Annotated in this window: 92 protein-coding genes and 1 pseudogene (1 of these 93 running past the window's edge); 3 read left to right on the top strand and 90 right to left on the bottom strand. The window is 49.8% G+C overall.

What is annotated here, in order from left to right:
* The 20 genes from WC515_05925 to der all read right to left on the bottom strand — a co-directional run.
* Positions 1-20,802: hypothetical protein (locus tag WC515_05925; protein ID MFA5146887.1), on the bottom strand; the 20,802-nt coding region annotated here is incomplete at its 3' end.
* Between the two features lie 42 nt (positions 20,803-20,844).
* Positions 20,845-21,264, bottom strand: a complete 420-nt coding sequence (locus WC515_05920) for a hypothetical protein (protein MFA5146886.1) — start codon at positions 21,262-21,264, stop codon at positions 20,845-20,847.
* Between the two features lie 19 nt (positions 21,265-21,283).
* Complete coding sequence (locus WC515_05915; protein MFA5146885.1) at positions 21,284-21,826, bottom strand: hypothetical protein; 543 nt, start codon at positions 21,824-21,826, stop codon at positions 21,284-21,286.
* Between the two features lie 3 nt (positions 21,827-21,829).
* Entirely contained in the window at positions 21,830-22,918 is a 1,089-nt protein-coding gene (locus tag WC515_05910) for a hypothetical protein (protein MFA5146884.1), read from the bottom strand.
* Positions 22,918-23,955 (bottom strand): tetratricopeptide repeat protein, encoded by a 1,038-nt coding sequence (locus tag WC515_05905; GenBank protein ID MFA5146883.1) that lies wholly within the window; start codon positions 23,953-23,955, stop codon positions 22,918-22,920. Before WC515_05905 ends, WC515_05910 begins: the two co-directional genes overlap by 1 nt.
* Entirely contained in the window at positions 23,948-25,837 is a 1,890-nt protein-coding gene (locus WC515_05900) for a secretin N-terminal domain-containing protein (protein MFA5146882.1), read from the bottom strand. Before WC515_05900 ends, WC515_05905 begins: the two co-directional genes overlap by 8 nt.
* The gene (locus WC515_05895) at positions 25,834-26,514 is read right to left on the bottom strand and encodes a hypothetical protein (protein ID MFA5146881.1); all 681 of its coding nucleotides are present in this window, start codon (positions 26,512-26,514) and stop codon (positions 25,834-25,836) included. The genes WC515_05900 and WC515_05895 overlap by 4 nt, the downstream gene beginning before the upstream one ends.
* Positions 26,472-27,353: an AAA family ATPase gene (locus WC515_05890; GenBank protein MFA5146880.1), complete on the bottom strand. Its 882-nt coding sequence runs from the start codon at positions 27,351-27,353 to the stop codon at positions 26,472-26,474. Before WC515_05890 ends, WC515_05895 begins: the two co-directional genes overlap by 43 nt.
* 81 nt (positions 27,354-27,434) lie before the next feature.
* The gene (locus WC515_05885) at positions 27,435-28,886 is read right to left on the bottom strand and encodes a radical SAM protein (protein ID MFA5146879.1); all 1,452 of its coding nucleotides are present in this window, start codon (positions 28,884-28,886) and stop codon (positions 27,435-27,437) included.
* Positions 28,883-30,283, bottom strand: a complete 1,401-nt coding sequence (locus WC515_05880; GenBank protein MFA5146878.1) for a radical SAM protein — start codon at positions 30,281-30,283, stop codon at positions 28,883-28,885. Before WC515_05880 ends, WC515_05885 begins: the two co-directional genes overlap by 4 nt.
* A gap of 15 nt (positions 30,284-30,298) precedes the next feature.
* Entirely contained in the window at positions 30,299-31,753 is a 1,455-nt protein-coding gene (locus WC515_05875; protein ID MFA5146877.1) for a radical SAM protein, read from the bottom strand.
* Between the two features lie 4 nt (positions 31,754-31,757).
* Positions 31,758-32,744 (bottom strand): glycosyltransferase, encoded by a 987-nt coding sequence (locus WC515_05870; protein ID MFA5146876.1) that lies wholly within the window; start codon positions 32,742-32,744, stop codon positions 31,758-31,760.
* Positions 32,741-34,405, bottom strand: a complete 1,665-nt coding sequence (locus WC515_05865) for a glycosyltransferase family 39 protein (GenBank protein MFA5146875.1) — start codon at positions 34,403-34,405, stop codon at positions 32,741-32,743. Before WC515_05865 ends, WC515_05870 begins: the two co-directional genes overlap by 4 nt.
* Positions 34,402-35,541 (bottom strand): glycosyltransferase family 2 protein, encoded by a 1,140-nt coding sequence (locus tag WC515_05860; protein MFA5146874.1) that lies wholly within the window; start codon positions 35,539-35,541, stop codon positions 34,402-34,404. Before WC515_05860 ends, WC515_05865 begins: the two co-directional genes overlap by 4 nt.
* Positions 35,542-35,544: 3 nt before the next feature.
* Complete coding sequence (locus WC515_05855; GenBank protein ID MFA5146873.1) at positions 35,545-38,055, bottom strand: STT3 domain-containing protein; 2,511 nt, start codon at positions 38,053-38,055, stop codon at positions 35,545-35,547.
* 31 nt (positions 38,056-38,086) lie between these two features.
* On the bottom strand, positions 38,087-38,491 hold the full coding sequence (locus WC515_05850; GenBank protein MFA5146872.1) for a response regulator: 405 nt from the start codon (positions 38,489-38,491) through the stop codon (positions 38,087-38,089).
* A 4-nt stretch (positions 38,492-38,495) separates the two neighbouring features.
* Entirely contained in the window at positions 38,496-39,926 is a 1,431-nt protein-coding gene (locus WC515_05845) for an ATP-binding protein (protein MFA5146871.1), read from the bottom strand.
* Between the two features lie 64 nt (positions 39,927-39,990).
* Positions 39,991-41,178, bottom strand: coding sequence for a toxin-antitoxin system YwqK family antitoxin (locus tag WC515_05840; protein ID MFA5146870.1), 1,188 nt, complete (start codon positions 41,176-41,178; stop codon positions 39,991-39,993).
* 32 nt (positions 41,179-41,210) lie between these two features.
* The gene (locus WC515_05835) at positions 41,211-41,558 is read right to left on the bottom strand and encodes a response regulator (GenBank protein ID MFA5146869.1); all 348 of its coding nucleotides are present in this window, start codon (positions 41,556-41,558) and stop codon (positions 41,211-41,213) included.
* A gap of 98 nt (positions 41,559-41,656) precedes the next feature.
* Positions 41,657-43,027 (bottom strand): ribosome biogenesis GTPase Der, encoded by a 1,371-nt coding sequence (gene der / locus WC515_05830; GenBank protein ID MFA5146868.1) that lies wholly within the window; start codon positions 43,025-43,027, stop codon positions 41,657-41,659.
* A 48-nt stretch (positions 43,028-43,075) separates the two neighbouring features.
* Between der and WC515_05825 the strand changes: the two genes are divergently transcribed.
* Together WC515_05825 and WC515_05820 are read left to right on the top strand one after the other, a co-directional pair.
* Positions 43,076-44,062 carry a radical SAM/SPASM domain-containing protein gene (locus WC515_05825; GenBank protein ID MFA5146867.1) on the top strand — a complete coding sequence of 329 codons (987 nt, stop codon included), beginning with the start codon at positions 43,076-43,078 and terminating at the stop codon, positions 44,060-44,062.
* Positions 44,055-45,095: a putative sugar O-methyltransferase gene (locus WC515_05820; protein MFA5146866.1), complete on the top strand. Its 1,041-nt coding sequence runs from the start codon at positions 44,055-44,057 to the stop codon at positions 45,093-45,095. The genes WC515_05825 and WC515_05820 overlap by 8 nt, the downstream gene beginning before the upstream one ends.
* 25 nt (positions 45,096-45,120) lie before the next feature.
* On the opposite strand, the gene WC515_05815 is transcribed toward WC515_05820, so the two are convergent.
* The 26 genes from WC515_05815 to WC515_05690 all read right to left on the bottom strand — a co-directional run bounded on the left by WC515_05815 (position 45,121) and on the right by WC515_05690 (position 70,787).
* On the bottom strand, positions 45,121-47,550 hold the full coding sequence (locus tag WC515_05815; GenBank protein ID MFA5146865.1) for an AsmA family protein: 2,430 nt from the start codon (positions 47,548-47,550) through the stop codon (positions 45,121-45,123).
* 18 nt (positions 47,551-47,568) lie between these two features.
* Positions 47,569-48,270, bottom strand: coding sequence for a hypothetical protein (locus tag WC515_05810; protein ID MFA5146864.1), 702 nt, complete (start codon positions 48,268-48,270; stop codon positions 47,569-47,571).
* Positions 48,271-48,918: a hypothetical protein gene (locus WC515_05805; GenBank protein ID MFA5146863.1), complete on the bottom strand. Its 648-nt coding sequence runs from the start codon at positions 48,916-48,918 to the stop codon at positions 48,271-48,273.
* A 33-nt stretch (positions 48,919-48,951) separates the two neighbouring features.
* Positions 48,952-49,752, bottom strand: a complete 801-nt coding sequence (arsM, locus tag WC515_05800) for an arsenite methyltransferase (protein MFA5146862.1) — start codon at positions 49,750-49,752, stop codon at positions 48,952-48,954.
* A complete protein-coding gene (locus tag WC515_05795; protein MFA5146861.1) occupies positions 49,742-49,978 on the bottom strand; it encodes a thioredoxin family protein in 237 nt (78 codons plus the stop codon). Before WC515_05795 ends, arsM begins: the two co-directional genes overlap by 11 nt.
* 16 nt (positions 49,979-49,994) lie before the next feature.
* Positions 49,995-51,050 (bottom strand): permease, encoded by a 1,056-nt coding sequence (locus WC515_05790; GenBank protein MFA5146860.1) that lies wholly within the window; start codon positions 51,048-51,050, stop codon positions 49,995-49,997.
* Complete coding sequence (locus WC515_05785; protein MFA5146859.1) at positions 51,050-51,355, bottom strand: DUF134 domain-containing protein; 306 nt, start codon at positions 51,353-51,355, stop codon at positions 51,050-51,052. Before WC515_05785 ends, WC515_05790 begins: the two co-directional genes overlap by 1 nt.
* Before the next feature lie 76 nt (positions 51,356-51,431).
* Positions 51,432-52,250: an ABC transporter ATP-binding protein gene (locus WC515_05780; GenBank protein ID MFA5146858.1), complete on the bottom strand. Its 819-nt coding sequence runs from the start codon at positions 52,248-52,250 to the stop codon at positions 51,432-51,434.
* Positions 52,247-53,107: a cobalt ECF transporter T component CbiQ gene (gene cbiQ, locus WC515_05775; protein MFA5146857.1), complete on the bottom strand. Its 861-nt coding sequence runs from the start codon at positions 53,105-53,107 to the stop codon at positions 52,247-52,249. Before cbiQ ends, WC515_05780 begins: the two co-directional genes overlap by 4 nt.
* Complete coding sequence (locus WC515_05770; GenBank protein ID MFA5146856.1) at positions 53,101-53,442, bottom strand: PDGLE domain-containing protein; 342 nt, start codon at positions 53,440-53,442, stop codon at positions 53,101-53,103. Before WC515_05770 ends, cbiQ begins: the two co-directional genes overlap by 7 nt.
* A gap of 2 nt (positions 53,443-53,444) precedes the next feature.
* Positions 53,445-54,125 (bottom strand): cobalt transporter CbiM, encoded by a 681-nt coding sequence (cbiM, locus tag WC515_05765; protein MFA5146855.1) that lies wholly within the window; start codon positions 54,123-54,125, stop codon positions 53,445-53,447.
* Positions 54,126-54,153: 28 nt separating this feature from the next.
* Positions 54,154-55,554 carry a carbohydrate porin gene (locus WC515_05760; GenBank protein MFA5146854.1) on the bottom strand — a complete coding sequence of 467 codons (1,401 nt, stop codon included), beginning with the start codon at positions 55,552-55,554 and terminating at the stop codon, positions 54,154-54,156.
* Between the two features lie 76 nt (positions 55,555-55,630).
* Positions 55,631-56,044, bottom strand: a complete 414-nt coding sequence (nikR, locus tag WC515_05755) for a nickel-responsive transcriptional regulator NikR (GenBank protein ID MFA5146853.1) — start codon at positions 56,042-56,044, stop codon at positions 55,631-55,633.
* Between the two features lie 88 nt (positions 56,045-56,132).
* Positions 56,133-56,987: a metal ABC transporter permease gene (locus WC515_05750; protein MFA5146852.1), complete on the bottom strand. Its 855-nt coding sequence runs from the start codon at positions 56,985-56,987 to the stop codon at positions 56,133-56,135.
* Positions 56,984-57,730, bottom strand: a complete 747-nt coding sequence (locus WC515_05745) for a metal ABC transporter ATP-binding protein (protein MFA5146851.1) — start codon at positions 57,728-57,730, stop codon at positions 56,984-56,986. Before WC515_05745 ends, WC515_05750 begins: the two co-directional genes overlap by 4 nt.
* Entirely contained in the window at positions 57,727-58,623 is an 897-nt protein-coding gene (locus WC515_05740) for a metal ABC transporter substrate-binding protein (GenBank protein ID MFA5146850.1), read from the bottom strand. Before WC515_05740 ends, WC515_05745 begins: the two co-directional genes overlap by 4 nt.
* Positions 58,624-58,649: 26 nt before the next feature.
* Entirely contained in the window at positions 58,650-59,507 is an 858-nt protein-coding gene (locus WC515_05735; GenBank protein ID MFA5146849.1) for a hypothetical protein, read from the bottom strand.
* Positions 59,508-59,598: 91 nt separating this feature from the next.
* Complete coding sequence (locus WC515_05730; GenBank protein MFA5146848.1) at positions 59,599-61,704, bottom strand: ATP-binding protein; 2,106 nt, start codon at positions 61,702-61,704, stop codon at positions 59,599-59,601.
* Positions 61,704-62,516, bottom strand: coding sequence for a hydroxyethylthiazole kinase (gene thiM, locus WC515_05725; protein MFA5146847.1), 813 nt, complete (start codon positions 62,514-62,516; stop codon positions 61,704-61,706). The genes WC515_05730 and thiM overlap by 1 nt, the downstream gene beginning before the upstream one ends.
* A gap of 152 nt (positions 62,517-62,668) precedes the next feature.
* Positions 62,669-63,190: an NADH-quinone oxidoreductase subunit B family protein gene (locus WC515_05720; GenBank protein MFA5146846.1), complete on the bottom strand. Its 522-nt coding sequence runs from the start codon at positions 63,188-63,190 to the stop codon at positions 62,669-62,671.
* A gap of 3 nt (positions 63,191-63,193) precedes the next feature.
* Positions 63,194-64,771, bottom strand: coding sequence for an NADH-quinone oxidoreductase subunit C (locus WC515_05715; GenBank protein MFA5146845.1), 1,578 nt, complete (start codon positions 64,769-64,771; stop codon positions 63,194-63,196).
* Positions 64,741-66,198: a proton-conducting transporter membrane subunit gene (locus WC515_05710; protein MFA5146844.1), complete on the bottom strand. Its 1,458-nt coding sequence runs from the start codon at positions 66,196-66,198 to the stop codon at positions 64,741-64,743. The genes WC515_05715 and WC515_05710 overlap by 31 nt, the downstream gene beginning before the upstream one ends.
* Before the next feature lie 8 nt (positions 66,199-66,206).
* Positions 66,207-66,839: a hypothetical protein gene (locus WC515_05705; GenBank protein ID MFA5146843.1), complete on the bottom strand. Its 633-nt coding sequence runs from the start codon at positions 66,837-66,839 to the stop codon at positions 66,207-66,209.
* 1 nt (position 66,840) lies between these two features.
* Entirely contained in the window at positions 66,841-67,764 is a 924-nt protein-coding gene (locus WC515_05700) for an NADH-quinone oxidoreductase subunit H (protein ID MFA5146842.1), read from the bottom strand.
* 1 nt (position 67,765) lies between these two features.
* The gene (locus WC515_05695; GenBank protein MFA5146841.1) at positions 67,766-69,601 is read right to left on the bottom strand and encodes a proton-conducting transporter membrane subunit; all 1,836 of its coding nucleotides are present in this window, start codon (positions 69,599-69,601) and stop codon (positions 67,766-67,768) included.
* A 196-nt stretch (positions 69,602-69,797) separates the two neighbouring features.
* Positions 69,798-70,787 (bottom strand): PAS domain S-box protein, encoded by a 990-nt coding sequence (locus WC515_05690; protein MFA5146840.1) that lies wholly within the window; start codon positions 70,785-70,787, stop codon positions 69,798-69,800.
* Between the two features lie 116 nt (positions 70,788-70,903).
* Between WC515_05690 and WC515_05685 the strand changes: the two genes are divergently transcribed.
* Complete coding sequence (locus WC515_05685; protein MFA5146839.1) at positions 70,904-71,101, top strand: hypothetical protein; 198 nt, start codon at positions 70,904-70,906, stop codon at positions 71,099-71,101.
* Positions 71,102-71,235: 134 nt separating this feature from the next.
* Here WC515_05685 and WC515_05680 read toward each other — a convergent pair whose 3' ends face one another.
* The 44 genes and pseudogenes from WC515_05680 to WC515_05465 form a co-directional block, all read right to left on the bottom strand.
* Complete coding sequence (locus WC515_05680; protein ID MFA5146838.1) at positions 71,236-72,447, bottom strand: glycosyltransferase; 1,212 nt, start codon at positions 72,445-72,447, stop codon at positions 71,236-71,238.
* Positions 72,444-73,115, bottom strand: a complete 672-nt coding sequence (locus WC515_05675) for a DUF5752 family protein (GenBank protein MFA5146837.1) — start codon at positions 73,113-73,115, stop codon at positions 72,444-72,446. Before WC515_05675 ends, WC515_05680 begins: the two co-directional genes overlap by 4 nt.
* Entirely contained in the window at positions 73,093-73,917 is an 825-nt protein-coding gene (gene otsB, locus WC515_05670) for a trehalose-phosphatase (GenBank protein MFA5146836.1), read from the bottom strand. Before otsB ends, WC515_05675 begins: the two co-directional genes overlap by 23 nt.
* Before the next feature lie 13 nt (positions 73,918-73,930).
* Positions 73,931-76,108 carry a trehalose-6-phosphate synthase gene (locus WC515_05665; GenBank protein MFA5146835.1) on the bottom strand — a complete coding sequence of 726 codons (2,178 nt, stop codon included), beginning with the start codon at positions 76,106-76,108 and terminating at the stop codon, positions 73,931-73,933.
* Positions 76,109-76,329: 221 nt separating this feature from the next.
* Complete coding sequence (locus WC515_05660; GenBank protein ID MFA5146834.1) at positions 76,330-77,526, bottom strand: MFS transporter; 1,197 nt, start codon at positions 77,524-77,526, stop codon at positions 76,330-76,332.
* Positions 77,527-77,556: 30 nt separating this feature from the next.
* Positions 77,557-77,868, bottom strand: a pseudogene (gene mscL / locus WC515_05655) (large-conductance mechanosensitive channel protein MscL).
* A 23-nt stretch (positions 77,869-77,891) separates the two neighbouring features.
* Positions 77,892-78,500: a lysophospholipid acyltransferase family protein gene (locus tag WC515_05650; protein MFA5146833.1), complete on the bottom strand. Its 609-nt coding sequence runs from the start codon at positions 78,498-78,500 to the stop codon at positions 77,892-77,894.
* 13 nt (positions 78,501-78,513) lie between these two features.
* On the bottom strand, positions 78,514-79,209 hold the full coding sequence (locus WC515_05645) for an ABC transporter ATP-binding protein (GenBank protein ID MFA5146832.1): 696 nt from the start codon (positions 79,207-79,209) through the stop codon (positions 78,514-78,516).
* A gap of 3 nt (positions 79,210-79,212) precedes the next feature.
* Positions 79,213-80,397, bottom strand: a complete 1,185-nt coding sequence (locus tag WC515_05640; GenBank protein MFA5146831.1) for an ABC transporter permease — start codon at positions 80,395-80,397, stop codon at positions 79,213-79,215.
* Positions 80,394-80,723, bottom strand: coding sequence for a DNA-binding protein (locus tag WC515_05635; protein MFA5146830.1), 330 nt, complete (start codon positions 80,721-80,723; stop codon positions 80,394-80,396). The genes WC515_05640 and WC515_05635 overlap by 4 nt, the downstream gene beginning before the upstream one ends.
* Before the next feature lie 35 nt (positions 80,724-80,758).
* A complete protein-coding gene (locus tag WC515_05630) occupies positions 80,759-81,388 on the bottom strand; it encodes a hypothetical protein (GenBank protein MFA5146829.1) in 630 nt (209 codons plus the stop codon).
* Positions 81,378-82,394, bottom strand: a complete 1,017-nt coding sequence (locus WC515_05625) for a hypothetical protein (protein ID MFA5146828.1) — start codon at positions 82,392-82,394, stop codon at positions 81,378-81,380. Before WC515_05625 ends, WC515_05630 begins: the two co-directional genes overlap by 11 nt.
* A 41-nt stretch (positions 82,395-82,435) precedes the next feature.
* Entirely contained in the window at positions 82,436-83,149 is a 714-nt protein-coding gene (locus tag WC515_05620) for a hypothetical protein (GenBank protein MFA5146827.1), read from the bottom strand.
* Entirely contained in the window at positions 83,146-84,402 is a 1,257-nt protein-coding gene (locus WC515_05615) for a glutamate-1-semialdehyde 2,1-aminomutase (GenBank protein ID MFA5146826.1), read from the bottom strand. Before WC515_05615 ends, WC515_05620 begins: the two co-directional genes overlap by 4 nt.
* Positions 84,384-85,304, bottom strand: a complete 921-nt coding sequence (gene hemB, locus WC515_05610; protein MFA5146825.1) for a porphobilinogen synthase — start codon at positions 85,302-85,304, stop codon at positions 84,384-84,386. The genes WC515_05615 and hemB overlap by 19 nt, the downstream gene beginning before the upstream one ends.
* Entirely contained in the window at positions 85,279-86,022 is a 744-nt protein-coding gene (cobA, locus tag WC515_05605; GenBank protein ID MFA5146824.1) for a uroporphyrinogen-III C-methyltransferase, read from the bottom strand. The genes hemB and cobA overlap by 26 nt, the downstream gene beginning before the upstream one ends.
* Entirely contained in the window at positions 86,012-86,662 is a 651-nt protein-coding gene (gene hemC, locus WC515_05600; protein MFA5146823.1) for a hydroxymethylbilane synthase, read from the bottom strand. The genes cobA and hemC overlap by 11 nt, the downstream gene beginning before the upstream one ends.
* A complete protein-coding gene (locus tag WC515_05595; GenBank protein ID MFA5146822.1) occupies positions 86,616-87,536 on the bottom strand; it encodes a hypothetical protein in 921 nt (306 codons plus the stop codon). The genes hemC and WC515_05595 overlap by 47 nt, the downstream gene beginning before the upstream one ends.
* A complete protein-coding gene (locus tag WC515_05590) occupies positions 87,490-87,978 on the bottom strand; it encodes a bifunctional precorrin-2 dehydrogenase/sirohydrochlorin ferrochelatase (GenBank protein ID MFA5146821.1) in 489 nt (162 codons plus the stop codon). Before WC515_05590 ends, WC515_05595 begins: the two co-directional genes overlap by 47 nt.
* Before the next feature lie 4 nt (positions 87,979-87,982).
* Positions 87,983-88,693 (bottom strand): phosphoadenylyl-sulfate reductase, encoded by a 711-nt coding sequence (locus WC515_05585; protein ID MFA5146820.1) that lies wholly within the window; start codon positions 88,691-88,693, stop codon positions 87,983-87,985.
* A 13-nt stretch (positions 88,694-88,706) separates the two neighbouring features.
* Entirely contained in the window at positions 88,707-88,931 is a 225-nt protein-coding gene (locus WC515_05580) for a DUF2061 domain-containing protein (protein ID MFA5146819.1), read from the bottom strand.
* Positions 88,932-89,146: 215 nt separating this feature from the next.
* Positions 89,147-89,587 (bottom strand): Rrf2 family transcriptional regulator, encoded by a 441-nt coding sequence (locus WC515_05575; protein ID MFA5146818.1) that lies wholly within the window; start codon positions 89,585-89,587, stop codon positions 89,147-89,149.
* 95 nt (positions 89,588-89,682) lie between these two features.
* Positions 89,683-90,453 (bottom strand): sulfide-dependent adenosine diphosphate thiazole synthase, encoded by a 771-nt coding sequence (locus tag WC515_05570; GenBank protein ID MFA5146817.1) that lies wholly within the window; start codon positions 90,451-90,453, stop codon positions 89,683-89,685.
* Positions 90,454-90,849: 396 nt separating this feature from the next.
* Entirely contained in the window at positions 90,850-91,017 is a 168-nt protein-coding gene (locus WC515_05565) for a PLD nuclease N-terminal domain-containing protein (GenBank protein ID MFA5146816.1), read from the bottom strand.
* Between the two features lie 149 nt (positions 91,018-91,166).
* Positions 91,167-91,490, bottom strand: a complete 324-nt coding sequence (locus WC515_05560) for a hypothetical protein (GenBank protein ID MFA5146815.1) — start codon at positions 91,488-91,490, stop codon at positions 91,167-91,169.
* Positions 91,491-91,516: 26 nt separating this feature from the next.
* Entirely contained in the window at positions 91,517-92,020 is a 504-nt protein-coding gene (locus WC515_05555; protein ID MFA5146814.1) for a mechanosensitive ion channel domain-containing protein, read from the bottom strand.
* 517 nt (positions 92,021-92,537) lie between these two features.
* On the bottom strand, positions 92,538-93,617 hold the full coding sequence (locus WC515_05550; GenBank protein MFA5146813.1) for a hypothetical protein: 1,080 nt from the start codon (positions 93,615-93,617) through the stop codon (positions 92,538-92,540).
* A 6-nt stretch (positions 93,618-93,623) separates the two neighbouring features.
* Positions 93,624-94,616 carry a PD-(D/E)XK nuclease family protein gene (locus WC515_05545; protein ID MFA5146812.1) on the bottom strand — a complete coding sequence of 331 codons (993 nt, stop codon included), beginning with the start codon at positions 94,614-94,616 and terminating at the stop codon, positions 93,624-93,626.
* 32 nt (positions 94,617-94,648) lie between these two features.
* Positions 94,649-95,122, bottom strand: coding sequence for a hypothetical protein (locus WC515_05540; protein ID MFA5146811.1), 474 nt, complete (start codon positions 95,120-95,122; stop codon positions 94,649-94,651).
* Positions 95,119-95,886, bottom strand: a complete 768-nt coding sequence (locus WC515_05535) for a hypothetical protein (protein MFA5146810.1) — start codon at positions 95,884-95,886, stop codon at positions 95,119-95,121. Before WC515_05535 ends, WC515_05540 begins: the two co-directional genes overlap by 4 nt.
* Before the next feature lie 7 nt (positions 95,887-95,893).
* Complete coding sequence (locus WC515_05530) at positions 95,894-96,913, bottom strand: hypothetical protein (GenBank protein ID MFA5146809.1); 1,020 nt, start codon at positions 96,911-96,913, stop codon at positions 95,894-95,896.
* Between the two features lie 19 nt (positions 96,914-96,932).
* A complete protein-coding gene (locus WC515_05525; GenBank protein ID MFA5146808.1) occupies positions 96,933-97,886 on the bottom strand; it encodes a hypothetical protein in 954 nt (317 codons plus the stop codon).
* 16 nt (positions 97,887-97,902) lie between these two features.
* Positions 97,903-98,361: a hypothetical protein gene (locus WC515_05520; protein MFA5146807.1), complete on the bottom strand. Its 459-nt coding sequence runs from the start codon at positions 98,359-98,361 to the stop codon at positions 97,903-97,905.
* 349 nt (positions 98,362-98,710) lie between these two features.
* Positions 98,711-100,336 (bottom strand): phage terminase large subunit, encoded by a 1,626-nt coding sequence (terL, locus tag WC515_05515; protein ID MFA5146806.1) that lies wholly within the window; start codon positions 100,334-100,336, stop codon positions 98,711-98,713.
* On the bottom strand, positions 100,326-101,012 hold the full coding sequence (locus WC515_05510; protein ID MFA5146805.1) for a hypothetical protein: 687 nt from the start codon (positions 101,010-101,012) through the stop codon (positions 100,326-100,328). The genes terL and WC515_05510 overlap by 11 nt, the downstream gene beginning before the upstream one ends.
* Positions 101,009-102,280, bottom strand: coding sequence for a DNA methyltransferase (locus tag WC515_05505; GenBank protein MFA5146804.1), 1,272 nt, complete (start codon positions 102,278-102,280; stop codon positions 101,009-101,011). The genes WC515_05510 and WC515_05505 overlap by 4 nt, the downstream gene beginning before the upstream one ends.
* Before the next feature lie 13 nt (positions 102,281-102,293).
* Positions 102,294-102,623, bottom strand: a complete 330-nt coding sequence (locus WC515_05500; GenBank protein ID MFA5146803.1) for a hypothetical protein — start codon at positions 102,621-102,623, stop codon at positions 102,294-102,296.
* Between the two features lie 352 nt (positions 102,624-102,975).
* Complete coding sequence (locus tag WC515_05495; GenBank protein MFA5146802.1) at positions 102,976-103,398, bottom strand: MerR family transcriptional regulator; 423 nt, start codon at positions 103,396-103,398, stop codon at positions 102,976-102,978.
* 100 nt (positions 103,399-103,498) lie between these two features.
* Positions 103,499-104,044 carry a hypothetical protein gene (locus WC515_05490; protein ID MFA5146801.1) on the bottom strand — a complete coding sequence of 182 codons (546 nt, stop codon included), beginning with the start codon at positions 104,042-104,044 and terminating at the stop codon, positions 103,499-103,501.
* Between the two features lie 52 nt (positions 104,045-104,096).
* Positions 104,097-105,680, bottom strand: a complete 1,584-nt coding sequence (locus WC515_05485; protein MFA5146800.1) for a DUF6119 family protein — start codon at positions 105,678-105,680, stop codon at positions 104,097-104,099.
* Positions 105,664-106,449, bottom strand: a complete 786-nt coding sequence (locus WC515_05480) for a radical SAM protein (GenBank protein ID MFA5146799.1) — start codon at positions 106,447-106,449, stop codon at positions 105,664-105,666. The genes WC515_05485 and WC515_05480 overlap by 17 nt, the downstream gene beginning before the upstream one ends.
* Before the next feature lie 12 nt (positions 106,450-106,461).
* On the bottom strand, positions 106,462-107,568 hold the full coding sequence (locus tag WC515_05475; protein ID MFA5146798.1) for a three-Cys-motif partner protein TcmP: 1,107 nt from the start codon (positions 107,566-107,568) through the stop codon (positions 106,462-106,464).
* A gap of 63 nt (positions 107,569-107,631) precedes the next feature.
* A complete protein-coding gene (locus tag WC515_05470) occupies positions 107,632-110,307 on the bottom strand; it encodes a DEAD/DEAH box helicase family protein (GenBank protein ID MFA5146797.1) in 2,676 nt (891 codons plus the stop codon).
* A gap of 1 nt (position 110,308) precedes the next feature.
* Positions 110,309-111,397, bottom strand: partial view of a site-specific DNA-methyltransferase gene (locus WC515_05465; protein ID MFA5146796.1) — the 3' portion only. Its footprint extends 600 nt past the window's final position; the window shows 1,089 of its 1,689 coding nt (coding positions 601-1,689); its start codon lies off the right edge, out of view; it ends in the stop codon at positions 110,309-110,311.

Below are 111,397 nucleotides of genomic sequence, written 5' to 3'. Positions count from 1 at the left end.
TATCGTCTGCGTAGAGTTGACGGTCCAGTTCTCGTTGCCGTTGGGTGCGAGCAGGAGGATACCGCCCTTTATGGAGAAGGTATTATTGGAGTCGTCGGTGACGTTAGCGTTACCGGTATCGATGACCTTTACTTTGAGCTGGGCGCTTATGTCGTTCGGTATCGTCCAGTTGATAGGGCTGGCGGTGGCCGATATGTTCGGCGCTATGATCTTGCCGTCGGGCCACGTCTCGCCGGAGTCGTTGGAGTACCTGACCTGGACGTACGATATACCGCCGTACTTCGACCAGGATATGTTCACGTAACCGGGATAGTTGAGCACGGTGGTGCCATTTGTGGGCTGTGTAACCTCGAGTCGCCCTATGACGCTGAATGTGGTGTTCGAGATGTCCCACGTATTGGCCTCATTATTCGGGTCGGTGATATTTATCCGGCACTGCGTCGAGGTAGTGGTGTTGAGGTCGACATCCCATTCCCAACTGCCGGACCCGGACGGTGACGGGGCATTCGCCTTGATCTGGGTCCAGTTCGCTCCGTCGTTCGAAGAGTAGTATATGTGGACGGCGGTGATGTTACCTTTGCGGGTCCAGGTGATGTTCGTCTTATTACCCACCTGCATATTCTCATTACCGTTGGGGCTCGTGACGGTGATGTTACCTCTTATATAGAACCCTGCGTTCGACTCATCGGTGGCGTTGGCATTGGCTAAGCTGGTTATGCGGACGTAACAATCCTCGGAGAGTAGATCTCCCGGTACGGCCGTCCAGGTGTAGGGCGAGTTGGATGTGGTGGAGTTATTTATTGCAACCCAGGACGTATTGCCTTCTAACGAGTATTCGAGCTTCACGTTACCCGTATAGTTACCGGTCTTAGTCCATGTGATGTTGTACGGGTCTTCCGCTATCAGCGGTATGCCATTTTGAGGGTTCGTGATGGTGAAGTTCGGTATTATGGCGAATGTGGCGTTCGATGTGTCGTTGACCGAGGTGTTCCCCGTGTCCTCGGCGAGCACGAGGACGTTGTTGGAGGTCACTATGGTGTTGGCTATCGACCAGTTGAATTCACCGTCTGACGCCGTCAGGTTATCGGCTCCCGGTATGAGCGTATACGACGAACCGTTGTTGAGGGAATACTTCAGGTTCAGCTGATCGATATTGGCGGAGGTCCATGTTATCTTGTACGTGGAGTTCGCCTTCCAGTTCTCGGTGCCGTTATTGGGGCTCGTTACGGTCAGGCGTATGACCTTGAACGGGTTCTCGGACGAGTCGGATACGTTCGCTTCATCGGCGGTGTAGTTGACGCTTATCTTCGCCTGGGTCGAGGCGTTGGTGCTCGAGTTCAAGTCCCAGGTGTAGTTGCCGCCCGCGGCGTCAACGGGTGAGGGGTTTATCTTCGTCCAGTTCGTACCGTTATTTATTGAGTAGTAGATGTTGACGCCGGACATATTCCCCTGCTTCGTCCAGGTGATCGACTGGTTCGTATTGATCCTCCATATCTCCGATGCGTCATTGGGACGGGTGAGGGTCACCTTACCCTTGATCGGGAATGTGGCGTTCGAAGTGGAGTTGACCGTCGGCTTATTGGGGTCGCTCACCCTGACCAGACACGTATCCGCAAGCACCGTGCCGTTCACCGATACCCATGTGTAGTTACCGTTATTCGATACCGTGGCGTTGGCGTCGACGTTATTCCATGTGCCTCCTGTATCGGTCGAATATTCCAGTTTTACCTGATCAAGGCCGATACCTGTCTTTGACCACGATATGTAGTAGGTCTCCTCTGCCGTCACCAGGTCCGACTGCGTCTCGGGATGGAGTATGTTGAAGTCGGGCGTCAGGTTGAAGGTATTATTCGATATGTCGCTGACGTTATCGGGGTTCGACGTATCCTGTATCCTCACTATCGTCAGGTTGGAGAGGACGGCATCTGTTGAGATATCCCATGAGCAGGTGGTATTGGTCGTCGTGTCGAAAGAACTGTTTATGTTGTTCCATGTGGAGCCGTTATTGGTGGAGTAGCTTATGTTGAGAGTCGATACGGCGTACCTCGTCCAGCCTACCTGCCTCGAGGATCCGGCGGTCCAGTTCTCCCCGCCGTTCGGGGAGGTCACCATGAGGGAACCTACTATATTGAACGTGCCGGAGGTGTTGGTGACGTTCTCGTTACCGGTGTCGTAGACGCGTATCTTGGTGGTGGATGAGGTCGTAACGGGCACTTCCGGCCATAGATAGTTGGAGCCGTTCGATACGTTAACCGTGGCTATATCGGTCCACGGGGCGACCCCTGTGGTGGAGTACTGCACCTTCACATCGCCGAATGCCGTACCTGTGTAGTTCCAGCGTATGGCAGTATCGATCGAATGGGCTATCACGTTCTGTCCGGCCGCCGGCTGGGTTACGGTTATTATGGGCCTTATGGAGAATACGGCGGCCGACTGACCTTTTACGAGCGACTGGAAGACAGACCTGTTATCGGAGACCTTAACTATGCATCCCTCGGAGTTATCGTTCGGGACGGTCCAGTTATAGGTATTGACCCCCGGCACGCTTGTGACGGTGTTGTTTATGAGCGTCCAGTTGGAACTGCCCGAGTCGTTGGAGTACTCTATCCTGACAGGGAATGTACCGTTCGAGTTCCACTTTATCTCTTTCGACTCATTGACGTACCAGAGCTGCCCGCCGTTCGGCTGGGTCAGTGTGACGTTACCTATTATCTTGAACGTGGCGTTGGAGGTGTCGTTGACGTCTATGGTGGAGGCGTTCTCCTGTGTGACTACCCTCACCTTCGCCTCGCTCGATATGTTATTGGGTATCGTCCAGGTGTAGTTCTTTACCTCGGTATCCCCTCCCGGGAGAGCCGTATCGATGTCAGTCCAGTTGGTCCCGTTATTGTCTGAATATTGCAAGAGTATCGGCTGTATGTAGGTGCCGGTCGTCCTCCACTGTATCGTCTGCGTAGAGTTGACGGTCCAGTTCTCGTTGCCGTTGGGTGCGAGCAGGAGGATACCGCCCTTTATGGAGAAGGTATTATTGGAGTCGTCGGTGACGTTAGCATTACCTTTATCTATCACCCTTATGAAGAGTTGGGCGCTTATGTCGTTCGGTATCGTCCAGTTGAGCGGGGAGGCGGTAGCTGAAGTATTATTGGCTATGATCTTCGCGTCAGGCCACGTCTCGCCGGAGTCGTTGGAGTACCTAACCTGGACGTACGATATACCTCCGTACTTATTCCAGGTTATATTGGTATATCCGGGATAGTTAAGGACCACGCTTGCGTTGGTGGGTTGGGTCACTTCCAATTTACCCATTACACTGAACGTCTGGTTCGATATATCCCACGTATTGGCCTCGTTATTCGGGTCTGTGATATTTATCCGGCACTGCGTCGAGGTAGTGGTGTTGAGGTCGACATCCCATTCCCAGCTCCCGGACCCGGACGGTGACGGGGCATTCGCCTTGATCTGGGTCCAGTTCGCTCCGTCGTTCGAAGAGTAGTATATGTGGACGGCGGTGATGTTACCTTTACGCGTCCATGTTATATTAGTGGAGTTACCTACCTGCAGGTTCTCATCGCCGTTGGGGCTTGTGACGGTGATGTTACCTCTTATATAGAACCCTGCGTTCGACTCATCGGTGGCGTTGGCATTGGCTAAGCTAGTTATGCGGACGTAACAATCCTCGGAGAGTAGATCTCCCGGTACGGCCGTCCAGGTGTAGGGCGAGTTGGATGATGCGGAGTCGTTTATAGACACCCAGGATGTGTTCCCTTCTAACGAGTATTCGAGCTTCACACTACCCGTATAGTTACCGGTCTTAGTCCAGGTGATGTTGTACGGGTCTTCCGCTATCAGCGGTATGCCATTTTGAGGGTTCGTGATGGTGAAGTTCGGTATTATGGCGAATGTGGCGTTCGATGTGTCGTTGACCGAGGTGTTCCCCGTGTCCTCGGCGAGCACGAGGACGTTGTTGGAGGTCACTATGGTGTTGGCTATCGACCAGTTGAATTCACCGTCTGACGCCGTCAGGTTATCGGCTCCCGGTATGAGCGTATACGACGAACCGTTGTTGAGGGAATACTTCAGGTTCAGCTGATCGATATTGGCGGAGGTCCATGTTATCTTGTACGTGGAGTTCGCCTTCCAGTTCTCGGTGCCGTTATTGGGGCTCGTTACGGTCAGGCGTATGACCTTGAACGGGTTCTCGGACGAGTCGGATACGTTCGCTTCATCGGCGGTGTAGTTGACGCTTATCTTCGCCTGGGTCGAGGCGTTGGTGCTCGAGTTCAAGTCCCAGGTGTAGTTGCCGCCCGCGGCGTCAACGGGTGAGGGGTTTATCTTCGTCCAGTTCGTACCGTTATTTATTGAGTAGTAGATGTTGACGCCGGACATATTCCCCTGCTTCGTCCAGGTGATCGACTGGTTCGTATTGATCCTCCATATCTCCGATGCGTCATTGGGACGGGTGAGGGTCACCTTACCCTTGATCGGGAATGTGGCGTTCGAAGTGGAGTTGACCGTCGGCTTATTGGGGTCGCTCACCCTGACAAGGCACGTATCCGCAAGCACCGTGCCGTTCACCGATACCCATGTGTAGTTACCGTTATTCGATACCGTGGCGTTGGCGTCGACGTTATTCCATGTGCCGCCTGTATCGGTCGAATATTCGAGCTTCACCTGGCTCAAACCGGTACCTGTCTTCGACCACGATATGTAGTAGGTCTCCTCTGCCGTCACCAGGTCCGACTGCGTCTCGGGATGGAGTATGTTGAAGTCGGGCGTCAGGTTGAAGGTATTATTCGATATGTCGCTGACGTTGTCCGGGTTATCCGCATCCTGTATCCTCACTATCGTGAGATTAGATAGCGTGGCATCCGTGGAGATATCCCATGAGCAGGTGGTATTGGTCGTCGTGTCGAAAGAGTCGTTTATGTTGTTCCATGTGGAGCCGTTATTGGTGGAGTAGCTTATGTTGAGAGTCGATACGGCGTACCTCGTCCACTGCACCTGCCTCGAGGAGCCGGCGGTCCAGTTCTCCCCGCCGTTCGGTGAGGTCAGCATAAGGGAACCTACTATATTGAATGTGCCGGAGGTGTTGGTGACGTTCTCGTTACCGGTGTCGTAGACGCGTATCTTGGTGGTGGAGGAGGTGACGATCGGGACCTCGGGCCATATGTAGTTGGAGCCGTTCGATACGTTCACCGTGGCTATATCGGTCCACGGGGCGACACCTGTGGTGGAGTACTGCACCTTCACATCACCGAATGCCGTACCTGTGTAGTTCCAGCGTATGGCCGTGTCGGTGGAATAAGCTATTACGTTCTGTCCGGCCACCGGCTGGGTCACGGTTATTATGGGCCTTATGGAGAAGACCGCATCAGATATATCCCTTGCGAGCGTCTGGAATATAGTCCTGTTGTCCGAGACCCTCACTATACAGCCCTCGGAGTTATCGTTCGGGACGGTCCAGTTATAGGTATTGACCCCCGGCACACTCGTCACGGTGTTATTTATGAGCGTCCAGTTCGATACGCCTGAGTCGTTGGAGTACTCTATCCTGACAGGGAATGTACCGTTCGAGTTCCACTTTATCTCTTTCGACTCATTGACGTACCAGAACTGCCCTCCGTTCGGCTGCGTTATGGTAACGTTGCCTATTATCTTGAATGTGGCGTTGGAGGTGTCGTTGACGTCTATGGTGGAGGCGTTCTCCTGCGTCACCGCCCTCACCTTAACCTCGCTCGATATGTTATTGGGTATCGTCCAGGAGAGATTCTTCACCTCGGCGTCGCCGCCCGGGAGCGCCGTATCGATGTCGGTCCAGTTGGTCCCGTTATTGTCGGAATATTGCAAGAGTATCGGCTGTATGTAGGTACCGGTCGTCTTCCACTGTATCGTCTGCGTAGAGTTGACGGTCCAGTTCTCGTTGCCGTTGGGGGCGACGATCATGATGCCGCCTTTTACGGAGAAGGTGCTGTTCGATTCATCCGTTACGTTGATGTTCCCGGTATCCAGTATCTTCATCTTCAGGTTGGCGCTTATGTCGTTCGGCACGGTCCAGTTGAGCGGGGAGGCGGTGGCCGATATATTTGCCGCTATGATCTTGCCGTCAGGCCATGTCTCGCCGGAGTCGTTGGAGTACCTCACCTGGACGTACGATATGCCGCCGTACTTCGACCAGGTTATATTGGCATAGGCGGGATAGTTCAAGACATCGGTCGCGTTATTGGGATAGGAGATGTCCAACTTACCCATGACGCTGAATGTCTGGTTCGACACATCCCAGGTGTTGGCCTCGTTATTGGAGTCGGTTATATTTATGAGGGCCTGGGTGGATGTAGTCGTATTGACGCTGACATTCCACTCCCAGCTGCCGGTGGCGCCGGACGGGGCATTCGACTTGATCTGGGTCCAGTTCGCGCCGTTATCGGAAGAGTAGTAGATATTGACCGACGTTATGTTGCCCTTCCGCGACCAGGTGATGTTGAATGGCGTCATGACCTGGAGGTTATCGGCTCCGTTGGGGCTAGTCACGGTGATATTACCCCTGATATAGAAAGCCGCGTTCGATTCATCGGTAGCATTCGCATTATCCAGGCCCGTTATGCGGACATAGCAATCCTCCGAAAGCACTTCTCCCGGTACGGGATTCCAGGTGTACGGCGAAGTGGATGATGTGGAATTATTTATAGAAGTCCAACTTGTATTACCTCCGGTCGAGTACTCAAGCTTCACGTTGCCGGTGTAATTACCGGACTTCGTCCACGTGATATTGTACGGGTCTTCGCCTATCACAGGGTCACCGTTCTGCGGATGGGTTATGGTGAGGTTCGGTATTATGGCGAATGTGGCGTTAGAGGTGTCGTTCACGGACGAGTTCGTCGTATCTTCTATGAATATCAGGGCATTATTCGAAACGACGGTGTTATTCCCTATAGACCAGTTGAATGACTGGTCGGTCGCCGTGACGTTGTCGCCGTTCGGCAGGAGTGACCAGCTCGACCCGTTGTTCAGGGAATACTTCACGTTGACCTTGGAGATGGATGCGCTCTGCCATGTTATCTCGTATGTGTCCCCCGCCTTCCAGAACTCGGTCCCGTTATTGGGATACGTGACGAGGAGCTTCGTCACCTTGAAAGAGTCGAAAGATGAGTCGGAGACATTCGCTTCATCGAGGGTGTAGTTCACGCTTATCTTGGCGCTAGTCGTAGGTGTCGTCGTCGCGTTTATCGTCCAGTTATAGATGCCCAGCGAAGCATCTATCGGGTTAGGATTTATCTTGGACCAGCTCGTACCGCCATTCGAAGAGTAGTAGATGTTCAGGTTAGTGACATTGCCCTTCTTCGTCCAGGTGATCGGATAAGTGCCTCCGACCCTCCAGTTCTCATTGGCATCGTCCGGACGGGTAAGGTCCACCTTTCCTCTTATGATGAAACTGGTGTTCGACGTGGAGTTGATCTCGGGCTTATTCGGGTCCGTTACCCTGATACGGCAGTCGTTCGAAAGGATCGTCCCGTTCACCGACTCCCATGTGTAGTTACCGTTATTGTCCACCGTAGAGGAGTTCTCGTCCACATCATGCCATACGGCCCCGCCGTCCGTTGAATATTCGAGCGTGACATTACTTAATCCGCTCCCGGTCTTTGACCAGGTTATGTAGTGCGTCTCTTCGGCTATGAAGATGTCCGACTGGGTCTCCGGATGGAGGATATTGAAGTCGGCGGTGATATTGAAGGTATCATTAGAGATATCGCTCACGTTAGTCGGATCGTCCGTATCCTGTATGCGTACCTTTGCCTGGCTGTTGATGGCGGTATCGGCAGGTATGTCCCACGAGATGGAGGTATTGGTCGTCGTGTCGTAACTTGAGTTTATATCATTCCATGTGGAACCGTTATTCGTGGAGTAACTTATATTGAGCGTATCCACGGCGTACCTGGTCCACTGCACCTGCCTGGAGGAACCGGCCGTCCAGTTCTCGCCTCCGTTCGGCTGGGTGAGGAGCAGGCTTCCTATGATATTGAAAGCCTCCGAAGTGTTGGTGACGTTCGCGTTATTGACGTCATAGACCTGTATCTTTGCGCCGGAGGCCGTTGAGGAAGGCACCAGAGGCCATACATAATTGGAACCGTTCGCGACATCGACGGTCGCAATGTCTGTCCATGGAGCTGTACCCGCAAGGGAGTATTGGACCTTCACGTTGCCTATGGTGGAACCCGTGTGTGTCCACCGTATCGCCGTATCGTTTGAATGGGCGACGACGTTCTGGCTCGAAACGGGCTGGGTCACATCTATGACCGGTCTTATGGAGAAGGTGGCGTTCGAGGTGTCCGTGGCAAGTGCCTGGAAGACGGTCCTGTTGTCCGATACCTTCACGAGGCAGGACTCCGAGTTATCGTCCGGTATGGTCCAGTTGTAGGCGTTAAAGCCGGGATTGGATGTAAAGGTATTATTTACAACGGTCCAGTTGGAGACACCCGAATCGTTGGAATATTCGATCCTCACGGGGAAGGTGCCTTTTGAATTCCATGTTATCTGCTGGCTGTCGTTATAGTACCATATCTGGCCGCCGTTCGGCTGGACGATGCTGACGTTACCTATTATCTTGAGCGTAGCGTTCGAGATATCCGTCACGTCTATAGTCGATACGTTCTCCTGGGTGAGGACCCTGACCTTGGCCACATCCGTTATATTGTTGGGTACGCTCCAGGAGTAGTTCTTCACCTCATCGTCGCCGCCCGCAAAGGCGGTATCTATGTCGGTCCAGTTCGAACCGTTATCGATCGAATACTGGAGGAGTATCGGCTGTATATAGGTGCCTCTCGTCTTCCACTGTATTATATGCGTCGTATTGACCGTGATATTCTCGTTCCCGTTAGGCGATATCACGAGGATGCTCCCTTTTATGGAGAAGGTATCGTTCGACTCGGCGGTGACATTGGCGTTATCCTTATCGGTCACCTTTATCTTGACCTCTGCGCTCATATCGTTCACTATCGTCCAGTTGAGAGGGCTCCCCGAGGCGGAGGTATTATTGGTGATTATCTTTGAGTCGGGCCACGTCTCACCCCCGTCGTTGGAATAACGCACCTGCAGGTACTGTATGCCGCCGTATTTGTTCCAGGTGAGGTTGGCATAACCCGGGTAGGTGATGACGGTGGTATTGTTGGCCGGATATGTCATCTCGAGCCGGCCTATGATATTGAAGGTATTATTCGAGGAATCCCAAACGTTCGCCTCGTTATTCGGGTCCGTGATATTTATGAGGCACTGGGTCGAGGTCGTGGTGTTATTGTCTATATTCCACTCCCAGCTCCCGGTGGCGCCGGACGGGGCATTCGACTTGATCTGGGTCCAGTTCGCGCCGTTATCGGAAGAGTAGTAGATATTGACCGACGTTATGCTGCCCTTCCGCGACCAGGTCACATTCGTCTTGTTGCCGACAGGAATATTCTCATCGCCGTTCGGGGCATTGACCGTAATATTGCCTCTTATATAGAAGGCGGTGTTCGATTCATCGGTGGCGTTCGCATTGCCCAGGCTCGTTATACGGACGTAGCAGTCCTCGGAGAGCGCATCGGCCGGGACCGGGTCCCAATTGTACGGCGGGTTACTCGATGTCGAGTCGTTTATAGAGACCCAGCTCGTATTACCGTTAATGGAGTACTCCAGTTTCACGTTGCCTATTACGGTGCCCGTCTTGGTCCAGTTGATGTTGTATGGATCTTCCGCCCTCACAGGGTCGCCCGACTGCGGATGGGTTATGGTGAGGTTCGGTATTATGGCGAATGTGGCGTTAGAGGTGTCGTTCACGGTAGCGTTCGATATATCCTCTATCAGGATCGAGGCATTGTTGGAGACCTGGGTGGCGTTTGCGATCGTCCAGTTGAATGACTGGTCGGTCGCCGTGACGTTGTCGCCGTTCGGCAGGAGCGACCAGCTCGACCCGTTGTTCAGGGAATACTTCACGTTGACCTTGGATATGGCCAGGGAGCTCCAGGTTATCTCATACGTGTCCCCCGCCTTCCAGAACTCCGTGCCGTTATTGGGATAGGTGACCATAAGTTTCGTCACCTTGAAGGAGTCGAATGACGAGTCGGAGACGTTACCTTCGTCCAGCGTGTAGTTCACGCTTATCTTGGCGTTCGTAGTGGGGGTCGTCGTCGCGTTTATTGCCCAGCTGTAGTTCCCACCGGAGGCGTTCACGGGGCTCGGGTTTATCTTGGACCAGCTCGTGCCTCCGTTGGTGGAATAGTAGACATTGACGGTGGACATATTGCCCTGTGTCGTCCATGTGATATTCTGGGTCGTGCCGACCCTCCAGTTCTCGTCCGCGTCATTGGGCCTTGTGAGCGTTACCTTGCCCTTTATGGCGAATGTGGCGTTGGAGGTGGAGTTGACATCCGCCCTGCTCGGATCGCTTACTCTCACAAGGCAGTTATCGGAGAGGGCCGTGCCGTTGACCGAGACCCAGGTATAGTTACCGTTATTGTCGACGTTGGCCGTCGCGTTGACGTTACTCCAGTTCCCGCCGTTGTCCGTGGAATATTCGAGCTTAACTTCGCTCAGGCCCGTTCCCGTCTTCGACCACGTTATGTAGTGCGTATCCTCCGCTATGAAGACGTCTGACTGCGTCTCCGGGTGGAGGATGTTCAGGTCGGGTATTATCGAGAACGTGGCGTTCGATGTGTCATTCACCGTCGCATTGGAAGAGTCGCCTACGAGCACCAGGGTCTGGTTCGACAACTGGATCGAGCTGTTTATCGTCCAGTTGAAGGACTGGTTTGACGCGGTGATATTGTCGGCATCCGGTATGGCCGTGTAAGAGGAACCGTTATTGAGCGAATAGTACAGGTTTACCTTGGATATGGCCAGGGAACTCCAGGTTATCTCATAAGTGGCGCCCGACTTCCAGCTCTCTGTCCCGGCATTGGGGCTTGTGACCATGAGCTTCGTGACATTGAATACATTGGTAGAGGCGCTCGACACGTTCAGTTCATCGCCTGTGTAGTTCACGCTTATCTTCGCCTGGGTAGAAGGTACGGTGGAGGCATTTATCGTCCAGGAATAGTTGCCGCCGGCGCAGTCGACAGGGGCGGCATTCACCTTCGTCCAGCTCGTGCCGCTATTGTTAGAGTAGTATATATTCACCGAGGACATATTCCCCTGTTTCGTCCAGGTGATGTTGTGGATCGTACCTATGCGCCAATTTTCATCGGCATCGACAGGGGCGGTCAATGTGATCTTACCTTTTATAGGGAAGGCGGAGCTCGAAGTAGAATTCGAATCTGCCTTAGCGGGGTCGCTAACCCTCACCAGGCAGTTGTCGGAGAGTTTCGTGCCGTTCACCGAAGTCCAGGTATAATTACCGTTATTGTCCACATTGCCTGTGCCGTTCACGTTCGACCAGTTGCCTCCGCCGTCAGTGGAGTACTCAAGCTTGACCTCGCTCAGGCCTGTCCCCGTTTTGGACCAAGTGATGTAGTACGGGTCCTCCGCTATCACGATATCGCCGGATGTCTCCGGATGGAGGATGTTCAGGTCGGGGGTGAAGTTGAATGTGCTGTTGGAGGTGTCGTTCACGGTCGCGTTCGATGAGTCCTCCACCAGTATCAACGCCTGGTTCGATATGGCGGTGGTATTGTTTACAGTCCAGTTGAACGATTGGTCAGAGGCGGTGACGTTATCGGCCCCGGGCACGAGCGTATATGAAGAGCCGCCGTTAGTCGAATATCTGATATTGACCTTGGATATGGCCAGGGAACTCCAGGTTATCTCATAAGTGGAGCCCGCCTTCCAGTTCTCCGTCCCGGCATTGGGGCTTGTGACCATCAGTTTTGTGACGTTGAACGAGTTCGTCGAGGAATCGGAGACGTTCGACTCATCGAGCGTGTAGTTCACGCTTATCTTCGCCTGGGTAGAAGGCACGGTGGAGGCGTTTATAGTCCATGAGTAGTTGCCGCCGGCACAGTCGACCGGTGCGGCGTTCACCTTCGTCCAGCTCGTGCCGCTATTGTTAGAGTAGTATATATTCACCGAGGACATATTCCCCTGTTTCGTCCAGGTGATGTTCTGGGCCGTGCCTACCCTCCAGTTCTCATCCGCGTCATTGGGACGGGTGAGCGTTATCTTGCCTTTTATAGCAAATGTGGCGTTGGATGTGGAGTTGACCTCTGCCTTGTCCGGGTCGCTTATCCTGACCAGACAATTATCGGAGAGGGCCGTACCGTTCACCGAGACCCAGGTGTAGTTGCCGTTATTGTCGACGTTGGCCGTCGCGTTGACGTTGCTCCAGTTGCCGCCGCTGTCCGTGGAGTATTCGAGCTTGACCTCGCTCAAACCGGTCCCCGTCTTCGACCATGTGATGTAGTGCGTATCCTCCGCTATGAAGACATCGCTCTGGGTCTCAGGGTGGAGAATGTTCAGGCTGGCTGTAATATTGAAAGTGTTATCGCAGATATCGCTCACATTATCGGGATTGGCCGTATCCTGTATGCGTATCTTCGCCTGGTTGGTGATGGCGGTGTCGCTCGGTATGTCCCACGATATGGAGGTGTTAGTCGTGGTGTCGTAACTCGAGTTTATGTCATTCCATATGCCGCCGTTATTCGTGGAGTAACTTATATTTAGCGTCGATACGGCGAACCTCGTCCATTGTATCTGTCTCGAGGAGCCGGCCGTCCAGTTCTCGCCCCCGTTCGGCTGGGTCAGGAGAATACTTCCAACGATGTTGAAGAGCGGGGTGGCATTCGATATATTCGCGTCATCCGCATCGGTAATGCTTACTCTGGCATTATCGTCACAGGTGGTGGTAGGGACAAGCGGCCATACATAGGTGCCGTTCTGCGTCACAGCGACCGTTTCAATAGCACTATAGTTGGTGCCGCCGTTCGTGGAATACGCGATAGTAACGTTCTTTATCTTCGTCCCTGTATATGTCCATCTTATAGGAGTATCGCTCGAGTGGGCGACGACGTTCTGGCCGGAGACCGGCTCGGTCAGGTTCAGCTTAGGCCATATCTTGAAGACGGACGACGACTGATTGGTCGCGTGGTCGTAGAAGGCGGTCCTGTTATCCGAGACCTTTATGAGGCATCTTGCGCTCCTCTCGTCCGGTGTGGGCCACGAATAGTTGTTATACCCCTCGACGCCGGTGAAGTTATTGGTGATATCGTCCCAGTTCGAACCGTTATCGAGAGAATACTCTATCCTCACCGGGGTCACGGTCCCCTTGGCGGTCCAGTTTATATCGATCGTGGCACTGTCCGGATAGAGGAATGTCTGGCCGCCCGTAGGCGCATTGAGGGAGATGTTACCTATTATGCTGAAGTTCGCGTCCGATGTGTCGTTCACGTCGACCTTGGCATCGCTCACCTGTGTCAATACCCTCGCCTTGACGGTGTTGGCTATATCATCGGGCACCGTCCAGTTGTATGAGACCGTGGCATTATCGGCCCCGGCGGCCATGGTATAGTTGCCTTTCCAGGTGGCATTGTCCGTGGCGTACTGGATAAGGATCATCCCCGGATAGGCGCCCCTCGTCTTCCACTGTATCTGCGGCTTGGGCACGGAATTGACCGTCCAGTTCTCATTGCCGTTCGGCTGTATCAGCTGTATCGTCCCCTTTATGGCAAAAGAGTAGTTGGACTCGTCGGTGACGTTGTCGTTATCGTTATCCCTTATCCTCACCTTCATGTTGGTGCCTACCTCATCGGGTATCGTCCAGTTATATTTCTGTAAACTTGCGTCGACACTGCTGTTTATGACCGTTGTATTATTGGTGTCATAATTCTTGTAAGTGAGGTTGACGGTAGCTATGCCGCCGTACCTCGTCCAGTTCACCTGGCACTTGGAACCGGTGCCGTCATACGTGAGGACCACACCGTCATCGTTCGGGTAGTTGAGGACGAGGGTCCCTATTATGTTGAACGTGTCCGAGGAGGTGTCGTAGGTGGCGTTCAGGCCGTCGTCGGGGTTCAATACCCTTATGAGACCCTGGGTCGTCGTCGTTTCGCTGTAGGTTATGTTCCACTGGTATGTGCCGAGAGACGCGTTTATCGGGCTCGGGTTTATCTTGGTCCAGTTGGAGATATTCGAACCGTTATCGGGTGAATAGTATATATCGACGCTTGAGAAGTTACCCGACTTAGTCCACGTCACGTTGGTCGGGTTGCCGACCTGGAAGTCCTCCCCGCCGATGGGAGCGGTAAGGGTGATGTTGCCTCTTATATAGAAGGCGAGGTCGTTCTCGTTGGACCCGTTAGCATTATTTACGCTCGTGAGCCGCACATAACAGTCATTGGATAGGTTTTCGCCGGATACAGAGCTCCAGTAATACGGGGATGTGCTCGATGCGGAATCGTTTATGGAGATCCAGCTCGAGTTGCCGCCGGTCGAATATTCGATCTTCACGTTGCCTATGTTGGAGCCCGTCTTGTTCCATGTTATATTATACGGGTCACCGGCCAGGACAGGGTCCCCGTTCCTGGGATGCGTTATTGTGAAGTTCGGTATGACGGCAAAGAAGGCGTCGGAGGTATCGTTCAGTGTGGCATTGGATGTGTCCTCGACCCTTATGAGGGCTATATTCGAGCAGTTGGTCGTGTTCCCCACCGTCCAATTCAGGCTGTTATCCGAGGCGTTTATATCGGTCCCGTTCGGGACGGCGAACCAGGACGAACCGTTGGTAAGGGAGTATGTGACATTGACCTTGCTTATATTGCCGCTCTGCCAGGTTATCTCATAGGTCGAACCCGACCTCCAGTTCTGGCCGCCGTTAGGCGCCGTGACCGCGAGCTTCGTCACCCTGAAGTACTGCGCCGACATTGCGGAGACGTTCGCCTCATCCGCCGTGTAGTTGACGCTTATCCTGGCCCTGGAGGAAGGTGTGGTGGTCGCATTTATAGCCCAATTATAAGTGCCGTTCGACGCATTTTCGGCATCGGGGTTTATCCTGGCCCAGGACGCGCCGTCATTTGTCGAATAATATATATTGACCGTGGACATATTGCCCTGCTTCGTCCAGTTTATGGGATATGTATTACCCATGCGCCAGGCCTCGTTCGGGTCATTGGGCCTGTCGAGGGTTATCTTGCCCCTTATGGGGAACGTAGCGTTTGAAGTCGAGTTATAAGTGACATTATCCGGATGGCTTATCCTCACCAGGCAGTTCTTGGAGATGACGGTGCCGTTCACCGATGTCCATTCGTATGTGCCTGTATTGGGCACCTGGGGCGTGGCAGGATTGACGTAACTCCAGTTCCCGCCGTTATCGGTGGAATACTGGAGCGTGATGTTATCGAAATCGCCCGTCCATGTCCACGTTATGTTGCCCGACTCTTCCGCTATGAGGACGTCCGCCTGCGTCTCGGGATGGAGAACGTTTATATCGGGCGCTATGTTGAAGACGGCGTCGGACGTGTCGTTTATAGTGGAATTGGTCGAGTCGTCTATCCTGATAGACGCATTGGCCGTGATCGGCATGCTGTTAGATATGCTCCAGTTGAACGACTCGTCACCGGCATTCAGCCCTTCGGCATCCGGTATCGGAGTCCATCCGGTGCCGTTATTCACGCTATAGTAGAGGGATACCGTCGAAACGGCCTCCGCGTTCCATGTGATCTCGCGCGTCGAATCGGCCTTCCACGTCTCTCCGCCGTTCGGCAGGCCCATGGTCACAGCGCCTATTATCTCGAACCGCTCCGACATATTGGTGGTGTTTGAGTCGTTGACGTCGGTGACGCTTATCCTCGTCAGGTTATTCTTGAGGGACGGGACGAGGGGCCAGGTGTAGTTGCCGCCGTAAGTGGCGGGTACGGTGGAGATATTGGTCCAGTTCTGGCCGTCGTTGGTAGAATATTTAATATAGACATCCCCCACCTTGGTACCGCTATAGGACCAGCGTAACGGCGCGCTTGCTATAGAGCCGGCCTTGGCATAGTAGCTGGCGTTCGGCTCGGTGACATTTATATATCCCACTATGGGGAATAGCCCTGATGTGTTATTAACACCTCCGTACGTCTCGCTCTCTATCCTGATCCTGTTGACTGCTGTGGACATCTCATCCGGCACCTCCGGCCAGTTGAAGGTATTGACTATGCCGGGCGTGGTGCTCGTATTATTCACAAGCTCCGTCCAGCTCGAACCGTTGTACCAGCTTATGTTGACCTTGCCCACGGTCCCGTGAGGCATGAACTGGATAGCGAAGGCCTGGCCGACCTGGGGCCTGTCCGTGGCGTTGGGGTGCAGTATCTCTATATTCTGTTTTATGGTGAAGCTCCTCGATTCGCCGCCGGCAGCCGATGGTGTGAGATTGTAATAGTAATTGCATATCTTCAGTTTGGAGTCGGCTTCCTGTATATTCTGGTTCGGGACCTGCCAGGTGAAATTCCCGTCGTTCGCCTCTCCTTCGGCGATGGGGCTACCCCAGGTCGAACCGCCGTCCTGCGAATAATATACGTTGACCTTGTCGAGATCGCCCAGGACGGTCCATTGTATAGTGACGTTGGTATCGACATAGAGCGTCGTATTGAGGATATCGGGCCAGGTGACATCGATATTCGGGACGATAGAGAAAGGCGCGGATGATATATCGTATGTATAACTGGGATAAGTTATGGACGCTATCCTTACCGTGACATTGTCCATCCTCTGGCCGCTTCCCATCGTCGTATTATTGACGGTCCAGTCGGCCGTGCCCACCGCGGAATCGTAAGATGAGTATATGGTTATATTGGAGCTCCCGTTAAAGAATGTGATGTTTATATTGCCCAGGTTCGTCCCGTTCCGGTTCCATGTGATCGGGTACGTAGAGCCTATCTTCCAGGCCTGGGTGCCGTTGTCCGGTGAGGTGACATTCAGGACGCCCATTATCCTGCATGGCACGCTTGAAAGGTTCGATACGTTGGACGAGTCGTTAGCCATCACGGCCTTTATCCTCACCGCGTCGCTTATGCTGGCGCTTTCCGGGATCGGCCAGCTGTATTGGCCGCTTTCATCGAACCACCAGCCCGTGCCGTTGGAGATATTGGTCGAGGCGCCGCTCCCGTTCTCAAGTACGTACCTCAATTCGACGGCGCCTATACAGCCGTTCGAGGCGGCAGGCACAGACCAGTTTATAGGCATCGCGCTTCCTATATAATAGGTAGTTGTGGTGTTGGGGAGGTTCACGTCTATACTCCCCTTTATGGAGAAGTTGGCGGAGTCGCCATAGGTCGAGTTATTGCTGGTCCACTCAACCCGTATCTTTCCCACATTGGTAACGTTCTTCGGCACGGCGGCCCACGTCCACGTCTGGTTGTTGGCGACCGGGTCCGTGGTGGCGTTCGTCAGGTTCGTCAGGTTCCCGGGGTCCATGGCGCCGGACGGAGAGAATTTGATCCTCACCTTCTCGGAAGCGCCAAAACCGCTTGCCGTCCAGTTTATATACTGGGAGCTGTTTATCGTATAGATATTGTTCAACGCGGGCTTGCCGACGCTTATCTTTCCGCGTATCCTTGCGGGGTAGTTCGAGGCATCGCTCGGTATGACCGGCGCGCCGGCCGTGGTGTGCTTGGCGACCCATATGTACGCGGTCTCGCTCGCGTAGGAGACGGGGATGTTGTACCACATCCATGTCCCGCCGCTCGCGTTCACACTGTCCCCTAACTTTGACCAGCCGCTCGAATTATTATACCAGATATCGACGGTGTCCATAGAGCCGTATAGCGTCCAGTTTATCGGTACGCTGTCGGTCACGTTCCATACGACGTCGTCGGTGTTCGGATAGGTCACCTCTATATAAGGGAATATTGTGAAGGCCTCGGATGTGGAATTGACGGCTGAGTCGACGTTGCTCTCTATATATATGCGCGTGGCGGCGCTGGAAGCGTTCACGGTTATGTTGTCCCAGAAGTAACTGCCTACATTCGGGCCGGTCGAATTATTTGCCGGCACGCTCCCGTTTATGAGCTGGTTTGTGCCTGTGGCATTCCTGTAATATATACTGACCGTATTTGGCGACCACGAACCGTTCCTGGTCCAGGTGATGGTGCCGTTACTCTGGGCAAGCCACTCCACACCCGTTGTAGGATAAGTTACATTTATCTTGGCCCTTACGGTAAAGTTGGCGGGCGACATTGCCGTCACGTTGAGTGGGTCGCCCTCCCAGCTCACATTTATCCGCATCGAACCGCCGGTCTCAGCGGTATCGGGTATCGTCCAGTTGTAAGTGGTGGCACTGCCGGAAGTGGTGTTATTTATGACCGTCCAGTTGCCGCCGCCGTCACTCGATAAGCTTATACTGAAGTTATTGGCGCTCAGGTCCCCCGCCTTCGTCCAGGTGATGTCGTGGCTCTCTCCCACGCGCCAGTCCTCGCCGCCGACCGGCGCAGTCACGGCCGGTATATCACCCTTTATCTCGAAAGGCGCGTTCGAGACATCGTAGTTTCTCGCGGTGAGATTCGTGTCCTTTATGCCTATCCTGACGAGTTTGCCTATGGAGTTGGCCCCGCCTATGGTAGAGGTGACATTCCAGTTGAACGTGCCTGTGTTATTGGAAGAGGCCGGGACGGAGCCGTTGATGACTGTGTAATTCGATATATTGGTGCTGTTAGCCAGATTCGCGCTTATGGCGAGCGTATGGCCTATCACATCGGATGACTGTGTCCAGTTGATCTGCTTTACCTGGCCGACGCGCCAGACCTCGCCGACGCCGTTAGGATCCTTTATATTCACCGGGGAGAACTCCCCTACATACCAGTGCGCCGTAAGATTACAGCCCGTATTCTGGCGGGCGAGGTAGATCGTATCGCTTATGTTGACCAGCCGATAGGTGCCGAGGAGCGTGCCGTCCGTATCAAAGTGCTGCAGCGATGCGGGGCCGGAGCATGAGACCCACATGGAGGTATCGTTCGGGGCGTAGACGACATCGTAGGGATTTGCTATCGTAGTAAAGGGGCCCGTGTCCGTACCGTTATTGGGATACATCTTCGAGAGCGTATTTGACGCGTAATTCGTGATCCAGACGGTCTTGGTGTTATTGTCCCACGCCACGCCTATCGGAGAGAGTTCCGGATAATAGTTCGCGCCCGACTCATTCACGTATATCCGGCGGCACTGGTGGAGGCGCTGCTGTGTTATCCACATACTGCCGCTCGAGGCGTTCATGCCCGTGTAGCCCTTCGTATCGGCCCAGCGCACCCTTATCTGCCCCTGGTTGGTGGTGCCCGTATCGATCGCGTTCCACGCTACGGTGACATTGTTATTATAACAGGGGGCCCTGGAGGCCTGCTCGCCCGTGGAACCGCTCCAGAACGTGACATATATCTGTTTACCGTCAGGGTCATAACAGATGGATGTGGGATTGACCTGGCTCGTGGCGTTGGTGCACCTTAAAGTGCCGTTATTGGCGTACAATTTGGTCACATTCTGCGACCCGTAGTTCGCCGTCCAGATGTACTGGGTAGTGGCGTTCGAATAGTCATAGGCGATGTCCATCGGCTTCGTGCCGACAGAGTAGTTCCCTATCTCCGTCCCGTTGGAGGCATACAGCTTCGTCACGTTATTCGACCCGTAATTGGCCACCCATACGGCAAGGTTCGACGGATCGTAAACTACGGCGATCGGGTTCACGCCGACGGGATATGTGCCGGTCAGGTTACCGGTGGTGGCATTCACCTTATAGATACTATCCGTAAGATACCCTGTCACCCATATCGAATTCGTTGACGGGTCGAACGCGAGCCCCTGCAATTTCTCCGTCTCAGGGCAGAGCTCGGTATCATCTTCATAAGTATTGGTCTGGGTATTCGGGCCGGCGACTCCGACCCTGACAAAGGTCCTTGCCGGGTTTGTGGCATTGGTCAACGTGACGGCGCCGCCGGTCTCGCCTGCCGCGAGCGTGGTGACGTTCGTCTGGACGAATGTCGACTCATCCTGGAACTCCGCAACGTACCAGTCGACCCAGACGGATGTATTGGTGGCGCCCGTCTGGTTCCCTCTCGTAAAATTGACGAGGGTCGCGTTTTGAATACTGCCGTCTATCCTGTATAAGCTCTCATTCCCGTTCACGGTATTGTTCGCCCTGTAGCTATAAAAGAGGGCGCACTTGTCAAGCTTCCCGGCAGGTATCACGGGTGAGATGGCCGAGGTATTGTAAGTCGCGCTGTTCCCTATGAATGTCTCGCCTTGCCGGACCAGCGTATCGGTGTCGAACTCTATCACCTGCCATATCATGGTGATAACTCTCGTCTCGTCGTTGGTGGCGCACCTTTCGAGCCGGAGGGTCGCGCCGTCGTTGATTATGCGGCTGGAGATAAGCGCGAGTTCGTCGGTATAAGCGTAGCTCTGCGTCATGCTTGCATCTACGAAAGATATCGATTTATCTAGCTCGACCGATTCGGGCAAAGCTATATCTTTTATACGGTACTTATCATTGGTTATGACGCCGGCGAGGAAGGAGCTGAGGCCCCTCTGGACGGTCACGCCTTCACTGAACTCTATCAGGTAATAACGCACAGTGGCGCCCGCGCTTCCGGCGGCGCGGGATATGACGAGGGATGAGTCCGACTCGAACTGCGAGGTGAATAGCGTGTTCCTGAGGAGGTGGACGGTGGTATAGTCCGCGTCGGGATACAGGAAGACGAGCGTCTTCGTCTGGTCGACGGCGTCGAAAGAGACGATGGCGCTCGTATCATCGATATCGAAATAGACATCGCCGGTCTGTACGCGTTTTATCTGGGCCGCCGATGCGGGCGGGGTTAAAATAGAAGATATGAGAGATAGTATGGCTATTAGAAAGAAAATGGCAAATCGTTTATGCGATTTCAATCATCTCTCCTGATCGCCCCGCGAAATATAACGTTACCTGTCTTATTGCTCCACAGAGGTCAGCACGCTCGATTCCGATGGCTTGGCCGCCGGCCTCATAAAGGTCACCTTCTTCGCCACGCGCTTAGACCCCAGTTTTTTGCCGTCGGGGGCGATCCTCGTTATCTCGCCGTATGTGACTTCCACCGTATCGCCCATGGCTATCTCTTTTATGCTCCTTTTGTTCTCCACCTTGACACTCTTGTCTATATTGAAAGCTAATTCTAGAGACGGGCCTGCCTGATCGATCCCGTATTCTATCGCTATGAAGCTCGGGCTTACCCCGCTTACGATGCCCACAACGGACCTGGTCGCCACCTCTTCCCGGGGCAGAGCGGCCTTCTCTTCGGCCGGGACCGCATAGGCCGGACCTGATATAAGATAAACGGCCGCGATGAGCGTTAATATAAGACGCCTTCTCATCGATCGAGCTCCTCTTTGACTATTTTTTGCCCTTCTTAACCGTCGTCGCCGGTGCCGCCTGTGTTTCGACCGCCGCCGTCGCCGTAACCGTCGCCGGATTCACCGTCGAGAATATGTACGTGGACGTCCTCCCCTTTGCCGGCTTCATGAAGACGGTCCCGGTCATGACGCCGCCTCTTATTTCACCCCTCAGGAACGCTTTGTCCTTATTGGCCGGGTTCGTCTTCATCGTCTCCCACGAAGCGGAGCCGTTCGGGTTGACGAAGAGACCGAAGTTGGAGACAGGATAACCCTTCGTTTCGAGGTTCCTCGAATTGACCGTCTCGTCGGTGAATGTGAGGATATCCGTCTCCACGCCCTGGGCCCCGTCCCTGTTATGCAGATATATGGTCCACTCCTGCGCCTTCAGGGCGGCGCGGCTCGACAGGTCGATCTCCTTCATCTGCTCTTCGCTGGCCACCTTGGGATCTACCAGGGCCTTCAATGATTTCGCATGAGATATCCCGCTCGATATGCCGACAAGGAATATGACCGCTACAAGTACCGTTAATTTTTTACTCATCTCTCACTCCTCCTTCTGTCCTTCGGTTTCGCTCATTACAGAACCCTGAGCATTTGTCGAAGGGTTCTTGGGTTGGCTTCCGTCCGCGACAGCGGCCGGATAAATCTGTATATTCGCGTCCTTCTTGAACTTTTCGAACCATTCGCCGTAACCCGTGTATCTCTTACCGGCTTTCACCTTTTCTCGGTATCTCTCCTTCACCTCTTCGAACTTTGATCCATCGGCCGCCGTCGATCCCAAGACCTTGAATACGCCCCACCCCTTGTAGATCGGCTCCGGTTTATGGAATTCGCCCGGCTTCATCCTTACCATCTCCTGGAGCGCCTTTTCCGGTATACCCCAGAAATCTATAAGGAACTGGCAGGTCACGCCTCCCGGCCGCCTGAAGTCCTTGGGCCTGGCCGCCTTCTCTTTGTCCCAGGAGGCCGGGTCCATAATGGCTTTATTATACCACATACCTGCGTCTTTTTCAAGGTCGTACTGGACAAGTTCCACATCCAGGGAGCTATTCTCGTTCAGAAAACCCTGTAACGCCTCCGCGTCGGTCACCTCCGGCTCTATCGCCTTCATGACCTCTTCTTTAAGGCGCTGCAGCTGGATCATATGCCTTATCTGGTTCTCAAAGAGCGCGATAGGCTCATTCGTCTTCTCTTTCACCCACTTCTCGTAACCCGCCCTGTCGCTCTTACGGTCGAACGCCACCCGTTCCGCCTGGAGTATCTTATCGACCTCACCGTCGACTTCCTCCTGATTTACCGTGATCCCCCTCCTGAACGCTTCATAAGACATGAGGAGCTGGTCCCATACCGCCTCCTCCACCTCTTCCGGCGTCTTTGGCTGCTTACCGAACTTGTTGCCGAATACGGATATTACGCTCTTTATGAAGAAGTAGTTCTGCTCCGGGACCCGCGTATCATAAAAGGTCCCGACGAATTTCAGCTGCTCCTCTTCTTTCGCTTCCGTCGTTCCGGTCGTATTGGCCGGCGCCGTCTCTTCCGCAAAAGACGATACTCCGGACCCTATACCCGATACCCTATACCCTATACCCAGGATCAGTAACGCTATCCCCGCCCCTATTAACGTTCTCCTCATTATTCCATCGGCTCCTTGCCGTCGTACGTCTGCCATGTCAGGATATATTTCTTGACGTAATCCACGTCGGGGTCGTCCTCTTTAGAGAGCATCAGATAACGTTTGAAATGCGTGATCGCCTTCCTGCGGTTCGTCAATTGTTCCGCGTAGATATAACCCAGGTTGAAGTGCGCGGCGCCATCATCGGGATTTATCTCGACCGCCTTCTCAAATTCCGTGCGCGCCCTTTCGTACTCTTTATTCTTCACGTAGAATACGCCGAGATTGTAGTGCATCTCCGACGTCTCTTTTATGAGCTGCTTATTCTGCCTCCCCATCTCGGAGAACTTCTTGGGCATCATTTTGAGGTTCTGCTCGAAGGCCTTGTTCGTCTTCAACGCCTCGGCGTAATCTTTCCTGGACGCGGCAAGCTCCTTCTCGAGGGCGTCCTTCTCCTCTTCCAACCTGCCCTGTTTTGCGGCCAGGTCTTTCAACTGCTTCTCTGCCTTCGCGAGCCGCGCCTCGACCTTGCTCTTCGTCGACTTCGCCTTGGCGAGATCGTTCTGGAGCCCCTTTATCGCGGCCTCCTTTTTGACCGTCTCCATCCCCGATTGGGATTCACTGACCCACTTCGAGAGCCGTTCCTCTTCGGCCCTGGATATCTCCAACTCTTTCGAAAGCGCGGTGTTCTCCTCTTTAAGCTTATCCCTCTCTTCTGTCAACGCTATCTTCTCCGGCTCGAAACCCTTGACCTGCTCTTCCAGCTCCTTCGTCCGCCCGCTCTCGACGAGCAATGTCTTCGCCTGCGCCATAAGGTTCTCGCGGTCCTGTTTCATCGCCTCGTTCTCTTTGAGCACCACGGCGTATTTATCGTTCAATTCCTGCATCTCCTGCCTGAGCTTCTCATAATCCTTCCCGACCTTTTCATAAGACGCCTCCACGCCGGCCAGTTTATCCTCCGTCTCTTTCAGCTTCTTGTTGTCGAATATAGCGGATGACGGATGGGCCGTTAGGACTAAAACTGCCGCCGCGATTATTATGGTGATCGCCTTATTCATCCTTCATCCCCTCGTCGAGTTTAAATACCGGACTGCCGGCCTTCTCTTTCCCCCGGGCCGGCGGATTCGAATACTCCCTGTAAGGTTTTATGAAATCGGCCGGGGACTTTTCTACGGAGATGATCTCCTTATCTTCCGTGAACGGCTTGTAGTCCTTATACTCCCTCGGCGCCTTATACTCGAAATCGGCCTCGTCTCCCGTCGTCAACAGGTCGCCGCTCACTATATGGGGGGTTATCATGATGAGGAGCTCCGTCCTCTCGGTCTTCGTGCTGGCGGATTTGAAGAGGAACCCTATTATCGGCACGTTTCCCAGAAAAGGTATCTGGTCGGAGTCCTTCGTCTTCTCCTCTTTGCGAAGGCCGCCTATGATTATAGTAGACCCGTCCTTCACCATCACGGTCGTCTCCGCCATCGACGTGTCGATTATCGGTATCTTATTCTTCGACGGCGTCTCGAGCGTGGAGACGACGCTCGATATCTCCGGCTTTATCTTCATCGTTATATAACCGTCCGTGTTTATCGTGGGTGTCACTGCCAGCTGGATGCCGACGTCGACGAAGGTCACCTCTTCGGAGACGGTGCTTGTCGTCTGCCCGGTGGTCGTCGTGGTGGTGACGTAGGCCTGCCGTTCCCCGATATGTATACGCGCCTCCTGGTTATTCACTACGGCGAGCTTCGGGCTGGAGAGGACCTGGGTATTGCCCAATGTCTGCATATACTTTACGAGGAAATCGAGGTCGTACTTCTGGCCCACTATACCGACGTGCATCTCTTCCCCGGGCGCGACCGTGGTGCCTCCGACATTGGTAACGGCATTGCCGCTGAACGGGACTGAGCCGACGCCTTTCGTAGCGTAATTATCGGTCAGGTAACTGTACCTGCTCGGCAGGACGGTCGCCGCCGCCGAGGTGGCCGTCTGCAGTACGCTGAAAGGATAAGAACCCATATAGATCATGCCTGCTTTCTTGCCGACGTTGGCTATCCCCTCCCAGTCGATACCGTGGGTCAGCGTATCGGCCAATTTCACTTTGATGATCTGCGTATCGATCAGGACTTCCCGCGTCTTGGTATCAAGGGCGGCTATTATCTTCTCTATGTCCGGCATCCTCTCCGGCAACGACTGGATTATTATCTGGTTCGAGCGCTCGTCCGCCTTTACCGAACCGACCTTCTTGGCGTCGAGCTGCATCTTCAGCTGCTCCTCCACCTCTTTGGCCTTGGCGTACTTCAGGTTGAAGACCTTTACGAGGTTCTTCTCCTCGAGCGTCGATATCGCCTTCTCTATCTCCTGGATCTTTTCCGGGGTGTCCATTATGAGCGCCGTGCCGGAATCCGGCTCGACGAGGACCCTGCCTATCTCGCTCTTCAGGGCATCGAGCATGCTGAAGGCCTGTTCGGGTATGGCGTATTGCAGTTTGAAGACCCTCACTTCCCGTATGTCGGAGAACTTCTTGCCGAAGATGGCCTTGTACTCCTCCTCGGTCATGACGTTGTATATATCTCCCTGCTTTGCGTAGGCGAGGCCGTTGGACCTCAACATGATATCGAATATGTCCCGGACCGGCACGTTCTCCACCATCAGCGTGACCCTGCCGGCAACGTTCTTCGTGGCTATGATGTTCGCGCCCGCCTTCACCGCCAGGAATTTAAGCGCCTCGACGATGTCGATATTCCTGAGGTCCAGGGAGACGTTCCCGTTCATGCCCCCTGCTATGATATCACGGCTCATCATAGAAGCCGGCGACGTAGGGTCGAGCGTCTCCGCGGACGCCGCCTGGGGCCCGGCATCCTCCGCCTCGGCGATCCTGAAAGATACCGGATATAGAACTATAGCCAGGAAGAATAGTAATATGCAGATATGGCCAGCAGCGCGTCTCATCTCAACTCCGTCTCCGTGCCGTCACAGCTCAATACGACCTTATCTTTGAATATCGCCTCGACCTTTACGCGCCCCAGCATCTGTCCCCTCTTGACGAAGAATGTCCTGAGCGCAAGCGTGTCCTCTATCATGGCGTCCGGCTCTTTCGACCAGGATATCCCCACCAGCTTGAAACGCTGGCCCTCTTCGGCCACCTTCTGGACGGGCGCGCCCGGGACAGCAGGCCTCTCCGGAGGGGCCTGCTCGCCGATCTTGAAGATATCCCTCTGCCTGACCTTCTCCAAATAGTATGACATCGCGTTCTTCAGGACCGACATGCTCTTTGGGCCCGCCTCCTCGCCTTTGGCCGTCTTGACGTCGTACTTCAACGACGGCAGTTTTGTCAGATAGACCGCGTTACTGTATACGCTGCCCAGTAGATATACCGTCAGCATAGCTATCAGGACGATGAGGACATTATTGAGCAGTTTTATATCGAGTTGAAGATAATCCCCGCTGAGCCATCTCTTGAGATTATCCCTGAAGAACGACAACCTGCCCATCCACGCGCCGCGGGAGAGCATGCTCATCCCCTGGTGTTTCACCGCCTGCGCCTGTATATTCACCGGCTTCGCGGAGTTCGTCTCTATAAGGCCTAGTAACTGTTTTTCTGGAGTAGCAGGTCTTTCCTGTGCCATCCCGATCTCACTTCCTCATCTACAAGTTCCCGCACCAGCGCGGCATCTATCACAAATCTATTTTTCAGGACGAGCGTCTTCAGCGCCCTGTGGCATAACATGGTTATACGCCTGGGGTAGCCTTTGCTGTACCGGTGTATCTCGCCTATCGCCTCATCGAGGAAGAGGTTCATGTTCGCTTTATACCCCGCCTGCCTTATCCTGAACTCTATCATCTCTTTCGTCTCCGCGAGGTCGAGGGGGTTGAGCGTATATTTGAAACTTATCCTGTCGAAGAAGTTGGGTATGTCTATGATCTTTGAGTGCAATTCCATCTGCCCCAGCAGGACGAGCTGCAGGAGTTTGAATTCGTTCGTTTCGTAATTGAGTAGGACCCGCAGGACCTCGAGGGAGCTCTCGTTAAGTTTCTGGGATTCGTCTATTATGAGGGTGACGATCTTGTTCTCCGTGACGCCTTTCTGGAAGAGGAACCTCTCGAGGGACTCCCTTATGTCGAGTATCGACGCGGGTGTGCCGCTTTCCGGGGAGGGGATAGCATCTATCTCGAAATTTCTTGCGAGGGCCGCGAGGAAGAGCGATTCGTCTTCGAAGGACGGGTCGAGGATTATCTGGAAGACGAAGTCGTCCCTGTCTTTCAGTTCCTGGATCAATTTCCGGGAGAGGGTCGTCTTGCCGGTCCCCACATCGCCGAGGACCACGGAGAGGCCGCGTTTCAGGCGGAGCTCTATCAGGATATTGGTCAGCGCCGTCTCGTGCTCTCTCGAGAGATAAAAAAAATTGGGATCAGGGCTCGTAGAAAAAGGCTCTTTTTCAAATCCCAATACTTTGTAATAACTCATTATTGAATTAGTCCTTTATATCATTATATATTATATAATAATATATCACAAAAGGTAGATTTGTCAAGGGAACGGCCCGGTTTATTTGCCGAAAAGGCCTTTTACCCTGAGAAAAACCGACTTTATGAACTTGCCCAGGAATACGGGCACGTCCTTAAGCGACCAGTTCCCGGACTTCAGGTAACAATAGGCGCGGAGGAGCGAACCCCTGAAATAGAGGTGGCTCTCCTCGCGCTCGGTGATCCCGGGCAGCCTCATTATGAACGACTCATCGGTGAGCCATCTGGACCAGTCGCGCAGGAGGTCGTCTTTTATAAGGCCGAATTTCCTGGATATCCCGAAGAGCTCGCTCCCGGGATAAGGCGTCGTTATGGTGCAGGACATGTAGTCGAGAAGTTTTTTGTCTATCATCTCCTTCGCGAACTCCAGGGTCCTCTCGGTCTGGCTGACATTCTCAAAAACGAGATGGCCGTCCTCTTCCCATGCGTTGAATAGCATGAAGAGGCCGAAGACCTTGATCCCGTACTTCTTCAATATCCCGCAGGCCCTCCTCGTCTCGTCCAGCGTTATCTTCTTCCTGATCCCTTTCAATGTCCTCTCGTTCCCCGACTCTATGCCCAGGTGCACATACCAGCATCCCGACTCGGCCATCTTCCTGACGAGGTCTTCGGAAAAGGGAGAGGCCCTCAACTGCGTCTTCCACGGCATGTTGATCTTACGGTCCTTTATCTCGTCGCAGACGGCCATCGCGAACTGCAGGTTGCAGTTGAACTCGTCGGAATTGTCGAAGACCTCGCGTATGCCGGACGCCTTCAGGCTCTCCATCTCATCGACGATCCTCTTCGGCGAACGCAGGCGGAGCCATGGCTTGGAGCTCTTCCAGACCGCGTTCGTGCAGAACGTGCAGTCGAAAGGGCAGCCCCGGGAAAAGAGTATCGACGTCTCCGGCGTCTTCCGGTGCACGAACCATCCCTTGTACGATCTCATATCTACGAGGTCTCTTGCCGGGAAAGGTATCGTGTCTATGTCGCGCATGAACTGCCGCGGGTTGTTCCGTATTATCTTTCCTTCGTCCCTCCATACCAGCCCGTCGATATCGCGGAGGTCCTTCCTGCCTCTCTCCAGCGCCCTCACGAGCTCTAATGCCGTCTCCTCCCCTTCCCCGACGATGACGAAGTCGGCCCGGGACCTCTCGAAGGCCTCGAGCGGAAGGGCGGTGGCGTGCGGTCCGCCGAAGACGGTCACAGTCCCCGGGCTGGCGCCTTTGATATGGTCGGCTGCGGCGTATGCGCCCATAGCGCACGGCGTTATATAAGAGAAGAATATCACGTCGGGCGCGAAGGTCTTCACCTCCCCGACCATCGCTTCCCATCCTATCAGGAGGCCGTCCGTGACCCGGAGCTTAAGATGCGGCATCTTCTCCCTGAGGTATGCGGCTATGTAGAGGACGCCGAGCGGAGGGTAGACCTTCTCGACGATGTCCGAGAGTTTCGTCCTCTCTTTCGGCGGCGCGAATATCAGCTGTACTTTCATGCCGCTCCTTTGGTCCGTTCCCCTGCCGAGGCCTTAAGATATTTCGCCATTATGGCCAGGATCAGTTTTCTGTATTTGAATAACGCCGCCAGGAAAGGCGCGATCTTCAGGTTCAGCACATAGAATTTAAGGTACCCGAGAAGCTGAAGCCTGGTCAACTCCGCCCTGGATATCGATTCGAGTTCAAGCGCGTTGGCCAGCTGCTTATTGTAGTCCGCCCAGTTGAATGACATCTTCTTGTACCCGCCCTCACCGTTCTGGGCCAGCCGCGCCACCTCCGTCCCGGGATACGGCACCATTATACCCAGAGATATATGGTCCGTGTTGAGCCGGGCGGCGAAGTCGATGGTATTCATCGCGGACTCTCTCGTCTCGTGAGGATGGCCCAGTATGAAATAGGCATGCGATTCTATGCCCGCCTTCTTCACGAGCGAGGCGGCGCGCAGGAAATCCTCTTTCGTCTCGCCTTTCCTTATTATCTTCAATATACGCTCGTCGCCCGACTCGACGCCGAAGTCGACCTTCCTGCAGCCGGCCTCCTTAAGCGACTTCAGGATCTCCGTATCTATCAGCTGCGCGCGCGTAGTTATGCCCCATGTCAATCTCCTGCCGAGGCCGCTCGATATCATAAGGTCGAGAAATTCGGTCAGCCACTTTCTGTAAAAGCCGAACGTCTCGTCGTAGAAATATATCTTCTTCGCGCCGAACTTCTCCGTCAGGAATTTCAGCTCCGAGATGACGTTGCCGGGGGACCTGGTCCTCACGGAGTCGCCGAGCATGCGGGCGCAGAATATGCATTTATACGGGCATCCCCGCGAGCTCATGACGGGGAATATGCCGATCTCCGGGAAGAGGTCCCAGGCGGGGAAAGGCAGTCTATCCAGGTCCGTTATCCATCCGCCCTGCGGGACGCTCACTACATCATGGCCCCTCCTGTATGTAAGGCCCGGTATGGCGGATATAGCACCTTCCCTGTTATTCATAACGGCATCCGAAAGCCCTATCAGCGCGTCCTCGCCTTCTCCTTTTATCAGAAAATCATAACAGTCAAAATCCCTTAACGTATCGAGCGGGAGGCACGAAGCGTGTATCCCGCCTATAACGATCTTGACCCCGGGGACCCGCCTCTTTATATCCTGCGCCAGGGAGGCTGCGGTCTTTATCTCGTGGGTGTGCGAAGTTATGCCTACTATCGCGGGATTTATATCCGATACCTTCCCTGCTACCTCCCCCCTGCTCATGCGCCCCAATTTGGCGTCCAGTATGGAGCAGTTAAACCCGCGGCCTCTGAGCGCGGCGCCGAGGTACGCAAGGCCTATATGGCCGTATGGCGGGGCATCATACTCCTCCACCAACTTTTCCGGAGGAGGATTTATCAATACTATACGGTCGTTCATCGGTCCCTGTGCATCCTATCTCTTTATGAAATTCTTAATGAAGAACCTCGCCGCCGCGGAAAACTTATTGCCGAGGTCGCGCCAGCTCCTTATCCCGGCGAGCTGTCTCAGGAGATATCTCGGGTTCAGGTAATAATAAGTCAGGTACGCGTGCGCTATGAAGCTCTCCAGTTTTTCTTTGGAGAGGTGCGGATACGATATTATGGAGCTCTTCATCGCGTCCGTCGGGACATAGTCCCCGTAGACCATCCACCCCTCTCTTTTGGCGGCATCGTAGAAGTCCGTCCCCGGATAGGGGTTGGCGATATTGAAGAGTACATAATCCGGGTTCAGCCGCTTCACGGCCCTGAGCGTCTTCTTCATCGTCTCTTCCGTCTCTCTGGGCGTGGCTCCGAAGAGCACGTTTATCTCGACCTTGATCCCGTATCTTTTGAGGAGATCCACCGCCTTCACCGTGTCTGCCGGAGACATATCTTTTCCTATAGAGTCCAGTATCTCCTCGTCGAAAGATTCGGTCCCGAGGTCCACGTAGACGCACCCGGAGCGCGCCATTGCGCGGACCGCGCCTTCGGTCACCATATCCGGACGGGCGATGCAGGACCACTCAAGGGCAAGCCCCTTTATGCCGTCGCATATCTCGATCGTCCGCTTCTCGTCCCACAGGAATTCGTCGTCGAGGATCGATACGGACCTTATGCCGAGCCGCGCTATGTCGGAGAACTCCTCTATCACCCTTCTGGCCGAATGTAGACGCGGAGGCGGCTTCCCCGGGTGGCTCTTCTTATACTCCACCTCCCTCGAGTATGACAATGAGTTTGGCACGCAGAACCAGCAGCGTCCGTAACACCCGCGGGAAGTGAGCGCCGAGGTATGAGGGCCGAGATGGAGTTTGGGGTTGGAGTAAGGGCTGTGGTCGAGGAGCGCCCTGTCGGGGACCGGGAGATCATCTATATCCGTTATGGGCTCCGCGGGCTGGTTGTTCACTACCTTCGAATCCTTCAGGTAAGAAAGCCCCCTTACGGACTCCCGGGCCTTTTCGTCCTTAAGGGCTTCGATGAGCCCCTTGATGACGAATTCCGGTTCCCCCCTTGCGACGAATGTATCCGTCCTGTCAAGGAAGAGCTCCGGCGCCAGCGTAGCATGCGGGCCCGAGAATATGAATTTCGCGCCGGGCCTCTTCTCTCTTATGATCTCACGGACCATGCGGTCCGTCTTCTGGGAAAGGAATACGGTGTAAAATATGTAGATATCGGAATCGTCTTTTGATATGAAAGAGATGAGACCGTCCCTGGTCTCTCTTCTGGCGGCGAGGTCCGCTATCTCGACCCTGTCGCCGGCCGACTTCAGGAGCGTGGCGGAATATAAGACGGCGGGTATGGGCAGAAAGTATATGCAGTAATTGCAGCCTATCCACCTGTCCACGTTACCGGTGCCGTCCAGCGCCGGAGGTATCAGGAATGTCACCTTCATGCTCTTACTTCCCCCTCACGTCCTTCATCGGAAATAACAATTCCCTCAGGAACCCGAGAGACCAGCCCGAGACGAATATCGCGATCGCCAGAGGAACGTTTATGGCCGTTTTGAGCGACCTTGCCCTGAAAAGAGATGCCAAGATAACGGCGGCCAGGAGGAGCGATACGATCTTGAAGAATAGGTCCTGCGCCCCGGCCAGGTAAAAGGATACCCCCGTTGCCAAAAACGCGGGTATGGCCAGCCCCGTCACTATATGAAAGACGTTCATAAGCTTCGCGTCCCTCTTCCCTATCTGGGTCCTCCCGACGGCAAAACGGTATGCCTGGCGGAAAAATCCTGCCGGAGAGTTACGGCGATAGTGCCGGAGGATCACGTCTGGGGCGAGTATGAGCCGGTATCCCGCCTTCCTTATGAGCGAGTTCATCCATACGTCTTCGGCGGTCAGGAGACCTTCGTCTACGGGCATTACCGCCGCGAGCGCCGCCCTCCTGTATATGGCGTTACATCCGGGTATATCATCCGCCTCTTCGGCGCGCATAATGCCCTTACGGTGTACGGTCGTCCCGAGCGATTCGGCGATGCTGAAGATAAGATCTATGGCCTTTTCGAAAGCGGAGCTCTCTTCCGGCGCCAGGGTCAGGCCTCCGACGCCGCCCACTTTCGGATCGTCAAAGTACTTTATGCTCTCCTTAAGCCATCCCTTATCGAAGACGCAGTCGGCATCCGTGAAGGCGATGATCTCGCCTGCGGAGGCCTCAAAACCGCGGTTCCGCCCGGATACGACCAGCTCCTTATCGTTCGGCACCACCTTTGCACCGTGTCCTGCGGCCACGCCCTTCGTGTCGTCGCGCGACATGCCGTCGGCCACTATTATCTCCAGGCGTTCGGGCGGATAATCGGCGTTCTTCAAAGACCCGAGGCAGCGCCCCAACATATCGGCGCCGTTCTTGACGGGGATGACGACCGAGACGGGAGGGAGTCCTTTCATCCCGCACCCTCTCCGGCCGTATTTTGCGTCATAGAAGGCGCGGGAGGGGCCCCCTGCACAGGCCTCACGGCGTAGAAGAAGACATATTTACCTGCTATCTTATATATCGTCTTCAGGAACTTCTGCCCGGAGATCGATTCGAGGAAATTTTGCGGTTCGGGCCCGGCGCCCTTCTCCAGTATCATATAGTAGACACGGTAGGGTTCTTCGGTCATGCCTATCTCTTTGATGCGGTAATTCTCCTGCATGTAACCGAAGAGCTCCGGCCTGTCCCTCTTAAGGTTGCGTATGAAATCTGCCGGATAGATACATATGTAGCGGACACCGAATCTCTTCTCCTTATATTTGAACTCCTCAAGATCATACGTCCAGCCGGCATAACGGTGGGCATACCTGGCTATCCCGTAACCCTGGGAGTGGGTCAGCAGGAATATACGCTCGCCCGGTTTCGTAAAGTCCCTAAGCGATTCGCCGGCCACGTCCACACCGGCAAATACCGTCGAGTGCATCCTCAGTATGGAATCGCGCACCATGGGGGCCGACGCGGCTATCACAACGACAAGGATAGGTATAAGGGGGTCTTTTTTGATGAACTTTCTTACCAGTACCGATATGGAGGACGACGCGTAGGCGGTAGATACGCATACAAGGGCCAGGAACGGCATCTGGCAATAGTTGTTCTGCGGGATAGCGGCGGAGTATAAGGCGGCATAGGGGATGGCGGCAAGCGTCCATCCTATAATATAGCGCGCGGCGGGATTGGCCCGTTTAAAGAACGCTATCGCTATACCGAGCGCTGAGGATATCGCAAAGATGAGCGTGAAATTCTCGTCTTTTATATACCACCATATCGTCTTCCCGTGGTCTTTCCAGTATGGATAAGAGAATATCTCCGCAAGCTTTCCTGCGTCGAAACCGTTGAAGGCGGGCTGCCCCGATAGATGCGCCCACAGGAGATACGCCGGCACTACGACGTAAGGCAGGAAGAGCCCGGTCAGGCGGAACGCAAAGTCCTTATCTCCCCTCTTCCCTATCATGGACGGCAGATAGAGCAGAAAGGGTGCCGCGCCGATAATGAAGTTGAACTTATATAGCCATGCGGCCGAAAATGAGACCCCCCCCGCTATAAGGTTATAGGCCTTTCCGCCCGAAGCGGCTCTCAGATAGAAGAGGCTGCCCAATAACATGAAGAAGAGGGCCGGACTTTCCGGCTGGAGGTTCCTTGAAAAGAAGACGGCGAGCGGCATTATGGCCAGCTCGAGGGCAACGAAGAGCGATATATGCCTGTTGTCGAACAACAGGCATGAGACCAGATAGATCACCAGGATGCTCAATACCCCGAAGACGATGTTGAATAACCTCGGGCCCCACAGGTTCTCCCCGAAAAGTCCCCATACAGCGAGCGTCTGGTAAGCGACGAGGGGGGCCTGCGGGTCGGAGACCGACGGAAGTCCGTCCCCGAAGGCATTGCCGGAATAGGAGACCTTCGTCACATAATCGTGCCTCGCCTCCATATTATGGGCTATGCTCATCTGCTCGTTCTCCTGCATATTATGATAACCGATCGAGGGAAAATTGACATTGTACAGCCGCAGCAATAATCCGATCAAAAGGATGAGACAGAGCAGGAAGGCGTTCTTTAACTTCCGGGGCGGGTTCATTCCTTCTCCAGGAACAACAGGCTTATGAAGAATGAAGAGAACATCGTCTGGAGCCCTATGGTCATTAGGGTCATGGCGAGTATCGACTCCCTTATCCTGTAGAGCGCGCCGAAATATCTCGAGAACCACTCGGCGAATATCAGGCATATGACGGTAAACCCGGTGAGGAATACCAGCCCGCCCAGGACGAGCCCCTTCTCCAGGTTGAAGTGGCGCTGGAAGAAGAGCGTGAGAGGGTCATACTTCAAAAATCCCTGTCTTATGGCGAAGGTATGCGCGTATACCCCCAGATTCAGGATCTGGTAAGATACTATGGCGGTCATGCTGCCGAATATCATGACATGCATGTCCCAGTAGCGGCCCAGGAAGAGGAACGGCCCGGGCAATATCAATATAAGGAGGAAGAGGCCTGCGGCGAACCCCAGTGTCCCAGGGATGAAATAGAGCCACAGGGGGCAGTAGAGCAGCATGAACCTCACATGGCGCCAGGCGTCATACAGGGGGTTCAATTTCGACTTCCCTTTCCTGGGATGATAATCGATCGGTATCTCGTATACCTTGAGGTTATTGAGGAGCGAGGAGAGCACCATCTCCGTCGCAAATTCCATCCCGAGGGTCCTCAGCCTCATCTTCCTGTATGCGTCGAGAGTAAAGGCGCGCATGCCGCAATGTATATCCGAGAGCGAGGTATGGAAGAAGAGACGGCACATGAACGAAAGTATAGGGTTCCCTATATAACGGTGCGACCAGCTCATCGCCCCTTTCTGTATGCCGCCCTTGAACCTTGAACCCATGACAAAATCATACCCTTCCCTCAGCGCCCTGAGGAATCTGGGTATGTCGTAGAAATCGTATGAGTTGTCGCTGTCCCCTATCACTATGAAGCGCCCCCTCGCCTCCCTGAGCCCTCTCAGGTAAGCGGCGCCGTAACCCTTCTGCGGTTCCGATACGACTATCGCCCCCGCCTTCCTGGCGATCTCGGCGGAACGGTCGGTCGAACCGTTGTCCGAAACTATTATCTCACCGCTTATGCCCTCCCTGGAGAAGACCTCCTTTATCTTATCCAGGCAGACGCCGAGCGCTTTCTCCTCGTTCAGGCACGGTAGCACTACCGAAAGCTCTATATCTTTATCCATGTCTCACCACGCTATTCCGAATACGCGTATATAGCTGTTGCCTTCCTCGGCATCGATGAACGGGACGAAATGCTTCAGCCCTTTCCCCCTCATAAAATAGAGACGCACAAAGATGCTTCTGCCCAGCTCGCGGTCGAGCATGATGCACTTATATCCCGACTCCGTCCTGAATATCAGGAGAGAACATATTATATTCGGTTTCGGATATACGCTCTCCACTATATCGTCGCCCACCTGGAGGAACAAGCTCCTCGGTATCTGCCCGTTGCCTGACTGGAGGCTGTTATCCTTCGGGTTATACGCAAAGCCGTTCTCGAAGTAAACGATGCCGTCCTTCTCGCGCCCGTCCATAAGCCCGGAGTAGAACTGGAGGCGGTGCGAAAGCCAGTCATCGAGTTTTTTGGTCGATATCAGGAAGACCTCCTGATAAAATCTCTGGAGGTCCTGCTCGTCTCTGCCGAAGCCTTTAAGATATTCTATTATCTGCCCCTTCTCCTGTTTATTGAAGTTCTGCGCTATGTAGACCTTCGAGAAGTCCCAGTTCCCCAGGAATGAGATCGCCCCGATCTTGAAAGGCATGGAATTATCGACGACAAAACAGGCCCTCGGCGGCGCGGCAAAGAGTATCCTCATGACCTCGTCCCTGTCGAATGAGGGAGGCAAAAATTTCGCGAGCGTCGCCTGCGCCTTATCCGGCGGCATGACCATTATCCCTTCCAGGAGAAGCGCCGAAAGGAGCGGGTTCTTTATGTTCCTGTCCATGGCGTTGAACGCCTCGTTGCCGCCGTTATTCAGCATCCTCAGTATGCTTACGGCCCGATTTTCGTCATCGGTCAGAAGCGCCTTGGCCATCCAGTAGGCCTGGGGCGTGCCCTGGCTCTGCCCGTCAAATATCACGCGGCGGCCGGCGACGACCTTGAACCAATCGCCGAAATCCCACCAGGAATTGACTATCGTGTCCGGCGGGGTCTTCTCCTTCATAAGGTTAAGGACTTTATACCACCCGTCATCCATGAGCGGGAAGGAGGACCTTGCCGCGGAATATCCGTTATTTATCAATACGGTCCCCGACCCGGCCAGGATCAGCCCGGCGCATACGACGCCCAGCATCTTATTCCTGCCCTTAAGATAACGGTATAGGTCGCTCGCCGCCCACCCGAACGATATCCCGAGGGGAGGAGATAGGAACATCACGAACCTCACACCCCTTGTCGTGGCAAAGACCATGGCGGCAAGCCATATGACGAGTATCGATATGGAGGCGCGCTTGAACGGCTCACACTTCTTATCAAGGAAAGAACGGACAAAGAGCACTGCCATGCAGAGCGCGGAGATGGCTACGAGCCACATACCCTGCGTGCCGCCTACGGAGCGGGCCATCTCTGCTATGCTCGTTTTCCTCATCTCCCCTACGGTGGAATAGACATTGGGCCAGATGGAGGTCATGAGCGGTTTATTGAAGATAAGAGCCAACCGTACCTGATTATAGAGCTCGATCACCGGCTCTGTGCCGGCCAGCGCTATAGCCCACAGGAAACCGGCAAAGACAAAGACGGCGAGCAGGATGGACCTCTCTTTCAACATCGCCGGACCTTTCTTACTTAGATATACCTCGAAGAACGCCGCGTGCGCCAGCGAGAGGACCTCGTAAAATACTATTATGACGAATATGAACCACCAGAATGTCCAGGCGAATGCGAAGAGCCCGACCAGGAATGCGGTAAAGACGGTCCACAATAATCTCTTCCGGAAGGAGCCGGCTACGAGGGCCGAGATATAAGACCCGAATATCGCTACCGGGAACATCATGCTCAGTATATCCTTGTCGAACCAGCCGGCGCAGCTCCTCGGTATGAATACAGGGGTCATACCTATGAAAAGGCACGTTAAGACGGCGCCGAGATATCTCCCGTACCGGAAAGATACGGAGTAGAGGACGATCGTAAAAACGGATATGAAGAAGAGCGGGAGGTAGAAGAGAAAAGTCAGCAGCGGCACCTTATGGAATACGGAGAAGACGCCGTATAAGAACGCCGCAAGATAATAGAGGAGGTTATCCCACAATATCTTCCAACCCAGCGGGGCGAGCATGAACATGTCCCACTGCGCCCCGTCTATGACCTGGTCACCGGGATGGCCCGTCTTCAGGATATTATCGACATACCTCGTCCAGTGCCAGCAATCGAGCTCCATGATGTACGTCTGGCCCGAATCGTCCTGGTATCTGTCCTTCATCTTGGCGTAGAGGTCCTCTATCTGCTTGTCTATCGACTTCCGGTTGAGCCGCTTATATTCGTCCATCTTCGACTTCTTTATCTCATCCTTTGCAAGGGGATAGAATTGGGGGAATTTTTTATAGACCTCTTCCATGGTCCCCTTCTGGATAGCGCTCTCTATGATATCCCTGGCCTGTGTCTTCAGCTGCGGAAAATATACGGGGAAGGAGCGGACGTAAAGATTGAGGGCTAATACAAAACCGAGGGAAACTATTAAAAATATTTTTTTATTTATCATCAACGGGATATATTAATGGCTCGTTATGGCGTTACTCTTTATCCGTGCCTGTCTTTTTGAGTTTCTTGTGAGTCCTCAGCACCGCCTCGAGGATGGCTCTCCCTTTTTCGAAGTCGTCGCTCTTATAGAATATGCCGGAGATATCGGTAGTCCGGACCTCTTTCATCTTGGGATCGTTGACATACGCGCTTATTATTATTATGGGTATATGCCTGTTGAAACGCCTGATCCTCTTGATCGTCTCGCTGCCGTCCATGATAGGCATCCTCAGGTCCATGAAAATTATATTGGGCTCGTCTCTCTTCACCATGCTGATGGCATCTTTGCCGTTTGCCGCGGCTATGACGGAATACCCCTTCGATTCGAGCCACACCGTCATGACCTGCCTGAAGTCCGCCTCGTCATCGACTATCAGAACCTTTATATCCTTATCCATGATCCTACCCTCCAGATTTCACCGGCAACGCAAATATGAATTCGGCGCCCTTCCCCTTTTCGCTCTCCACCCGGATAGTGCCCCCGTGAAGCTCTATGATCTCTTTTGAGATGGCCAGCCCTATACCCGTCCCGCTGATATCGGTGGCGACCCTCTCTCCCGCCTGGTAGAACTTGTTGAAGACCTTCGTGAGGTCTTCCCTGGCTATACCTATGCCCGTATCCTTTATGCTGACCTCGACTTGCGGGTTCGCGCCTCCGCGCAATATCGCCCTGACTATTATGGTGCCGTCCGTAGGGGTGAACTTGATGGAATTGCCTATCAGGTTATTCAGGACCTGCGTTATCCTGCCCGGGTCCATATGCAGTTCGGGCAGGTCCTTCTCTATATATTTCTCTATCTTTATGGACTTGGTGCTTGCCCATGCCTCTAAACTCTCTATGACCTCGTCTATGATCTTCCCGATAGGCGCATCTTCGCGCCTCAGTTTCGTCTTGCCGGCCTCGAGCTTGGCCAGTTCCAGGAGGTCGTTTATCAGGAATGTAAGCCGCCTCAGGTTACGTTCCGCTATCGACAGGAGCTGCGCCTGGGATTCCGAAAGCGGCCCTGTAGTCCCGTTGACGATGAGGGATATGGACTTCTCGATGGCCACGAGCGGGGTGCGCAGTTCATGAGAGACGTTGGCGACGAAATTGGATTTCATCTCGTCCAATTCTTTCTGCTTCGTTATATCGCTCAGGACCGAGACCATGCCGACGGTCTGCCCGTTCTCGTTCTCGATCACGGCGGTGCTTGCCCTCAACACCTTCTTCGTCTCATCGCGGTTACTTATGAGCTCTATCGACCTGTCCTCGCCGTTCTGCGAGGATTTGGAGAGCGACAGGAGCTGTGACTCTTTTATATTCTCCAGTATCGACTTGCCTATCTTGTCTTTTTTCGAGGCCTCCAGAAGCTTCTCGGCCGCCGGGTTCATCATGACGACCTTGCCTTTGGCGTCTATGACCACCAGCCCTTCGGCTATGCTCCTGATGACCGCCTCGGTCTCTTCCTTGTCTATCAGTATCTTCTTATATTTTTTCCATGCCACATCTTCGCTCTCGCCCTTTTTCTTGATTATCTCTTCATATTTCGAGGCGATGTTGGAGTTATTGACGCTTATCTTCTCCTCCAGCTCCTTACGGAAGATATCGGAAACGGTATCCGCTATCTTCTGGCAGCGCGTCTTCGATTCGACAAGCCCGCTTATCTCATGATAGACGATCTTCTTTAGGTCGCTGTCGGATGCGGAGGATGAATCGGGGAAGATCGTCACTTTTCTGTCCGTGTCCGCGCTCTTCTGCGGCCTGGACGAAAGGCTGGCGAAATAGGCGAGCAATAATGCTATGATGACGCTGACTATTATCGTAAATACATATACTACGGTCAAAGAGAACATCAGCGGCTCCGTCTTTTTATAACATGAATATTACCATAATTATCATGCTTTGTCCAATATCTCATTATTCGCTGTCCCGGAACTTCCATTTGCCTATGAGTTTGCCCTTCTCGAGAAGGCCTTCGGCAACGAGTTTGCCGTCTTCGTCATAGAACCTCCACATGCCGTCGACGTAACCGTTACGGTAAGGCGTCTCTATCTTGACCTTCCCGTTAGGGTGATAATATCTTTCGATGCCCTCCAGCGTGCCGTTCCTGAAGGGCTGCTCCAGATATACCTTCCCGTCAGGATAGTATTGCTTCACCACGCCGTCCAGCACGGCGTTGGTGTAGGACTCCTCCCTGCGTATGGTGCCGCCCTTCTCATAATACCTGGTCATGCCGTTCGGGACGCCTTTGGTGTAAAGCTCCCGCGAACGCAGCTTGCCGTCTTCGTAATAATTCGAGACGGGCCCGCTCAACCGGCCCTCCTTATCATAAAATGCCTCGCACAGGAGCTTGCCGTTCTCGTAATACCATCTCTTCGATTTCTTGAATTTATTGTCCTTGAACTCTATCTCAAGCTTAGGTTTACCGTTACTGTGATAGTAAGTCGCGATACCCTCCCGTTTGCTGTTCTTATACGGCACCTCGGCTATCAGCTGCCCTTTTTTGTAATTCCCCTCCTCTTTCCTCCTGATCTCCACGTAGACGCTGTCGAGTTTGGGTATCCTCTCCCCGTAGTAATGCCTGGCCATGCCGTTACGCCTGTTATTCTTATACGGGAGCTCGAGCAATACGGTGCTGTCTTTGTCATAGACTATCCTGGTGCCTTCCTTCTTATTATTTTTATACGGCTGTTCGTATCTCAGCCCGCCCTCCTCATAGTAACCCCTCGATACGCCCTCGAGCTGTCCTTTAACGTAATGCTCTTCCAGCTGCTTCCACCCGTACATAGTGTAATATTTTGCGTAACCGTCCGGTTCACCCGCATTGAAATTCCTCGAGACCTCCAGGGCGCCGTTCGGCCAGAATAACTTTTCGTTCCCGTCCCGTTTCCCGTTCCTGTAACTGGTGATGGACTTGAGGGTGCCGTCTTCATAGTAGAGCTTCGACTCGCCGTCCCGTTTCCCGTCTCTTATGGTGAACTCGGCCATCTTCTGGCCGTCCTCATAATTGACGGTCTTCGTCTTCGTGATAGAATCTGCGGAGTAGCAGAGGCTGCCTATCGAACATAGCGCGATTATCATCAAACCGTGTCTTGTTATGGTCATCTGCGGAGGTCCGCCGGGTGGGTCATATTGGTCTAGGCCCCGATAGCCGTCTCAAGGTCTCTCAGGATGACGGGTTTACTCAGGAACGCGTCTATGCCTATCTTCTTCGCGAAATTTTCATCTACGCCCTCGTATCCGGATATCATGACCTTCCTGGCGTGAGGGTTCTTCTTATTTATTACCGAGACGAGCTCTATTCCGGTCAACTCGGGCATATTGCAGTCGAAGAATATACAATCGTATGAGTTCTTGTCCAGCATCTCTTTTGCCTGTATGCCGTCGTAAGCCACGTCGACGGAATAGCCGCGTTTCGCCAGGTAATCGTTTATGAATGAACAGCAATCCTTCTCATCGTCCACTACAAGGATCCTCTTTGCCATAACAAGCCCTCTTTTAAATTACAAACGACAATGTACCATACACCTTACTTCCCTGACAGGTCTTTTACAATTGTACAACGTACGGGTGAAATAAGGAACTACTTTTTAAAACGCACCTTTATGGGCACGCCCTCGAGATCGTAGGCCTTCCTAAGGAAGTTCTCGGCGAACCTCCTGGTATTATCCCCTTCCGGACCGGCGCCTTTTACGCCCAGTATGAACCCGGGCGGCATAGTGCCCTCCTGAACCAGGTACCTGAAATTTATCCTTCTCCTGACCATCTCCGCATCGCAGTTCAATGACTTCAGTGTCGCGGCCAGTTTATCGGGCAGGATCGTCACCCTGTATCTCTCATAGGCCGCCCATATCAGGTCGAGCGTCTCCCTGACGTTCCTCCCCGTCTTGCACGATATGAATACGACCGGGAAGTTCCGTATATCGTTCATCTGTCTTATGAGCCGGTCCCTGTATTTTGACATCTCCGTTCCCTTAACGAGGTCCCACTTATTGACAGCTATGATAAGCGCCTTTCCCTCGTCTATGATCAGTTCTATCACGCGCGCGTCATCCTTCGTCAGCCCTTCGTAGCCGTCTAACAGGACTATCGCCACGTCGGACCGCTTTATGGCCTCTTTTGAGCGTACGCTCCCGTAAAAATCCGCCGCCTCTTTTATCTTAGCATTATGCCTGATCCCCGCGGTATCTATGAAGACGTAGTCCCTTTCCTTATAGTTGAGATCGATGTCGACCGCATCTCTGGTAGTGCCGGCGGTCGGGTGGACGATGACCCTATCCTCGCTCAGGATGCAATTGAGATACGATGACTTACCCACGTTGGGCCTGCCTATTATGGCGACCCGGACGGATGGCGTAACACCTCTCTCCGCGGCCTTCCCCATCCCCTTCACGATGTCGTTGCACAGCCGCTCTATACCTCTCCCGTGCATAGCGGAGATCGCGTAAGGTTCTCCCAGGCCCAGCTCGAAGAAATCGAGCGCGCGGCCCGCGTCCGATTCTTTATCGATCTTGTTCACTGCGAGATATATCTTCTTGGAGGTCTTCCTCAGCACCGACGAAAGGTCCGCGTCCTGAGGCGTTATGCCCGCCATCCCGTCGGTAACGAACAATATTATATCCGCCTCCTCGATGCCTTTCTTAAGCTGCCCCATGATGAGGCCGGCCATATCGCCTGATCCCGCCTTCTCGAATCCTTCGGCATCCTCAGGATTCGACCCTGAGTTTACCGAAGGGTCGAACCCGGCCGTATCTATTACCGTGAAGCCCTTCCCCTTCCAGGTGATGTCGGCGTGGATCCTGTCCCGCGTCGTGCCGCTTGTCGATTCCACTATCGCCTTCCTCGCGCCGACGATCCTGTTGAAGAGGGACGACTTCCCGACGTTCGGTCTCCCTACTATGGCCACTTTAGGTGATCCGGCTCTTTTCATACCGCATATTTTAGCACATCCCATATCATATAACTACTGAATATATGCGTGGGTTTTGATATAATGGTCCCGATGAAAAAACGACGATTCCGTCCCACCGAGGTCCTCTTCTCCCTTACCGCCCGGTGCAACCTGCGGTGCGGCCATTGCAATACAGAACCCGGCGGCGCGGCCCTGGGCAGGAAGGGCGCCCTGAGATTCCTCGCCGGATGTTCGGATCTCGGGATCAAGCGGGTAGGATTTACGGGGGGCGAACCGTTCCTTGCGCTCGATCTCCTGTGCGCGATAATAAAGGAAGCTGTACGGCGCGGGATGCTCTTCGGCCGGATCATGACGAATGGTGCCTGGTTCAATTCGAAGAAAGAACTCATCCCGTCCCTGGAACAAATATACAGGGCCGGGTATGACGGCGATATATGTGTAAGCGTGGACGCGTTCCACCGCCAGGACCTGAAGAAGGTCGCATCGTTCATAAGGGCCGCTCGGGAGATATGGAACCGGCCCGACATAATATCTGTCGCCGCAGTAAAGGGAGCGATGGATAGCCGGACCGGCGGACGGCTTTTAAAACTCTCCCGTCTCCTGGGCGCAGCCATGAAAGGCGCCGGATCCGGACACGCCTGTATAAAAGGCGGCGGGCTCTTCATCAGGATATCATATATAGACCTTTCGCCCGTAGGTAAGGCGGCGCGTCTGAAAGACCCGTGGAACGGAAGATGGTTCCGGGATGACTTCTGTGAAGGGCCGGGTAATCTATTTTACATCCTTCCGGACGGTACGATCAAACCGTGCTGCGGATACGCCAACGGCACGGAGATGTTGACGCTCGGCTCCATAAAAACTGACACTCCTCAAAAACTTTTACGCAACGCCGGGGATAACCGTCTCATCTCTGCGATATTCGGATCGGGCCTCCATCCGGTCCGTAAGGCGCTCGAGACGTCAGGCGTCCGCTTTCCCGGCATGACAACGAACCACTGCCTCTTTTGCCATTACATCACGCATAATATACCGCGACAGGTCCTTGAGAGATCTCTAGGGAGGATATGCGATGACTGAACGGGAGGAGAGGGCCATGCGCGCAAGGATCGGAGAGATGAAAGCGTCCCTGTCACGCGGCAGGAGCGAGGTCCAGCCCTCAAAATATTGGGACCACCTGAATACGGTACACGAAGAACGGTTATTCAAATACGGGTATGAAAATTTTAAGATACCGGTGGCGTCGCATTATTTTACCTGGCTGCCGAACTTCCCGGTCAACAGGCAGACCAGATACCTGGTCTCTCACTCCGGGCCCGGCGCAACGATAAGAAATATATTCAGGAGTTTCTTCCCCCCGCGGCATAGATATTTAAGATGGCGGCAATCCCTGTTTTACAATTTTCTCGTCTTCATGTTATGGGAATATGCGAGACGTAACGATAACGAAGATCTCCTTGGCCGGCTGGAAGAGCCCGAGGCCGGCAACCCTCCCAGGATACATCTGGACGGCCGGCTCATATCTCAGGACATAGCAAATTCTGCGATAGAGTTCAATTCCATGATGGGGCCGGTCCGCGACAGGGAAAAGATCGGGACCGTCTGCGAGCTGGGGGCGGGATACGGCAGGACGGCGTTCGTCTTCCTGTCCGTAATGTCGCCTTTGAAATATATCATAATAGACACACCTCCCGCTCTCTACATCGCCGAAAGATATCTGAGCGGCTCATTCCCGGGAAAGAGGATATTCGCCTTCAGGGAGTTCAATTCCTATTCCGACATAAAAGAGGAGTTTGAAAGATCGGACATACTCTTCTTTCTCCCCAGCCAGATAGAGATGCTCCCGGAAGGGACGGTCGACCTCTTCATCAGCATCTCTACCCTGCATGAGATGAGGCCGGGACAGATCCGGTACTATTTTACGCAGATAGAGAGATTGCTCAAAAAGGGTATGTACTTTTACCTGAAGGCGGCGAAAGATTCCCGTATCCCGTACGAAGATATCCATATCAGGGAAGAGGATTACCCCGTGCCTGAAGATTGGGTCAAGGTCTTCTGGAGAGAGGCAAAGGTACAGACCGATTTCTTCGAGGCATTACTGAGATCGCGATAGCCGGGCAAGGGCGGTCTCCGGAGGGCTATTCGAAGACAAAACCCTTGATATCCCCGAGTATGCCGCCTATATCCGGCGTGAGGCGGTACTTCGGCTCCTTGAGCGTCCCGACCACATCTATCATGGTATATCTTCCCATCGCCGTTGTGATATTCTTCCTGGCGCCCGACTCCAGCGCATCCTGGGCGATCTCCGCTTTCAGGGATGCCTTTATGGAGTTGTCGAAACCTATCCGGGCCGAACCATACATATTTATGAGGTCACTCGTGAGCCACATGCCGTCCGTGGAGACGGCCTTATCCCTGAAGACCAGCGAGGCGGAGGCCTTTTTGAATATAACTTCGCTGAAGTCGCTCGTGAAGATCAATACCCCGAGCCCCCTGAAGAGGTTGAGCTGCCACAGTTTGCCGTCATCGACCGATATATTCCCGGCCCCGTTCAAGGTCGCGGGATCATCTGACAGGCCGTTCAATTTCGCCCGGAACCATACCGATCCTGATATATCCTTATCTCTCATGCCTATATCCTCTTTCAATTTTTCAAGCTTCACATTTTTGATCTCTACGTTCACCGAATAAGGGTTTCCCCTCGAGACAAGGTCTATCCTGGCATCGGCATCAAGCGTGCCGCCATAAAGGAACGAATGTATACGGGGCATATCGACGACACCGTCTTTCTGGTAATAATCGATGACGATACTGGCCGGTTTGAGGCCGTATAGCGACACCGAACTGCTCATGACCTTCGCTTCTATGGCGCAGGATCTGATATCCTTCATGTTCCCTTTCAGATTGAGATCCGCATGAAAGGACCCTGCCGCTCTCATGCGCTCCAATTTATCCCTGAGATCCTTCAACGCCGTCTTCATATCGCCGATCCTCACATCCAGCGCGCCTTTTATGTCGGCATTTATGGCGGACGGAGACGCAAGGACCGCCTTGCCCTTAAGCGAAAAGTTTGAATTGAGATAACTGCCTTCGAACTTGCCGAAAGTCATCTGCCTCCCGTTAACCGAAAAGACGGATTCCAATGAGAGGTCTTTCGATGATAGTTTAAGCTGTACCCCCGGCGCATCCGGATTGGTAAGGGTGCCCGATGTCCTGTAAGGGGTACCGAGGTACATCAGATCGATGCCGGACCATGTGAACTGATTCGCGCCGAACTGCAGGATGCCCCTGACCTTCTCTATGCGGGGCTTACCTTCCTCTATGATTATTGACGCGTCGGAGGTCTCGAGCGATCCCCTTACCTCGGGCGGGGCCACGACCGGTATCTTGTACTGCATGGTGATATAGAGCCTGCCGTCGCCCTCCAGACGGGCCGGTATATTCATCTCGAATCTCTCTTTCAATATCGCCTCGAGGAGATCGAGTTTCACATCGGCTATGATGTCGATATCGAGAAGGGCGGCCTCAAGCTTAGCCAGGTTCACCTTTGCCCCGACGGGTATGCCGAAGATCTTTGCGCTGATATTATTGGAAGAGAACCCCGAATCGCTGAATGAGAGGTCTCCCTCTATCTCATCGGCATCCTGGAAATATTCCACCCCGGAGACGGCAAGCTTATCGATCTTCATGGTGCCCGCGTATCCCAGCCGCCTGTCGTTCAGGGAATACCGAAGGTCGGCCTTTATATAGGAGCTGAGCCTGGCCGATGCACCTCCCCCGAATATGGCGAGGTCTTTGGTCTGGACGTTCATGCCGGCGCTTATGATATCGCGGTCCATATCCAGGTCTATAATGGCATCGGACGTGCCTCCGGGAAAGGCCATCCCCGTGCTTTCATAATATCCCGCGAACTCTTTTAAAGAGAGATCTGTCACCGCGATCTTAGCGCTCCCCTTTCCCGATGATATGTCATACTCACCGGTCGAATCCACCTTTACGGCCGTTTCTGAGGGGATCTCGAAGTCAAGGTCGAAGAGCGCCTTCGAAGGCGGCGAAAGGTATATACGCACGTTGACCTTATCGATATCCTTTGCGTACGGCGGCGCCAGGGTATCATCGATGAAGATGACCTTTCCGCCGGTCATCCTTATACTGCGGACCATTACGTTATAATCGTATTTTGGCACATCCTTCCGGTCAAAGAGGTCCGAGAGGTTTATTGAATTGTCCGGGCGGCGTTCGAGCAATATTACGGGTGACCTGATCTTTATTACGGGGATGATTATCTCTTTTTTCAGGAAAGGTATTATGAAGAACGTGCAGGAGATCTCTTTGGCCTTCAGTATTACATCTTTATCGTCGTATAGCACGAACCCCTTCAGCACCATCCCTTTGAGGACGCTAAACTTCAGCGATTCGAGCAGGACCTTCTTACCGGTAGCGGTCTCTATCCCCTCCGTGACCGTCCTCTTCAGGTTCGCCGGTATGAAGATCTCGTTCAGATAGAATATCCCGCCGAATATGGCCAGGGCCAGAACGAAGAGGATAGCAAATATCGTATTCTTCATGCCATTTCATCTTTATTATTATTGCCGTACAGCCCTCTGCCGCGCGATATTGCAGTACTCTATCGTCTTGGATATTTCCTTCGAAGCCGAGTCCTCATACTCTTTTGCGACGTCCCTGAACTTATCCGCAAGGCCATAAGATCCGTTCCTCTCCATATCCTGCCGCGACTTCCTCGATTTTTCGAAGTTCTTCACCGAGTCCATAAAATTACTCAGCTCCACGAGGGCCATAGATATGTAATAGTAGGACGACCTGCCTGAGCCGGCGTATCTCTGCTGGAAGGCCTCCTTAAGAGGCTCAAAGCCCTTCACCCATTCCTTGATGCTGTCGAACCTCGTATGGTCTATATCCCAGATGACCTTCAGGCCTTCTATCTTACCTATCAACCCGTCCAGGGCATCGTTGTAAACAGGATCGGCCTCTTCCGGTCCGGCGTCCGGTTCGGGCGGGGAGAGTTGAGATATGATCCCTGCCACGATCTCATCTCCTGTGATCCGGCCTGTGTTGCCCATGCTCTCGATCTCGGACCTGTTGTATTCCGTCTCTATATACTGGCCTTCCCCTGTCTTCTCTCTTACCCTTACCGAATCGGCCGTCTCGCCTATTATTTCTCCTTCAAAAACGCGCCCCTCCTTCAGGCGTATATTTGCGGCATGTGAAAAGGCGGAATATACCATGGCCGCGATAACTATACCCACAGCAACACCGTATCGGCGCATCTAAACCTCCATTCTTAAAAATAACGGGATGAGGACTGTTATTACGATCAACGATATGAAGAATGAGCGTATCCAGGCCGTCCTTTGACCGCCGTATATCCCCGTGCCGTCCGTATCGACGCACAGGATAGCGACCGCCTCGCCGGTATCGCCGTAAAGCGGCGCATAACCGGATATTACCGTCCCCCATACGTCGGCGGTCGGACCTCTGTCGGCGGTGGGGCCGCTGTAGGCCTTAAGCATCTCCGGCACATTCCGCGCATCGTACTCATCTCCCGGGAAAGCGGTCGGGCTCTCCGCCGTTACGGTATCCGGGAGAGGATCGACATCAACGATGTACTGCAGGATGCCGGGCCGGTCCGTGGCCTTCATTATATATATGAACTTTATGAAAGGGTTCATCTTCTTTATGCTGTACAGTTTCTGATAGACGGCCCTGTACTCTTCGGTCTTGTCGCCCTCCTTATTTAACGGTATCCTTAGCAGCTGGTCCGTATCTATAGAGAGCGAGGCGTTGGAGGCGACCAGGATCAATTTCTCCCGCACGCTTTCAAGCTTCTCCTTAAGGGTATATTCGTAGAAGATGTAACTGCCGAGCGCCAGTAAGATCAGAAGCCCGGATGTAAAGACCCGCAGGAATCGCCTCATCTCACCCCTCCGCCTGTTAAAGATATAGGTGTATTATAGCGCGACGGTATCCCATATCAAAGATTTTTTTGCGGATACTTTTATGCTGGCTACCGTGTCCCGGACGCCTTCAAGTTCCTTGAAGATGGCATCTACGGGATAGCTTATCTGGTCTATCACTTTGACCTCTTTAAAGCCGGCCAGTTTTATGAACTTCAGATACTCGTCTTTTTTGACCGCCCCGGCAAGGCAACCCACATATGCCTCGACAGATCCCTTTATACTATCAGGCAGATCTTTGACCAGAACCAGGTCAGAGACCATAAGCCGCCCTCCGGGCTTAAGCACCCTGAAGGCCTCTTTAAAGACCTGCTCTTTTTCAGGCGACAGGTTGATGACGCAGTTCGATATGATAACGTCGATCGAGGCATCCTCAAGAGGCAGTTTTTCGATCTCGCCCTGCATAAATTCCACGTTCTTATAATCACCCCTCCCGGCATTATCCCGGGCCTTTTCAACCATCTCCGGCGTCATATCGACACCTATGACGCGGCCGGTCTTACCGACTCTTGACGAGGCAAGGAACGCGTCAAATCCGGCGCCGCTCCCCAGATCGAGCACGACGTCGCCCTCTTTTAAAGATGCGATAGCGACCGGATTGCCGCATCCGAGGCCCAGGTTAGCGCCTTCGGGAACGGTATCGATCTCCGCATCGCTGTAACCGACGGCCCTGCTCACATCCTTTGCCCGGTTTCGGCTCCCGCAGCATGAATTTGTAGGGCAGCAGGAGATGCCTTGTGCCGCTACCCTGGCATAACCTTCTTTCACCATCTTCTTTATCTTTTTATCTTTCATCGATCCACTTCTTTATCTCTTCTACTTTAGGAATGCGCCCGGAGCATTTGATCTTGCCGTTGATGCGCAATCCGGGCGTCTGCATGATCCCCGCGTCGACTATCTTTGTTATATCTTTGACCTTTTCGATATCCGCGGGTATATTGAGCTCTGAGATAACATTCTTTACGGCCTTTTCAAGCTCTCCGCATCGATGGCATCCCGGTCCGAATATCTCTATCTTCATAGCATTCTCCCTTCGATTAAAATACCGGCACAAGTAACCAGAATAAAATACCTGCGATGGTACCGCATATCCACATGAGTGTCGCATAGAACGCCGGCACCCTCGGTTTGACTATCTTGCATACGCCGAGTATCGAAGGCAGGCTTAATGCCGGGCCGGTCAGAAGAAAGGCCATCGCGGCGCCTGTGCCCATGCCGGATTCCAATAACCCCCTGACGAGCGGCACCTCGACTAAAGTCGGCGTATACATGAAGACCCCTATAGCCGAAGATAGCATGATCGGCAAGACCCCGTTACCCAGGTATTTGATTATGAGGGAGGGAGGTAAAAAGGCCTTGACCAGACCCGCACATATGACGCCCAGGAATATAAGAGGAAGCACCATCTTAACGAATTCCCAGGAATAGAGGGTCATATTAAAGAACCTCTTACCAAAACCCTGATCATCCTGTAACGCCCCTTCAACTTCCGTATCTATCCGTATCGGTCCCGGCTCAGGGATCCTATCTTTAAAAAACCTGTCTGTAGCATACCCGACAAGGATCCCGGCCGTTACAGCAACTACGATCCTTGCTATGGCAAATTTCCAGCCAAGGAGTCCCAGTGTGAGAAGGATCGCCGCAGGGTTGAATGCCGGCGATGCCAGGAGAAAGGTTATGGCCGGGCCTAACCCTGCGCCTCTTTTATATAGTCCGCCGAAAAGAGGGATTATGCTGCATGAGCACATCGAAAGTAGCGGCCCCCCGCACCCGGCTACCGCATACGGCGTGAAACCCCTGCCGGATCCCATGAGCTTGATGACCTTGTCTCTCGGCGCAAACTCCTGCAGCGCGCCCGCGGCTATAAAGGCCAGAAGAAGACATAGCCACGAGTGTTTTACATAGTCAACGATCGTGGCGGCTATGAATGCGTGCACAGGTATCTTATTTTCCTCCAGGAGCTTAGCGGTAATGACCTTCTTCTCGGCCATGGTGGTCTTAACGCCTCTCCACGTCCCGCTCCATTCGTATACTATTATAACCGCAAAGATAAATAGCAGTATAGCTACTGCGGAGACAGCCCTTCTATCCATTATGACCGGCCTTTCTTTATGATTTTGCAGCAACCGCCTTCTATCCTTATGGCCTTGATATTGACCAGGCCGTCGGCTATCTTCTTCCGCGCCGAGGATACGATCCTCGAGAACGTGGGGCGCGATATCTTGAGCCGCCGTGCCGCGTCGACCTGTTTCAACCTCTTGAGGTCCGCGAGGCGTAAGGCCTCAAACTCGTCAAGGGTGAGATATACGCCCTCCAGCCTATCGAGGGGCTTGCATACCGGCTTGAAACACCTCTCGCCCGGCAAACACCTTATCCATCTCGTCTTCTTGGGACGCATCACGGCCTCATAGTTATGAACGTATGTTCATAACCATCTTATCACATATATGAAAGTTGTGTCAATAAAAAATGTCTCAAGTGTGGTGGTGGTCGGGGCTAAGATGCCGGTGCGGGTGTATATGGGTCTTACCGCCATGGCTGTGGGAATGCATGTGGATCAGGTTATTCTCCTGCAGAAAAACGGTATCGGCCAATAGTTCCGCGGGGCGGCCGCTCCTTATTATCCTTTTATCCCGGCCGAATACATATACGGTGTCCGCGATCTCCTCAATAATATGCATGTCATGCGTTGCCGTGATCACCGTCTTACCCTCGGCGTGATATCCGTTAAGGAGATCTATCAAGTCGCGTGACGTCTTGGGGTCGAGGCCTGCCGTCGGCTCATCGAGAAGGAGGACATCGGGCCCTGATATCAGGACCGATGCCATCGCTACTTTACGCTTCTCCCCTATGCTCAATTGGTGAGGCATCCTTTCGATCAGGTCTCTTATGCCGAAGACCTCTATTATGGAATTGAATGCCGCCGTTATCGCCGCATGATCGAGTCCGAAGTTAAGCGGGCCGAACACTATCTCCTCCCTGACCGTAGGGCAGAATAGCTGGACATCCGGGTTCTGGAATACAAGCCCTACCTTCTTCCTGAAATCACGGTTGAACCCTTCATCGGAAAGCGCCCTTTCGCTCAACTCCGCACCGAAGGCCTTGACGTCGCCGCTATCCGGGAAGAATAGCCCGTCCAGTATGTGCAGAAGCGTCGATTTTCCGGAACCGTTCGCGCCTATGACGGCTATCCTTTCGCCCTTTGCGACCGTTATGTCCACTCCGCATAACGCCGGATACTTCCCGAGATATGAAAAACGGACATCCCTTAATTCAAATACATCATTATTCATAATATGTTGAATTTCCATTTATCGCCGAAATAAAGAAGTGCGACGGACAGGCATACGGCAAAGAAGAGCCAGACCCAGTCCCTCGGCTTCGTCTTGAGGTCTTTCAATATGACCGGCTCGCCGCCAAAGCCCCTCGAAAGCATCGCGCCGTAGACCTCCTCATTCAGGAGGTATGACCTGTGCCAGAGTGAGGCCATGCTCCAGGCCACTATATGCTGTCCTTTCCTGTAGTGGACTTTCCCTCCGGTGCGGCTCTTTATCGCCATATACGTATCTTCAACCACCTCCATGAATAGATAGATATACCTGTAGCACATACCCAGTATCATCACGAATACCTGAGGTATCCTGAATATACGCAGGACTTTGAGCAATTCAAAATGCCTTGTGGTGATGCTTAGAAGGACCGCGAAAGAGACCGAGGCGATGACCCTCGCGACGAACAAGAGCGCCCCGTACAAACCCTGGCGTGTGATGATGAGCTCCAGCCCCAGGGCCTTAAAACCGGATATTGCGTCTCCGGGCGTAAAGACGCTAAAGAGCGCCGGTATGGCGATAAAAAGAGAGAAAAGAGGGATGAATATCCACGTCCTCTTTAAAAAGAAACCCAGGTCGATCTTCGAAAAAAGGGCGAGCACCAGACATAGGAGATAAAGGCAGATAGAGACGGTTATGCTGTGCGTGAATAGTACCGTCAAAAGAAATATGAAGAATGTGACGAGCTTCGCCCTCGGGTCTATCGATTGCAGGAGCCCGTCCCGTGACGCATATTCATCGGAAAATACGGACCCTTTCAGGAAAGATAGGGCGCCCATTATAGAGCGCTCTATGAAATTATTATGCCTTTTCCTTAACATCGATCCTCTTTCTTCACCAGCAACCTGGCTATACCGATGACCGCCAGGACGGTGATGGTAATCCCCACGACGGCAGATATTATATAGGCAAAACTAAGGTCCTGCAAGGGCTTCCCTTCCCACCCCTTAAAAGCGTAATCAGGAATGGGCGCCTTCCATAAACCGGCGAGTCTTTCCAGGCCATGCGGTATATAACCGACCAGGTCCATCATCTCTTCAGCGCCCCACTCTCCCCATGCCGATCCTGCCTTGAAATGTTCCGGCAATATAAGCCCTATGGGAGAAAGGACGATCAGTATGGCCAATCCTATCCAGAGTTTGGTCGTTGTCTTCACCGTTATGCCCTCCCCTTTTCCAGAAGTTCCGGAGCCTGCTTCTGCAGGTACTTTATCACAAGCGCGGTGACGATCGCCTCCACCCATCCAAATACGAGGAGGTGCTCGCCAAGCATCGCCGGGAGGGCTACATTCAACCCGTAGGGACAGTACAATGCCTGCCCGCCTGCCGTTTTGTGAAGGAGCGGCTGGATCCCGAATTCGAATCCGGTCAGACCGGCGGCAAGGTTAATGGCGATGTAACCGGCAACCCCCGCGGCCATGACCCGTCTATTTGAACCGGCGGCGGAATTGTAACTTATCGCCTTATAGATATAATATCCTGCAAACGGGAGCACGAACGCCATGTTGAAACAGTTCGCGCCTATTGACGTAATGCCGCCGTCGCCGAAGAGAAGCGCCTGGACTACGAGCGCTACCGTAATGGCTATAGATGCGGCCCAGGGCCCCAGGAGTATCGCGACAAGCACCCCTCCCACGGCGTGGCCGGTCGTCCCGCACGGTATAGGCACGTTGAACATCATTATCACAAAACTGAACGCCGCGCCTATTGCCAGGAGCGGCACCTGCTTCACGCTGAGCGTCTTCTTGACTACCTTAGAAGCGAGCGCCCATACGGGCGCCATCAATAGATAGAAGATGCCGCATGTCGTCGGCCCTAAATATCCATCTGGTATATGCATGACCTCAATCCCTCCTTTTCTAACCAGGTTAGAAATCCAGCTGTCCCCTCATGCCGTATACGAATATGGCATCGTCATCGCCCAGATACCCGTGATTAACGCCTCTCGGGTTCCATATCACCTGGAAGTCCGGGCTTATAGCGAGCCATTTAAGGACCTGGCACCTATAGTACGTCTCGAAATGCCCTTCGGACGCTCCTCCCGTACCCTCGACGCCGGAGTCCTTATAATGGCTGCTCGGGAAGACCTGGCCCACGCCGAAGGCGAGGATGTCGTCTTCTCTATTCCAGTATTTTCCGGTCATCTGTAATCCGGCCGACCATGAAGCTTCGGCGGGCGCGGAATTCGGGCTTGTCGTCACGAGCTCCAGATACGGTATCTGCCAGCCGAACCGCCCGAATATCCCGAAGACGTCCGTGATCATCTGGTCACAGCTCAACCCGAACCCCGTATTCATCTCCTTCTCCCTCTCTTCGGTCGTCGGCTCATCTTTCGCTACCAGTTTATGATGGGCCCTGCCGTCCAGCCACCAGTAGAGCCTGTAATTGCCGTCCCATTGTTCGGGGTCTATATTGAATATCCTGGACGGTTTCAGATTAAGCTGGGCCGACACGAACGGCCTGTCGAATACGCTCTCCCAGTCATTGTCGGCGTCGAAATATGTCGACTCCAGTGACATATACGGAAGGAACTCCGGCGCTATTATTAAACGCGCCCCGAGCGTATTGTCATCCGGCCATTCTATGGCCGGGTTCTGCTTGAATATCCTCCCCAGGAACTGCGTCGTCTCATCATGGGCATATTCGTTCTGGTCTATATAATTTGCGGGGTCCATCTTGCCGGCAGTTATAGCGACCTGCTTATCGAAGAGGTAATGCTCATACCACAACTCCGTAACGGGCACGTCGGCATCGGTCGGGTTCTGGTCCCTATTGACGTTGCTGTATACCGAAAGCTCGCCCTCCACGCCCTGCCCCTGTCCCGGCTCAAGGTGTATCAACGCCCGCCCCCAATCGTCGAAGGCCTTCTGGATGAATATGTCGGCAGACCATGCGGCGTCGAACCTTGACGCCTCGCCGTCGCCGGCATCGTTGGCGTTCGGCGTCCCCTGGAGGACGAACGTGGCGCCTGCCGTCATCTCGATGCCGCACGGCGGCACCTTCAAGCCCTCCCCGGGCTCATATTTGATAAGGGACTCCCTGATCTCTTTGACCGTGGTCGCCTGCGTCGTTATCGAACACCCCTGGACCTCAAGCTTCTTTTCAAGCTCCGCGACGCGCGCCTTTAAGCCATCCATCTCGGAAAGCTTCTCCTTCAATATCCTTACCTCTTCTTTAAGGTCGCTTACATCATCGGCCCATAACGGCGTCGCGGAAAAAAAACTTATCAACATAAAGATAGTTATGACCCTCCCTCTTTTATACCGCATGCCCTCCCCCTTTTTTTATACGTTTCTCTTTATAATAATACTTATTTTAAAAAAGTGCTACCGGATACCAAAAAAATCATATCCCCTTGCCGGTGCTCGACATCCCCAGTGTCGCATGTTTGATCCCCCTGACGGCCTTCATGGCGTCGGCAAGCTCCCGGGCTTCAGCCACAGTCCCTTTTATCGCCACTATCTCAAGGCAGTTGTCGTGGTCCAGATGTATGTGCTGGGTCGAGATGATCACCTTGCTGAAATCGTGCTGGATATTCATAAGCTTATTCACAAGCTCTCTCTTATGATGGTCGTAGATCAGGATGACCGCACCGGCGACCTCTTTGCCTGCGGCCCATTCTCTCTTTACCAGTTCCTGGCGCATGAGGTCAGAGAAGGCCTTGGACCGGTTGGTGTAACCCTTACCTTCCATCAACCGGTCAAACTTCTCCAGGAGGTCCCTGTCAGTCGATATGCCGAACCGCGCCAATCCTGCCATATTTCCTTCTTATAGCTGAAGTGCTACTTTTTTAAATATAGTAGCACAAAAGATATTCAAGTCAACTATTTTTTTGCAAAATCTACTATCAGCCCTTCGAAGTCCTGCGCCTGGCCCTGAAGAGGACCGTGATGCAATAAAAGAAGGCGGCGAAGAGCACGATCGTCGCGCCGGAGGCCGTGCCCCAGTAATAAGAGACGACCAACCCTGTTATGCCGGACGTAACGCTGATAATGATCGCCCATATCGTGTAGCTGTGTATGTTCCGCGATATATTACGCGATGAGGCCGCAGGCAATATCAGGAGGGAATTTATTATCAGGATACCTACGAGGCGTATGGATAACGTGACGACGATCGCCACAAGCACGGCAAAACTTATCTCCATCAATAAGACATTTATCCCTCGGCTTGCGGCAAGCGAAGGGTTGACGCTTACAAGGGCAAGTCTATTCCCGAAAATAAACCAATATAACAATACGCCCATGGTGATAACGGCCAGCATAAATATCTGCCCCGGCGTGACCGTCAGTATGTCACCTATCAGATAAGCGGTATACTTAGCAAACCCTCCGCCGCGGCTAAGGATCACTATGCCGAGGGCCACCACCATGGCGAATAAGACACCCAGCACAGTATCGGATGTGGCCTGGGTCGTCCCTTTAAAGATGACCACCGCGACCGCCAGCAATATCCCGAGGACGACTATTGACAGCGTCGGGTCGCATAGTCCCAGCACTATCCCTATGGCCAGGCCCGTGAGGGCGGAATGGCCCAGGACATCCGAAAAGAATGCCATATGTTTACTGATCACCGTCGTTCCGGCGAGGGCAAAGACAGGGGTTACCAGTATGACCGCCATGAGGGCGTTCTTCATGAAGTCGTACCTCGCCCAGTCGAACGGCATCACAAATTCTATAAGTCTATGAAAGATATCTATCATGGCAGTTTTGAGATGTTCCAGAGGCTAGGACCGAGCGCGCTGATAAGCCGCTCATCGGAGAGCACCGCCCTCGGCTCGCCGCTCGCTATGACCGAATTATTAAGCAATATCATCCTGTCCGCGTGAGGCGCCACGCCCATAAGATCATGCGTCACAAGGAGGATGGTGACATCCCTCGCCTTTCTTAAGGATGATGCGATCTCGTAAAAGAGCGATAGCCCTTTCGCGTCCACCCCGGACATCGGCTCATCGAGCAAAAGGAGGTCCGGCTCAGGCGTCATCGCCATGGCCAGGAGCGCCCTCTGCAGTTCGCCTCCTGACAGTTCACCTATCCTTTTATTCAAAAGATGCTCCGCGGAGACGCCGGCCAAAGAAGCCCTGATCTTTGCAGTCAGTAAAGGGTTGACCCCCAGCCACACCGGATCGTCACTGATCGCGCTGGCGATAAGGTCCAGCACGCTGATCGGTGAGTCGGGATCATAATTCAATCTCTGCGGGACATACCCGATGCGCGGCTTTTTACACGGCATCCCCTTGACCTGAAAATCTATACTGCCGGTATAGCGTATCTCCCCGAGTATCGCCCGCAATAGAGTCGTCTTCCCCGCACCGTTCGGCCCGACTATGGCTATGAGCTCGCCGCAGTTGACGTGCAGGTTCACGCCCTTCAATATCCTGACGGCGCCGAAGCTCACATCCAAGTTCTCTATCCTTGTACAACAATGTTCGCAGGTCTTTGTCACGATAAGGCCTTCTTAAGGGTAGCGAGGTTCTCTTCCATTATATTAAGATAGGCGTCCGGATCGTCCGGGCCGGTCACGGCCGGGTCGAGCATATAGACAGTCGCGCCGGTCTCCCTGGCTATTGTGTCAGCGGCACTTGCCGGATATTGAGGTTCGCTGAAGAGGACCTTCACGCCGTTCTCTTTGATAAGATCTATCGTTTCGGCCAGCTCTTTAGAACCCGGGGCGCTGCCGGGTTCACGTTCTACTACGGCGGCTATCTCCAGGCCGAATTCCCCGGCAAAATACCGGAACGCTTCATGGAACGTGACTATCTTCCTGCCCCTGAACGGGGCGAGTTCCGACTGCATGCGGGACCTCAGGGCGTCCAATTTCGCCAGATATCCGTCGGTATTACTGCGATACAGCTCCTTATGTCCCGGATCGAACGTCTCCATGGCCTTACCGAGGCTCTTGACCTGAAGCATGGCATCGGATATACTGACCCAGAGATGCGGGTTATCCTCTTCGCCGCCCTGGTCCCTGATCAAAGGGATGCCGTCGGCCAATCGGACGGTCTTCATAGAAGGATATCTGGATATGACCTTATCCATGAACGGTTCCATACCCGCGCCGTTCGCGACGAATATCTCCGCTCCCTCCAGCCGTTTCATATCATCGGTCGTGATCGAATAATCGTGCAGGCAGCCGGATGCGGACGGTGTGAGGTTCGTTACGGTAACGCCGGGGACGTCTTTACAGACGTTGATGGCCATGATGTACATGGGATAGAACGACGCTACCACATCGACCGTCCCGGTATCCGCCTCGCTAACGGCAGACGGGCAGATAAAAAATAGCTGAACTGCCAATATGATAAACGGGGGAAGGATAAAGATCCTGGGATTGCCCATAACCTGATAGAGGTCTCTTATATTGTTTATTCACCGGAACCGAAGGGATTCTTAAATATATCTTTCACCGCGTCTGCGGTCTGCGTCACGGTATCCTGTGCCTTCTTCGCCGTATCGGTCACCGTTGCGGCAGCATGGGTTGCCGTCTTCTGGGTGGTCGCTATGGTCGTCTGCGCTGTGGACATTGCCGATGATGCTATCTTATGAGCGCCGGCGAGGGTGCCTCCTACGGTACCCTGCAATCCGTTTAGGTCAAAATTTGTAAGCGAGGCGATAGACGTGTTCATCAATGCCTTTACGACTATAAGACTTGCAAGCGTATACGGATCGTCGATGTTCGTATAACTCTCGTTCAGGTTAATGTTGAACTCTTTCACGTCCGGCGCGCCGCCTCTTGAGTAATCTTTATAGATGACCTTCCCTATGCTGAGCTTGAGAGAGTCTATCTTTATTCCCGGGGCCTTGCCGGGCGCCTCCTGGGAAGGCGCCTTGCCCTCTTTCTGGGCCTGCACCGTCCTTAAGGCATCGAGGTTAAGTTCGCCTTTTGCGTTCTTCACAACGATGAACTCCTTAAGCGCAAGGCGTACCTCCGGAAGGTGTATCTTGCCGCCCATTATGGCCGGAAGGTCATATTTGACGTAAATCTCGGGCATGTCGATCATGGTCCTGTCCGGAAAGGCAGGGGGGTTTAATAGTCTGAGGTTCCTGATGTCGACTACCGGCCTGAGGACCCCTGCGCTCATGCTGCCTATGTTAAGTCTGAGGCCCGTAACAAGTTCTACGCCCTTTTCTACCGATATCTTTATTATCATATCTTTGGCAAATGCCAATGCGATGATCGCAACAGCCACAACCGCCGCTATGGTCAGATATTTTTTCATCATAACGCCTCCCTTCCCGCTCTCATGGTCACATTATACAACGAAATATTCTTCACAGTCAACCGGCAACGGCGCCTTATCTACCGCCCTTACCTCATGATGACCTGAATGCCAGGGTGACCTTTGTCCCTTTGCCCTTATGGCTCTCAACATTTATCGAACCGTTATGGAGGTCGACTATGCTCTTCGCGATCGAAAGGCCGAGGCCTGTCCCCTGCGTGCGGTCTTTCGTGGTGAAGAACGGCTCGAATATCTTCCCCTTAACCCCTTCGTCCATACCGGCACCTGTATCTTCCACCTCCACGACTATAGAACCTTTGCCGCCGGCCTTCCCTGCCGCCGACTGGTATGACCGGACATAGAGCTTCCCGCCTCTCTGCATAGCATCCGCCGCATTATTCAGTAAATTTATTAACACCTGTTCCACTTTCCCTGCGTCTATAAGGGCATCCGGCAAACCATCCTTCATCTCCCTGACAACTTCTATGCCGGCAGACTTGAGCCTGTGTCCGACCGAGATGATAGAGCTTTCGATAACAGCATTGATGTCCTGCGGCATCGCATTCAGCTTTTCGGCCCGCGCGAAATCGAGAAGCGCGCGAACGATCCCATCGGCCCTCATGACCCCCTTTCTCATCATCTGGAGCGTTTCACGGTTGTCTTTATTATCCGCGGGCAGCACCATCTCAAGATAGTCTATGCCCTGCAATATTATCCCCAGCGGGTTCTTCACTTCGTGGGCCACGCCGCTCGCCATCCTGCCGATGGCCTCCATCTTCTCCGCCTGTATAAGCTGGTTCTGGGTGTCCTGTAACTCCCGTATGCTCTTCTCCAGCCTCTCCCTTATCTGGCTATTGTCCTCCAGCATGCTAGTCATTATTTCGCGCGACCTGACCTCTTCTTCCAATGCCCTGCGCAGCTCATCCCCTATCCTCTTACGCTCGGCGATCTCTGCGTTCAAATTTTTTATGGAAGTGGTGCTCTTCCGCAGATAGTCGGTCATCTTATTGAAAGAATCCGCAAGGTCTTCCAGCTCATCTCCCGTCTTCAGGTCGACCCTGTGATCGAGCGACCCCGCGGCGATACGCGCCGTGGCGTCCTGTAACTTTCTTATGGGCTCCACTATACCCGCCCCTAAACTATACCCTACCGGTATGATTATCAATATGAGAAATATCGAGATGACCATCCCCTGGAAGATCAGGGCATAGAGCGGCCGGAAGACCTCTTCCCGGTCCTGAGAGATAAGGAGCAGCCACGAGATCCCTTCCTTTTCTAAAAGCGGCTCTTCGACCTTAGCCCACGCGGTAAAGACGGGTTTGACATGGATAGCGTTGGCGGTGATGATGTCCCATCTCTTCTTCGCGCCGATCATCAAACCGACCTTCTCCCCGCTCAGGATCTTTCGTTCGTACGGCCTCATGCCCTCATGGAACAATATCTTCCCTTCTTTATCTATAAGGGATACATGCCCGCTCTTGCCTATCTTCACTTTCTTTAACGGTTTGATGAAGAATTCAAAATTTAAAACTGCCTTGCATATCCCGACGACCCTTCCGTCTTTGACCATGGGCGCGGCAAAAGTTATGCTCATGACACCGGAAGATTTGTCATATTCGACATCCCCCAAGAACATATCTCCTCTCCCGCCGTTGTATGCCTTCTGCCACCACCTTTCATCGGCCTGATAAAAATCGCTCGTCTTTTCCGAAGCCGCTACGAGACCGCCCCGCGCATCGGTAATGAAGATCTCCGCGACGGTCCTGTCTTTCTCGGTTATGGCCTTTAACTCTTCGGAGACCCCGTTATCGAGGATATCTTTCACCAGGGGGTCTTCCGGAGAACCGTCCGTCCACTTTATATCCATATCCGAAAAATATCGCCGCATGGTCTCTGTATCCATATCTCTATACATGAGGTTCTTCTCGTCTGCGGCGTTAACCCATACGATATCGCTCGCATACCCTTCCATGGTCTCCACGCGATGTTCTATAATATCGCCAATGCCGGACGCCAGGATCGCCGCCATCTTCTCATGGTCATCCCCGACGGTATTGCGCATCAGGACAAATGCCCACATATACCCCAGGGAGACCCCTATGATAAGGAGGGCCAGTATAGACAAACATATAGCCACCGTTATCTTCTTCCTGATACCTCCGGCCGCCCTGATGATCTTTCCGTCCTTCGATCTCGCCATTACTTCTCCTCCACCATTACCTTCTGCATCGTCCGGACCGCTTTCTCATCGAGCTTAAAAATGGCGTCAAAAAGCCTTTGCTTAAAAGACCCCGGGCCCGGACAACCCTTGGCGGCGACCTCCGCGGCGACCTCAAAACAGACAAGGCCGGATGCCGCGGCTAAACTCAGGTCTGGCTCGACTGCGGCAAAAGTACCTATCACTGAGGCGGCCATGCAGCCCGTGCCTACGATATCGGCCATCACGGGATCTCCGTTCCTTATAAGATATAGCCTATTCTTATCCGCTACGATATCCTCTTTGCCCGTTATGACCACGGTGCAGCTTAATTTTCCCGCGAGCTTATGGGCCAGGCCCGCCTTATCGCTATCGACGGAAGCCGCATCGACCCCCTTTGTGCGTATATCCTCTCCGGAGAGCCTGGCTATTTCGGAGGCGTTACCCTTTAATATATCTATTCTCACCTCTTTGATCAATTCAAAGCATTTCTCATCCCTTAAGCGCGTCGCCCCCGCGCCGCAGGCATCCAGCAGCACCGGTATACCTTTCGTATTGGCGCTCCTGGCGGCAACTTTCATCGCCTCCACGAATTCCGGGGTGAGCGTGCCGATATTCAGGACGAGCCCGGAGGATATGGCTGACATCTCGCCTGCCTCTTCCCTGGCATGGGCCATGACAGGAGAGCCGCCCAGTAACTTGACGATATTGGCGCAGTCATATATGGTGACCCAGTTGGTCAGGTGGTGTACCAGCGGCTTCTCATCCCTGACCCTTTTCAAAAGCTTATAGACATCTATCTCTCTCTTTTTCATCCGGGCCCCGGCTCCTTTTCTTGCTTGAAAATATACGACCAGCGATTATCTTACTACAAGAGAACGGTTGCTGCCACTACTTTCTATCTCCACCCATGGTATGTTATAGGATAAACTCCCCCCGGCAGAAAGGGATGATGAGTTGGCTGAGGTTAATTTTTGGGAGGTTCTCTTAGAAAGGCCAGTAATGATCTTATGATCGTAAGCGGACCCGGAGGGCAACCCGGTATATGCAGGGCAACTGGGAGGATATCCTTTACCGGGCCTGTTATATAATAAGAACCTTTGAACGGTCCTCCGTCAATGGCACAATCCCCGCAGGTGATGACAAATTTCGGCTCGGGCATGGCCTCATAGGTCTTCTTGAGGGCCATGAGCATATTTCTCGATACGGGTCCCGTCACTAAAAGGCAGTCGGCGTGGCGGGGCGAAGCGACGAAATTGATGCCGAACCGCTGCAGGTCATAGACCGGGTTATTTGCCGAAATGATCTCCGATTCACATGCCCCGCAGGAACCCGTGTCGACTTCCCGTATATGGAGGGACCTGCCGAATCTTTTCCGTATCAAAGACCTCAATTCAGGACCTGCCTCCTCTATATCTCCGGACAGCCCCGGCTCGATATGTCTGGTGACGACGCCTTTCAGGATCCTGTTCTTCAGTATATATATCATGGCCTATAGGTCATTCCCTGAATAAGATAGATCGAAACTTTTGTTACAAAGCGGAAAATCGGGGATGATATTTCCCAGTACTGCATACGACAGCCCCTGCCAGTTCAAAAAAGACGGGTCGACTATCTTGCACCTTTCGACCAAACCCGCAGGATCGGTCTTAAGCCAGTACAAAACCGGCCCCCGCCACCCTTCCGCGTAACCCAGTGCGCTGCCTTCTTTCGGCCTCTCTCCTGTCCCTGATATCCCGCCCTCATCAAGCTTTGCCGCGAATTCTTCGATCAAGCGGCATGATTCTTCGAATTCAGCGACCCTTACCCGCAGCCTGGCCAGTACATCTCCCGGACCCTCTGTTGCCATCTTAAACCCGGCCTCTTTATACACCCCGGGAAAATAGTTCCTCAGGTCCGCGGGGATGCCTGAAGCGCGGGCTACGAGGCCGATAACGCCAAGGTCCTCGGCGGTCTTCCTGCGCAGAACTCCCGTGGTATCCACCCTGTCCATAAAAGAGACGCTGGAGTATAATATCCTGACCAGCTCATCAAAATCACGCCTTATCCGCCTGAGAGAATCGAGGAGTATCTCTTCTTTGGTCCCGTCAATATCCGCCAGTACACCTCCTAACGTATTAACCCTTTTCAGGTACCTGTTACCGGTTATCTTACCGTTCAATTGCAGGATCGCCTCTTTGATGATCGAGGCGTAGGCAGAGGGAAAGCTGAACCCCACGTCGACTGCTATGCCGCCGATGTCATTTGCATGATTATACATGCGCTCGAGCTCCAGGAAAATACCTCTTAAGTAAGCCGCCCGGGCGGGGACCGATATACCGGAGATCTTCTCTGCAGCCATGGTAAAAGCAAGGCTATGCGCAAAGCTTGAGTCGCCGGAGACACATTCCGACAGCAGGATCGCGTCAGTACAGCGCTTGCCTTCAAAGAGTTTCTCCACACCCCGATGCGTGAATCCAAGCCTTATCTCCAGATTTATTATCGGTTCTCCGGCAACGCTGAACCTGAAATGGCCCGGGCCTATTATTCCTGCGTGTACCGGCCCGACCGGGATCTCAAATATTCCCTCCCCTTCTACCCTGTCGAACTTATACTCGCTTAGATCGCCATGCTCCATCTTCCGGAAATCTTTACGTAAAGGATAATTTCCTCCGGCGCTGACTTCATCATGCAGACGCATCCTCTTCGGGTAGGGATGGCCCGTCGGCTCGATGCCGAACATCTCCCGTATCTCGCGTTCAAAGAGGGTCGCTGAATGTATGGTCTTCGCCAGCGAATCGAAGGAGGGGTTCTCCTGCGGGATATCCATCTTCACGATGACCCACTGCCCTCTCTTAAAATTCACGAATACGGCGTTGACCGCGAATACGCCCCTTTTTTCCCGCTCATCAAGCGCAAAGAGCATCATCACCGGAGAAGAGAGCGACTTATGCAATGCCAGACAGGTATCTTTAAAGGCCCGCGGGGTGACCTTGATAGAGACCTCATCCGGACGGTCCTGCAATACTGAATCCGCCTCAAAACCCGGGAATCTCTTCTTTATACCTGAAATAATCTCTGAGTGATCCATAACAGGTCCTTTTTAATGAATAAGACCGCGGCGCCCGATGCGCATATCTGAAAGAACAGGAATATGAACGCCAGTTTTCCGCTCAACGGTTCCCCCTTCATCGCCATCCCCTTGGGGGGGTTACCAAAAAGCATCTCTCCGAAATGGTAGATGAAGGCGCCGAAAATGACCGCTAACAATATTAAGAGCGAGCCGGCCGCCAGATATGAGCCGTTAACGAACGCGGCGATGATTATCATCATCTCGCTGACGAATATCGAGAACGGCGGGGTCCCGATCAGGGCAAACATTCCCAGGAGCGTCATGATGCCCGTAAACGGCCGCGCAGCTATCACGCCGCGGATAGAGTTCATATTATGTTTCTGGTAAGCACCTACGATATTCCCTGCCCCGAAAAACATAAGCGACTTCGTAACCGCATGGTTGAAAACGTGCAATAGCGCCCCGGCCGCGGCCAGCGGCGCGCCCAAACCAAAACCGATAGAGATTATCCCCACGTGTTCGATGCTGCTGTAGGCAAGAAGCCGTTTAAGGTCTTTCTGGACCAGGATGAAGCCGCTTGATATCAACAGGGAGATCAATCCCAATAAGATCATCAGATTGCCGAAATACTGGAACCCCACGCTCTTTATCACGATCATGCCGAACCTTAAGATGGCATATATCGCCGTCTTCAGCAGGACCCCGGAAAGAAGCGCGCTTATGGGCGCCACCGCCTGGCTATGCGCATCCGGCAGCCATGTATGCATAGGGGCCAACCCTGCTTTCGTCCCGTACCCCACCAGGATAAAAATGAAAGCGAGTTTAAGTATGTTTTTGTCCATCATACCCGCGCCGGCGGCAATATCGGACCAGTCCAGGCTCTTTATGCCTCCCGAAACGGAAAAGGCATAAGAGAAAAGTATCGTGCCTAAAAGCGCGAAGACGATGCCCACCGAACAGATGATTATGTATTTCCATGCTGCCTCTACAGATTCTTTGCTGTTGTAAAACCCTACCAGGAACGCTGAAATAAGCGTGGTCATTTCGATGGCGACCCAGAGCATCCCCAGATTATTTACCGATGGAACGACAAGCATAGAAAAACAGAACAGGTTGAAGAGCAGATAATATGCGCCGGACCTCTTATCCGATATTATCCCCATCTCCTTCTCCCTTTCTATATAGCCGATCGAATAAAGCGCTGCCGCAAACGCGATAACCGAGGTGACAAAAATGAAGAACGCGCCGAGACCGTCTATGTATATAAAACCAGGATGAGAGATCACACCGCCCGATACGATGACCTTCATCAAAAGAAGTATGCTGGCAGATAATACCGCAAGATATCCGAGGGCATTGATCACCCCGAACGCCTTATGCCGCCTTAAAAAAGGGGCTCCTGCAGCAAGTAAAATAGGGATGCCCAGGATCAGGGATATATGCATAAATTACCTTACCACCTTAATTGTGAAAGTTTATTTACATCGATATGCGTAAACAGCTTGTTGATCCTGTATACAAAAAGCCCCATGACGATGACGCTGATAAAGACGTCAAAAAATACGGCGATCTCGACAAAAAAAGGCATGCCGCCGGAGATAGACGAGGCCAGAAGAAAGATCCCGTTCTCCATGACAAGCAGGCCCGCTACCTGAGCAAATGCCTTCATGCGCGATACCATAAGGAACGCGCCGATAAAGACCGTGGAGAAGCTGACCGTGATCGCGATCCACGGATAGCCGCTGCCGGACGTAACGGCCCTGGAAAGGACCCATGAGCAATAAGTGAGCGCAAGCGCCGTGATCAACGAAAGCTGCGGGTTCACAAATAGTCCGAGATTTTCATCTACATTTATCCTCTTTGCTGTCAGGCACAGGAAATGCGGTATTATGAATACCTTCAGGACCAGGATGAGGGCCGCTACAAAATAGAGATCCATATGCCTTTCCGAAAAACCGGCCGTTAAGGTCATCACGAAAAGAAAAAATGACTGATACCGGAAAGACCGGATCAGAGAAGGCACCCTTTTGGCTATTACCATAAGGTATGCTGTGACTAAAGTGGAGAATAAGATCATTGCCGGCATTTTAAACTCCCAGGATAGCGCATACTGTAGCTATGACCCCCAGGACAAAGGCAAAGGCTAAAAAGTCCGCCACCCTGAAGAGGCGCATCTTTGCAACCGATACCTCCACCAGGGCTACCGCGGCCGCGATGATGATCATCCTGACCGGATACCAGAGGGCCCACAGTAGAGATCGCGTCAGCTCGAACGAAACGGGAATTGCTGCGGGAAGGACGATCTGCGCAATAAGGAAAAAGAAGATCATCTGTTTTATGTAAGAGGCCATCTCTATCAGGGCGAGGGACCTGCCCGAGTATTCCAGGACCATCGCCTCATGGACCATGGTCAGCTCAAGGTGCGTCTCCTGGTTATCGACCGGGATGCGCGATGTCTCCGCGATCGTGACAAGGAAAAGGGCCGCGGCGGCTACGATAGAAGAAACGGTTATTGCGTGCGCGCCGCCGAACGCCGAGATATCCGTTGAACCGAACTGTAAAGATACGGAAAATACCGCCAGCACGAAGACCGGCTCGGTTAAACTTGAGATGAACATCTCCCGCGACGATCCCATCCCGCCGAAAGAACTTCCGGCGTCCAATGCCGCAAGGGCAAGGAAAAAACGTCCCAGGGCCAGGATAAATATAAGGGCCAGAAGATCGCCCATGCGATGCAGAGGGCTTGAGGAGATAAAGACGGGGATGAGCAGCGCTGCGGCTAACGCCGAAGAGATCACAACGAAAGGCGCTGCCCTGAATATCCATGAAGCGGTCCCGGATACCACTTCGCCCTTGGAAAAAAGCTTCGCTAAATTGTAATATGGCTGAAGGACGCTCTGCCCCCTCCGCATCCTGATATTATTCTTTATCCGGGTGACCAGGCCGCTTAAAAACGGGGCAACCCCGATAAAAAATACCAGCTGCAGTAAGATAAATGCGATCTCTCCCATTTCAGAACCTGCTCATAAATATTATCAGCAACAGCACGGCAGAAAAGATATACGCCAGATAGAGATGGATGCTTCCCGGCTGTATCCTTCTCATGGACTTAGCGGCTTTCAACACAATGGCAAGCGCCGGGTCGTAAACGAATTTCCTGAATACGGGAGTGGTGTGCGTCTCATAGGCGAACGATTTAACATGATAGAACGACTCCCTTATCTTCTGCGTCCTGCGGTAAGGCAAAAGAAAAAAACTGAAGGCGATCCTGAACGGCTTGGAAAAAGCGGTTGCCGTATATTCGTTGCGCGGACCTAAATTATAGTAACCGCAATCCCATGTCCCGCGATCTCTCACCTTCTCTTTACTGTATAACCTGTACACGACAAACCCCGCAAGGGCGAGCGCGGCCAATACGAGCGCAAGCAAAGGGGCGGAAAGATATATGCCGCGGCCTATCTGCGGGCTGACTGTGAAATTGCTAAGGGAAAAACTCATGCCGCTTACATCGACACCGGTTGCCGACCCGGAAACTATCGCCAGGTACCTGATGATCACCGCGGCCAGCAGGCCAAAACCTGCGGTCAAAAGCGCCAGGAAGAGCATGCAGGCCCTCATGGAAAGTGAGACCTCTTTCGCATCCCGGGCATAATGGCTCCTGGGAAGCCCCAGGAAAGTCACCCCGAATGCCTTGACAAAACATGCGGCGGCCAGGCCGCCTGTCAAAGCCAGCATCGCGGCGCAGATCCCAAGGAAAAGCCTGGCTCCTCCCGCCACATTAAAAGCCCCTAAAAAGAATGCCTGCAAAGTCATCCATTCGCTCACGAAACCGTTCAGGGGCGGTAAAGCGGAGATCGCCATCGACCCTATCAGAAAATAGGCCGCGGTCTGCGGCATCTTTTTGATCAGCCCTCCCAATTTCTCTATATCCCTGGTGCCTGTCGCCTTATATACGCTGCCCGCGCATAAGAAGAGCAGCCCTTTAAAGATGGCGTGGTTTATCAGGTGGTATAGGCCGGCGATCATGGAAAAGACGGCTAAATAAGGCAGGCCCCTGCTTGTAAAAAAAATCGCCAGCCCCACCCCTAACAGTATTATCCCGATATTTTCCACGCTATGGTATGCAAGCAGCCTCTTTATATCGTGCTCCATGAGCGCATAGATGACACCTACAAGACAGGAGATCACCGCTAAGATCAGGACCAGGACTCCCCACCAGGAAGAATTTACGCCGAGGGTAAATACCACAAACCGGATGATCCCGTAAATAGCCGTCTTGATCATGACCCCGGACATGATGCTTGAAATGTGGCTCGGCGCCTGAGGGTGGGCATATGGCAGCCAGATATGCAATGGCACGATCCCCGCCTTTGTCCCGAAACCGATCAAGAGCAGTAAAAATACCGCGTCTTTGGTCCGTGCGGGCATCGCCCGGCAGGCATCTTTTATCGCGAAAAGATCGAAGGAATTCGCATGTTTATACATGATAAAGAACGCGGCTATCAGAAAGGCGGTGCCGATATGCGCCATCACTATATAGATCATCCCTGCCCGTATGGACCTCTCGTGCTTTGTGTCAAAGACCACAAGAAAATAGGAGACGAGGGACATGATCTCCCAGAATACAAGAAAGACAAAAAGGTTGTTCACGGTAACTACCAGGGCCATCGATAATATAAAAACGAGCAGCAGGAATGTGGCGAGGGTTATCCTGGCGGATGAATACTTGCCATTAAGATAACTGAAAGAGTAAATTGCCGCCGGCAGGGAAATGACAGAGATCGCGAAGAGGAAGAATACAGAAAGCGGATCGAACAGAAAAAGTTGTTTCGGTAAGATATCCAGCATGTTGACGAAATAGCCCTTATAAAAAGAAAAACCTCTGCCCGTAGTTAAAACTACAAACAAAGGTTTCTCGTTATTCTCTTAGTCCAGACCCACCTCAAAACTCGGAATCTCTGTAATATTATTTTTTATATTTTAACATATATCCTGTAAAAATCAAGATCATTCTGCCGGTATATCTATTTCGCATACATCAGGCCTACCGGCCGTTCCCGGATTCCTTCTTAAGCCTCTCCACCTCGTTTTTAAGCTCTATGATGCGCTCTTCCCTGCCTACGCTTGCCTTGTAAAAGACTTCCAGCTCATGCATATGCCTTATGTTCTCCTCTTCGATCTTTTTAAGCTCTGTAATGTCCTGAAAGGTGCCTCTCAGCTTAACGACTCTTCCGTCTTTAACAAGCGCCTCGCCGACAGCCCTGCACCATTTGATATTGCCTTTCGCGGTCCTGAGCTCCGCCTCGAACTGCATGGGCCGCCTTGTCTCTATAAGCCTCTCTATCTTTTCCTGTACCATCTCACGATATTCCGGGAGGTAGTAGTCCACGTGCTTGTACAGGCCGGGGATGGGTCTGTTATACCCTATCTCCACGATATCGTAGGTCCCCTTTGTCCATGTCGCCCTCCCCGTTTCGATGTCCATCTCCCACCCGCCGATCTTTGCGATATCTCCCACGTCGTTCAGCAACTTCTCCTGTTCCCTGAGCGCCTCCTCCGCTTTCTTGCGCTCTGTGATATCCCTGAACGTCCCGACAAGATACTGCTTGCCGCTTATCTCGATAATGGCCGTGTTTATGGATACCGGGGTCTTCTGCCCGTCTTTGGTGAGAACGTACGACTCCCCGAGCACATCATCTCCGGAAGCCTGCCTTTTGAATACGGCCATTATTTCATCCACCGCCTCTTTTGGATGAAGATGATCGGCGCGCATCGACAGGATCTCTTCCCTCGAACGCCCGGTCAGCTTTTCGGCCTGCAAGTTACAGTCAAGGAGCATCCTGGTCTGCGGGTCCGCGACGAATATGGCGTCTTTATTCTGCTCGAACAGCGCCCTGAAACGTTTTTCGCTGGCGCGCAGCTTCTCCTCAGCCTGCTTGCGCCCGTCATCCGGCTTTTCGATCTCCGCTATACGCTTCTGCAGGAGCTTTATCTCTTCGATAAGCTCTTCTTTGGTCCTCTCTTCCTGTCTCATGGCCTTACCCCCATATTAAAGCCCGGTGCGGATGCCACCCCGGATTTTATATTAAACTTGTATCTTAATACCCTGATCACCTGTATAATATATACCATACAGGAAAGGATAAGACAATGGCAAGGGATAACTACTCGTACCGGAAATACAAGAGGGAGCTGATCAAGAAGAAGAAGAAAGAAGAGAAGATGCAGCGCAAACTGGATAAAAAGAATAAACAGCCATCCGCCGATGCCCCGGCGCAGCTCCCGGATGAGACAGCATCTGCCGTACCGGATCAACCGCTATATGGCCAAGATAATAAGGTTCAATAAAAAACGGAGGTTCTGCAGGCTGACCAGTTGCAAACGCCTGCTCAGTATCTATAATTTCTCTGTATACTGCCACGTCCACCAGCACCTCGCCTTGACCAAAAAGACCGTCACGGTTTCAACTGCATAGAGCCAAATTACAGGCGGACCACATCCTCATCATGATATAGGGAAAGGAACAAAAGCATATACTCCCTGAGATGGCGTGTGATCAAAAAATTATTCCTTATATGTTCCCTGCCGTTCTTACCCAATTTTTGCGCGTAGCCGGGGCTGTTTAAAAGCTGCTTTATAGCGAAAGCGGCGCCTTCGATCGAATGGCAAAGAAGCCCCGAATATTTATGCGTTATCTGTAAGGGGATACCGCCTACATGAGAAGCCACCACAGGCTTTCCTTTCCACAAAGCTTCCGCAACTGTCAGGCCAAAGCCTTCTTTTATCGATTTCTGCACGATGACGGTTGAGGCACGCTGCAACGCGTTTATCTCAATATCGTTTTGAGCCAGCCAAAGGATGTGTATATCTTTATCTTTCGCGGAGATCTCTTTGCATTCTTCATATACCGATACGCCTTCGGGGTCATCGGCCGCTCCGCCCCCCGCCAGCACAAGCTGGCAATCTGTATATTTTTTAACGTTCATATAAGCCTCTATCACTCCGACCGGGTCTTTAAGGCGGTCAAAACGCGATATCTGCGTGATCATGGGCCTATCGGGATCGATACCATATTTCTTCAATGCGTTATCTATGACCTCCTGCGGGAGCTCTCTGTTCTTATCGCTCAGGGGATCGATAGAAGGCGAGATCAGGAATTGTCTTATCGGTAATTTCTGGGCAAATTCAGGCGCGGAAAATACGGCGGCGTTATATTTCACTATAAAATCGCATAAAAACTTCCATACAACCTCGTCCGGGTCCGATACGTCCACATGGCAGCGCCAGATCCACTTGTTCTCTGACTTTTTGTTTACAAGCATTACCGGTTGCGGATCATGGACAAATACTATATCGCCGCATATATCCATTTCGTCGATATTCCGCTGCCCCGTCTCCATGAAAGTGACGAAGTCGCCGCTGTCTATCTTCTCTTCTTTGCCGTGCAGCGCGTTATGGAATCTCTTGGTGACTTCAAAGAACTTCTCGCCGCCCTTTATCACGTCCCAACGGGTATCGACGCCGAGTTCCCGCAAAAGCGGGACCATGCGGCTCAATATCTCAGCGACGCCGCCGCCGACCGCGGTCGAATTTATATGCTGGACCTTCCTGCCCTCCAGCCTTTCGGCAAGCAACCTCAGGTCGTTTATGACCGCCTGTCCTACGATCGGGACGTATTCGTCGATCCTTGTCATCTTTTAATGCTCTTTTCTGCGATCTGTATTATCGTTTTACGCAGATCTTCCAGCGTATAAGTATAGGGATCCAGTTTCAATATCTTATTTGCCAGCTCTTTGTTGCCGAGCGACGTCTCTATCCAATTCGAGAAATCGTTCGTCTTTTTGCCGAGCCTGAGACGCGCTTCGAAGATATGAAAATATATCGAGTCCAGGTCCGCTTTTTTCAATATCCCGACAAACTCTGCCAGGTCGGTTGCCGCATATTGTGTGGGTAATATGAAGCTGACTGATTTCATAAAATGAAACTCTTCGTTCTTATGGACAGATCTTCCGGCGGCGGCCGGGTTGGATATCAGATATCTCTCGATCGTGGAGATGATCTTTTCCTGCAGTTCCCGGATCGTCGTAAACTGGACCGTATCTATGCTGGCGAGCATCTCCCCTAATTTTTCCTCTCCGAGAACGCTCGTCACCCAGTAGGCGAAGTCGTTGGGGGGTTCCGGAGAGAGATATTGGTGCTGCTGTAAAAAACGGTGGGTATGGTGATAGATCGACGATTCCGGCATGACCCTTATAATATCCACGAGCTGTTTGAGATTGGACGCTTTGCGCCCCGTCAATTCCGACAGGTGAAGACGCGTATAAAATACGAACGGCTCTTTAGCTTTTTCCGGGATCGGCATCCGAAACGCCCTTTTTGATCTTTAATATCATTCCGAGCAATTTTACGACCTCTTCCGTGTCATTGACATAATAAGACGCGGCCGTCCTGTTGCCTGCCCCCACCCTTATGGTGATCCCTTTTTTGTCATTGGTCTCTTCGAACGCGGTTTCGTCCGTTTCATCGTCTCCTATATAGACGGGTATGGCGCTCATATGGTTTGCTGCCGGGTGTTCCTGCAGGAAAATATCAACTACGGCCTTGCCTTTTCGTCCCACACCGGCGGGCAGCACTTCAAAAACTTTTTTGCCGGCCACTATGTCTATCTTCCCTTCGGCCCGGTAAGGGCTTGTCGCCTTATCGAACATGCCGTTTATGACCGCGTCTTCCAGATGCGCCAAACGATAGTGCAGGCTTATGGTAAACTCCTTGTCCTCGATCAATACCCCTTCTGTTTCCGCGAAGGTCTCATTTAACCTATCTCTTATTTCTGCAAACATCTTTTTGACGCGCGGCGGCATCATCCATCTGGAACGCAATCTCGAATCATACACTTCGAGGCCGTGGTTGCCGACGTAAATAAGGCCGTCCAGACCCACCTTTTCCCTTACATCGTCCAATGCCCTGCCGCTTACTATGGCAACGCGGAATTGGCCGTTCCCGGACAGGGCCTTAAGCAGCTCTTTCGTTTTTTTGGGAAGGACGGCCTGTCCCGGGGTATCGGCTATGGGCGTCAACGTGCCGTCAAAATCCAAAAAAAGGAAGATGCGGTCCTTTTTCAGCATCTCCTTTAATGCATCCCATTCGTCAAAAAAGTATTTCATAGCGGATACGTGCTTATGGTTTTTTGAGAGCTGCCAGCTCTGTGATGATATCTCCTGCCCAGCGATAGACATTATTTTCCCTGATGATATTACGCATATTCTCCATGCGCCTTTCCTTCTCCGGTAAAGGCATATCCGAAGCCAATTTGATACTGTCGGCGAATTCCTCTATAGAGTATGGGTTGATCTGGATGGCATCCGTGAGCTCTCTTGCCGCACCCGTAAACCTGCTCAATAGCAGGCTGCCGTTCAGGTCGTTCTTCGCGGCGATATACTCTTTCGCGACAAGGTTCATCCCGTCGTGGAGTGAGCTCACGATACATATGTCGGCGATCCTGTAAAAAGGTTTTATCTCTTCCGGCGAGAAGTGGCGTTTAAGGTATATGATGGGCTTCCATTCATCGCTCATATGCTTCCAGTTGATCTTTTCTGCCAGCTCATCAAGCTCCCCCATAAGATCATGATACCTTTTTATATGTACCCGGCTGGGGGCCCCTAACTGGATAAAGACGAATCTGCCTTTATAAGACGGGTATTTTTCGATGAAGCGGTCCACCGCTATCATGCGCTCTGCCAGGCCTTTTGTATAATCTATCCTGTCAACCCCGATGGCGACTATCTTACCGTCAAGTTCGAATTCTTTGCGTATCCTGTCCATCTCATCTTCTTCATCCTGAGCGACGCTTGAGCTTATTCCTATATCCACGCTGATCGGAAAAGACCGCACCAGCGTCTCTTTGCCTGAGCGTACTATGCTGAACTTTTCGGCGTCGACACGGCATTCCAATAACCTGTTTGCCGTGTCTATGAAATTATTACAATGGTACTGGACATGGAAACCTATCAGATCGCATCCCAGCATGCCGTCCAGGATCTCCGCCTGATAAGGGCATGTAGAGAATACCTCTGGATTCGGCCACGGTATGTGCCAGAAAAGCGCAATGGTAGTATCGGGCCTCTTCATCTTTATCATCCGGGGCAGGAGCGTAAAATGATAATCCTGGATAAATACGAACGGATTTTTGGCCGGCAGTTCCTCCAATATGCTATCCGCGAACTTCTGGTTGACTTTCCTGTACGTTTGCCAATCGGGCTCTCTGAATATCGGCCGCGTGTAAGTAATATGGCATAACGGCCATAGCCCTTCGTTCGAAAATCCATAGTAATAACCGTCCTCCTCTTCTTTGGTCAACCATATCCTCTTCAGGATATAACGGTCATCCCCGGGCGGGACACCGAGCTTATTCTTGGAATTGACGAATTTTCTGTCGGCATTGGCGCTGCCGTGAGCCACCCACGTCCCGCCGCAGGCACGCATTATGGGATCAAGCGCGGTTACGACGCCGCTGGCCGGGCGGACACATTCCGGCCGTCCCGTGATCTCGTTCGTAATATGAAGATACGGCTCCCTGTTCGACACGATGAAGAGGGCGTTCTCACCCAGCTTCGACCTCACCACATCTTTTAATCTAGAGTCGGTCCACAGGTCCTCTTTTTGTATCCTTTGGGTGGCCTCTTCGCTTGCCGCCTTCCGGGCTACTCTTATACTGAGCGCGGCCTGTTCTACCTCGCTGGCCAATTTACCGAGCTCACCCTTTTCTTTGATAGGGTGTTCTATATCTATTTCGCCTTTCTGAAAACGTTTGAACCATTCGGTAAGCTGCTCTACGGGAGCGGTAAATATTTGACGCTGCACCAGGAGCGAGATCAACACGATGAACACGACCAGGGCTATCAGGACCGTGCTCAGGCGCCGCCACAATTCGGCCAGCTGTGTAAAGACATATGACGTATCATATAAAACTTCTTCTGCCCCTACGGTATTCCCTTCGTCATCCTTTATAGGAAGCACATAACTATAGACGCTGTAATCTTTGAATTGCTCAACCGCTCCCCTGGCATCCTTATCCGCAATGGCGTCTTTTATATAAGGTTTTGACCTCTCCTTCCATTCCGAAAACCTGTCGGTGATGGCAATGACATTGCCGTCTTTGTCATAGATAACGCATCCCTGCGACCTCTCTCTCTTCTGGAATTTTTCAACCAGCCACCTGGCATCGCGCAGATTATTATTTACAAGCGCGTGCTTCACTGAAAGCTCCATGCTCTCGGCCACGGCCCTGGCCTTCCTCATCAGATCGTCAAAGAGCCGCGTCTCTTCGGACCTTACCTGGAATATGCCGAATCCCATAAAGGCTATCGTAACAATAAAAAGGATCGGTAATATGAATAAAAGGAGCCTTCTCACTATAAGTTCTCCGAAATAAAAAAACCGCCCTCCCGGGTTTTACCCCGAAAGATGGCGGCCCGACCATCTTGATACCCCAACCTCCTGAAATGCCTGCGCATCTCAAGACCGCTTATGCTCTTTTGTATATTATATCATGTAAGATCGCGTCTGCAAATGTATTCTTACAACGTTCGCTTCTTGAAAAAGAAAAATGTGACGAGTGCCATCATCTCCATGACAGCGGCGAAAAGTATGACATAGAGCAGGGATATCTCATACAAAAAACCTACCGCTGCGCTTCCCGCGAACCAGGCCAGCCCGTACACCGTATTGAAGACGCCGTAGGCAAGCCCCCTCTGTCGTAGAGACGACAGGTCCGCTATGGCAGAACGCATGATAGTTTCATGTATCCCCATCACTATGCCCCAGAGCGCTATACCTGCCACCACTGAACCATAGCTTCCGGAAAACCCCAAAAAAGATACAGGGAACGTTATGAAAGGGATCACCATGAGCGACCTTAACCCGGCCTTATCATAGATCCTGCCTATAATAAGGGCGGCTATGCCGTCAAGGGCCATCGCGGCCGCATACAATAAAGGTATCTGGAACGTGGCAACGACATTTTTCGCGTTGATGTGATATGCTATAAGCGGAAAATTTACAAGCCCGGCCACGCTCAAGAAGATGAATATTACATATATCCAGAATTGGTGCGGGAGTTTTTCCTTTTTCACATCCGCGGCCGTTTCCCGGGGCATCTCCAGCTCCTGCGGAGAAGCGACCTTTCTCCTCGCGATCATGAGAATAAGCAAGACCAATATGGCCGGCGCCCATAAAATAGAAAAACCCTGCCTGTAACTGCCTTTTAAAAGGAAGACGGCGCTGAAAAAGAGCGGGCCGATAATGGCGCCGATCTGGTCCATCGCTTCATGAAGCCCGAACCCAAAACCCCTTCCTACATGCTTGGTAGCATAGGAAAGCATGGCGTCCCTTGCCGGACTTCTGATCGCTTTACCAAGACGCTCCGCGATGATAAAGACCGCGGCGATCTGCCATGAGCCGGCAAAGCCCAATAATGGGACGGCCAGGATCAGACCATAGCCCAGTATCGTCAACGGCCAGTAGGCCCTGCTGCGATCGGCTAAATAGCCGAATGGAAGCCTGAGGAAATAACCGGCGAATTCGCCTATACCTGCTATGAGGCCTACTATAGCGGCGCTCGCGCCCAGCGTAGACAGGTAAGGCCCTATTATGCTCCTGCCCCCCTCATAGACGATATCTCCGAAAAGGCTGATAAGCCCCATCAGGATGATGAACTGATAGGCCAGCCGTCTCAGGCCGGACCTATCATCCGTTTTCCGTCCTGCGAGATCCATTCCTGCTCCTTGCGCCGGGTGTTATGTCTATTTCTTTAACCTGCTGATGCCTCTAACCACCACAAAAATGGCGGATGCCACGATCAGGAAATCGATGGTCGTATTTATGAACTGCCCGTAATTAATGGAGACCGCCGGGGCATTATCGGTCGCTGCCTTAAGGATTATCTTGAGGTTCTTGAAATCCACCCCGCCGATCAATAACCCCAGGGGCGGCATGATTATGTCGTTGACCAAAGAGCTGATGATCTTACCGAAAGAAGCCCCTATTATAATACCCACCGCCATATCCACCGCATTGCCTTTTATCGCAAAATCCTTGAACTCTTTTACTATAGACACACAGCACCTCCTTTATGACTATTTTACCGAGGATCAAGCCCTGCGATCTCCCGCATGATCTCATCACTTATCAGTTGATATGCCTCTCTGGTCTGCTCTCCGGCACATTCTTTCGTGAAATAGATCGGTTTGCCGATATATATCCTCACGGGACGGCGCTTGAACGTTCTCACTCTGCGCGGCAATGCGTCAAACGTGCCTTCTATGTACGCGGGCACGACGGGCACTTTTGCCATGTACACAAGCATCCCGATACCGAATTTCGCCCGGTGTATCTTTCGGTCCTTAGTCCGGACACCCTCGGGGAAGATGGCGAGAACCTTGCCTTTTGCAAGCAACCGCAGCGAATTCTTTATCGCGCTTAAGTCCCCGCCGTGTCTTTTGACCGGGATCGTGTTAGCGTGCTTTAAGACCCAACCCATCAGCGGATAAGACAGCAGCTTGTCGCGGGCGATAAAATGGAGCGGCCGGCTCGTGGACGCCGACATCAGAAGCGGATCGAGATAGCTCGAATGGTTCGCGGCAAATATGAACGCCCCCTTGGCGGGTATGTGCTCACTTCCATAAACCTTGGCCCATAGGCACAGTTTAAAGAAGATAACGGCAGCCCAGCGGATCATAAAGTAGAACATATTTCTCGAATTTTCATATTTTCAAACTTGATTCTTCTTCAGAAACTACCTTTCCGTCCTTCAAATAGATTATACGATCGGCCTGGAAGCCGAGCTTAGGATTATGAGTAGCTAAAATTATTGTTAAGCCTTCTTCCTTGTTTATCTTTTTAAAAATATCGAATATCTCCTGGGAGCTTCTGGTATCAAGATTTCCTGTCGGCTCATCTGCAATGAGGAATTTTGGAGACACTGCCAGTGCCCTGGCGATTGCCACCCTTTGCCTTTCTCCGCCGGACATCTCCTTTGGCAAGTGATCAACGCGATGCCCGAGGCCGACCTTTTCGAATAGCTGCAGCAGTTTTCTCCTTTCCTGCGGGCGCCTCGCGAAATAGAGAGAAAGTTCTACGTTTTCAATAGCTGTTAAACTCGGTATTAGCAGAAAATCCTGAAATATAAATCCTATGTGGCCGCGCCTCAGGCCAACCAGATCATGCTCTTTCACATTCGATACATCTTTCCCGAACACCTCAAGCCTGCCTGAAGAAATATTATCCAGGCAGCCTATAAGATCCAAGAGAGTTGTTTTACCTGACCCGGACGGGCCCATAAGCGCGATAAAATCACCGTCATGTATCTCCAGGCCGATACCATTCACAGCATAGACCTCTTCGGTACCGCGTATATAAACCTTCTTCAATCCTGAGGCTTTTATAATGGTTTTTCGCATAAGCTATTCCCCCTTTCGAATAGCTTCTATGGGCTTCATGGAAGACGCCCTGAAAGCCGGATAAAGACCCGCAACGAGTCCCATGATTACCGCGCCGAAGAATGAAAGAGTTAGTATATGCGGCGTGATAACGACGAGATGGCCTTTGGGAGCGTATGGCAATACCGATTTCAGCACATACTCGATCGTCTTGCCGCCTAATAAAGCTATTATATTTCCCAGAGCGCCTCCGAAGATACAGATGAGCGTCGTCTCCACCCATATGATCTTGAATATATCCAGACGGGAAGCGCCGATAGCTTTCATAACGCCTATTTCACCGGTGCGTTCGAATACTGACATCAATATCGTATTTACAACCCCTATGACAGCAATGATAACGGCTATCAATGCGATCGAGCCCGTCATAGCTTTAGCCGATGAGACAAGATTAAGAATTGTCCCTTTTACCTGAGCAAGGCTGATGACCTGTATCCCGGGTTCGTTATACAGGTCTTCCTCGAATTTCGACAACTGGGCCATATCTTTCAGTTTTATGCCTATTCCCGTCAGTTTATCCGGGACTTCGAATATCTTCTGGGCTACGTTGAGCGGTAAAAATATGATTCCGTCGTCTTGTGTGCCGTTCCTTTCAAAGATGCCGACAACGGTAAGCACCTCGTTCCTGCCCGGTATGAATATCTTATCTCCTACGGAACGCTGTTCATATTCGGCGACCTCATAACCCATTATGGCTTCATCGGCATTATCACTTGAAAACCACTTTCCGGAATTGAACTTTGACCACGGCTTCAGGGTTAAATATGAATCCGCTACACCCATGTATAGCGATATTCCGCCGCTGCCGGACTGTTTTCCGGGGTCATACGCTGTTGCCACAAGCTGAGGAGTTATCTTATCGATCCTGGTATCGCTCGATATCCGTTTATAGACATCTTCGTCCATATAACGCAATCCGCCGCCGCCCTGCAGCATCAGAGTCGCGGCTTCATAAGGACACCCCTTCGCGGTAACCAGCACCTGATAACCCATCTTATCGATGTCGTTATTGAGCGACCTTTGATAACCCGTATCGAATCCCCATAGACTGACCAGGACCGCTATGGCTATCGCCACGCCGCCGATGGTCAAAACCGTGCGGACCTTTTTCCGCGTCAGATTTTTAAGGGAAACTGAAAATATATTCATCGTATCTCCACCCCTCTTGCGGTCAATATCAATTTGCCGGATTCTATCGATATCCTGCCTTCCGCGATCGCCTTCCTGCCGACATTCTGCGGGATGGCGAACCCTGAAGGCGCAAGATCTGTATATATCGCAGCCCCTTCATCCTCCAGATTAAACCAGCACCCTGTCTCGCATACGAGAGCTATCCTCCCTTCCACAGTTACCGCCTTACCTTCATAATCCTGCGGGTGCATGACTATATTTTTTATTGCGGTAACATTCCGGTTTGAGATCTTCTCTCCGTAAGTCTCAAGTCGGCCGCAACCGGTGATTGCCGCGATAACCATAAATATTGATACCCGTATAATTAAATTTTTTATACTCATTTTTGCGCACCTCCTAAAAGAAATGTATCGAGCAAGATAAGGTTCTTCTTTGTACCCCTGACCGTTGCTTTAAAATCCTCGTGATTTTTTTCTGCCGGGTCTTTTATTGCTGCCACTTTACCATTTGGGTCACTGGACTGATAAAAGTCCGCCAGAGTAAGACCAACGAACTGGTTTGTAAAAGCATTGCCTCTGAATTTCTGAGCCTCCGGAGAAGATATCTTCTGATAATAAAAACCGATTATCCTGCCGCTAGGATCAGTGGCAAGAATTATCTGTAGCGTACCAAAAATACCTTTCTGGTTAACTCCGTGCACATATCCTATGACGTCTTTGCCGTTAAGAACTGTATAATATGAGTATGGAACATCCAGACTTTCATAAACGGGATCAAATATATCGCCCAACTTTTCTTCAACCTCTTTTTTTAACTTCTCCCCGCCTTTCTCTTGTATCGTGAAATAGTCTGTCTTATAGCCGGTCGATTGCGGGAAAAGTTTCTGAATATCCCTATCAGGGTCATTCAGCTCACAACCGATTGCTGCAAAAGAAATACCGTAAACGAAGCTTATAATTGAAACGTTGATCAGGATTATGGACATTACTCCCTGCGCTTTATTTTCCATAGTAATAGAATTGCACCGTAAATCCGGTGTCCCTCTCTTTGTGATATTGGTTAAGGTCATGGGTAAACGCGGCGCGAAGCGTGATTGCCTGGCTTGATTTATATGAAATCCCTACGCTTAGCGTAGAGTCATCCGTTCGACTCGCACCCAGGTCATTCACGAAAGACTTAAATTGCATTTCAAATTCCCAGTTTTGACTTTTCGGCGGCGTATAATCAGCTTCAACCAGATACCCCATCACATTATTATTATTATTTACGCCAAAAGCTCCTTCTCCTTTAAGGATGAATGAATTCCAATTATAAAGAAGATCGAATCCTATCCGCTGTTTTTGCATCGCCTCGTTCGATAAAAGACGATTCTTGGGAAACGTAGACATCCCTTCCGTCTCCAGTGCATTTCCGTAAAGGGCCGAAACACCGTATTGAAATTCTCTCCCGGCCGGCGTTCCTACGCGGACCGAAACAAGATAGCTTGAGTCGATCCTGCGTATGCTCATCCCCGAACCGAGCGTCAAGGCCACCCAATAGTCAAATGCGGCTAATGAACCCCTGAGCCCTGCTCCCCAATCCCTGGTAAACCCAATGTTTTCCATCGCCAAGGTCTGCAGGATTGTGCTATGAACGTCTATCACCTGTTCTAATCCGAACGCCGGCTCAAAATGCCCGGCCTTTATCTTAAGAGCGTTATTTGCCCTGTACTCCGCCCAGGCGTTATGGATCTCGCATGACACGGCATCGCTGAACGGCTGATTGGGATCATAAGCGCCGCGAACCTGTAAATCGGTTGTCAAGAAATCGCCATAATCACTGGAAAATTTTCCGAAATGCTCGAACCCGGCTGAATTCGATAATTCCTGTGTATGCCCAACCCAGCCCTTCTTTTGAGAATGTCCGCCAATAAGATTGAGTTCTTTATAGAAAAGGAAATCGCTGGCGAACACCGTGCCATTGAGAGACAGCGAAGTAACCACTGCAATGAAAAGCGATCTATTTTGGAGTTTCATACATATATTATATCTCTATGATGGTAGAGCGACAAACTATATTAACATATTTCCTTTAGAAAATCGTCTTTCCCCGATTCCTCGATCAATGCCCCGAGCCGCTGTCTTGATCTGGCATGATCTTTATAAAATTTTGCTGCCTTTTCTATAATATGCAAGACCTCGTTTTCAGTATAAATTTTATCAAGTTTAATGCCGGTCCTGGGTGTCCTGCCTCCGCTGCCTCCGATATAGATTATATAGCCGATCCCTTTCGCCGCGCTATCAAACTGGCCATGTACCCCTATTTCGGTGGCTTGCGGCCGCGTGCAGGCATTGGGACAGCCGGATATAGCTATTTTAAATTTATGAGGCAAGCCTAAGCCGCACTTCAAGCCCAACTCTTTTTCAATTCTGGAGGCCAGAGAAAATGTATTTACGAGACCCTGTTTGCACCAGTTATTGCCGGGGCATACCGTTGTCACCCTGAGCCTCGGCCCTGATGTGCCTGTATCGATGCCGGCTGAAACGGTCTCATTTTCGACTGCTTTTATATCCTCATATTTAACAAACGGTATCTCGAGCCCCTGCCGTGTCGTGGCATGCACGATCCCCCGGGCGTATCTTCGCGATATCCCGGCCAGGGCCGTAAGTTGTGCGTCGGAAAATACGCCGGTTGCCGGCATCCTGGCCCTTAAAACAAAGAATCCCTCCTGTTTTTGTTTTAAGAAGCCGCGTTTTTTTAGATCATCGTAATCGATATTCTCCGGCGTCATCTTATGATCCTCCTGAATGCCGCGTCGGCGGCCTTTATGGTGCTTTCGATATCCTTTTTGGTATGCGCGAACGACAGAAAGTTTGCCTCAAACTCAGAAGGCGCCAGATACACGCCCTTCTCCAGCATAGTCCTATAGAAGAGCTTGAAATCGCTCTTTTTTGCAAACTTAAGGCTGAAGATGCTGCCATATGAATCGATCTTTAAGACCGCATTATATTTTCCAGCCATCCTCCATATATTCATGACAAGGTATTTTGCGAGATCTTCGATCTTCCCGTAATTATCCTCCTTTTTCTTAAGCGCCTTGAGAGTTGCTAGACCTGATTGCGCCACGACTGGGTTGCCTGCAAACGTCGATGCCTGGTATACCGCACCGATTGGCGCCAGATGCCTCATGATCTTTTCACGGCCGCCGTATGCGCCAATCGGCAGGCCCCCTCCTATGATCTTGCCCAGCACGATAAGGTCAGGGATAACGCCGAATTTCCGGGCGGCCGAACCAAATCCAAAACGAAAACCGGTGATGACTTCATCAAAAATCAATAGTGCCCCATATTTTGCAGTCACTTTTCTCAGTCTCTTTAAATAATCTATATCCGGCGGAATAACGCCGTAATTACCGCCGACAGGCTCAATCAATACAGCCGCGACCGAGCTGCCCGATCTTTTAAAGATACTTTCTACGGCCGTGATGTCGTTAAGAGGCGCAACGATCGTGTGTTTGGTGAAATCCCTGGGGACACCCGCACTTGACGGGATGCCAAGCGTCGCAAGCCCTGAGCCGCTTTTAGTAAGCAGGTAATCTGCATGGCCGTGATAAGCGTTCTCAAACTTTATAATCTTGTCTCTTCCTGTATAACCTCTAGCAAGTCTTACTGCGCCCATTACGGCTTCTGTGCCTGAGTTGACAAACCTGATCTTCTCGGCAAATGGTATTGCCGCACGTATAAATTTCGCTAATTCTACTTCTTTTATATTAGTGGCTCCAAAACTAAAACCACCGCAAGCGGTAGCTTTGACCGCATTCACGACCTCGGGTAGCGCGTGTCCCAGGATTAGACTTCCCCACGAAAGCACGTAATCGATATACTCATTATCATCATGGTCATAGACCTTTGAACCGCGGCCTTTTTTTATTATAATCGGATCACGGTCTACATAATTGAAGGCGCGCACAGGGCTATCCACGCCGCCCACCAGATATTTTTGCGCCGTCCTGAATAATTTTGAATTTACGGTTTTTTTAGCCATCGCGCTATATCCCTTGCATGATATGTAATGATGAGATCCGCGCCTGCGCGTTTTATCGAGGATACTATCTCGAATACTATCTCCTTCTCGCGCCATAGGCCTTGCCTGACCCCATGCTTTACAAAAGCGTATTCTCCGCTCACGTTATAGGCGGCAAGCGGTATACTATACTCTGATCGTGTCTCTCTGATGATATCGAGATAACTGAGGGCAGGCTTGACCATAACAATATCCGCGCCTTCCCCGATATCATCTCCTATTTCGCGCAAGGCATTTTTCCTGTCCCGGTAATTAAGCTGATAGGCGCGTCTGTCACCGAATGCAGGGGCTGATTTGGCCGCATTCCTGAATGGGCCATAAAAATTAGACGCAAATTTTGCGGAATACCCCATTATCTTCGTCTTCCTATGCCCGTTTCCATCCAGAGCTTTCCGTATAGCTTTGACCTGTCCTTTTGCCATCGCTGACGGAGCTACATAATCTGCGCCCGCCTCTGCATGCGCCACCGCGATCCTTGAAAGAGTTTCGAGCGTCGCCTTGTTGTCAATTTGTTTATCTCGTCCTTTCAGTATCCCGCAATGACCGTGGTTCGTATAGGCGCACAGGCAGACATCCGTCATAACCTTTAACCGAGGAAAGCGTTTTTTTATCTCCCGGACAGCCGAGCTGACTATGTTATTTTTCAAATACGCGAAACTTCCCTGTCCATCTTTACCGGCAGGAACACCGAAGATCAATACCTTGTTTATGCCTGAACCGGCAAGCCCATCCATATCTTTCGCCAACCTATCTATGGAAAATCTGAACTGCCCGGGAAAAGACCTTATCCTCTCTTCTATACCTTTGCCGCCGGTCACAAAATATGGACAGATCAGATCATCTGTTTTTATACTTATGGCCATATAGCCGCCTCCCGTACTTCACGACGCCTCCGACAATAAATACTGCCGGAGACCTGACCTGCTCTTCTTTCGCTTTTTTCGTTATATTAGCGAGATTCCCTTCTACGATCCTCTCTTTACCTGTAGTCGCTCTTTCGATAAAAGCGCACGGGGTCTTCCTGCTCCTGCCGGATCTGAGCACAGCATTGATGACATTTTCTATATTTGCCACCGCCATCAGATATACTAGAGTATCGCACTCCGGCGCGTCAAGCGGCTTGCCGTTTGATTTTCTTCCCGTCAGAACGGCAACAGAGGAATATATGCCTCTACGCGTTAACGGGATCCCGAAGCTTTCCGGGGCCGCGAATGCGGACGTTATACCCTGTATGATCTCAAAATCTACACCTTTCTTTCTTAAATAGAGCGTTTCTTCAACGCCCCTGCTGAAGACGAGAGGGTCGCCGCCCTTCAGGCGTACTACGTTATTGCCTTTCCTTGCTTTATCGAACAGCAATTTATTTATCGCGCCCTGTTCTAAAAGATGGAAGCCGTCCGATTTACCCACACATATTTTCTCGGATCTTTTTTTAGCCAAAGTGAGCAACCCGGTATTCGCCAGAAAATCATATATGACAACATCGGCCTTATTCAAAGCCTTTACGGCCTTTACCGTAATAAGCTCCGGGTCTCCTGGACCTGCCCCGACTATATATACCTTACCATTCTTAGTTAGCATCTATACCCCTGAAGACCCTTAACAGATCTTTCCTGTCAGTACGCACCTGGACTGCCAGGCTGCCTTGCAGAGGGTGCGGTTCTATGATTTGTCTTGGTATAATCTCCGTGATCCTGTGTTCAAGCCCAAGTCTTATCAATGCGGCATGCGCTACGATAATAGCGTCAAACTTCCCGCTATCCAATTGTTCCAGCCTTTCATCGATGTTGCCTCGTATGTCTTTTACGACTAGATCAGGTCTGAAACGAATAACAGCCTCTTTACGTTTACGACTGCTCGTTCCGACAATGGCTCCGGCCGGCAGCCTTTCTAAAGTAAGGCCTTCTCTCGATACGAGGCATTCGAAATGGCTGATCGAGCGCGTTGTAGCCGCTATGCACAATTTGCGGGGCATTACAGTCTCAAGATCCTTGGCGCTGTGCACCGCCGCGTCGATCCGGCCATCCAGTAGGGCCTCTTCGATCTCGCGCGTGAAGAAGTCACTGTCCTCCCTGCCGGCCAGAGATGAGGTCTTGTCCGTGTCCCCGCGCGTTTTAATCCTCATCACCTCGAAACGCACGGACGGCAAAAGAGATTTTATCTCTTCAACCTGTTTAACGGCTAAAGGACTCGGACGCGTGCCTATTTTTAACGTCAGCATTTAAAGTTACCTCATCCATGTTTCTCAATACGATCCTCTCTACATCCTTTACAGCAGGCTCTATGTCGCGTGGCAGCGCGAGATCGTAAACATATAAGTCCTTTTTGCGCAACATCGCTATCTTCAAAAAATAGTTCTTACCCAAAATCCTGTGCGGGCTTGCCGTAGCACTTATTAAAACATCTGCATCCACAAGGCGGCCTGGCAATTCTTTTAAGAAAAATGAGGCACCGCCGGACATTTCCGCAAGGCCGGAGGCCTTTAGGATATTCTTGCGTGCCGCAAAAGAGAGCCTTGCGTAGTGCGGCTTATATTCGGTAAAGAGAGCTGCGATATTTCCCGTACCTATCACGATTATATTTAAAGGCCTATCAAGCTCCAGCTCTGTCAGTATCCTGTCATATATAAGAACTGCTATATTTTTTTCAGGCTTATTCAGCCCGTTCTTCATCCTTATATCATGGGCTGCCAACAATGCATCGTGTACCAGGTTGCCTAAGGCTTCGGGGAAATCCTGCCGGCCTGCCCAGGTGCCTATCTGTCTATATATCTGTAGCTCTCCCGTGATCTCGGACTCAAGGCCTGCGGCAAGACGCACCAAATGCCTTAAAACGTTATTTTCGCCATAGGAAACATAGGCCCTTTTAAAGAGCGGAGCGAAGCGGCTTTTTAAAGCATTGGCCGTCTTTTCTACATCAGCGGCGTTCTCGGCAGTGCCGTAGACCTCAAAACGGTTGCAGGTAGAAAATGTTTCTGCGCGGCCCTTGGTATGTTCCGCCAAAAATCCGTTTATCTCTGCCCGTTTCCAGTATACGGCTTCCCGTATATCAATGGGCGCTATTTTGTGGTCTATTCCTATAAGATAGAAATACATCCCAGTGCTCCTTCAGAAAATTTTTGAGATCCCGGCTCAATACCGGATCCCTCCCATCAGTATAAACAGCTACTATCGCTCTCTTTTTCTTTAACACGGCCGGTGATACGAAATTGCTCCACTTCGGATCGTCCACTGCATTTACCAGCATTCTTTCTTCGCGCGCCCATGCGCTCACTTCTCTGTTAACAAGTTTGTCCGACGTGGCCGCTATCACCATATACGCACTTTTCACGTCCTGTCTCTTGACCAGCCGTCTTACCCATTTGATACGGCCCATTTTTACCAGACCGCGCAGTCTTTCCGTTGTTTCGGGCGCGATTACCGTAACGCAAGCGCCGGCACTTATCAGTGACAAGGCTTTGCGTGTCGCGATCTTTCCTCCTCCGGCCACTATAGCTTTCTTATCGTTTATCTTTACCGCTATCGGATAGCATTTCATTCAATCATTTCCTTGATTTCAAAGGTCTAGTATGTATACCGCACTCGCCACCGCACTTCGATGTACCTATCCAGCGGCCGGCGCGCTCGTTGTCGTCGTTCGTGATCTTGGTACACGGAGAGCAGCCGAGTGACCGGTAGCCTTCCGCGTAAAGCTGATTAACGGGCACCCTGTAGAGAGCCAGATACTGCCAGACCTCCCGTTCTTTCCAGATCAGTATCGGATTGAGCTTTATCAACCCCTTATCTCTCTCCTCTACCTCCTGGAAATCGGTGCGCGTCCTTCCCTCGGTGCAACGAAGGCCCGTAACCCAACAATTGACACCCATCTCCTCTATTGCGCGTTTTACCGGTTCTACTTTCAATATATCGCAACACCTGTCCGGATCGGTTTCGTAGAGCTTATCCGCAATCGGAAGATCGTTCTTATACACCTTCGTCTCAGGGTATTTTTTTACGATCTCATCCATGAACCGCACTGTTTCTTTAGGCTTAAACCTTGTTGTGACAATAAACCCTCGTATTTTTGTATTCACCCGTTTTGCAAGGTCCCATACGGCGACGGAATCCTTTCCTAGCGAATTCGCTACCACGAGCCCATCGCCATAACGCGCATAGGCTTCCTTTATCAACTGCTTTGATCTTTCCACCTTTTCTTTGAAGTTCAATGTTTCCACCAGATGCTTCAAATCATATTTATTGTCCAAAATACTCATCTTATCCTCCTTTTTATATTTGATAGTCGGCAACGACACGTCCAGCCTTCACCCTGTTCCAGAACCGCTCATGGAGATAATACAAGGTTATCTTCGTAAAAACTTCGACGAACCCGATCGAAAGCGCCATCTTGAAATGACCTGTAATAATCCACGATACAACTATTGTATCGATTGTACCGGTCAACCTCCAGGATGCGGCTTTAGCTATGCTGCGCCAATGCTTATCAAAAATCACGAAAAGCCCTCCTCATTTCTACTGCTCACAATCTATATCATTTATTTTCAACAAAAAACCCGCTGCTTTACAATTTGCCCTCAAGCAGCGGGTTGATCATTCCTATGTGATAATACACTCTATCGCATAAAATGTCCCTCCGCGCCGCGAGGGCATCGCATGTCCATACTACACATCATCATACTGTAAGAATAAACTGTCATCTCGCTGTTCCTCTAAATAGAATAAGCCGGTATTTGTTGGGCCATACTGACCTCGAAAGCCAGGGCTTCAAAAGTCACGTTGTCGATAATATCTGAAGTCGCCTTAGTGACATCCTGCCACACCTTTCTAAACGCACATTTATGCATATCGCCACAGTTGGAATATCCCTGTCTTGCGCATGAAACGGGCTCTATGGGACCATCGATAAATCTTATCACCTCTCCCACCGTTATCTTACCGGGCGGCCTGGATAATAAATAGCCGCCTACACTGCCGCGCCTGGACTCCACAAAACCGCCCTTCTTCAGATCCAGCAGGACCTGTTCCAGGAACTTGATAGGCGCGTCTATGTGTTTGGCCAACTCATGGATCGTCACTACATCTTTGCCATAGTTCAGGGCCAAATCGAGAACTGCCTTAAGGGCATAATCTCCTCTATATGTTACTCGCATAGTAACCTCCCATATCTACTATCTCTACTAACATAGTAGAGTATACACCATTTTTGAGATATGTCAACTCTTTATTTAAAATATTTTGTTCGGGATTAGGTCAATCTTTTTATTATCTCTCCTGCCGCCTTCCTGCCGGAGAAGAGCATCCCTCCAAACGTGGGACCCATGCGGGGTATGCCATAAACGGTGGCCGCGGCCATACCCATGACATATAAGCCCGGATATACTTCGCCTGTCTTTTCGACCACGAGATCTTCCGATGTACACACATCCATAGGCCCGTATGTCTGGATCTTTAAGAGCCCTCTCTTCTCAAGGCTCTTGGCTACCCAGGCATCGTGGCCTGTGGCATCAATCACAACCTTTGACTCCAAGGCGATAGGATCTACGCAGGTGATCTGCCTTGGCAGGGCTGAGACCGGCGACCAGTTAATGACCGCACCCTCAACCCTGTTATTGCGATGGACAACATCGTCAAACTTGGTCAGGTTCAGTATTTTAGCGCCTGAATCGCAAGTCGCGGAGATAAGCTTTGAGCAAGCGGTAGGACCATCCGCAACGAATAAGCCGTCCTCTACCTCTTTATAAGTTATCTTTAATTCATCAAGGATAGTGTCTGACGGAGCCCTGAAGGTCAGGGTATTCATAAAATAACCACCGATCCAGAAGCCGCCTCCTATATAGTTGTTACTTTCTATGATAAGCGTTTTGAGGCCTGCATTAGCTAAATCGCGCGCTGCGATAAGGCCGCTGGGGCCGCCACCTACCACCATAACGTCAGAAACGATATACTCATTAAACCACTTGGTAAACTCACCTACGATAGCCCTGCTTACCTGAGACTCCGTTATCTTCTTAAACATATCCCCCCCTATTTCAGTAGATCCGGAGAATAGCTGCGGAAAAATAAAAAACCCTTATGCCGATCGCATAAAGGTTATCAGTTCTCATGCCCCCTCTCCCTCCGCTGGTATTATCCAGATCATTCTACTTCGCTCAAAGCCATCCGGCTTTGAGCTTCGTAGTAATGATTCCTGCGAAGCCCTACCACCGCCTAACCGGTGACGGGCATAGCAGAATCAGGTTCATCGGGTAATCCGCTCTGCGCTTGAAGAGCGCGTGCGGAACTCTCAGGCCGCTTTACGACCTCCCCACATAACAACGTTCCTATTAAATCACGAAATCATTTTTATTTCAAGCAGCAAAAAATTTTGGATATATAGGCGGACATTTTGCCATTCTACTAAAACGATCCTAAACTATTTCTTCTTTCCGATCAGGAAGTAGAGGACCATGCCTATAACAGGCAATACGAGCACCAATATGATCCATAACGCTTTTTTCCCTGTATCTACGGAGCTCTTCGCGACATCAACGATAGCAATAATATCCAATACCAATACAACAAGCCCTATCAATGCCCCCATAGCTACCTCCTCTTCGATTTCGGATGTTACTTACCAAAACTGCCGAGCTGTTTCTTCACATCTTCCATCTTAGCTTTCGCCTGCGCAGCTAATGCGTTCTTTGCCTTCTCGAGCAATGCGCGCGCTTCCTGATGCCCTCCATGAAAATTTTATTTACCAAATTCTTTCTTCGTCTTCTTAGCTTTTCTTTCCATCTCTTTTTGTTTTTTCTTCGCTTCTTTCTCGGCCTTTCTTTTTGCCTTCTCGGCTTCCCTCTTGGCTCTTTCCGCTTCCTTCTCTGCTTTCTTTGCGGCTTTTATAGCATCTTTATCCTTCAAATCTTCAGTTCTCTTAAATCTTGCTTTTTCACTGGCGTGTTCATATGCTTCTTTGTTGGGATCGGGGCCGCCTTTGCTTTCATCTGCAGCAAATATCGGCGTCGTGCCGGCAAAAAACATAACTGCTATGATCCATACGGCTATCCTTTTCATCATGGTTGCCTCCTTTCTGTTACCGAATTTTATTTTTTGTGTACTACTATCTTATCGCCGGTAATTTTGGAATTCGGCACGATGATCTTCTTATCTTCGGCTGTCAGGATCGTGCTGAATATCTGAATCTCCTTGACCGTACCACTTGCCCCTCCTGCTTCTATAGCATCGCCCGCTTTAAATGGTTCAAACATGATGATCATAACTCCCGCCGCAAAATTCGCAAGTGATCCCTGAAGCGCCAAACCTACAGCCAAGCCTGCCGCGCCGATAATTGCGACAAAGGAACTAGTCTGTATACCGAGCTTGCCGAGAGCGGCAATTATCACAAATATCAGTATTGCATAGTAAATCATATTTTTTGCAAACGAGGCGAGGGTAGTTTCCACCTTTGATTTCTGCATCGTTTTCTCGATAAGGCCGGCGACAATTTTAGCGACCCATTTACCGATCACAAAGATCAATATGGCCGCTAATAAGCTTAAGCCATACTGTATTATATAGCCATATACCTTATCTAACGTTGCCTGCATAACAACCCTCCCTTCTTAATTATCCGGTTGAATTAAACGGGTTCTTAAAATTGGGGTCCCACTCGCATGAGTTAATGTGCGCTCGAGGTTTTGTCGTGTTCTTCGATGCGTCGATCGAGATTATTAGTCAATCCGACGAAGTTTAGTGGCCCGCCTTCGCATTCAACGGAGCGCAACAGAATGCTTCGGCGGGCTCATCCGCCGTCGCCTTCAGCATATTATAGCATGATGGCTATGGCGGATAAAATCCGCCGAAGCATTCTGTCACTTTACGCCTTGAATGCGAAGGCGGATGGGGTCGCTCCCCTTCTCACCTGGGGACAGACCTATGTAAATCCTCAAGTATCTATTATAGCCGAAATACCCTTGTTATCAATGAAATTCCGCTATTCTCATAGTATGGTCCCTATGAAAAATGTCCGATTTGTCCTGTCTTTTTTGTCCAGGAATGATGCAACTCTTTTAGATACAAATTGATAGCTAATGTCCTCTTCAAATAGGTGGACATTTCAACATACTAATACCTTCTCGATAATAGCCTATCGGATTGATCAACAACAAAATCAAATATTTGGTTATATTTTAGCGATAAATCTCGCTTGGACTGAACATTATCTATTACAATGAATAGAGAGGTTATTTTCAGTTTGACTGTCTTATTTTTCGATATTTCGATCGGCTCTTTACGAACATCAACAAAAAAGTACTTTAGATCTTTATAGGCTGCATTTCTATATCCACTCAGGGCTTCTGCGATACTACTAGCTAAAACCTTGTTAGGAGAAACTATTACACTAAAATATATGAGACCAGTGATATTCTTCCTGCATTTCTCTAGGATTGTTTTATAAATACTCCCTACACCAAACCAGTAGGTATAGTGAGACCCAATATTGCGAAGAATACTTTTGGATGGTTTCCAAAAAACCAGATTATCGGAATAAAAACCAGTTTGCCCTTTGACTAAATACTGCGCATCTCTTTTCTCTTCTCTAGTACTATGCCTATCCCCTTCCCTTTCTCTAGGAAACTTATGAAATTTATATTTCCTAAAATAACTTTCTAATTCTGTCTTACAATATTGAACTTTTTCGAATAACGATAAAGAAGCAAAATGAAGTTTTTCGTTATCTAGAACTGCTATTTCTTTCCGCATCTTCTCAATGGGCCTCATTATGTATTCTATTCTTTTCCTGAGCTTCTTTTTAAAGACAGCGTCATTGTAACTAACCCACGGTATAATATTCTTTACCTGTACGTCAAAATGCGCTCTAAAATTACCGTGCTCATCCTCCGGCTTATGCTTAAAATGATCTTTTCGCATAATATAGATAACGGGTATGCCTCTCTCTGCATACCCAGCCTCATAATACACGCTTGGTCGCGCGAATGTTAAGTCTGCAATACAAAAGTCTGCAGAATTAATTTCTTCTATAATTCGAGTAGTAATATCATCATTATGCTGTATGCGATCAATCCTTCGAGCAGCAATATTCTTGCTTTTTAACATGGGTAACAAAATACTATCGTAGATTTTGTCTGTATCAGGATGGTCGAAAGCCATAGCTATGAAACATGCTATTTTATTCATCGACATAGGAATTTATACTTTTTTACCTTTTTTGATATCTTTGGTGGTTTTCGCGCATAGTAAGTCACCCATCTTTGCGCTAAACTTAACCATTGGCCCCGATCCGTAATGATCAATTTTATGATGCAGCTTTTTTAATGAGCCTGGCTTTAGGATATAAGCTTTGTGTAGGCCTTCAAGATCGATATCTCGAGCTTTCATATGCTGCTCGAGTTGACACCTTGTTTCCTTGTCTACCTTTTCAAACATCTCATTTCTTGGCCTTAATTCTGTATAATCAACTTCGGCTATATGTGTAATCCCGCTTCTTTCCCGAGGTAAATGCGTTCTAAGGAATGCTATGTAGCGAGCATCAGGACCACTTCGGCTTTGCACTACTATATTTCTTTGGAGAGTCATTTGCCAGAATGCGGGATTTGTAAATACGACGAGAACGTCTGATATGTTTTTGATTTTTTGCTCATTTATAACTTTTTTACTATGCATAGCGTCTCCTATGTAATCACTAAATAATTCTATTAGTCGCCTATTTTTTCTTTTACAACTCACCACTAGCGCTAACAGATTTTCCCATGAAAAGAATTCAAATTCATTAGCGCTTCTACACAAGCTTCTTTGTATGCTATCTATTTGCCGCTTATCTATCGAATCCTTCGCCACATATACTAAGTGCGTACCGCCTTCGTACCCATCTTCTTTATGCCTGAGAATATCGTTATAAGGCTTAATTTGAGCTATGATTCTCTCGGTCTTGGTTGGAACTATTTTCGACTCAAGAAAAATAAGATATTTGCCCGGTATCTCTAACTGGAGATCAATAATACTAGTTTTTGATTTAAACACATATGGAACTAGCGTTTCGATATCAACTCTTTTTAGTTCCTGTTTATTAAGCTGAATCCCTAATTTGCTTAAGAAATGACGCAGAATCTCACTATCCTCTTTAAGCAAAAAACCAAAAGCCGCGGAAAGCTGATCTTCGTCTTTGCTTACTTTCTTTAGCAACTTGAATATATTGTCGGTTAGCATAAGATTTTCTACGCAGTTTTGGACGCTTCACTATAAATTGAAGAAGCCAGCTTCTTTTCTTCATCTGTCACATTATGAAAATGGATCTCTGTCTGAAATGCTGGCCATTTACCAGTATCGCGACGCAATGCAAAAACTATTTCTGCTTCAATCGATTCTACATAATGCATAGATTGGCCTGGAAAACACCACACCAGAAGATCAATTTTATCGACTAAATCCCTCCATCGATATCCGTGGTATCCACCTCTCCCCTTAGCACTAAACCCATAACGCAGCCGGTTTGCAATGCTTTGTGACGCAATCCCTATATATATGATTTCACCGCGATTTTTTATAATATAAATCTTGGGTAAGCTTTTGGATGTAACTGGCCGTAGAAATGTTTCGGTTTTAGCAAATGCCTCGCCCTTGGTTTTGTATTCTAGGAATGATATTTTTCTATTTAAAAGAATCATCCGATAGTGACAATATTCTTTCATAAGCCCTTTATCTTTTCGCTTCTTTGAATGGTCTTTTCACTATGATCTGTATATATTATATCACCCATTTCTGTAAAATAATCAAAATCATCTCCCAAAGGCGCTATTTCTTTTTTTAGGTCAGGCGTGAACAAATAATACCAATCATAAGAACCACCGTATAGGAAATATCTGTGTTGATTTGTGATAATGTACCCCTTATAGTCACTCTCTCGATCATCGAATGTTCTAGCTGATAAAATTATCTTTGTATCATTACCAGGGCCTAACATCTTTGCATTTGAACCGTCTGCGTTCATTACATATAAAGCATCTGATGTCACCCACTCAGAGGCTTCGAAATATACCTTATCGCCATCTGGTGAAAGCTGCATACTATTTATATGCGCAACAGAGTAGTCTGGATCCGGACCGTCAATAGCTGCGTGCTCTGAGCGAAACAACATAATTGCGCCGGTACCATCAGTTTTAACGCGCCAGAGCTCATCATGAAGTAACCCATCTTTAACTACTGCCCCTTCGCGTGGATAGAACTTTTCCCCAACCCATTTACCTTCAGAGCCACGAATGAAGTATATCCACCTGCCATCTGGATGTAGCATAGGGTTATTATCATGATTACTTGATGTGATTTGCATGCTCTTTCCATTATTAATATAAAAAATGTTGCCGTCTTTAACACTAACAGACGCTGCATAAACCTCTGCACAAATCAACAGACTCGCTAAAGCCATAGCAGCGCACATCTTTCTTAATATAGGCATTGTTCACTCACTCCTTGTTAAGCATTCCATTTAAGAATGCATAGTCTAGGGCCATTGTATTACCATATTGATAACCCCTACCCCACCTTTCGATTATTGGGGTATCCATAAGCAATAATAGCTGATATTTTGCCCAATAATCATCTGGGTGCTGGTCTATATGTCTCTCGATAGCCTCAGCCACCCCCAATAGTACTTCGTTATAATGATCGTTTGGCATAGTCGACCAGTTCGAAGCACCGTTGTTATAAGATTGCTCTAGCGTACGCCACTGTAGATAAATGCGTTGAATCTGTGGAGTATATTGTTTTCGATTGATAAAATCGATCAGAAGGCCTATTAGATATTCTTCATTGCCTCCACGCTGGCTCAAAGGGCTATCCTTAACAATATAACAATCAGCAATTCTAACAATGATACTGCCTTCGGCAGGCTTGTTTTTATATTTGCTTAAAAGAGGCTCCAAGATCTTAACAGCATCTTGATATTTTTTCTTGTCAATATATGATAGTGCCTGCTTAAATGCAGTCTGGTCTTTGCTATCAGTAAAAAGCCGCGTTTCTTCATTTGCCAAACTAAAATCTATGCCGAGCTCCGGGATAGATAGGTACTTATCAATTTTCGACTTCAGCTTGTCATTAAAAGCGCCTACCTCCTTCCAAAAATCATCAAATTCTTTGTCTCGCGCTTTCTCATCCTTCTTTAGAATGCCATTACAATTATCTATTAACTTATCAATAACCCCTAATAGGTCTGGTTTTAAATCGGCGATTTCTTGAGGCAAATCCAGCGCACTTAGTTCCTGCTTTAATTTAATTAATTGGTTAACATCATCAACAGGCTCAACGTCAGGGCGGTCCTCAATTTTAGCCATGTAGTATAAGCGCAGTTCATTCTCTATTGCTTGAACTTGCCTACCTATATATTCAAGCCTAATGATCCCTTTCTCCATACTACTCATGCCACTAGCAAATGAGTTTGACGCGATACAGCTTACAATTATTAAAATCAATAATACATTACGCATATTGTTTCCTTTCCTCCGTTTAATCAAAGCCATAATATTTATGCCAGCTATCGCTTCTCAGTATGTGGGGCTCGTTCCTTTCGGAGGCCTTCACAAAATCTCCATTTTTATATTCAAATATATCAAAATGGTATTGGTCAAAGTACAAATGCCCGCCAGGTTTATCAGAAAACCCATATCCGACTTCAACTTTATTATCAGGCAGTCTTCGCGCAATACCTTCAGCTTCCCCCTCAAATCGTTTCAATAACACTAGCTTGCTATCGTTTATGATCTTATAAATATCAAGGCGCTGAGAAAAACCATCCGCCCATGCGAGATTATATCGTAGCCATATTTCGGGGATACCATCACCATCCAAATCATAAAATTCAATAGGCCATACATAATGCAAAAAGTGATCATCAGTATTAAGGTCAACTATCGGAAACCGCCTTAAGGGTTTATTGTCCTTCAGAATGCCTGAAACAATGCGTGGCTGTTTTACACTAGAGCCCAGAGGCACTACGGAAATCATGATATCTTTTTTTATTACCGACCAAGTCTCAAGGCGTGGTGAAATAACAAGCGATGCGAAATATTTGCCATCAGAACTAGCGTTTACCTCAAACTCAAGAGTGTTCTCATCGACTCCTTCATCTGGAATGCTCCACATTAAACCCGGCGCGCGAAAATAGAAGTCTAAGAATTCATCGGTATACTGACCTGATATGAATGCGGTTGACCCGGCCAAATCTTTCCTCTGCTTAAATAGCGGAATTAGATCGTTATAGCCATGCTTTGAATCTTCATTGGTAAATGCGAGGCCCATATATCGAGCAAGATAAAAATCTGATTTCTCAATGTTGTTTTCGGCAATTGCATGCGACGCTTTTTGATAAATCGCGTCTAACTCCTGATCGATTGCAGCGTTTTGAGCATACATCGGAACTGCAACCATGACCCCCAATACAACCAACGCCATTATCTTCATATACACGTCTTTACTTTTACTCATCATTTCCTCCATAGATTATCTTCGGTGCGTTAGTAGCTAATGGGTTATTAGCGCTTTCAGAACTGACGCTGCTTCCATAACGACCTACTGGATTATGTACGCTATCGGGAGATACGGAACTGCCATATCTTCCCACAGGATTACTTATCGAGTCTGGATCTAGCGTATTACTGCTCACCTTACCTAAATAGTGCCCATCCTGACTATATAGCTTAGGTGTATCTGTAGCAAGCGAATTACGGGCGCTATTCGGGCTTACAGAGCTTCCAAATTGGCCTACAGGATTATTTATACTAGTTGGCGATACAGTGCTGCCGTATTGACCAACAGGATTACTTGTAGAATCTGAGGCAATCTTGTTTGTACTTAATCTTCCCAAATACTTTTCTTCGGCAAAAGCTAATGAACAAGCTAATACCATAACTAATGTTATGCCTGCTATTCTTCCCATATCGCCCTCCTCAAAATAGAAAAACCTCCGCCAGCCACAAAATTATGGCTAGCGAAGGTTTTACTTTTTTAAAGTCCAGGTTCCCCCTTGAAACACAGGACTGCTACTACAAATGAAACTGTCCATTGAAACAATCCGCCAGGTGCAAAAACTTGTGAAATTATGTTATCGGCTTAAACTACAAGCCGTATATGTCTTATAAAACACAAAAACCCTCGGTGGCATACTTACCCACTCGAAGGTTTTTCTTTTTTAACGTCCGGGATTTACCCCTTCCAACATCGGGACGACTTCTATCTGTGGATATAAGTATACCACGCTTGTATCATTTGTCAATATTTTTCGTGGCTTAGAATATTTTTGGCCACCCAAGATTTCTATGGTAGTCGCCATACCAATCGTCTCTGTCACCTCCAACTATTGTCATAGTTATCGTCCTTGGTTTCTCCGCAGCTACCTGTACGGCCATCTCAAGCGCATCTAATCCGTCATCATACTTTCCTTTTGGAAAGTATCTCATCTGCTCAAGCAAAAGCCTTAAGAACTTAGCGAATTTGATCGTACCATTCTTCACTAACGGCTGCAACGCTTGTATGCGCTTTACCTTGTCGCTTGTGTTAGTCACTTGCTCAAATGGTGCATACTTGCTCTGCTTTCTTGCGCTCTCAACGAGCTGGTCATACAACATCTTCTGAAACTGATTTATTTCAACTGCGAAACGTACGAATTTATAACGCTGGCAATAGGCCAGGATGTCATCTATTGTCTCGGTTGGAGTCCGGCGCTTGATATCCGCTTCGATAACGTACAAAATACCATCTCGTTTGTCTCGAACCACAATAACAATTGCCGAGTAATCACCTTTAAAGTTTTGACCCCCTAGAGACGGATCGCACGCTCCATAAAATTCCGCATTATCACCCAAAGCATGTAGTAGATTCTCAACGCTATGGTATATGCCGTCCCAATAGTGAAGATCATCGGCATTAAAGATACATAGCTTCGAGTCAAGTGGGCTGTTCATTAGCTCGCTCATGAAGGAAATCTCGTTCTCCTCACGTGCAATCATGAGATTATGCAGCGAGTGACGCTCAGGCCAAAGAAGCACAGCTCCTTCATCCATAGCCTGCGTATTAGCCTGATAATACTTTAGCGCTGCCTCTATACCGCTTATATTGTCGACCTTCTCACGGTTGTTATAGATATTACGCCACTTCTCCCAGAGATCTATGCGAGTAGGCCAGGCAATAAGTGCCTTATAAACCTTACTTACCCACCCCGGGTTTAGTTCGGGGTTAACATATTCGCTCAAAAGGCAGTATGGGTGGTACAAATTACCTATATATAGGATATTGGTTGATTCCGAGCCTGCTCGCAATACCGACTTACTAAACCAATCCTTTAGCTTGTCTCTTGATTCAGATGAGAATGTATTCTCAGGGCTTTCCACGTCATCAGCGACAATAAGCGTAGGCCTGGCAGAGCCATATCTTCTTCCTCTGATCTGCTGGCCACTACCTAAAGCTAATATTTCAACTCCATTTCTGGTGATAATATCATCCTGTCTCCAGCGCGGTGGCTTAGGCCTGCCATCTGCCTCGAATATATTAGGAAAAGCAGCCTTCAAGCGCTCATTCTCGGTTAGCTCCTTTCTGATGTTCTCAAGAATCTGCTTTGCCTGCGATGAGGTATTGCTTAATATCACGATAAACTTTTCTTTTGCATAGCAGATAGTGTAAATTACATAGATGAGGGTAATTAGAGTCGACTTACCAAAATCTCTAGGCGCTGCTATGGCGAGCTTACAGTTACGCTTCTGAGTAATTTCCTGAAGCAAGTCATATATCTCATGGTGGGCCCGGGAAGGTGGGTACTTTAAATGTTCCGGCATGAAATACTTAGCAAAAGCATATATAGATTTCTCCCCTGCCTTACGCATCACAGAATATGTATCATTAAATAGATTATTTGTCATTTTGATTCTCCTTGTCTTGTTTGGGTTCCTGCTGCTTTTGAGATAATTTATTTACCTGCTGTATAATCTCTGCTTTCTCAATCTTATCCTTGAGGCGCTTAAGCTCCTCTTCTACCTCTGGAGACGCTTGACCGGCTTCCTTACTTACCACCTCAATCTCAATTATCATCTTTTTGATTTCCTCAATAGACTTCTCAGAATCATCAGAAAGATGATGGTATAGATCTCCGGTGATTTCCGTAGGACGCTGCGGAAGATAACCTAATGTTTGCAGTCGCTCGATCATTTCGTTTAGGACCCTCCAAGCGGAAAACTCGGCCTGAACCTTCGCTACAGCTGAAGTTTCTTTATTGCGTGCAAGGCGCATGAGATGTCCATGATGTAAACGCGCCTTGTGAACAAGCTCACCAATAATCTGCTTCGCAAAATTAACATTCGGTGTCAGAGCGTTCCGTTCTCTGATAGCCTGGATATCTCGAGTAACCGTTTTTATACTGACCTTTAGGTACTGCGCGATAACAGCTTCTGTCATTGCTTCGCCCGACAAGACCTCAACACACTGAATTCTTTGATCCTTAGCAAGAAACTTCGGATCAAAGAGACCGTCCTTAATGCGTTGAATAAGCGCCAGTATTGGCTGCTCATCAGGATTTTGATTTACGGTTTCTGAAGTCATTTTGTAACCTCCTTAGAAAAGTAGCGTTCACGGATTTCAGGTGAAAGCTTATCGATGTTTACTAGGTTTCCATACCTTTTTACGCAGACGTCAATGTAGCGTGCATCTCTATCGCAGCCGTAACAGCGCCTGCCAAGGCTTTCCGCTGCCAAAAGGATCCCTCCGCCTCCGAGAAATACATCCAAGACAATATCGTTAATCTTGGAGCTATTTCTGATGGCGTGCTGACCTAACTGCACAGGTTTTTGCGTAGGATGGCTATAAGCCTTAGTTGAGTCTCTATGCACCTCCCAGACATTGCTTTCGGCAGGCTTACCTGCCCAATAGTGAGGCGCTCCCTCAAGCCATCCGTACAAACACTGTTCCGTCCTGTAGCAGTAATCTGCATATGTGATTGCCGGCGACTCCTTCAACCAGCAGATGATGCACGAAACGTGAAAGTTTAGGTCAATTAGACTTTGGCATAATGGTGGTATTTGGCGTAATCCCTGCCAAATGTAAAACGCAGCCCCTGGTCTTACACAGTGCTTGATATTGGTAAGCACCTTCTTCATCCATATCTCATATTCTGCCTGAGGCATGTTATCAGCATAGATCTGAGGCCATTTCCGCGAGTCTTTGGGACGCGTATTAGGATCAGGCTTATCCCCTCCGCCATAGTTCACATTATAAGGATAGTCTGTATCGACCATATCCGCCTTTTCACCGTTCATAAGCCTTGCTAGGTCTTCCGGGTTCGCTGAGTCTCCACATAATATCCTGTGCGGACCCAAAATAATCAGCTCCCCCTCTTTTGTTTCAGGCGTTATGATAGCCTCAGCCTCTTTCTGATAGTCCAGGTCATCGTCATCTGCCAAATCACGCGCCTGGTCAATATAGTGGCTGATTTCCGGCAAATCAAAACCGGATATAGAAATATCCAAGTCCGGCATCTTCATAAGCTCATCCAATAACGCTGCAAGTTTATCCTCATCCCATAGGCCGGATGCTTTGTTTAAAGCGAGATTGAGCAACTTCTCTTTCTCCAGACCTAAGCTTACTATGCTTGCCTCGATCTCCTTTAAGCCGTATGCAATAAGAATTTTTAATCTTTGATGCCCCCCTACCAAATTTCCTGTCTTTTCATTCCAGACAATCGGATCGATATATCCAAAAGTATCTATGCTTTTTTTAAGCTTTTGGTACTCTGGATCGCTCGGCTTGAGATCCACGCGCGGATTGTAAGTAGCGGGATTGATCTCTGACACAGGTACTTTTCTTATTATCATTTTGTCCTCCTTTTTATGCTGAAAATGACTCCATACTGTAATTTCCATTACACAAATGATCACTGAAAACGAGAGCATAATCTATGACGCCATAGTCACCGTGCTTTTCGATTATTTTTTCTAAATCAGCAAACAACCAATGGCTTAGCCCATCAGTAAAATACTCCTTTGGCCCGATAAGACATACGGTTACATACGCTATTTCAGGCTTTGTGTAATGGATATCGAACGTGGCTTTAAGTCCCCAATAATCGCCAACATCAACAATAAACTTTTGGCTAGAGGATGTTTCTCTAATCAAGTCCCACTTGTACTCCAATCCACATAAGAAATAATGTGACATTGCTACCTCCTTTAATGTTATGCTGACCAGCCCCGGGAATATAGACGCCCGGGGCCGATCAATCTCTGCTACTTCGCTTCTTCTGCTAACACTGCATATGCGCCTTCCTTGCATAGCGGACATCTATTCGGAAATGCCTCGCCCTGCTTAATATCCCCTGGCAACAGTAAATTTCTATCGCCAGCGAGAACGTAGTACCTGCTATTACACTCAACGCATTCGACCTTAATCATAGGCTCCACTCGAATCACCCCCTTTTTTTAGATTTTGTTGTTATATGGTGAGTATAAGATAGGTATACCTTATACATACCATGTTACACAGCGTATAACCCACTAGACAAAAAAAATTCCTATTTATTTTTTACTATCTCAATATACTTCTCAAGGTCGTTAAAAGCCTTCTTTTGCTTTTCCATCTGCCCTTTGATCTCTATAACTATTCTTTGCTTGCCTGTATCAATAACTATGTCCGGTTTAGCCATTTTGCTGTCTTTATTAGCTCCGTAAGCAGCAACTTGAAATAGAATATTCTTTACGTCATTGACGCTATATCCCAAATTTCTTAATACTGCAATTGCATTAAAGAAATGAATATCGCTGCCACTATAAGATCGCGCCTCAGCCTCCCCCCTTGTCCTGCTTGAGATCCCATCAAAAATCTCGTTATCCCATTTGCGAATTACGGCAGCTGTAACTTTATGGCCGTATTCTTCGCTCAGGATTTTAGCAAGTTGCGCAGGGGTATATTCACTCTTATCAAATATTAGTGCCATTCATTCACCATGTATACTGTATAACATATCATGTATATCTTGTCAATCTAATTTTCACTCCTGGGAGCTAGCACCGTATTTAGAGGCTGTATAGGATTACTTACTCGCTAAGCCAGATATCGGTTATTTCATCAAACAATTTATTATTGTCGAAATCAGCTGGAAGAACGCCTTCTGCTAGTCTATTAAATAAATTATAGCCTTGTTTATAAAACCCGTTGGTTATTAACTCAGAGCAGATCAGTCGTTTTTTTGCATTAAATACATTCCTCATAGTCAATAATGCTTTCCCGATGTACCCAGCTATTGGAAACCATAATAACTGAAGGTAATCATAAGGAATATTATTCATGGTAGCCCACCATAGCGCAACTTTTATGCGGTCCCCATCATTTTCATAACTCCTACGCATAACTCTTATTTCAAATCCAGCTTCGACATAGTCTTTCTGCAGATCACAAACTCTCGCTTTTGGAATTTGCCCTTCCACTAAATCATAAGCACCAATACTGCCAGCAACGTGAGTCCATTTGCTACTTTCACCGTAACCAAGCTTTTGCTGAGTTTCAATGGTGACTTTTGTTTTGGTCGCGACAAGAATTACATCCCCAACCCTTATCTTATTAGGATCGATATGTTTTACCATGGCTACTTCCTTATGCCGGAACTCTTTAACATATATCTATCTGTTACAACGTTTAGTCAACCCGTATCGATGCTAAAATAACATCATACCCTAGTATCTCTAATCGTGATACTGTTTGCATTAAATTAACTTTTGAAAAAAAAGTTAAATTTCTGGGAAAACTTGCGTCTTGGGTTTTATTATCAGCAATCGCATAGACTACTCTATGCCCTTGCGGTAACGTATGATCAAATAATGAGGGCCATTTTGTTATGCACGCATCCCTGAATTCCTGCGACTGATAGAGCACCTCCGCTGACACGGCACCTTGAGCAAATAAATAACTTGTCTTTGATCCCCATACTTTTTTAACATGAATTAATTGACGATTTATCTTATTGTATAAATCGCAAACCTCTATAGGGGTTTCATCCGTCATTCGCACGCAATCCCTATCTAAGTTGTTCCATCCCTTCAATCCGCTTGTATATATGTTATATTCTCTTTCCCCCTTGCCCACGCCTAACTTACTGTCGTCCCATGCAGGCATAAGACGACGATCCACACTAATACGAGCAATGTCTGAATCTACATGGTTCTTGAAATCTGGGTAAATGTGATACCATTTTTTATCAATAAAAAAGTAGGATCTATTGTTATGATCGACTTCAAACACTAACATTTTCAACAACGGCTCATCTTCAAATACAACATTATTTGACTCATCAAATCCGCTAATTTTAATGTGCAACATATCATCGCATTTGTTAAAATGCGTCGTTTGATTTTTGGCTAGGGCATCGCGAATATCTTCTAAACTGAAATATTTGAATTCATTTTTAGTCCTTTTCACCTTAAGCTCAAATCTTGTGCTTCTAAATTGCAAATTAATATCTTTTAATTCAATATAAAGCCTGTCCCTATCTTCTCTGGCTGCCATAAAATCATTGGTCTCTTTAATTAACATATTGTCCAGTTTACTTAGAAGCTTATCGTCTGTAATCAGTTCGTAAGATTTTGGGAAATAAATTGGGCTGTCTTTTTTATACACCTCTTCTAACTTATCAAATAAAACGCTTAATTCAGAAAGTGGTACCATACAATTGAAAGAGAGGGATGCCCTCCCAGAAACTCGCATGCCAAAAAATCTATCGGATGTTTTACCTTCAACTGCCCTCAAAATTCTATTGAAATTCTCGAGATCTAGCTCCGGCTTGTAGCCTATAACAGCTCTATAAATTTGACGCGTATCGCCTTTCATCGATTTCTGGAAAATGCCAGTTATCAATTTTGGGTCTATTAACCTAAGCGCCATATGTAGCCCAAACTCTTCATCAATAAGATCTTTTATTTTTGTATGGCCAAAACCGCCCGTTAGAGCGTAAGCCCTGCTATTATATTCTGCGAATAATATAAAACTAGAAGTGCTTGATCTAATTTTAGGCTTAGATTTGTCAATTAATTGATCGAGAAATCTGCACCACTTTGGTGTATGCGGAAAACTTCGCTGAATATATAACCTATATTTTATACCATTCACGGTTGCTTCTTTTTCTATCTCATATGACTGTTCAATACTCGCGAGCGATATCCCTGGGATTTTAGATATCTCATGCTTGAGTCTATAGATATTTATATGATTAGAATGGGTTCTCATTTTCAGTATGAGTTCCTTGCTTGATATGATAATTAATTTTATGATGCTTACAAAATTTTACCACTGAACAGGCTAGGTTATTATAGAATTCCTTCGTATGTTTAAACTCCGACGCCTTGGCATTGTAGTTTATACGTCCGAATATAATTTTATCGACAAATGATACGGCATCTAAAATCTCTCTCAAATCTTGTTCAATAAAATTAGGCGTTGGGTACGGCTCCATGCTTACCCATGTTTTATATCCTTTATCATGAAGATATTTGAGCGATTGAATCCTATTCCTAAATGGAGCTGCATTCGGTTCATAACTCTGGCGGAATTTTTCATCCAAAGAAACTAATGTAACGCCATACTCATTATTTCTACTAAAACCATTTATTTTGGCAATTTCTCTTGGGAAAATACCTTTGGTCAATACGGTGCATCTGATTTCATTTAAGTTAAGCTTATCTATTATTTTTAAACTTAGATCACATACCCGTTCCTGTTGATACATAAATGGGTCTGTAGAAAAGCACATATGGACATATTTTATAGTATCTTTATATTTAGGTATCTCTTTATCCAAGAGTTCTAATGCATTAGCCACTAGTTTTGGCTTGCACCATTCATCATATGTTTTAACAATGCCACAGCGTCTCTTCATCATGTACGCATAGCAGGGGTATTTACAGCCGTGAGAACACCCTTCCACATGGTTTAAGCAAAAGTCGGCATATTCTACGCCACTTTTGTACAGCAATGTTTTTCTGTCTATGGTTTGCATTGTTTAATTCACCTAAATAAACTGTATAGTAGTTTGACCTGGGAATGTCCCCTTTTTTCTTTTAGCGCCTTTACTTTGAACCTTAATTTCTGGAGGATCAGTTTTTTCCATTTTTGCTAAAATTGCTCGCTTATAATGATTCTGAGTAAAAGGCGTTTCTGTGAGAATAAAATTCTCAAGCTCTTCCACGCTAACTGTTTTACCTTTAAAATTCTTTACGATAATATTTTTCAGCTTAACATAATTTGGTTCTAACTCAAACAAAAAGGCTTGATTAGGGTCATACGTAGCATCTGAAAATTGAAATGAGCCCGTTTCATCAACTCTCCACATTGCTTCCTTCATTTTCTTCAATCCTGTAATTTCATTAGTGCCAAAGAAAAGAAAGTAATCTGGTTTATTCATACTATTAATCATCTTAAATGAACGAACAAACTTTATTCCAGCTTCATGCTGTAATTGACCTTTGTAAAGATCGTGAAGATAATAACAGCGCTTATTCGGATCTGTTTCTTTTCGTACCTCGCGCCACTTATCAGTCCCGAAAGTCTCATCTAAAATATTGTCAGACCTGGTATCTTGCGCAAATCTATTAATTTCTTCATACATAAAAGTAATTAAAACTTCACAATTAGGATTTTCCATAATACGTTTTATTAATACAAATGGGATGCCTGAATAACCAAACGGATCAATAAAAACAAAGGAGGGGGCAAGCCTCGTTTTTTGCTCATCTAACTTATTTAACGTACTCTTTATTACGTCTTCAAATTTTTTACAGACACATTCATATTTTAAATTAGAAGGCAATTTTAACGCACTAAGTTTTGTTTGTAAATACTCGCATCTTTCAGTATCAGCTTCTATAAAAATAAACATAAATTCTGCGGTCATCCGAAGCTTTAGTCTATGCTCCATTACGGCTTTAATTGCAATTATGGGGGAACCTTCTTTACCACCTATATATTCGCCAGGCCCTGCGAAACCATCAATGTAAACAACCCTTCCATTCCACCTGCTAATTATGGGCAACCATGCATCTAAATATTTTCTTAAAATTGCATGCTTAGCTTCCGTATGCGGCTCTATTTCCCAGATTGTAGAAGTAATTTTTGACATACTAACATTCTTTAACAGTTATTGTTTTCATATATTTCTCGGAAATATTCATTACTTATTAGATTATCGAAGCCTGATAACATTTCCCTCAAGCAATCCGAGCGCGCTCATGCTAAGCGTCACTGCTGTATGAGGAATTAGAGAATACTTCCATTGCTTTCCTCTATTGCTTCTGTAGTATGTGGTGACAATATTACAATATTCGTTGCCAGCCTGCGCTTTCTCCTTAACATCAGCTTCATCAATGTCTATCTCGGCCTTAATCTCTACTAGATAAATCGATTCGTTCATTTCAACCACAAAATCTGGTGTATATCGATGAGAATTATGTTTCCAGTATATAGCAAACTGCGCCTGAGCTGGGCGCAACCATTTAATCACGTCTTTATCCTGCTCCAGAATCATTGAGAAGTCCTTCTCTGCCTTGGAATCAAACTTATATAAATTGTGGCAAGCCTTCTTAAAGCCACCAAACACCTTTGTCGGTATAGAATGCGTTGGTGTAATGGTCTCTGTAAAATGATGCACACTATCTGCAGAATATTTTGAGAAGTTATGTGGTTCAATCTTTGTAAATGGATAAATGACTGGCTCTTCAAATCCAGCGCTTTTTAGATAGAAATTTTTCTGTAGCTGCACATAGATATATTGACCTATTTCGCGCTTATGATATAGCACAATGTTTCGTAAATCCTCTTCCCTTTTCCCTTGTCCGAGCCTGGTGATTGCTTGCCTAGTTAATTTATAGAGCAGCTCTGCTTCGCGATCATACTCCACATCCGAATAATTAATAAGTTCGTTAACGATTATATTCTCTGCGGTGTCACGTACTACTCCAACACCATCACTTGCTAACGTCTCACTTTCATTAGTACGTAAGGTCCTTCTAACTATCTCTTCTGAAACTGGTTGATAATTTAATCCACCTACATCCAAATCAAAATCATGGAATCCGCATTCAACAGTATTTTTCTGCTGAATAAGAACGCGAGGAATGGGAATAGTCTTATCGATTAATTCTTCAATAACCGCTTCATACTCTTTTTTAATTGCTTCGAGCATTTCACCTTTAAATAGATCTTGCTGGGGAGCACTCTCAATACGCTCAGCCATCCTAGCAAGAGCTATCTTACGACCTTCATCGCTCTTTAAATCGTTTAAGTTTTTAACCTCCCCACCAAGAGCATTTACTGTTTCCACGATTGTTTGCCGGGCGTCAAGAGTAAAAATCGCCTTTTGGCGTTCGATTTCATTTTTTATGTCGCAAATTTCTTGACGCTTTTGAATAAGTTCGCTTTCCATAGTTGAACTTGCCGTAACTACTTCTTGGGAAGGAGGTAAAGATTCTGGTTCTATCTCAATGATGTTCTCCTTACGAATGATGGAATTTGGGTCATTGGCAGCATCTACGATGGCTTGAAAACGATCATGAGCAATAATAGTGAGTTTATCAACCTTGCTAACACCGGTTCTTGCACCATAAGGAAGCCGTAATCCACGCCCTATTGTTTGTTCGGTTAAAATCTGAGAATTTGCCGCACGTAAAGGAATTATAGTATACAGATTGGTAACGTCCCATCCTTCTTTAAGCATGTTAACGTGAATTACTAGCTCGATTGGATTGCCTGGTTTTTCTAGCTCCAGGAGCCGCTGAACATTTTCTTCCTTTTCTTCTCCACGTTGATTAGAGTGAATCTCCATAACCTTTCCACGATATCGACCTTCAAAAAACCGATCGGATTCAATCAATGCTCTAATTTCTTTGGCATGATCCGTATCTCGCGCAACTACTAATACAAAAGGCCTCACAAGCTTATTTCCCGTGTCGCGGGCATAAATATCAAGGGCAACCTTTGTATCTTCATGAATACGTACGCCATCTTCAAGTTTTATTAGATCGAGCTCTTTTGGATCTCTGCGATATTGATCGGGGTTAAAATTCTTACGCGTAGCTACTGCAGGCTCTTTTACGAACCCATCACGAAGTGCTAACGCTAAGGGATAGTCAAAAACAACATTTTTGAATTTATTGGAGTGCGTATCAATCGGAGTAGCAGTTAATTCTAAACCTATAATCGGTTTCAATTCATTGATTGCACGTAATCCGGCATCGGCACGATAGTGGTGAGATTCATCCATTAATAAAACTAGATCAGGCAAAGATGCCAGATAATTAAAATAAGACTCCCCAAGATATTCTGATAACCGCTTGATACGTGGCTCGCGCCCGCCGCGTACTTCAGAATTAATCTTAGAGATATTAAATATATTAATATTTACTGACTTAAATAGTAGCCCTTGCCCTTGACGCACCTCCTGGTAATTATCCCCAGTAACTATGCGCGGTGGCGTAGCCGTAAATTCAGCAATACCCTTAAAAACATATTTAGGACTGCTGGGATTAGATAAATCATCAATTAGTTTATTATAAATGGTAAGGTTGGGCGCCAAAACAAAGAAATTCTGGATACCCTTGGACACATATAAATAACTAATAAATGCACCCATAAGACGTGTTTTACCAACACCCGTAGCCAAAGAGAAGCATAAGGAAGGAAAATCTCGTTCAAAATCAGTACAAGTGGGGTATAACGCCCGTACTTTACTTAGCTCACCATTGACATCAATAGATTTCTTGAGTTCCAACATATCCGCTAGCTTTGCCAATATCTCCAAGCTATCAGCTTGTGGCTTTCTTAAACTCAATCTATTCTTAATTGCTTGTGCTTTTTGATCCATATCAATCCTCGGATTCTTTAGAGCTATCCTTAGACATATTTATGATATTTAAATCGTAGTTATCTTTACCGAATTCACATCTTCCTAAAATCATCTGAGGAATCTTTTTGATTGTAATGTTATTATGTCTATCTTTACAGGGCGGAGCAAATGACTTTGCGCATATGAGCAGGCTTTCGCCACGTTTCATTTCTTCATGAATTTTATCCAGTTGCTCAACAGTTACGAAAGAAGTTGTAACAAAAATATGATCAGTCTCTGTAGATTTACCTTGTTTCCAATATACGGTTTCATCGGGAAAGAATTTAAACCCCTCATGCTTGCACATTGCGGCAGCCAACATATTGGCGTTGTATTTTTCATCGATAACCCAGTTTCCATGCTGGTCTTTGCGAAGTAAACTTGGCGCAAGTTCATAAAATTTAAACCCGCCACCGCCCTTCCAAATTACTGCTTTTGAAATTCCGCTTTGATCCGAGCCATTAACTACCGACTTCAGACGTGGCAAACAATGAGTATTGGCTTGGCTTCCTAACTCTATGCCAATCCAACGACGATTTATTTTATGAGCGACAGCAGATGTTGTGCCAGATCCCAAAAAACTATCAAGCACATAATCTCCTATGGATGACGTTAGCTCAATACATCTTTGAATCAACTTTTCTGGTTTTTTACCTTTTGGAAAATCAACCCCTCCTTCGGCTGCTAATCCTTCTACAGATATATCCGTCCACATATCTGTAATAAGCTCTCCTGGCACATGGTTACCTTCAATCTCAATTAATCTCTCTGAATAGTAAATAACTCTTTCTCCACCAATAAATATGTAGTTCATATCGTCGCCTGGATGTCTAATAATTTTTGCCTTATTTTCTTTTGATAGTTTTATTGTATCTTTTCTTTTTAGAAATGCCCCACCCGTTACGGATGCAGTCCTAAACACCTTGTTAGCATTGTTTAAAGCAAATATAGCAATTTCAGTTTCAATTTCCTGCTTTGATATTTTTTTCTTGGCCTCTGCATATGAAGAAAAACCAAGTTTTTCAGAAACAACTTCATTAATGCTTCTCCAAGTCCATTGATTTTCAGG

The organism is Candidatus Omnitrophota bacterium (assembly GCA_041650805.1).
Classification (GTDB): Bacteria; Omnitrophota; Gorgyraeia; order 2-01-FULL-45-10; family 2-01-FULL-45-10; genus JBAZKM01.
Note: the sequence above shows the minus strand (reverse complement) of the source record. Positions and strands in the feature narration are given on the sequence as shown.

Excerpts from the sequence above, each read along its gene's own strand:
- WC515_05920 (MFA5146886.1), bottom strand. The coding sequence starts at position 21,264 with ATGAGAAGGCGTCTTATATTAACGCTCATCGCGGCCGTTTATCTTATA.
- WC515_05915 (MFA5146885.1), bottom strand. The coding sequence starts at position 21,826 with ATGAGTAAAAAATTAACGGTACTTGTAGCGGTCATATTCCTTGTCGGC.
- WC515_05910 (MFA5146884.1), bottom strand. The coding sequence starts at position 22,918 with ATGAGGAGAACGTTAATAGGGGCGGGGATAGCGTTACTGATCCTGGGT.
- WC515_05905 (MFA5146883.1), bottom strand. The coding sequence starts at position 23,955 with ATGAATAAGGCGATCACCATAATAATCGCGGCGGCAGTTTTAGTCCTA.
- WC515_05900 (MFA5146882.1), bottom strand. The coding sequence starts at position 25,837 with ATGAGACGCGCTGCTGGCCATATCTGCATATTACTATTCTTCCTGGCT.
- WC515_05895 (MFA5146881.1), bottom strand. The coding sequence starts at position 26,514 with ATGGCACAGGAAAGACCTGCTACTCCAGAAAAACAGTTACTAGGCCTT.
- WC515_05890 (MFA5146880.1), bottom strand. The coding sequence starts at position 27,353 with ATGAGTTATTACAAAGTATTGGGATTTGAAAAAGAGCCTTTTTCTACG.
- WC515_05885 (MFA5146879.1), bottom strand. The coding sequence starts at position 28,886 with ATGAAAGTACAGCTGATATTCGCGCCGCCGAAAGAGAGGACGAAACTC.
- WC515_05880 (MFA5146878.1), bottom strand. The coding sequence starts at position 30,283 with ATGAACGACCGTATAGTATTGATAAATCCTCCTCCGGAAAAGTTGGTG.
- WC515_05875 (MFA5146877.1), bottom strand. The coding sequence starts at position 31,753 with ATGAAGGTGACATTCCTGATACCTCCGGCGCTGGACGGCACCGGTAAC.
- WC515_05870 (MFA5146876.1), bottom strand. The coding sequence starts at position 32,744 with ATGAAAGGACTCCCTCCCGTCTCGGTCGTCATCCCCGTCAAGAACGGC.
- WC515_05865 (MFA5146875.1), bottom strand. The coding sequence starts at position 34,405 with ATGAACCCGCCCCGGAAGTTAAAGAACGCCTTCCTGCTCTGTCTCATC.
- WC515_05860 (MFA5146874.1), bottom strand. The coding sequence starts at position 35,541 with ATGGATAAAGATATAGAGCTTTCGGTAGTGCTACCGTGCCTGAACGAG.
- WC515_05855 (MFA5146873.1), bottom strand. The coding sequence starts at position 38,055 with ATGATAAATAAAAAAATATTTTTAATAGTTTCCCTCGGTTTTGTATTA.
- WC515_05850 (MFA5146872.1), bottom strand. The coding sequence starts at position 38,491 with ATGGATAAGGATATAAAGGTTCTGATAGTCGATGACGAGGCGGACTTC.
- WC515_05845 (MFA5146871.1), bottom strand. The coding sequence starts at position 39,926 with ATGTTCTCTTTGACCGTAGTATATGTATTTACGATAATAGTCAGCGTC.
- WC515_05840 (MFA5146870.1), bottom strand. The coding sequence starts at position 41,178 with ATGACCATAACAAGACACGGTTTGATGATAATCGCGCTATGTTCGATA.
- WC515_05835 (MFA5146869.1), bottom strand. The coding sequence starts at position 41,558 with ATGGCAAAGAGGATCCTTGTAGTGGACGATGAGAAGGATTGCTGTTCA.
- der (MFA5146868.1), bottom strand. The coding sequence starts at position 43,027 with ATGGGATGTGCTAAAATATGCGGTATGAAAAGAGCCGGATCACCTAAA.
- WC515_05825 (MFA5146867.1), top strand. The coding sequence starts at position 43,076 with ATGAAAAAACGACGATTCCGTCCCACCGAGGTCCTCTTCTCCCTTACC.
- WC515_05820 (MFA5146866.1), top strand. The coding sequence starts at position 44,055 with ATGACTGAACGGGAGGAGAGGGCCATGCGCGCAAGGATCGGAGAGATG.
- WC515_05815 (MFA5146865.1), bottom strand. The coding sequence starts at position 47,550 with ATGAAGAATACGATATTTGCTATCCTCTTCGTTCTGGCCCTGGCCATA.
- WC515_05810 (MFA5146864.1), bottom strand. The coding sequence starts at position 48,270 with ATGCGCCGATACGGTGTTGCTGTGGGTATAGTTATCGCGGCCATGGTA.
- WC515_05805 (MFA5146863.1), bottom strand. The coding sequence starts at position 48,918 with ATGAGGCGATTCCTGCGGGTCTTTACATCCGGGCTTCTGATCTTACTG.
- arsM (MFA5146862.1), bottom strand. The coding sequence starts at position 49,752 with ATGAAAGATAAAAAGATAAAGAAGATGGTGAAAGAAGGTTATGCCAGG.
- WC515_05795 (MFA5146861.1), bottom strand. The coding sequence starts at position 49,978 with ATGAAGATAGAGATATTCGGACCGGGATGCCATCGATGCGGAGAGCTT.
- WC515_05790 (MFA5146860.1), bottom strand. The coding sequence starts at position 51,050 with ATGGATAGAAGGGCTGTCTCCGCAGTAGCTATACTGCTATTTATCTTT.
- WC515_05785 (MFA5146859.1), bottom strand. The coding sequence starts at position 51,355 with ATGCGTCCCAAGAAGACGAGATGGATAAGGTGTTTGCCGGGCGAGAGG.
- WC515_05780 (MFA5146858.1), bottom strand. The coding sequence starts at position 52,250 with ATGAATAATGATGTATTTGAATTAAGGGATGTCCGTTTTTCATATCTC.
- cbiQ (MFA5146857.1), bottom strand. The coding sequence starts at position 53,107 with ATGTTAAGGAAAAGGCATAATAATTTCATAGAGCGCTCTATAATGGGC.
- cbiM (MFA5146855.1), bottom strand. The coding sequence starts at position 54,125 with ATGCATATACCAGATGGATATTTAGGGCCGACGACATGCGGCATCTTC.
- WC515_05760 (MFA5146854.1), bottom strand. The coding sequence starts at position 55,554 with ATGCGGTATAAAAGAGGGAGGGTCATAACTATCTTTATGTTGATAAGT.
- nikR (MFA5146853.1), bottom strand. The coding sequence starts at position 56,044 with ATGGCAGGATTGGCGCGGTTCGGCATATCGACTGACAGGGACCTCCTG.
- WC515_05750 (MFA5146852.1), bottom strand. The coding sequence starts at position 56,987 with ATGATAGATATCTTTCATAGACTTATAGAATTTGTGATGCCGTTCGAC.
- WC515_05740 (MFA5146850.1), bottom strand. The coding sequence starts at position 58,623 with ATGGGCAATCCCAGGATCTTTATCCTTCCCCCGTTTATCATATTGGCA.
- WC515_05735 (MFA5146849.1), bottom strand. The coding sequence starts at position 59,507 with ATGATGAAAAAATATCTGACCATAGCGGCGGTTGTGGCTGTTGCGATC.
- WC515_05730 (MFA5146848.1), bottom strand. The coding sequence starts at position 61,704 with ATGGCGAGATCGAAGGACGGAAAGATCATCAGGGCGGCCGGAGGTATC.
- thiM (MFA5146847.1), bottom strand. The coding sequence starts at position 62,516 with ATGAAAAAGAGAGAGATAGATGTCTATAAGCTTTTGAAAAGGGTCAGG.
- WC515_05720 (MFA5146846.1), bottom strand. The coding sequence starts at position 63,190 with ATGATATATATACTGAAGAACAGGATCCTGAAAGGCGTCGTCACCAGA.
- WC515_05715 (MFA5146845.1), bottom strand. The coding sequence starts at position 64,771 with ATGGATCACTCAGAGATTATTTCAGGTATAAAGAAGAGATTCCCGGGT.
- WC515_05710 (MFA5146844.1), bottom strand. The coding sequence starts at position 66,198 with ATGCATATATCCCTGATCCTGGGCATCCCTATTTTACTTGCTGCAGGA.
- WC515_05705 (MFA5146843.1), bottom strand. The coding sequence starts at position 66,839 with ATGCCGGCAATGATCTTATTCTCCACTTTAGTCACAGCATACCTTATG.
- WC515_05700 (MFA5146842.1), bottom strand. The coding sequence starts at position 67,764 with ATGGGAGAGATCGCATTTATCTTACTGCAGCTGGTATTTTTTATCGGG.
- WC515_05695 (MFA5146841.1), bottom strand. The coding sequence starts at position 69,601 with ATGCTGGATATCTTACCGAAACAACTTTTTCTGTTCGATCCGCTTTCT.
- WC515_05690 (MFA5146840.1), bottom strand. The coding sequence starts at position 70,787 with ATGAGACAGGAAGAGAGGACCAAAGAAGAGCTTATCGAAGAGATAAAG.
- WC515_05685 (MFA5146839.1), top strand. The coding sequence starts at position 70,904 with ATGGCAAGGGATAACTACTCGTACCGGAAATACAAGAGGGAGCTGATC.
- WC515_05680 (MFA5146838.1), bottom strand. The coding sequence starts at position 72,447 with ATGACAAGGATCGACGAATACGTCCCGATCGTAGGACAGGCGGTCATA.
- WC515_05675 (MFA5146837.1), bottom strand. The coding sequence starts at position 73,115 with ATGCCGATCCCGGAAAAAGCTAAAGAGCCGTTCGTATTTTATACGCGT.
- otsB (MFA5146836.1), bottom strand. The coding sequence starts at position 73,917 with ATGAAATACTTTTTTGACGAATGGGATGCATTAAAGGAGATGCTGAAA.
- WC515_05665 (MFA5146835.1), bottom strand. The coding sequence starts at position 76,108 with ATGGGATTCGGCATATTCCAGGTAAGGTCCGAAGAGACGCGGCTCTTT.
- WC515_05660 (MFA5146834.1), bottom strand. The coding sequence starts at position 77,526 with ATGGATCTCGCAGGACGGAAAACGGATGATAGGTCCGGCCTGAGACGG.
- WC515_05650 (MFA5146833.1), bottom strand. The coding sequence starts at position 78,500 with ATGTTCTACTTTATGATCCGCTGGGCTGCCGTTATCTTCTTTAAACTG.
- WC515_05645 (MFA5146832.1), bottom strand. The coding sequence starts at position 79,209 with ATGCGAAAAACCATTATAAAAGCCTCAGGATTGAAGAAGGTTTATATA.
- WC515_05640 (MFA5146831.1), bottom strand. The coding sequence starts at position 80,397 with ATGAATATATTTTCAGTTTCCCTTAAAAATCTGACGCGGAAAAAGGTC.
- WC515_05635 (MFA5146830.1), bottom strand. The coding sequence starts at position 80,723 with ATGGTTATCGCGGCAATCACCGGTTGCGGCCGACTTGAGACTTACGGA.
- WC515_05630 (MFA5146829.1), bottom strand. The coding sequence starts at position 81,388 with ATGGAAAATAAAGCGCAGGGAGTAATGTCCATAATCCTGATCAACGTT.
- WC515_05625 (MFA5146828.1), bottom strand. The coding sequence starts at position 82,394 with ATGAAACTCCAAAATAGATCGCTTTTCATTGCAGTGGTTACTTCGCTG.
- WC515_05620 (MFA5146827.1), bottom strand. The coding sequence starts at position 83,149 with ATGACGCCGGAGAATATCGATTACGATGATCTAAAAAAACGCGGCTTC.
- WC515_05615 (MFA5146826.1), bottom strand. The coding sequence starts at position 84,402 with ATGGCTAAAAAAACCGTAAATTCAAAATTATTCAGGACGGCGCAAAAA.
- hemB (MFA5146825.1), bottom strand. The coding sequence starts at position 85,304 with ATGGCCATAAGTATAAAAACAGATGATCTGATCTGTCCATATTTTGTG.
- cobA (MFA5146824.1), bottom strand. The coding sequence starts at position 86,022 with ATGCTAACTAAGAATGGTAAGGTATATATAGTCGGGGCAGGTCCAGGA.
- hemC (MFA5146823.1), bottom strand. The coding sequence starts at position 86,662 with ATGCTGACGTTAAAAATAGGCACGCGTCCGAGTCCTTTAGCCGTTAAA.
- WC515_05595 (MFA5146822.1), bottom strand. The coding sequence starts at position 87,536 with ATGTATTTCTATCTTATAGGAATAGACCACAAAATAGCGCCCATTGAT.
- WC515_05590 (MFA5146821.1), bottom strand. The coding sequence starts at position 87,978 with ATGAAATGCTATCCGATAGCGGTAAAGATAAACGATAAGAAAGCTATA.
- WC515_05585 (MFA5146820.1), bottom strand. The coding sequence starts at position 88,693 with ATGAGTATTTTGGACAATAAATATGATTTGAAGCATCTGGTGGAAACA.
- WC515_05575 (MFA5146818.1), bottom strand. The coding sequence starts at position 89,587 with ATGCGAGTAACATATAGAGGAGATTATGCCCTTAAGGCAGTTCTCGAT.
- WC515_05570 (MFA5146817.1), bottom strand. The coding sequence starts at position 90,453 with ATGTTTAAGAAGATAACGGAGTCTCAGGTAAGCAGGGCTATCGTAGGT.
- WC515_05565 (MFA5146816.1), bottom strand. The coding sequence starts at position 91,017 with ATGGGGGCATTGATAGGGCTTGTTGTATTGGTATTGGATATTATTGCT.
- WC515_05560 (MFA5146815.1), bottom strand. The coding sequence starts at position 91,490 with ATGATGAAAAGGATAGCCGTATGGATCATAGCAGTTATGTTTTTTGCC.
- WC515_05555 (MFA5146814.1), bottom strand. The coding sequence starts at position 92,020 with ATGCAGGCAACGTTAGATAAGGTATATGGCTATATAATACAGTATGGC.
- WC515_05550 (MFA5146813.1), bottom strand. The coding sequence starts at position 93,617 with ATGTCGATGAATAAAATAGCATGTTTCATAGCTATGGCTTTCGACCAT.
- WC515_05540 (MFA5146811.1), bottom strand. The coding sequence starts at position 95,122 with ATGAAAGAATATTGTCACTATCGGATGATTCTTTTAAATAGAAAAATA.
- WC515_05535 (MFA5146810.1), bottom strand. The coding sequence starts at position 95,886 with ATGCCTATATTAAGAAAGATGTGCGCTGCTATGGCTTTAGCGAGTCTG.
- WC515_05530 (MFA5146809.1), bottom strand. The coding sequence starts at position 96,913 with ATGCGTAATGTATTATTGATTTTAATAATTGTAAGCTGTATCGCGTCA.
- WC515_05525 (MFA5146808.1), bottom strand. The coding sequence starts at position 97,886 with ATGAAGATAATGGCGTTGGTTGTATTGGGGGTCATGGTTGCAGTTCCG.
- WC515_05520 (MFA5146807.1), bottom strand. The coding sequence starts at position 98,361 with ATGGGAAGAATAGCAGGCATAACATTAGTTATGGTATTAGCTTGTTCA.
- terL (MFA5146806.1), bottom strand. The coding sequence starts at position 100,336 with ATGACAAATAATCTATTTAATGATACATATTCTGTGATGCGTAAGGCA.
- WC515_05510 (MFA5146805.1), bottom strand. The coding sequence starts at position 101,012 with ATGACTTCAGAAACCGTAAATCAAAATCCTGATGAGCAGCCAATACTG.
- WC515_05505 (MFA5146804.1), bottom strand. The coding sequence starts at position 102,280 with ATGATAATAAGAAAAGTACCTGTGTCAGAGATCAATCCCGCTACTTAC.
- WC515_05500 (MFA5146803.1), bottom strand. The coding sequence starts at position 102,623 with ATGTCACATTATTTCTTATGTGGATTGGAGTACAAGTGGGACTTGATT.
- WC515_05495 (MFA5146802.1), bottom strand. The coding sequence starts at position 103,398 with ATGGCACTAATATTTGATAAGAGTGAATATACCCCTGCGCAACTTGCT.
- WC515_05490 (MFA5146801.1), bottom strand. The coding sequence starts at position 104,044 with ATGGTAAAACATATCGATCCTAATAAGATAAGGGTTGGGGATGTAATT.
- WC515_05485 (MFA5146800.1), bottom strand. The coding sequence starts at position 105,680 with ATGAGAACCCATTCTAATCATATAAATATCTATAGACTCAAGCATGAG.
- WC515_05480 (MFA5146799.1), bottom strand. The coding sequence starts at position 106,449 with ATGCAAACCATAGACAGAAAAACATTGCTGTACAAAAGTGGCGTAGAA.
- WC515_05475 (MFA5146798.1), bottom strand. The coding sequence starts at position 107,568 with ATGTCAAAAATTACTTCTACAATCTGGGAAATAGAGCCGCATACGGAA.
- WC515_05470 (MFA5146797.1), bottom strand. The coding sequence starts at position 110,307 with ATGGATCAAAAAGCACAAGCAATTAAGAATAGATTGAGTTTAAGAAAG.